At 70.2% G+C, this 110,408-nt stretch carries 111 protein-coding genes, 2 tRNA genes and 1 pseudogene (2 of these 114 cut by a window edge); 36 read left to right on the top strand and 78 right to left on the bottom strand.

Translation table 11 applies throughout. From position 1 onward, the window contains the following. The 5 genes in view from HB662_RS02450 to HB662_RS02430 are tightly spaced (at most 52 nt apart) and all read right to left on the bottom strand, a layout consistent with a single transcriptional unit that may run on beyond the window. Positions 1-692, bottom strand: the start of a protein-coding gene (locus tag HB662_RS02450; RefSeq protein ID WP_168046767.1) for a heavy metal translocating P-type ATPase. 1,567 nt of this gene lie to the left of the window's left edge; the window shows 692 of its 2,259 coding nt (coding positions 1-692); its start codon is at positions 690-692; its stop codon lies off the left edge, out of view. Between the two features lie 52 nt (positions 693-744). Further along, entirely contained in the window at positions 745-2,343 is a 1,599-nt protein-coding gene (locus HB662_RS02445) for an ABC transporter substrate-binding protein (protein ID WP_168046765.1), read from the bottom strand. A gap of 12 nt (positions 2,344-2,355) precedes the next feature. Next, positions 2,356-3,180, bottom strand: a complete 825-nt coding sequence (locus HB662_RS02440) for a polysaccharide deacetylase family protein (protein WP_168046763.1) — start codon at positions 3,178-3,180, stop codon at positions 2,356-2,358. 10 nt (positions 3,181-3,190) lie between these two features. Then, positions 3,191-3,958 carry an SDR family NAD(P)-dependent oxidoreductase gene (locus HB662_RS02435; protein ID WP_408871619.1) on the bottom strand — a complete coding sequence of 256 codons (768 nt, stop codon included), beginning with the start codon at positions 3,956-3,958 and terminating at the stop codon, positions 3,191-3,193. Further along, positions 3,942-4,706, bottom strand: coding sequence for an SDR family NAD(P)-dependent oxidoreductase (locus HB662_RS02430; protein WP_168046759.1), 765 nt, complete (start codon positions 4,704-4,706; stop codon positions 3,942-3,944). Before HB662_RS02430 ends, HB662_RS02435 begins: the two co-directional genes overlap by 17 nt. 94 nt (positions 4,707-4,800) lie before the next feature. Here HB662_RS02430 and HB662_RS02425 point away from each other — a divergent pair, with 94 nt between their 5' ends. Genes HB662_RS02425 through HB662_RS02415 form a run of 3 tightly spaced genes read left to right on the top strand, consistent with a single transcriptional unit; the run spans position 4,801 to position 6,938 of the window. After that, on the top strand, positions 4,801-5,166 hold the full coding sequence (locus tag HB662_RS02425) for a Zn-ribbon domain-containing OB-fold protein (protein ID WP_168046757.1): 366 nt from the start codon (positions 4,801-4,803) through the stop codon (positions 5,164-5,166). Beyond that, positions 5,163-6,308 (top strand): thiolase family protein, encoded by a 1,146-nt coding sequence (locus tag HB662_RS02420; protein ID WP_168046755.1) that lies wholly within the window; start codon positions 5,163-5,165, stop codon positions 6,306-6,308. The genes HB662_RS02425 and HB662_RS02420 overlap by 4 nt, the downstream gene beginning before the upstream one ends. Before the next feature lie 60 nt (positions 6,309-6,368). Then, positions 6,369-6,938 (top strand): hypothetical protein, encoded by a 570-nt coding sequence (locus HB662_RS02415; protein ID WP_168046753.1) that lies wholly within the window; start codon positions 6,369-6,371, stop codon positions 6,936-6,938. 20 nt (positions 6,939-6,958) lie between these two features. Here HB662_RS02415 and hemN read toward each other — a convergent pair whose 3' ends face one another. The 4 genes from hemN to HB662_RS02395 form a co-directional block, all read right to left on the bottom strand. After that, complete coding sequence (gene hemN, locus HB662_RS02410; RefSeq protein WP_168046751.1) at positions 6,959-8,299, bottom strand: oxygen-independent coproporphyrinogen III oxidase; 1,341 nt, start codon at positions 8,297-8,299, stop codon at positions 6,959-6,961. Between the two features lie 74 nt (positions 8,300-8,373). After that, entirely contained in the window at positions 8,374-9,855 is a 1,482-nt protein-coding gene (locus HB662_RS02405) for a phospholipase D-like domain-containing protein (RefSeq protein ID WP_168046749.1), read from the bottom strand. 192 nt (positions 9,856-10,047) lie between these two features. Next, positions 10,048-11,193: an MFS transporter gene (locus HB662_RS02400; protein ID WP_168046747.1), complete on the bottom strand. Its 1,146-nt coding sequence runs from the start codon at positions 11,191-11,193 to the stop codon at positions 10,048-10,050. Beyond that, complete coding sequence (locus HB662_RS02395) at positions 11,190-12,515, bottom strand: HdeD family acid-resistance protein (protein ID WP_456305462.1); 1,326 nt, start codon at positions 12,513-12,515, stop codon at positions 11,190-11,192. The genes HB662_RS02400 and HB662_RS02395 overlap by 4 nt, the downstream gene beginning before the upstream one ends. 211 nt (positions 12,516-12,726) lie before the next feature. Between HB662_RS02395 and HB662_RS02390 the strand changes: the two genes are divergently transcribed. Together HB662_RS02390 and HB662_RS02385 are read left to right on the top strand one after the other, a co-directional pair. Further along, positions 12,727-14,040 (top strand): NAD(P)/FAD-dependent oxidoreductase, encoded by a 1,314-nt coding sequence (locus tag HB662_RS02390; RefSeq protein WP_168046745.1) that lies wholly within the window; start codon positions 12,727-12,729, stop codon positions 14,038-14,040. 18 nt (positions 14,041-14,058) lie between these two features. Continuing rightward, complete coding sequence (locus HB662_RS02385; RefSeq protein ID WP_168046743.1) at positions 14,059-14,478, top strand: DUF5368 family protein; 420 nt, start codon at positions 14,059-14,061, stop codon at positions 14,476-14,478. A gap of 11 nt (positions 14,479-14,489) precedes the next feature. Here HB662_RS02385 and HB662_RS02380 read toward each other — a convergent pair whose 3' ends face one another. After that, positions 14,490-15,185, bottom strand: a complete 696-nt coding sequence (locus HB662_RS02380; RefSeq protein WP_168046741.1) for a GntR family transcriptional regulator — start codon at positions 15,183-15,185, stop codon at positions 14,490-14,492. A gap of 184 nt (positions 15,186-15,369) precedes the next feature. Here HB662_RS02380 and HB662_RS02375 point away from each other — a divergent pair, with 184 nt between their 5' ends. Then, a complete protein-coding gene (locus HB662_RS02375) occupies positions 15,370-16,446 on the top strand; it encodes a tartrate dehydrogenase (RefSeq protein WP_168046739.1) in 1,077 nt (358 codons plus the stop codon). A gap of 42 nt (positions 16,447-16,488) precedes the next feature. Here the strand turns inward: HB662_RS02375 and HB662_RS02370 are convergent, their stop codons facing one another. Continuing rightward, positions 16,489-17,157 carry an aspartate/glutamate racemase family protein gene (locus HB662_RS02370; RefSeq protein WP_168046737.1) on the bottom strand — a complete coding sequence of 223 codons (669 nt, stop codon included), beginning with the start codon at positions 17,155-17,157 and terminating at the stop codon, positions 16,489-16,491. Between the two features lie 265 nt (positions 17,158-17,422). Here HB662_RS02370 and HB662_RS02365 point away from each other — a divergent pair, with 265 nt between their 5' ends. Next, positions 17,423-18,130 (top strand): substrate-binding domain-containing protein, encoded by a 708-nt coding sequence (locus tag HB662_RS02365; protein WP_168046735.1) that lies wholly within the window; start codon positions 17,423-17,425, stop codon positions 18,128-18,130. Between the two features lie 107 nt (positions 18,131-18,237). Here the strand turns inward: HB662_RS02365 and HB662_RS02360 are convergent, their stop codons facing one another. From HB662_RS02360 to HB662_RS02340, 5 genes are all read right to left on the bottom strand, one after another. Beyond that, the gene (locus HB662_RS02360; protein ID WP_168046733.1) at positions 18,238-19,518 is read right to left on the bottom strand and encodes a DEAD/DEAH box helicase; all 1,281 of its coding nucleotides are present in this window, start codon (positions 19,516-19,518) and stop codon (positions 18,238-18,240) included. A 71-nt stretch (positions 19,519-19,589) separates the two neighbouring features. Beyond that, positions 19,590-19,736 (bottom strand): sigma factor-like helix-turn-helix DNA-binding protein, encoded by a 147-nt coding sequence (locus HB662_RS02355; protein WP_209443064.1) that lies wholly within the window; start codon positions 19,734-19,736, stop codon positions 19,590-19,592. An 89-nt stretch (positions 19,737-19,825) separates the two neighbouring features. After that, positions 19,826-20,419: a glutathione S-transferase C-terminal domain-containing protein gene (locus HB662_RS02350; protein ID WP_209443063.1), complete on the bottom strand. Its 594-nt coding sequence runs from the start codon at positions 20,417-20,419 to the stop codon at positions 19,826-19,828. Further along, positions 20,416-21,177: an SDR family oxidoreductase gene (locus tag HB662_RS02345; RefSeq protein WP_245185379.1), complete on the bottom strand. Its 762-nt coding sequence runs from the start codon at positions 21,175-21,177 to the stop codon at positions 20,416-20,418. The genes HB662_RS02350 and HB662_RS02345 overlap by 4 nt, the downstream gene beginning before the upstream one ends. A gap of 614 nt (positions 21,178-21,791) precedes the next feature. After that, positions 21,792-22,694, bottom strand: a complete 903-nt coding sequence (locus HB662_RS02340; RefSeq protein ID WP_342449427.1) for a DNA adenine methylase — start codon at positions 22,692-22,694, stop codon at positions 21,792-21,794. A 48-nt stretch (positions 22,695-22,742) separates the two neighbouring features. Between HB662_RS02340 and HB662_RS02335 the strand changes: the two genes are divergently transcribed. Next, entirely contained in the window at positions 22,743-22,964 is a 222-nt protein-coding gene (locus tag HB662_RS02335) for a hypothetical protein (protein ID WP_168046731.1), read from the top strand. Positions 22,965-23,113: 149 nt separating this feature from the next. On the opposite strand, the gene HB662_RS02330 is transcribed toward HB662_RS02335, so the two are convergent. The 28 genes from HB662_RS02330 to HB662_RS02195 all read right to left on the bottom strand — a co-directional run bounded on the left by HB662_RS02330 (position 23,114) and on the right by HB662_RS02195 (position 47,851). Further along, a complete protein-coding gene (locus HB662_RS02330) occupies positions 23,114-23,356 on the bottom strand; it encodes a hypothetical protein (protein ID WP_168046729.1) in 243 nt (80 codons plus the stop codon). Then, the gene (locus tag HB662_RS02325) at positions 23,353-24,021 is read right to left on the bottom strand and encodes a structural protein (RefSeq protein WP_168046727.1); all 669 of its coding nucleotides are present in this window, start codon (positions 24,019-24,021) and stop codon (positions 23,353-23,355) included. Before HB662_RS02325 ends, HB662_RS02330 begins: the two co-directional genes overlap by 4 nt. Before the next feature lie 46 nt (positions 24,022-24,067). Beyond that, the gene (locus HB662_RS02320; RefSeq protein ID WP_168046725.1) at positions 24,068-24,382 is read right to left on the bottom strand and encodes a hypothetical protein; all 315 of its coding nucleotides are present in this window, start codon (positions 24,380-24,382) and stop codon (positions 24,068-24,070) included. A gap of 90 nt (positions 24,383-24,472) precedes the next feature. Then, positions 24,473-25,300: a hypothetical protein gene (locus tag HB662_RS02315; RefSeq protein ID WP_168046723.1), complete on the bottom strand. Its 828-nt coding sequence runs from the start codon at positions 25,298-25,300 to the stop codon at positions 24,473-24,475. Next, positions 25,297-27,354, bottom strand: a complete 2,058-nt coding sequence (locus HB662_RS02310) for a hypothetical protein (RefSeq protein WP_168046721.1) — start codon at positions 27,352-27,354, stop codon at positions 25,297-25,299. Before HB662_RS02310 ends, HB662_RS02315 begins: the two co-directional genes overlap by 4 nt. Before the next feature lie 14 nt (positions 27,355-27,368). Next, complete coding sequence (locus HB662_RS02305) at positions 27,369-29,117, bottom strand: hypothetical protein (RefSeq protein ID WP_168046719.1); 1,749 nt, start codon at positions 29,115-29,117, stop codon at positions 27,369-27,371. Next, on the bottom strand, positions 29,107-29,592 hold the full coding sequence (locus HB662_RS02300; RefSeq protein ID WP_168046717.1) for an Ig-like domain-containing protein: 486 nt from the start codon (positions 29,590-29,592) through the stop codon (positions 29,107-29,109). Before HB662_RS02300 ends, HB662_RS02305 begins: the two co-directional genes overlap by 11 nt. Before the next feature lie 64 nt (positions 29,593-29,656). Then, positions 29,657-30,316 (bottom strand): hypothetical protein, encoded by a 660-nt coding sequence (locus HB662_RS02295; RefSeq protein ID WP_168046715.1) that lies wholly within the window; start codon positions 30,314-30,316, stop codon positions 29,657-29,659. A gap of 18 nt (positions 30,317-30,334) precedes the next feature. Continuing rightward, positions 30,335-32,158: a YmfQ family protein gene (locus HB662_RS02290; protein WP_168046713.1), complete on the bottom strand. Its 1,824-nt coding sequence runs from the start codon at positions 32,156-32,158 to the stop codon at positions 30,335-30,337. Between the two features lie 2 nt (positions 32,159-32,160). Continuing rightward, a complete protein-coding gene (locus HB662_RS02285; protein WP_168046711.1) occupies positions 32,161-33,267 on the bottom strand; it encodes a baseplate J/gp47 family protein in 1,107 nt (368 codons plus the stop codon). 3 nt (positions 33,268-33,270) lie between these two features. After that, positions 33,271-33,732, bottom strand: coding sequence for a phage GP46 family protein (locus HB662_RS02280; RefSeq protein ID WP_168046709.1), 462 nt, complete (start codon positions 33,730-33,732; stop codon positions 33,271-33,273). Continuing rightward, positions 33,729-34,229 carry a phage baseplate assembly protein domain-containing protein gene (locus tag HB662_RS02275; protein ID WP_168046707.1) on the bottom strand — a complete coding sequence of 167 codons (501 nt, stop codon included), beginning with the start codon at positions 34,227-34,229 and terminating at the stop codon, positions 33,729-33,731. Before HB662_RS02275 ends, HB662_RS02280 begins: the two co-directional genes overlap by 4 nt. Further along, entirely contained in the window at positions 34,226-35,377 is a 1,152-nt protein-coding gene (locus tag HB662_RS02270) for a phage baseplate assembly protein (RefSeq protein ID WP_168046705.1), read from the bottom strand. Before HB662_RS02270 ends, HB662_RS02275 begins: the two co-directional genes overlap by 4 nt. A 242-nt stretch (positions 35,378-35,619) precedes the next feature. Beyond that, on the bottom strand, positions 35,620-37,920 hold the full coding sequence (locus HB662_RS02265) for a diguanylate cyclase (RefSeq protein ID WP_168046703.1): 2,301 nt from the start codon (positions 37,918-37,920) through the stop codon (positions 35,620-35,622). A 192-nt stretch (positions 37,921-38,112) separates the two neighbouring features. Further along, on the bottom strand, positions 38,113-38,676 hold the full coding sequence (locus HB662_RS02260; RefSeq protein ID WP_168046701.1) for a hypothetical protein: 564 nt from the start codon (positions 38,674-38,676) through the stop codon (positions 38,113-38,115). Next, positions 38,673-39,434 carry a DNA circularization N-terminal domain-containing protein gene (locus HB662_RS02255; protein ID WP_168046699.1) on the bottom strand — a complete coding sequence of 254 codons (762 nt, stop codon included), beginning with the start codon at positions 39,432-39,434 and terminating at the stop codon, positions 38,673-38,675. Before HB662_RS02255 ends, HB662_RS02260 begins: the two co-directional genes overlap by 4 nt. After that, positions 39,431-41,368: a hypothetical protein gene (locus HB662_RS02250; protein ID WP_168046697.1), complete on the bottom strand. Its 1,938-nt coding sequence runs from the start codon at positions 41,366-41,368 to the stop codon at positions 39,431-39,433. The genes HB662_RS02255 and HB662_RS02250 overlap by 4 nt, the downstream gene beginning before the upstream one ends. A 102-nt stretch (positions 41,369-41,470) precedes the next feature. After that, positions 41,471-41,782, bottom strand: a complete 312-nt coding sequence (locus HB662_RS02245; RefSeq protein WP_168046695.1) for a phage tail assembly protein — start codon at positions 41,780-41,782, stop codon at positions 41,471-41,473. A gap of 1 nt (position 41,783) precedes the next feature. After that, complete coding sequence (locus HB662_RS02240) at positions 41,784-42,152, bottom strand: phage tail tube protein (protein ID WP_168046693.1); 369 nt, start codon at positions 42,150-42,152, stop codon at positions 41,784-41,786. Position 42,153: 1 nt separating this feature from the next. Then, on the bottom strand, positions 42,154-43,635 hold the full coding sequence (locus tag HB662_RS02235; RefSeq protein WP_168046691.1) for a phage tail sheath subtilisin-like domain-containing protein: 1,482 nt from the start codon (positions 43,633-43,635) through the stop codon (positions 42,154-42,156). Then, a complete protein-coding gene (locus HB662_RS02230; RefSeq protein WP_168046689.1) occupies positions 43,635-43,811 on the bottom strand; it encodes a DUF2635 domain-containing protein in 177 nt (58 codons plus the stop codon). The genes HB662_RS02235 and HB662_RS02230 overlap by 1 nt, the downstream gene beginning before the upstream one ends. A gap of 9 nt (positions 43,812-43,820) precedes the next feature. Beyond that, positions 43,821-44,357, bottom strand: a complete 537-nt coding sequence (locus tag HB662_RS02225) for a hypothetical protein (RefSeq protein ID WP_168046687.1) — start codon at positions 44,355-44,357, stop codon at positions 43,821-43,823. After that, complete coding sequence (locus tag HB662_RS02220) at positions 44,354-44,677, bottom strand: head-tail joining protein (protein WP_168046685.1); 324 nt, start codon at positions 44,675-44,677, stop codon at positions 44,354-44,356. The genes HB662_RS02225 and HB662_RS02220 overlap by 4 nt, the downstream gene beginning before the upstream one ends. A gap of 5 nt (positions 44,678-44,682) precedes the next feature. Beyond that, positions 44,683-45,024, bottom strand: a complete 342-nt coding sequence (locus tag HB662_RS02215; protein WP_168046683.1) for a hypothetical protein — start codon at positions 45,022-45,024, stop codon at positions 44,683-44,685. 1 nt (position 45,025) lies between these two features. After that, positions 45,026-46,054, bottom strand: a complete 1,029-nt coding sequence (locus HB662_RS02210; RefSeq protein WP_168046681.1) for a major capsid protein — start codon at positions 46,052-46,054, stop codon at positions 45,026-45,028. A 25-nt stretch (positions 46,055-46,079) separates the two neighbouring features. After that, complete coding sequence (locus tag HB662_RS02205) at positions 46,080-46,454, bottom strand: head decoration protein (RefSeq protein ID WP_168046679.1); 375 nt, start codon at positions 46,452-46,454, stop codon at positions 46,080-46,082. A 9-nt stretch (positions 46,455-46,463) separates the two neighbouring features. After that, positions 46,464-47,042 carry a hypothetical protein gene (locus HB662_RS02200; RefSeq protein ID WP_168046677.1) on the bottom strand — a complete coding sequence of 193 codons (579 nt, stop codon included), beginning with the start codon at positions 47,040-47,042 and terminating at the stop codon, positions 46,464-46,466. Between the two features lie 26 nt (positions 47,043-47,068). Further along, a complete protein-coding gene (locus HB662_RS02195; RefSeq protein ID WP_245185378.1) occupies positions 47,069-47,851 on the bottom strand; it encodes a S49 family peptidase in 783 nt (260 codons plus the stop codon). A 283-nt stretch (positions 47,852-48,134) separates the two neighbouring features. On the opposite strand from HB662_RS02195, the gene HB662_RS02190 reads away from it, so the two are divergent. Next, on the top strand, positions 48,135-48,401 hold the full coding sequence (locus tag HB662_RS02190) for a hypothetical protein (RefSeq protein ID WP_168046673.1): 267 nt from the start codon (positions 48,135-48,137) through the stop codon (positions 48,399-48,401). Here the strand turns inward: HB662_RS02190 and HB662_RS02185 are convergent. From HB662_RS02185 to HB662_RS02165, 5 genes are all read right to left on the bottom strand, one after another. Next, positions 48,398-50,077 (bottom strand): phage portal protein, encoded by a 1,680-nt coding sequence (locus HB662_RS02185; protein ID WP_168046671.1) that lies wholly within the window; start codon positions 50,075-50,077, stop codon positions 48,398-48,400. The genes HB662_RS02190 and HB662_RS02185 overlap by 4 nt on opposite strands. Beyond that, positions 50,077-50,337, bottom strand: coding sequence for a gpW family head-tail joining protein (gene gpW / locus HB662_RS02180; RefSeq protein ID WP_168046669.1), 261 nt, complete (start codon positions 50,335-50,337; stop codon positions 50,077-50,079). Before gpW ends, HB662_RS02185 begins: the two co-directional genes overlap by 1 nt. A 9-nt stretch (positions 50,338-50,346) precedes the next feature. Next, complete coding sequence (locus tag HB662_RS02175) at positions 50,347-52,563, bottom strand: phage terminase large subunit family protein (RefSeq protein ID WP_168046667.1); 2,217 nt, start codon at positions 52,561-52,563, stop codon at positions 50,347-50,349. Next, positions 52,496-53,137 carry a hypothetical protein gene (locus HB662_RS02170; RefSeq protein ID WP_168046665.1) on the bottom strand — a complete coding sequence of 214 codons (642 nt, stop codon included), beginning with the start codon at positions 53,135-53,137 and terminating at the stop codon, positions 52,496-52,498. The genes HB662_RS02175 and HB662_RS02170 overlap by 68 nt, the downstream gene beginning before the upstream one ends. Before the next feature lie 199 nt (positions 53,138-53,336). Beyond that, positions 53,337-53,930 (bottom strand): hypothetical protein, encoded by a 594-nt coding sequence (locus tag HB662_RS02165; protein ID WP_168046663.1) that lies wholly within the window; start codon positions 53,928-53,930, stop codon positions 53,337-53,339. Positions 53,931-54,029: 99 nt separating this feature from the next. Here HB662_RS02165 and HB662_RS02160 point away from each other — a divergent pair, with 99 nt between their 5' ends. Continuing rightward, positions 54,030-55,046: a ParA family protein gene (locus HB662_RS02160; protein WP_168046661.1), complete on the top strand. Its 1,017-nt coding sequence runs from the start codon at positions 54,030-54,032 to the stop codon at positions 55,044-55,046. 15 nt (positions 55,047-55,061) lie between these two features. Here the strand turns inward: HB662_RS02160 and HB662_RS02155 are convergent, their stop codons facing one another. Beyond that, positions 55,062-55,409, bottom strand: coding sequence for a hypothetical protein (locus HB662_RS02155; protein WP_168046659.1), 348 nt, complete (start codon positions 55,407-55,409; stop codon positions 55,062-55,064). Then, positions 55,409-56,125 (bottom strand): recombinase family protein, encoded by a 717-nt coding sequence (locus HB662_RS02150; RefSeq protein ID WP_168046657.1) that lies wholly within the window; start codon positions 56,123-56,125, stop codon positions 55,409-55,411. The genes HB662_RS02155 and HB662_RS02150 overlap by 1 nt, the downstream gene beginning before the upstream one ends. 430 nt (positions 56,126-56,555) lie before the next feature. Between HB662_RS02150 and HB662_RS02145 the strand changes: the two genes are divergently transcribed. Together HB662_RS02145 and HB662_RS02140 are read left to right on the top strand one after the other, a co-directional pair. After that, on the top strand, positions 56,556-57,608 hold the full coding sequence (locus tag HB662_RS02145; protein WP_168046655.1) for a nucleoid-associated protein: 1,053 nt from the start codon (positions 56,556-56,558) through the stop codon (positions 57,606-57,608). Next, the gene (locus HB662_RS02140; protein WP_168046653.1) at positions 57,571-59,031 is read left to right on the top strand and encodes a hypothetical protein; all 1,461 of its coding nucleotides are present in this window, start codon (positions 57,571-57,573) and stop codon (positions 59,029-59,031) included. The genes HB662_RS02145 and HB662_RS02140 overlap by 38 nt, the downstream gene beginning before the upstream one ends. A gap of 114 nt (positions 59,032-59,145) precedes the next feature. Here the strand turns inward: HB662_RS02140 and HB662_RS02135 are convergent, their stop codons facing one another. The 5 genes from HB662_RS02135 to HB662_RS02115 form a co-directional block, all read right to left on the bottom strand. Beyond that, positions 59,146-59,697 carry a DUF6362 family protein gene (locus HB662_RS02135; RefSeq protein WP_168046651.1) on the bottom strand — a complete coding sequence of 184 codons (552 nt, stop codon included), beginning with the start codon at positions 59,695-59,697 and terminating at the stop codon, positions 59,146-59,148. Positions 59,698-60,278: 581 nt separating this feature from the next. Beyond that, on the bottom strand, positions 60,279-62,858 hold the full coding sequence (locus HB662_RS02130) for a DUF927 domain-containing protein (RefSeq protein WP_168046649.1): 2,580 nt from the start codon (positions 62,856-62,858) through the stop codon (positions 60,279-60,281). Then, positions 62,851-63,192 carry a hypothetical protein gene (locus HB662_RS02125; protein ID WP_168046647.1) on the bottom strand — a complete coding sequence of 114 codons (342 nt, stop codon included), beginning with the start codon at positions 63,190-63,192 and terminating at the stop codon, positions 62,851-62,853. Before HB662_RS02125 ends, HB662_RS02130 begins: the two co-directional genes overlap by 8 nt. Next, a complete protein-coding gene (locus HB662_RS02120; RefSeq protein WP_168046645.1) occupies positions 63,189-63,752 on the bottom strand; it encodes a hypothetical protein in 564 nt (187 codons plus the stop codon). Before HB662_RS02120 ends, HB662_RS02125 begins: the two co-directional genes overlap by 4 nt. A 67-nt stretch (positions 63,753-63,819) precedes the next feature. Next, positions 63,820-64,089 carry a helix-turn-helix domain-containing protein gene (locus HB662_RS02115; protein ID WP_168046643.1) on the bottom strand — a complete coding sequence of 90 codons (270 nt, stop codon included), beginning with the start codon at positions 64,087-64,089 and terminating at the stop codon, positions 63,820-63,822. A gap of 56 nt (positions 64,090-64,145) precedes the next feature. Between HB662_RS02115 and HB662_RS02110 the strand changes: the two genes are divergently transcribed. The 8 genes from HB662_RS02110 (at position 64,146) to HB662_RS29580 (ending at position 67,485) form a co-directional block, all read left to right on the top strand. Beyond that, positions 64,146-64,532 carry a helix-turn-helix domain-containing protein gene (locus tag HB662_RS02110; protein ID WP_342449426.1) on the top strand — a complete coding sequence of 129 codons (387 nt, stop codon included), beginning with the start codon at positions 64,146-64,148 and terminating at the stop codon, positions 64,530-64,532. A gap of 85 nt (positions 64,533-64,617) precedes the next feature. Beyond that, positions 64,618-65,082 (top strand): hypothetical protein, encoded by a 465-nt coding sequence (locus HB662_RS02105; RefSeq protein ID WP_168046639.1) that lies wholly within the window; start codon positions 64,618-64,620, stop codon positions 65,080-65,082. After that, positions 65,079-65,471: a hypothetical protein gene (locus HB662_RS02100; RefSeq protein ID WP_168046637.1), complete on the top strand. Its 393-nt coding sequence runs from the start codon at positions 65,079-65,081 to the stop codon at positions 65,469-65,471. Before HB662_RS02105 ends, HB662_RS02100 begins: the two co-directional genes overlap by 4 nt. After that, entirely contained in the window at positions 65,468-65,947 is a 480-nt protein-coding gene (locus tag HB662_RS02095) for an ASCH domain-containing protein (protein WP_168046635.1), read from the top strand. Before HB662_RS02100 ends, HB662_RS02095 begins: the two co-directional genes overlap by 4 nt. Beyond that, positions 65,944-66,573, top strand: a complete 630-nt coding sequence (locus HB662_RS02090; RefSeq protein WP_168046633.1) for an MT-A70 family methyltransferase — start codon at positions 65,944-65,946, stop codon at positions 66,571-66,573. The genes HB662_RS02095 and HB662_RS02090 overlap by 4 nt, the downstream gene beginning before the upstream one ends. Next, complete coding sequence (locus tag HB662_RS02085) at positions 66,566-66,841, top strand: hypothetical protein (RefSeq protein ID WP_168046631.1); 276 nt, start codon at positions 66,566-66,568, stop codon at positions 66,839-66,841. The genes HB662_RS02090 and HB662_RS02085 overlap by 8 nt, the downstream gene beginning before the upstream one ends. Next, positions 66,834-67,166 (top strand): hypothetical protein, encoded by a 333-nt coding sequence (locus HB662_RS02080; RefSeq protein ID WP_168046629.1) that lies wholly within the window; start codon positions 66,834-66,836, stop codon positions 67,164-67,166. The genes HB662_RS02085 and HB662_RS02080 overlap by 8 nt, the downstream gene beginning before the upstream one ends. After that, entirely contained in the window at positions 67,081-67,485 is a 405-nt protein-coding gene (locus HB662_RS29580) for a helix-turn-helix transcriptional regulator (RefSeq protein ID WP_342449425.1), read from the top strand. The genes HB662_RS02080 and HB662_RS29580 overlap by 86 nt, the downstream gene beginning before the upstream one ends. Here HB662_RS29580 and HB662_RS02070 read toward each other — a convergent pair. Together HB662_RS02070 and HB662_RS02065 are read right to left on the bottom strand one after the other, a co-directional pair. After that, positions 67,412-68,716, bottom strand: a complete 1,305-nt coding sequence (locus HB662_RS02070; protein WP_168046625.1) for a tyrosine-type recombinase/integrase — start codon at positions 68,714-68,716, stop codon at positions 67,412-67,414. The two genes, HB662_RS29580 and HB662_RS02070, sit on opposite strands and share 74 nt — an antisense overlap. Before the next feature lie 176 nt (positions 68,717-68,892). Next, positions 68,893-68,982, bottom strand: a tRNA-Ser gene (locus HB662_RS02065). Between the two features lie 154 nt (positions 68,983-69,136). Here HB662_RS02065 and HB662_RS02060 point away from each other — a divergent pair. Then, positions 69,137-69,460, top strand: coding sequence for a hypothetical protein (locus HB662_RS02060; RefSeq protein ID WP_168046623.1), 324 nt, complete (start codon positions 69,137-69,139; stop codon positions 69,458-69,460). A gap of 93 nt (positions 69,461-69,553) precedes the next feature. Beyond that, positions 69,554-69,802, top strand: coding sequence for a DUF3126 family protein (locus HB662_RS02055; protein WP_168046621.1), 249 nt, complete (start codon positions 69,554-69,556; stop codon positions 69,800-69,802). 4 nt (positions 69,803-69,806) lie between these two features. On the opposite strand, the gene HB662_RS02050 is transcribed toward HB662_RS02055, so the two are convergent. The 3 genes from HB662_RS02050 to HB662_RS02040 form a co-directional block, all read right to left on the bottom strand. Further along, positions 69,807-70,154: a hypothetical protein gene (locus HB662_RS02050; RefSeq protein ID WP_168046619.1), complete on the bottom strand. Its 348-nt coding sequence runs from the start codon at positions 70,152-70,154 to the stop codon at positions 69,807-69,809. 43 nt (positions 70,155-70,197) lie between these two features. Further along, entirely contained in the window at positions 70,198-72,267 is a 2,070-nt protein-coding gene (locus HB662_RS02045; RefSeq protein WP_168046617.1) for a protein-disulfide reductase DsbD family protein, read from the bottom strand. Positions 72,268-72,348: 81 nt separating this feature from the next. Further along, the gene (locus tag HB662_RS02040) at positions 72,349-73,359 is read right to left on the bottom strand and encodes an alpha/beta fold hydrolase (RefSeq protein ID WP_168046615.1); all 1,011 of its coding nucleotides are present in this window, start codon (positions 73,357-73,359) and stop codon (positions 72,349-72,351) included. Positions 73,360-73,890: 531 nt separating this feature from the next. Between HB662_RS02040 and HB662_RS02035 the strand changes: the two genes are divergently transcribed. Together HB662_RS02035 and HB662_RS02030 are read left to right on the top strand one after the other, a co-directional pair. Next, a tRNA-Pro gene (locus HB662_RS02035) sits at positions 73,891-73,967 on the top strand. A gap of 207 nt (positions 73,968-74,174) precedes the next feature. Further along, the gene (locus HB662_RS02030) at positions 74,175-74,960 is read left to right on the top strand and encodes a TorF family putative porin (protein ID WP_168046613.1); all 786 of its coding nucleotides are present in this window, start codon (positions 74,175-74,177) and stop codon (positions 74,958-74,960) included. A gap of 91 nt (positions 74,961-75,051) precedes the next feature. Here the strand turns inward: HB662_RS02030 and HB662_RS02025 are convergent, their stop codons facing one another. Further along, complete coding sequence (locus tag HB662_RS02025; protein ID WP_168046611.1) at positions 75,052-75,246, bottom strand: DUF2842 domain-containing protein; 195 nt, start codon at positions 75,244-75,246, stop codon at positions 75,052-75,054. Between the two features lie 340 nt (positions 75,247-75,586). Here HB662_RS02025 and HB662_RS02020 point away from each other — a divergent pair, with 340 nt between their 5' ends. Further along, positions 75,587-76,102 carry an adenine phosphoribosyltransferase gene (locus HB662_RS02020; protein ID WP_168047583.1) on the top strand — a complete coding sequence of 172 codons (516 nt, stop codon included), beginning with the start codon at positions 75,587-75,589 and terminating at the stop codon, positions 76,100-76,102. A gap of 136 nt (positions 76,103-76,238) precedes the next feature. Further along, the gene (locus tag HB662_RS02015; protein WP_168046609.1) at positions 76,239-77,270 is read left to right on the top strand and encodes a hypothetical protein; all 1,032 of its coding nucleotides are present in this window, start codon (positions 76,239-76,241) and stop codon (positions 77,268-77,270) included. Positions 77,271-77,303: 33 nt separating this feature from the next. Here HB662_RS02015 and HB662_RS02010 read toward each other — a convergent pair whose 3' ends face one another. From HB662_RS02010 to HB662_RS01975, 8 genes are all read right to left on the bottom strand, one after another. Then, positions 77,304-78,362 (bottom strand): AbrB family transcriptional regulator, encoded by a 1,059-nt coding sequence (locus HB662_RS02010; RefSeq protein ID WP_168046607.1) that lies wholly within the window; start codon positions 78,360-78,362, stop codon positions 77,304-77,306. 539 nt (positions 78,363-78,901) lie between these two features. Then, the gene (locus HB662_RS02005; RefSeq protein WP_168046605.1) at positions 78,902-80,191 is read right to left on the bottom strand and encodes a DUF1217 domain-containing protein; all 1,290 of its coding nucleotides are present in this window, start codon (positions 80,189-80,191) and stop codon (positions 78,902-78,904) included. A 1-nt stretch (position 80,192) separates the two neighbouring features. After that, positions 80,193-80,585 (bottom strand): flagellar biosynthesis regulator FlaF, encoded by a 393-nt coding sequence (locus HB662_RS02000; protein WP_168046603.1) that lies wholly within the window; start codon positions 80,583-80,585, stop codon positions 80,193-80,195. Between the two features lie 169 nt (positions 80,586-80,754). Next, complete coding sequence (locus tag HB662_RS01995) at positions 80,755-81,945, bottom strand: flagellin (RefSeq protein WP_168046601.1); 1,191 nt, start codon at positions 81,943-81,945, stop codon at positions 80,755-80,757. A 204-nt stretch (positions 81,946-82,149) separates the two neighbouring features. Continuing rightward, on the bottom strand, positions 82,150-82,626 hold the full coding sequence (locus HB662_RS01990; RefSeq protein ID WP_168046599.1) for a flagellar biosynthesis repressor FlbT: 477 nt from the start codon (positions 82,624-82,626) through the stop codon (positions 82,150-82,152). A gap of 248 nt (positions 82,627-82,874) precedes the next feature. Then, positions 82,875-83,915: a flagellin gene (locus HB662_RS01985; RefSeq protein ID WP_168046597.1), complete on the bottom strand. Its 1,041-nt coding sequence runs from the start codon at positions 83,913-83,915 to the stop codon at positions 82,875-82,877. 14 nt (positions 83,916-83,929) lie between these two features. Further along, positions 83,930-85,459: a flagellar hook-associated protein FlgK gene (locus HB662_RS01980; RefSeq protein ID WP_168046595.1), complete on the bottom strand. Its 1,530-nt coding sequence runs from the start codon at positions 85,457-85,459 to the stop codon at positions 83,930-83,932. Between the two features lie 6 nt (positions 85,460-85,465). Then, a complete protein-coding gene (locus tag HB662_RS01975) occupies positions 85,466-86,827 on the bottom strand; it encodes a flagellar hook protein FlgE (protein ID WP_168046593.1) in 1,362 nt (453 codons plus the stop codon). A gap of 168 nt (positions 86,828-86,995) precedes the next feature. Here HB662_RS01975 and HB662_RS29895 point away from each other — a divergent pair, with 168 nt between their 5' ends. Next, entirely contained in the window at positions 86,996-89,044 is a 2,049-nt protein-coding gene (locus HB662_RS29895) for a flagellar hook-length control protein FliK (protein ID WP_168046591.1), read from the top strand. A gap of 13 nt (positions 89,045-89,057) precedes the next feature. After that, on the top strand, positions 89,058-89,726 hold the full coding sequence (locus HB662_RS01965; protein WP_168046589.1) for a flagellar hook assembly protein FlgD: 669 nt from the start codon (positions 89,058-89,060) through the stop codon (positions 89,724-89,726). A gap of 8 nt (positions 89,727-89,734) precedes the next feature. Here HB662_RS01965 and pgi read toward each other — a convergent pair whose 3' ends face one another. Beyond that, complete coding sequence (gene pgi / locus HB662_RS01960) at positions 89,735-91,363, bottom strand: glucose-6-phosphate isomerase (protein ID WP_168046587.1); 1,629 nt, start codon at positions 91,361-91,363, stop codon at positions 89,735-89,737. 334 nt (positions 91,364-91,697) lie between these two features. Here pgi and HB662_RS01955 point away from each other — a divergent pair, with 334 nt between their 5' ends. Both HB662_RS01955 and HB662_RS01950 read left to right on the top strand, forming a co-directional pair. Then, entirely contained in the window at positions 91,698-94,694 is a 2,997-nt protein-coding gene (locus tag HB662_RS01955; protein WP_168046585.1) for a PAS domain-containing protein, read from the top strand. A 53-nt stretch (positions 94,695-94,747) separates the two neighbouring features. After that, positions 94,748-95,725 carry a MerR family transcriptional regulator gene (locus HB662_RS01950; protein WP_168046583.1) on the top strand — a complete coding sequence of 326 codons (978 nt, stop codon included), beginning with the start codon at positions 94,748-94,750 and terminating at the stop codon, positions 95,723-95,725. A 10-nt stretch (positions 95,726-95,735) separates the two neighbouring features. Here the strand turns inward: HB662_RS01950 and HB662_RS01945 are convergent, their stop codons facing one another. After that, on the bottom strand, positions 95,736-96,992 hold the full coding sequence (locus HB662_RS01945; RefSeq protein WP_168046581.1) for an insulinase family protein: 1,257 nt from the start codon (positions 96,990-96,992) through the stop codon (positions 95,736-95,738). Beyond that, on the bottom strand, positions 96,989-98,410 hold the full coding sequence (locus tag HB662_RS01940; RefSeq protein WP_168046579.1) for a M16 family metallopeptidase: 1,422 nt from the start codon (positions 98,408-98,410) through the stop codon (positions 96,989-96,991). Before HB662_RS01940 ends, HB662_RS01945 begins: the two co-directional genes overlap by 4 nt. A 276-nt stretch (positions 98,411-98,686) precedes the next feature. On the opposite strand from HB662_RS01940, the pseudogene HB662_RS30030 reads away from it, so the two are divergent. Beyond that, positions 98,687-98,914 (top strand): annotated as a pseudogene (locus HB662_RS30030) (hypothetical protein); the annotation flags it as partial. A 1,084-nt stretch (positions 98,915-99,998) separates the two neighbouring features. Here the strand turns inward: HB662_RS30030 and HB662_RS01930 are convergent. The 3 genes from HB662_RS01930 to HB662_RS01920 form a co-directional block, all read right to left on the bottom strand. Beyond that, a complete protein-coding gene (locus HB662_RS01930) occupies positions 99,999-101,501 on the bottom strand; it encodes a methyl-accepting chemotaxis protein (protein WP_168046575.1) in 1,503 nt (500 codons plus the stop codon). Positions 101,502-101,649: 148 nt separating this feature from the next. After that, positions 101,650-102,603, bottom strand: coding sequence for an ornithine carbamoyltransferase (argF, locus tag HB662_RS01925; RefSeq protein ID WP_168046573.1), 954 nt, complete (start codon positions 102,601-102,603; stop codon positions 101,650-101,652). Further along, entirely contained in the window at positions 102,600-103,802 is a 1,203-nt protein-coding gene (locus HB662_RS01920) for an acetylornithine transaminase (RefSeq protein WP_171970200.1), read from the bottom strand. Before HB662_RS01920 ends, argF begins: the two co-directional genes overlap by 4 nt. A 212-nt stretch (positions 103,803-104,014) precedes the next feature. Here HB662_RS01920 and HB662_RS01915 point away from each other — a divergent pair, with 212 nt between their 5' ends. Then, a complete protein-coding gene (locus HB662_RS01915; RefSeq protein WP_168046569.1) occupies positions 104,015-104,464 on the top strand; it encodes a hypothetical protein in 450 nt (149 codons plus the stop codon). 94 nt (positions 104,465-104,558) lie between these two features. On the opposite strand, the gene HB662_RS01910 is transcribed toward HB662_RS01915, so the two are convergent. Then, the gene (locus tag HB662_RS01910) at positions 104,559-104,918 is read right to left on the bottom strand and encodes a hypothetical protein (RefSeq protein WP_168046567.1); all 360 of its coding nucleotides are present in this window, start codon (positions 104,916-104,918) and stop codon (positions 104,559-104,561) included. Positions 104,919-104,947: 29 nt separating this feature from the next. Then, positions 104,948-105,643 carry a PRC-barrel domain-containing protein gene (locus HB662_RS01905; protein ID WP_168046565.1) on the bottom strand — a complete coding sequence of 232 codons (696 nt, stop codon included), beginning with the start codon at positions 105,641-105,643 and terminating at the stop codon, positions 104,948-104,950. A gap of 310 nt (positions 105,644-105,953) precedes the next feature. On the opposite strand from HB662_RS01905, the gene HB662_RS01900 reads away from it, so the two are divergent. The 4 genes from HB662_RS01900 to ileS all read left to right on the top strand — a co-directional run. Beyond that, positions 105,954-106,490 carry a RecX family transcriptional regulator gene (locus HB662_RS01900; protein WP_245185377.1) on the top strand — a complete coding sequence of 179 codons (537 nt, stop codon included), beginning with the start codon at positions 105,954-105,956 and terminating at the stop codon, positions 106,488-106,490. Positions 106,491-106,494: 4 nt separating this feature from the next. Beyond that, positions 106,495-107,256, top strand: a complete 762-nt coding sequence (locus HB662_RS01895; RefSeq protein ID WP_342449424.1) for an AzlC family ABC transporter permease — start codon at positions 106,495-106,497, stop codon at positions 107,254-107,256. A 4-nt stretch (positions 107,257-107,260) separates the two neighbouring features. Further along, positions 107,261-107,575 (top strand): AzlD family protein, encoded by a 315-nt coding sequence (locus HB662_RS01890; RefSeq protein ID WP_342449423.1) that lies wholly within the window; start codon positions 107,261-107,263, stop codon positions 107,573-107,575. A 216-nt stretch (positions 107,576-107,791) separates the two neighbouring features. Further along, on the top strand, positions 107,792-110,408 hold the 5' portion of the coding sequence (gene ileS / locus HB662_RS01885; protein WP_168046561.1) for an isoleucine--tRNA ligase. Its footprint extends 203 nt past the window's final position; 2,617 of the gene's 2,820 nt are visible here — the first part of the coding sequence; the start codon lies at positions 107,792-107,794; its stop codon lies off the right edge, out of view.

Below are 110,408 nucleotides of genomic sequence, written 5' to 3'. Positions count from 1 at the left end.
GTGAAGCCCAGCGCCCAGCGATCCGCCAGCCGCACCAGCGGCGCGCGGGCCTGCGCGGCCTCCGCGGTCAGCCGCAGGATGGCGGCATAGGTACTGGCCGAGGCGTCGCGGCTGGCGCGCATGCGGAAGGCGTCGCCCGCATTCACCGCGCCGCTACGGAGTGCCGCGTGGGCCGTGAGCTCTACCGGCAGGGATTCGCCGGTGAGCGCGCTGTCATCCAGCGTGGCGGCGGCATCCTCCAGCACGCCATCGGCTGGGATGGTGGCGCCGGGGCGGACCAGCAGCAGGTCGCCCGGGCGGATCTCCGCCACCGGAATCTCCTCCAGCCCTGCGGCGGATTGGCGCAGCGCGATGCGCGGCGCGCGGGCCATCAGGCTGGTCAGCGCGGCGGTGGCGCGGCCTTCCGCCCAGGCTTCCAGCGCCTCCCCACCCGCCACCATCAGCGCCACCACGGCGGCGGTGGCCGGCTGGCCGAGGGCGAGGGCGCCGAAGATGGCCGCGAGTGCGACCACATCCACGCCCAGACGCCCGCCCGCCAGCGCCCGCAACACTCCCAGCGTCACATGCAGCGCAACAGGCAGCGCGGCGGCGGTGAAGGCCCAGAAGGCAGGCGCCGCCCACCCCGCCAGATGCAGCGCCGCCCCGGCTGCCAGGCCGAGGGCTACCCAGGAGAGAAGAAGGACGCGCTGCATCGGCCGGCGGGTTCCGATCTGCCGGGGCGGATGCGCCGCCCCGGCCTGAGGCTCAGCGTGCCGGCTTCTCGATGTTCCAGATCACCGGGAAGCCGAAATCGATCACGCCCTTCAATTCGGCCCGCCACACCGCCGGGCTGCGGAACTGGCCGGCGATCGGGAAGGTGGCGTTCTCGAAGGAGATCTTCTGCAGCTGGGCGGCGTATTCGCGGCGCTTCGCCGGGTCGCTCTCCGCCTCGAACTGCGCCAGCACCGGCGACATCTCATCCACGCAATAGCCCCAGGGCTGGTTGTCCGTGCAGTTGAAGCCGACGCCCATGTTGGACAGCGGGTTGGCCAGGTCGAAGCCGGTATAGACCACCGGCACGATGTTCCAGCCGCCCTGGTCCAGCGGCTGGCGCTGTACCCAGCGCTGCGCGATGGAGGCCCAGTCGCTGGCCTGCACATCCAGGTTGAAGCCGGCCCGCTTCAGCCGGTCGATCATCACCAGGCCGTAGGGGTTCAGCAGCGGGCTGTCCGCCGGGTGCAGCAGCACCACGCGTTCATTCTTGTAGCCGGCCTGCTGCAGCAGCGCCTTGGCGCGATCCAGGCTCGGCTGCTGGATGATGTCGCTGCCGAGCGTGCTGGAATAGGGCGCGCCGCACATGAACAGGCTGGCGCAATCCGGCTGGCCGAGGCCCTCGCCGAAGCCGGCGCCGGCCAGCACCTCCGTCCGGTCCAGCGCCTGCTGCACCGCGCGGCGCATCAGCACATTGTCGAAGGGCGGCAGGAAGTGGTTGAGGCTGGCGCAATACATCAGGTTGGCCTGGCCGCCGGCCTGGGCGATGGTCATCTGCCGGTTGGTGCGCAGCCGCGGCAGGTAGTCCACCGGGGCGTATTCCAGGTAGTCCACCTCCCCGGTCTGCAGAGCGGCGACGCGTAGGCCGGGGTCGGCCATGGTCGCCATCTCGACGCGGTCGAGCTTCACCACCTTGCCGCCCGCCAGCCCATCCGCCGGTTCTTCGCGCGGCACGTAGTTCGCATTGCGGGTGAAGCTGGCGCGTTCACCGGGGATCCAGCCGGCGCGCTGGAAGATGAATGGGCCGGAGCCCATGATCTCCTGCACCTGCTGCGAGGGCGGCGTGGCATTGGCGATGCGCGCCGGCATGATGAAGGGCACGTGGACGGAGGGTTTGCCGAGCGCCTCCAGCACGCCGCCGAAGGGTTTTGCGAGTTTCAGCACGAAATGGCGCGCATCGGTGGCCGTCAGGCTTTCCGTCGAGGCCAGCAGGCGGCGGCCGATGGAATCGCGGCCGCCCCAGCGCTTCAGGGACGCGACGCAATCCTCCGCCGTCACGTCGCTGCCGTCATGGAACTTCAGCCCGGGGCGCAGGGTGAAATTCCAGGTCAGATTGTCGCCGCTGATCTCCCAGCCCTGCAGCATCTGCGGCTTGTACGCGCCCTTGCTGTCCATTGAGACCAGCGTGTCGAAGACCAGGTAGGCGAAGTTGCGGGTGACGAAGCTGGGGCTGGAGATCGGGTCCAGGTTCTGCAGCCCGACATTGACGATGAACCGGAACGGCGCCGCCTGCGCCCGGGCGCGCGAGGATGCGCCGGCGGAGATCAGGGTGATGCCGGCGCCCGCGAGCGCCTGTCGGCGGGTGATCTGCATGGTCGTCTCTCCTCAACGTTGTTCCTGGGCAGCCCAGGCTTCGGCGATCTCGCTGCAAGTGGCGAACCATACGCCTTCGAAGCCGCGGATGAAGGCGATCATTTCGCGCAGCAGAGCGATGCGGCTGGGGCGGCCCGACAATTGCGGGTGCATGACCAGGTTGTAGAAGCCACCCCAGCGGTGGATCTCCTTGAATTCCTCCTGCCAGACCTCGCGGATATGGCTGTTGGTCATGATCGGCCGCGGCGTCTTCACGCTGAACAACACGAAGGGCGCGTCATCCAGGCTCCAGTGATAGGGCAGCTCCACCAGCTGCCGGCCGCCATCCGGATGCGGCAGGCGGTACGGATTCACATCCCCCATCATCGAGCTGTCGTAGAGGAAGCCGTGCTTGTCGAGCTGCCGCACCAGCTCATCCGTGGTTTCCCCGGCCGGGGACCGGTAGCCCTTCGGCACCACGCCGAGCACGCGCTTCAGGCTCTCCAGCCCCTTCTCCATCTCCTCGATGTCCTTCTCCGGCGCGTCCGGGTCCGGCCAGGCGTGGGAGTAGGAGTGGTGGCCGATCTCATGGCCGCCCTTCAGGATCATCTCGGCGCGGTCGGTATGGTTCTCCACCGTCCAGCCGGGGACGAAGAAGGTGCCCTTCACGCCGGCATCGCCCAGCGTCTCCAGGATCTTCGGCACGCCCACCTTGGCCCCGTACTGCCCCATGCTCAGCGTGCCGGGGCGGCGGGCATTGGAGGGGTCGCGGGACAGCCACAGCGTCTCCGCATCGAAGTCGAAGGTCAGCGCCACGGCGCAGCGCGCGCCATTCGGCCATTTCACGCTCATATCCATGTTCGACTCCTCATTCGCGGGGGGAATTGCGGGCATCGAGCCAGCCGCCATCCACCGCCAGGACCTGTCCCGTCACGAAGGATGCCTCCGCCGAGGCGAGGAAGGCGATCACGCTCGCCACCTCCTCCGCCGTGCCGGCGCGGCGCAGCGGCGCGGCCTCGACCATGGTCCGCAGGTACCAGTCATCCTGCCGGAAGGCGGCGGTCATCGCCGTCTCGATCACGCCGGGCGCGACGGCATTCACGCGGATGCCCTGCGGCCCCACCTCCGCCGCCAGGGTCCGCGTGGCCTGCGCGACGCCGGCCTTGGCCACCGCATAGGCCATGGTGCCGGGCTGGCCCGCGATGCCGAAGATGGAGGCGACATTCACCACCCGCCCGCCCGGCCGCGGCAGATGCGCCAGCACGTCGCGCGTCACCCGCAGCACCGCACCGAGGTTCACATCGAGGAAACGCGCGATCAGCGCATCATCCGATTGATCCAGTCGGCGCGACCCGCCGATGCCGGCATTGTTCACCAGCATGTCGATGCGCCCGAAGGCCGCCAGTGCCGCCTGCGCGATGCGCGAACCGGCATCGGGCGCTGCCACATCCAGCATCAGCGATTGCGCGCCGAGTCCGGCCGCCGTGTCCGCCACCGCCGCATCCTGGTCCACCAGCAGCACATCCGCGCCATCCGCCCGCAGCCTGGCGGCAGTGGCCGCGCCGATGCCGCGCGCGGCGCCGGTGACGATCGCGACCTCGCCGGCGAAGCGCCCGCGTTCAGGCAAGCCGGCCACCATCGATCGGCAGCGCGACGCCATTGATGTAGCTGGCGGCGTCGCTCAGCAGGAACAGCACGGCGGCGGTGACTTCCTGCACCTCGCCGAAGCGGGCGGAGGGATTCTTCGCGCGGAACATCGCCTCCACCCCCGCGGCGCGGTCGCCCAGTTGCTCGAAGACGCCGCGCAGCATCGGCGTCTCGATCTGGCCGGGGCAGACGGTGTTGGCGCGGATGCCTTGCATGGCATGGCCCACGGCGACGCTGCGCGTCATCAGTACCACCGCGCCCTTGCTGGCCGAATAGGTCGGGAACACCGCATTGCCGACGATGCCGGAGCCGGAGGCGATGGTCACCACCGCGCCGCCACCGGCCGCCGCCATGCGCGGCAGCAGGGCCTTCAGCGCCAGCCAGGTGCCCTTCACATTCACATCGAAGACCTGGTCGAACTCGGCCTCCGTCACCTCCGGCAGCGGCCGTGTCGGGCCGAGCGTGCCGGCGGCGGTGACCAGCAGCGTGGCCGGGCCCAGCGCATCCAGCGCCGCGGCGGCGCGGTCCATGTCGGCCGCGCGCGTGACGTCGCCCGCCACCGCCTGCGAACCCTCGCAGCGCGCGGCGGTCTCGGCCAGCCTCGCCGCATCGCGGTCGAACAGCACCAGCCTGGCGCCTTCCGCCGCCAGCGCCAGCGCCGCATCGCGGCCGAGGCCGGAGGCGGCACCGGTGACAAGGCCAACGCGGCCGGTGAAGCGAAGCGGCTTGTCCTGCATGTACAGCGCATTCCTTGCGGCGTGCCGGCACGATCCGGCCAGTATCCCCCGCGGTCAAGGGGCGTCTATTCTTCGCGCCGCAACGGGAGTGAACATGTTGGACCTGCGCGACCCCTCCTTGTACGCGCCCGCACCGGCGGGAGATGGCGCCGTGCTGCTGGCGCTCCGCGATCCCGCCAGCGGCGCGCTGACCTTCCCACGCTCGCCTTACGGGTCCCCGGCGCTGGAGCAGGTGGAACTCAGCGGCCAGGCCACGCTGCTGGCCTGCATCACGCTGCACCAGCCCGTGCTGCCGGGCGTGGTGCCACCGCTGGTGGTGGCGCGGCTGCAACTCGCGGAGGGCCCGGTGGTGGACGGCGTGCTGGATGGCACAGCCGAGCCGCCGCCCGGCACCGCCATGCGCGCGGTGCTGGTGGCGGAGGATGGCGCGCTGGCCTGCCGCTTCAGGCCCGTGGCATGAGTGGGCTTCGGGACCTGCGTCCGGTGCGCGTCGTCGGCATCGGCATGCACCGCTACCAATTCGCCAGCGACACGCCCTACATCACGCTCGGCCTGGCGGCGCTGCGTGCGGCGCTGGAGGATGCCGGGCTGGGCTGGCCGGACATCCAGGCCGCGATGATCGGCACGGCCGGGCTGGGCATGGCGGCCGGGCGCGTGATGCTGCGGCACATGGGGGACACGGGTATCGAGGTGATGCAGGTGGAGAACGCCTCCGCCTCCGGCTCCTCCGCCTTCCGAATGGCCTGCCTGCTGGTGGGAAGCGGGCAGCGCGACATCGTGCTGGCGCTGGGCGTCGACAAGCACGGCACCTCGCAGCGCGCGGTGGACAAGGACGGGCTGGCGCGGCTGTCGCCGAGCGACCACAGCCCGCTGGTCGAATTCGCGCTGCTCGCGCGCATGTGGCGGGATCGCCACGGGTTGCGGCCGGAAGACATGGCGCGCGTCGCGGTGAAGAACCACGGCAATGCCGCGCGCAATCCCTTCGCGCAGTTCCGCAAGCCGCGCACGCTGGAACAGGTGCTGGCCTCCGCCCCGGTCGCCGGGGATCTGACGGCGCTGCAATGCTGCCCACGCGGGGAAGGTGCCGCCGCCGTCATCGTCGCCAGCGAGGCTGCAATGGCGCGCCTCCGCCTGGACCGCCGCCGCGCCATCCGCGTGCTGTCCTCCACCGCGTCCAGCGAACCCGCCGTGCCACCGGGCGCGTTTCCCATGCTGGAGATCGTGCGCCAGTCCGGGCTAGAGACCCTGCGCCAGGCCGGCATCGGCGTCGAGGCGCTGGACATCGTCGAGTTGCACGACGCCTTCAGCATCGAGGAGATCGTCTATGCCGAGGCGCTCGGCCTGTGCCCGGTCGGCGAAGGCGCGGCCCGGCTGCGCGATGGGGCGTGGGAGATCGGCGGGCGCTGCGCGGTCAATCCCTCCGGCGGGTTGATCGGCATGGGCCACCCGATCGGCCCCACCGGCATCGGCCAGGTGGCGGAGATCGTGCGGCAATTGCGCGGCGAGGCGACAGGCCGCCAGCAACCGGGCGCGCGCACCGCCCTGGCGCATATGATCGGCCTCGGCGCCGTGGCGGTGGGCCATGTGCTGCAACGCGAATGACCCGTGCCCTGTGGCGCGCGCCGCGCTAGGCTGCGCGCACATGCATGAGGGAGCGAATCCATGAGCCAGGAATTCCTCGACGATCGCCGACGCGCGCTGGAGGAGGCCTTCTTCGCGCGGGAGACGGAGGCCTGGCGCCAACGCCAGCGCGAGGAAGCCGCGGCGGCTTCGCGGCGGGAGGCGCTGCAGGCCGCGTCCGGCATCACCGACACGGCGCTGCTGGACCGCCTGGCGGCACAGGGGCTGGAGGCTTCCACCATGGCGGCGTTGTCGCTGGTGCCGCTGGTGATGGTCGGCTGGGCCGACGGCACGCTGGATGCGAAGGAGCGCGATGCGCTGCTGCGCGCCGCGGCCCATTCCGGCATCGGCGACGACAGCCCGGCGCGGCATTCGCTGACGCAATGGCTGTCCGCGCCACCGCCGCCGGCACTTCTGGAAACCTGGTCCGACTATATCCGCGCCAGCACCGCGGGCATGGATGCGGCCGCGCGCCAGGCGCTGAAATCCGGCCTGCTGGATCGTGCGCGCGCGGTGGCGGAGGCGGCCGGCGGATTCCTCGGCCTTGGCGCCCGCATCTCGCCTGCCGAGGCTGCCATGCTGGAAAAGCTGGAGCGCGCCTTCGCGGCGTAGGGCGTGATCCGCGAAGGCGGCTACACCGCCGTCGAATGCCGCCCGGCGCGCTTCAGATGGGCGTCGAAGGCGGCGGCGGCGAGGCGGAGGAAGGGCGCACCCTCCGCCGTCATCGTCACCACGCCGTCTTCCAGCGTCAGGATGCCGGCGTCGCGCAGCGCCACCAGCTCGTCCCACGCCGCGGCGAGCAATTCGGTCGGCGGGCGGACCTGGAAATCGCACATCAGCCGCTCGATCACCGTGCCGCGCAGGCGGTCTTCCGGCGTGATCGCCAGGCCGCGCGCGATGGGCAGCGTGCCGGCGGCGATACCACGGCGCCAGGCGCCGATCTCCGTCGCGTTCTGCACGAAGCCCTGCGGCAGCCTGCCGATGGAGGAGGCGCCGAGGCCGAGCAGCGCATCGGCCACATCCGTCGTATAGCCCTGGAAGTTGCGCCGCAGCGTGCCGTTGCGCGCGGCCTGGGCCATCGGGTCCTGCGGCCGGGTGAAATGGTCCAGCCCGATGGCGACATAGCCCAGCGCATCCAGCAGCGCGCGCGCCGAGCGTGCCTGCTCCAGCCGTTCCGGCACGCCCGGCAGCGCGGATTCGTCAATCAGGCGCTGGTGTTTCTTCATCCACGGCACATGCGCATAGCCGAACAGCGCGATGCGGTCGGGCGCCAGGCTGTGCGCCAGGCGGATGCTGTGCTCCAGCCCCGCGACGCCCTGCAGCGGCAGGCCGTGGATCAGGTCGAAGTTGATCGCCGCGATGCCGGCGTCGCGCAGGAATTCCACGCTGGCCTGCACCAGATCGAAGGGCTGTACGCGGCCGATGGCGTGCTGCACCGCCGCGTTGAAATCCTGCACGCCCAGGCTGGCGCGGGTCACGCCCAGCTGCGCCAGGGTGCGCGCCAGGCTGCGGGTCAGGCTGCGCGGGTCGAGCTCGATCGCATGTTCCGCCAGGCCGGACAGGTCGAAATGCCAGGCGATGGCAGCCATCACGCGCTGCAGCCCGGCCTCCCCCAGCATGCTCGGCGTGCCGCCGCCCCAATGCAGATGCGTGACGCGCCGTGCCGGCGTGGCGGCGGCCAGCAGACGGATCTCGGCCAGCAGCGATTCCACATAGGCGTCGATCGGCGCCTGTTGCCGGGTCACCTTGGTATGGCAGCCGCAATAGGCGCACATCGCCGCGCAATAGGGCACGTGCAGGTACAGCGACAGCGTCGTCGCCGGGTCCTGCGCCGCCAGCCAGCCGGTGTAATCGGCATGGCCGATCCCTGCGTGGAAATGCGGCGCGGTAGGGTAGGAGGTGTAGCGTGGCACGGACCGCTCGGCCAAGGCGAGGCGTGTGGTGTCCAGGGCGCGGGGGGCGGTGCTGCTCATGCCGGCGAGCCTAGCCAGGCCCGCGGCGCACCATCTTGATCTGGGTCATAGCATCCGGAAGGTGCGTCAGATCCTCACGGCCGCACCCGGCGCAGGCGGCTGAAGCGCCGGAACAGGCCGCGCTTCGCCACCGGTTCGAACATCTCGCCCGGGCCTTCCGGGTCCAGCACCTCATGATCCGCCAGCCAGGTCTCGACGGCGGACAGGTCCGGCGTCTCGTACGGCACCAGGCTGCGGCCTGCGCCGCGCAGCGATTCGATGGTGCCGATCAGCGAACCGCTTTCGGCAAGCCGCGCCGTCACCACCTCCGGCGTCACGCCGAGATGCTCGGAGATGAGCTCGGCGCGCGCCGCGCGGATGGTCGGGCGCAGATCGGCATTGGCCGGCAGCCCCGCATCGATCACCACGTCGCACTCGGTATCCAGCCGCAGCGAGCGGTTGTTCATGTTGGAGGAGCCGACGCGCAGCACGCGGTCATCCACCACCATGATCTTGGCGTGGACATAGATCGGCTGCCCGCCTTCCGTCACCGGATGGTAGATGCGGAAGCGGCCCTGGGTATCGACGCGACGCAGCGCCTCCCGCAGCCTGGCGCGGGCGGAATCCATGGCGATCGGCTCCAGCCAGCCCTGCGCGCTGTGCGGGTTCACCAGCACGATCTCCGGCCCCTCCGGCTCCGCCAGCCGGCGCGCAATGGCCTCCGCGATGCGGCGGGAGGCGAAGTACTGGCTTTCCGCGTAGATCATGTGGCGGGCGGAGGCGATGAGGTCGAGATACAGGTGCTCCACCTCCAGGATCGCCGCGCGGTCCGGCATTTCCGGCTGGCTGCGGGCGATGCCGACGGCGATGTCGCGGAACTGCGGCGCCAGGCCCTCCGGCCAGCAATCGCCGCCCCTGGCCACCGGCGCCAGCGCGCGGCCGCCGGCCTGGCGCCAGCGGTCCCGCGCCAGCTCGCCGAGCGCCGCCGCCACCGGACCCTCCAGCGCCGTCGTCGCATCATGCCAGGGGCCGTGCGGCGTGCCGCCGGGGCGGATGCGGCGCTGGTCCTGGTCCGGGTGGTCGCGGGTGTCCCAGCGATCCGCGGTCATGTCGATGCCGCCGCAGAAGGCCAGGCAATCGTCGATCACCGCGATCTTCTGGTGGTGCGAGGCGGCGGTCGGATGCGCGCTGTCCAGCCGCGCCGTGATGCGCGGATGCATCTTCCAGCGCAGCAGGGTGAGCAGGGTGGAGCCGCGGAACAGCGCCTTCAGCGCGCCGAGGTCCCAGTGCAGCAGGCAGATTTCCAGCGTCGGCCGGCGCTTGACCAGCCACAGGATGAATTCGCCCAGGCTGCGCGGCGCATCGGGCGAATCCTCACCCGGGATCAGCTCGATCCGGGCATCGAAATCCCACCCGATCAGCATGATGCGGTGCTGCGCTTCCAGCATGGCACTGCGCGCGGCACGGAAATAATCCGCCGCGTCGATGATGACGGTGGCGCGCGTCGCCCGCTCAATGCGCCAGCAATTGGTGCCGGGCTGAAGGGTGGCGGGGGCGGGGTCTGAAACAGCCTCCATGGGGTCCATTGGATCGGGTGGCGCGCCTGCGTCAAGGCGCCGGGGAGTGACGTCGGGCCGGTGCCGGCCATGCAGCAGGCCGGCCCGCGTCCAGCGCGTGGTGACCGCGTAGGTTCCCACGCTGGTCGATTTTGGCGGATCTTCCGCGCTTCGGCCCGGCTGGCCGAGGTGGCGACGAAGTCGTGATCGCGTTCAGCCCCGCCGCCGGCGCGCGATGACGAACAGCGCGAAGCCACCGCACATCGCAGCGGCGAAGAAGGCCAGGCCATGCGCGGCCCACTCCATCGCGAGGCCCGCCGCCAGCGGGCCGATGAAGGCGCCGAGCCCCCACATCAGCCCCATCGCGGCATAGATCCCGATCAGCTCCGCGCCCTGGAAGCGGCTGCCCACCACGGTGAGCATCAGCGCATAGATGCCGACGAAGGCGCCGCCCCAGACGAACAGCAGCGCATAGGTGGCCCATTGGCTGCCGAGTGCCAGCGGCCAGACCAGCGCGCCGGCGGCGGCGATCAGCGCCAGCGCCGCCACCAGCGTCATCCGGTCCATCTTGTCGCCCAGCCAGCCGATCGGCAGTTGCAGCAGGATGGCGCCGACCATCATCACCGACATGAGCTGGGTGGCCTCCGCCGTGGGCCAGCCGAGATTGACCGCGTAGATGGCGAGGAAGGACAGGCCCGCCGTCTCGATGCCGGCATTCAGCATGGTGGCGGCGATGGCGACCGGCGCCATCCGCATGAAGCGGATCGGGCTGCCCGGGGCGGGCTTCTCGAATTGCGGGGCCGGCACCCGGGGCGAGGCGATGAAGCAGGCCGCTGCCAGGGTGATGCCGGCGCCAATGAGGTAGGGCGCGAAGCCCATGGTGCCGACCAGCGACAGGATCAGCGGCCCCAGCGCGAAGCCGACCGACAGCGCGGCGGTATAGGCCGCCATGGCGCGGGCGCGCGTGGCTTCCGTGCTCAGGCTGTTGGTCCAGGCCTCGGACAGCACGAACAGAACCTCGGAGCACATGCCGAGGAGAAGTCGCAGCAGGAACCAGATCCAGACCAGCGGCAGGGCCGGGAAGCCCAGCAGCACGGCGGCGGCCACCGCCAGCGCCGCGATGATGAGGCGGCGGATGCCGAAGCGGGCGACGCTGCGGGGCAGCAGCATCGCGGCCAGCAGCACGCCCACGGCATGCATGGCGGCATTGGCGCCGATCATCGCCTCGCTCAGCCCCTGGCCCGCCAGGCTCAGCGCGATCAGCGCCGCGCTCAGGCTGTAGGTCAGGCCGAACATCGTCGCGGTGGCGATGACGGCGGCGCGGGCCGGCAGGCTCGCGGCCTGTGCCACCGCGCTCATGCCGCAGCCGCGCCGCGACGGGTGCCGCCCGGTCGCAGCCGCCGGAGGAAATCGCGCAGGCGGGCGCTCCAGGCGTAGTCGCGCTGCTCGACGATCCGCGCCAGGGTGCGCGCGTAGTCCAGGGTCATGCCGGGCGTCCATGTGCCGAGATGGGCGCGGCTGCGGATCATCGCGGCGATCCAGATGTCGGGATTGGCCAGCAGCAGCACGAGCCGCGCCCAGGGGAAGCGGGTGTGCAGCGAACCCTCCAGCGCCGCTTCCAGCGCATGGGCGACGACCACGGCGCAGTTCCGGTTCGTCAGGTTGTAGGTATCGTCCTGCCGGTAGCCGGCCCAGAAGGCGCGCAGCCGCCGCGGGTTGTAGTTGCGGAAGATGACCTGGGCGTCGGCCGGGCACCACCAGTCGGATTCATGCGCGTAGGAGGGCTGGAACAGCCCCTTCAGGTCGTTCTCGGCGGTGCCGCGCAGCGAGGCCAGGAACTGGCTGCCGGATCGCTGCAACTCCACCGCCGGATAGTGGCTGATGTAGAGACCCGCCCCCATCTCCAGCGCCGCATGGCCGGTGGAAACCACGCCATCGGCATCCACGGCGGCGACGTAGCGATCGATCAGCAGGCGGCGTTCCGGCGCCACGATGCAGCCGGCCGGCGTCCAGACATGCACCGTCATCGGGTGTTCGGCGATGTCCCCCTCGCCGGTCCCGACCAGCACCGGGGCGCTGTCGAACCAGCCGCGGCCGCCGAAGATCGGCAGGTTGAGGATGGCGACCTCGCTGTCCAGGGTGCGGAGCATCAGGCCGAAGCGGATCAGCAGCCAGCCTGCGAGGGCAAGGACGATGCCGATGCACAGCGCCAGGCTGCGGCTGTGCGGCAGCGGCCATTCGGCGAGGATCAGGGCGGCGGCGGTCAGTTCCGCCAGTCCGAAGGTCACGGCCGATCGCCAGCGCGGCAGGCGCACCACCAGTGCGGTGGCGATGCGGCCGATGCCGTCGAAGGCGAAGGCGATGCTGAACAGCACGGGCAGGGCGATCCGCGTATCCACCGGCCAATCCAGGATCAGCGCGCCGATCACGATGAGGCCGAGCGGCTTGAGGAGCGCGACCATCCGCGCCTGCCGCGATGCGGCGCCGGCCAAGGTGAGCAGCCCGATGACGGCGAGCAGCAGGCCGGCAGCCTCGCCGGCCAGCAGCACGGCGCGATCGGATGCCCATAGCGCGATGCCGCCGGCCGCCAGGACCAGCGCCGCCCCGAGCGTGGACAGGACGTGCCATTGGGATTTGAAGGCCTGCGACCCGATCAACAGGAAGGCCAGTTTCAGCATCACGCGCCTTGAGCAGGGAGGGCCTCTGCCAGGAAGCGGCTGCCATCGCGTCGCAGCATAGCCCCGCCCAGGATCTTCCGGAAGCGGTGCGGGCGCCCATGGGCGGTCGTGCCGGAGGTGGTTATTGATCTGGCGCAAGGTCCTGCGCGCGATTTCATATATTCGTAGGTGTGAAGGCGCCGGACAGGCGCGCCTTGGCAGGAGGATGAAGGCCATGTTCCAGCCCCGGGCTGCGCTGAGCCGGCGCAGGCTGCTGGCCGCCGCCGCCGCGCTGGGCCTGGCGCCGGCGCCCCCGGCGCTTGGCGAGGCACCGCTGCGGACCCGCGCGCGCATCGTCATCATCGGTGCCGGCGCCGCTGGCCTGGCCGCCGCCTCCCGCCTCGCGCAGCGCCTCGATGGCGCCGAGATCACGCTGATCGACCGGCGGCGGGAGCATCTTTACCAGCCCGGGCTGACCCTGGTCGCGGCGGGGCTGAAGGATGCGGGCTACGTCACCTCGGCGACGCGGGACCATGTCGCGAGCCGGGTCATGCTGATCGAACAGGCTGCGGCCGAGATCGACCCGGTCGGCCGCAGCGTCACCACCGAAGCCGGTGGGCGGGTGAGCTATGACTACCTGGTCGTCGCCACCGGCTTGCAGCTCGACTACGCGGCGATCGAGGGCATGGATGTGGCGCGCATCGGCCGCGACGGGCTCGGCAGTGTCTATGCCGGGGCGGAGCAGGCGGCGGCCACCTGGCGGGCGATGTCGGACTTCGCCGACCGGGGCGGCACGGCCCTGTTCCTGCGCCCGGCGACGGAGATGAAATGCGCCGGCGCGCCGCTGAAATACGCCTTCCTGACCGATGACGTGCTGCGCCGGCGCGGCACCCGCGGGCGGGCGGAGCTGGTCTACAACGCGCATAACCGCGCGCTGTTCTCCGTGCCCATCGTGGCGGAGAAGCTGCGGATGCTCTACGCGGACCGCGGCATCCGGGTGAACCACGACCACGTGCTGCGCGCCATCGACCCGGGCCGGCGCATCGCCACCTTCCGCACGCCGCAAGGCGACCAGGAACTGGGCTACGATTTCATCAACGTGGTCCCGCCGATGCGCGCGCCGGCGGTGGTCCGCAATTCGCCGCTGGCGTGGCGCAGCGGCCCCTTCGCGGCCGATGGCTGGGCGGAGGTGGACCGCTTCACGCTGCGCCATGCGCGATTCCCCGAGGTGTTCTGCGTCGGCGACGTCGCCGGCGTGCCCAAGGGCAAGACCGCGGCCAGCGTGAAATGGCAGGTGCCGGTCGCGGTGGACCATCTGGTCGCGACGATCCAGGGGCGCGAAAGCCCGGCGCGCTACAACGGCTATACCTCCTGCCCCATGATCACGCGGATCGGCCGGGCGATGCTGGTGGAGTTCGACTACGACGACAATCTGGTGCCGTCCTTCCCCGGGGTGATCGCGCCGCTCGAGGAATTGTGGATCACCTGGATCATCAAGGAGATCGGCCTGAAGCCGACCTACCTTGCCATGCTGCGCGGCCGCGCCTGAGCCGGGAGGAGAATCGCCATGAAGGACCTCGAGATCTGGACCCTCGTCGCCGTCTTCCAGGAGATGCTGGGCTGGGCGGTCTGGCCCATCGCGGCATTCTGCGTGCTGGCCCCGCTCGGGCTCGCCATCGTGCTGCTGCACGACCGCGGCATCGTCGCGGGGCGCATGCTGCGGGCCGAACTGCTGGGCCTGCTGGGCGGCGTGGTCGCGGTGACGGCGATGTTCGCGGTCACCAGCTCCTCGCCCGCCGATCTGGGCGGGCCGATCGACTGGCTGCTGGCGATCGTCATCTTCGCCGCGGGTGGCATCGGCACCGCGATTGGCGGCTATGTGGCGATGGGCCTTCTGGCGGCGCCGCGGGCGCCCGCGCCGGCCCACATCGACGTCGGCAGGGCAGGGCGCGCCGCCTTGGGCCAGGGCGAAGCGACGCTTCCCTGACCCGCAGCGGTTCAGAGGTGGCGCATGCCGAGGGAGGCAAGCAGCGGCAGCAATTGCTGGCGCGCCCGCAGGCGATGCGCCTTCGCGCGCGCATGCGCTTCCTCCGCCGCGCCGTGCCGGATCGCCGCCACGATGCCGCGATGCTCCTCCACCGAGACGGTCGGCCTGGGCCGCAGCCGCAGCGTCAGCATGCGCGCCCGATGCGACTGGTCCATGATCGTGCCGAACAGGCGCGCCAGGCGGGCATTGCCGCTGCGCGCCACGAGAAGCTGGTGGAACCGGCCATCGGCCTCCGCCCAGGCGACCAGGTCGTCCCGGGCCAGCGCCGCCTCCATCGCGGCATTCACCGCATCAAGTTCCGCGGCGATGGGCGCCCGGGCATCGGCGGGCATCTCTGCGATCAGCGCCGCCGCCGCGGTCTCCAGCGCCACGATCACCTCGTAGATTTCGCGCATATCCTCGGGCGAGAGCGCGCAGACCACGACGCCGCGGCGCGGCAGCACGCGGACCAGGCCTTCTTCCTGCAACCGGATGATCGCCTCATGCACCGGCGTCCGGCTCATGCCGAGCTGCAGGGCGATTTCCTGTTCCGATCCCTGGTAGCCGGGCGCGAAGACGTTGTTCCGGATCGCGGCCTTCAACGCCTCATAGGCGCTCTCCACGAGGGAGGGTCGGGTGGCTTCCGCCGCGTGCCTCATCCTGATCATCGGCCACCTCGTCGCCGCGGCCCCAGCTTCCATGCAAGCTGGGGCTTCACCAATTGACCTCTTTTGCCGGCGGCGGCAAGTTGCCTCGCATGGATGCGGGCGTGCCGGGACATGGCGCCGGGACATGGCGCCAGGACATTGCGCCAAGATTGGGCGCCAGGGCATGGCGGGGAAGGAGAACGAGATGCGCAGCTACCGGATCGCGGCGATGGGCGGGGATGGCATCGGGCCCGAGGTGATCGCCGCGGGGGTCGAGGCGCTGAAGGTCTGCGTCGAACGCGATGGCGGCTTCACGCTCGATTTCACCGATTTCGACTGGGGCTCGGACTACTACCGCCGGCACGGCGTGATGATGCCGGCCGACGGCGCCGACCAGCTTCGCGCCTATGATGCCATCCTGTTCGGCGCGGTCGGCGCGCCGGACATCCCGGACCATGTCACCCTGTGGGGCCTGCGGCTCGCGATCTGCCAGCCGCTCGATCAATACGCCAATGTCCGGCCCACCCGCGTGCTGCCCGGCATCACCAGCCCGCTCCGCAACGTCTCCGGCCCTGAGCTCGACTGGGTGATCGTGCGCGAGAATTCCGAGGGCGAGTATTCCGGCGTCGGTGGCCGCGTTCATCGTGGCCTGCCGATCGAGGTGGCGCAGGACGTCTCCGTGATGACCCGCGCCGGCGTGCAGCGCATCATGCGCTATGCCTTCCGCCTGGCCCAGGGCCGGCCGCGCAAGCTGCTGACGGTCGTCACGAAATCCAACGCCCAGCGCCACGCGATGGTGATGTGGGACGAGATCGCGGCCGAGGTCGCCGCCGAATTCCCCGACGTGACCTGGGACAAGATGCTGGTGGATGCGATGACCATGCGGATGGTGATGAAGCCGGGCAGCATCGACACCATCGTGGCGTCGAACCTGCACGCCGATATCCTGTCCGACCTGGCCGCGGCGCTGGCGGGTTCGCTCGGCATCGCGCCGACCGCCAATATCAACCCGGAACGCGACGCACCCTCGATGTTCGAGCCGATCCACGGCTCCGCCTTCGACATCACCGGCAAGGGCATCGCCAACCCCGTCGCCACCTTCTGGACCGCGGCGATGATGCTGGAGCATCTGGGCGAGAAGCCGGCAGCCGACCGGCTGATGCGTGCGGTGGAGCGGGTGACGGCGGACCCCGCGCTGCACACGCCGGACCTCGGCGGCAAGGCGACGACGCGGCAGGTGACGGATGCGGTCTGCGCGGCGCTGCGGGCCGCCAACGATTAGCGGGCGGCCTGCATGAAAAGCGGCGGGAGCCGGCCAGACCGGTCAGCTTCCCGCGCGCGCCTCGATCATCTCGCGCATCCGCGTCACGGCGGCATGGGGTGCGGTCAGCACCGGCACGTCCACCACCCGGCGGACCGCATCCGCGGCGCGGGAGGTGGAGAAGTGCGCGAGCATGATGGCATCGTGGTCGGCGAGTTCCGGGGCACGCGCGGCAACGAGACGGTTGTGCGAATCCGCATCGCCCTTCCTCAGCAGGTCCATCGCATCCGCCACCAGCACCGTGCTCAGGCTCGCCTTCTGGCCGCTGCGGGCGACGAATTCGTCGAATTCCTCCGTCATCGTGCCGACGGATGGCCCGAAGGTCGCCAGCATGCCGACGCGTCCGCCCTGGGCGATCGCCGCCTGGAACATCGCCTCGTTCGGCTTCAACACGGGGATCGGAAGCGCCTCGATCATGCGATCGATCGCCGGGCCGAAGGCGGAGCAGGTTACCAGGATGCCGTCCGCGCCCATGCGATGGCCGTAGCTTCCGAAGTCGACGAAACGCTCGATCATCGCCTCGGTCAGTTCGGATTCACGCGCCCGGTCGATGGAGAGCCCATCGTCCAACAGGTTGACGATCTCCGCCTCGGGCCAGCTTTCGGCGAAGGCGGACTGGATCGGTTGCATGGCGACGGGCGTGGCGTGCAGGAGCACGATGCGGCAGGGCATTGCGGGGACCTTGTTGCTGGCTGGCGTTCCGATCGGGTGCCCCGGCCTTCACCGGCGCGCGCGCATCTTCGACCATTTCCCGTCCATGCCAAGCTCCCCGGCCAGGCGCGATGCCAGGATGGTGGCAAGCGGGCAGGAAACTTGACCCCGGCCCGTGATCCGACGAAACCGAACTCAAGAACGCTGTCGCCGGTCGAAGCCAGGGGCCACTGCCACCAGGCCGATACCGAGCCAGCCTGAACCCATCGGAGGAGATGCAGGACATATGAGCAAAGAACCAGGCGTTACCCTACGGATCCTGTCCGGCCTCGCGGTGCGCGGCGCCTTCGAGGGCGGCATCGTGGCGGAGTACGAGGCGAGCACCGGGAACCGGGTGGCCGTGGACTGGGTGCCGACCACGCTGATCATGACCAAGGTCGCAGCGGGTGAGCAGGCCGACGTGCTGGTGTTGATCAAGGCCTCGATGGACGAGCTGGTCGCGCAAGGCAAGGTCGATCCGGCAACGCGGGTGGAGGTGGCGCATTCCCGTCTTGGTCTGGCCGCGGCGCGTGGTGCGGCGCTTCCGGCGATCGGCTCGGTCGAGGAATTCAAGGCGGCACTGCTGCAGGCACGGTCCATTGCGTATTCCCGGGCGGGGGCCAGTGGCATCCACTTCGAGAAGGTGATCGATCAGCTCGGCATCGGCGATGCGGTGCGCAGCCGCGCCACGGTGATCCCGGCCGGCTTCACCGCGGAAAAGCTGGTGACCGGCGAGGCGGATCTTGCGGTGCAGCAGGTGAGCGAGCTGCTGGTCGTCCCCGGCATCGAAGTCGTCGGCAAGTTCCCGGAGGCGTTCCAGCAGGTCTCGTCCTTCTCGGCCGCGGTGATGCCGCAGTCGCCGAACCGCGCCGCCGCGGAGGCATTCCTCGCGGCGCTGAACGCTGAGGGGGCCAAGGCGGCCTATCTGGCGAGCGGAGTCGACCCGGCCTACTGATCACCCGCCTACTGATCACCGGCCTACCGGTCAGGCACGGGCGGGGATGGCCAAGGCCGACGGGGGCTTGCCCCTGTGGGCCGCCCCGCCAGCCTGATTAGCGATTGTCAGGCCGCCTTGGCCGCTGCCCGTGCCATGAGCTTCTCTTCCTCGGTCCAGACCTTGCGCTCGCGCTTCTCCTGCGGGCGGATCTCCTTGACCGGCGCGCCGCCCAGCACGGGGGGACGCAGGGTCGAGTTTTTCGCCGCTTCCGAATGCCATGGGTGATCGGCCTGCACGGTCAGGGCGCGGCCGATTTCCCGCTCCACATCCCGCAGCCAGGCCCGCTGCTCGGCATCGCAGAGCGTAATGGCCACGCCGCTGCGTCCCGCGCGGCCGGTGCGGCCGATGCGGTGGACATAGCTCTCCGGCAGGCTCGGCAGGTCATGGTTGAAGACATGCGTGACGGTATCGACGTCGATGCCACGCGCGGCGATATCCGTCGCCACCAGCACCTGCACGGCGGCGGTGCGGAAGGCCTCCAGAGCGCGCTCCCGCTGGCCCTGCGATTTGTTGCCATGCAGCGCGTCGGCCGTGATTCCGGCCTCCGTGATGAAGGCGCAGACCTCGTTGGCGATGGTCTTCTGCAGGGTGAAGACCACGGCCTGGCCGATCCCCGGCTGCCGCAGCAGCGCCAGCAGCGCCGCTTTCTTGTCGGCCGCATCGACGAACATGACCGACTGCTCGATGCGCTCGACGGTGGTGGAGGGCGGCGCGATCTCGACCTTCTCCGGCTCGCGCAGCAGGCTTTCGGCCAGGGCTGCGATGGATTTTGGCATCGTGGCCGAGAACAGCAATGTGTGCCGATCCTTCGGCAGCGTCGCGACGATGCGCTCGATCGGCTTGGCGAAGCCCATGTCGAGCATCTGGTCCGCCTCATCCAGCACCAGCGCCTCAAGCTGCGACAGGTCGCAGAGGCCCTGGTTGATCAGGTCCAGCAACCGCCCCGGCGCGGCCACGATGATGTCGACCCCGGCCTTGAGCGCATTGACCTGGTGGAACTGACTGACGCCACCGAAGATCGTCGTCACGCTGGGCTGCAGGTGGCGCCCGAAGCTCTCGAAGCCGTCGGCGATCTGGGAGACGAGTTCACGGGTCGGGGCCAGGACCAGGATTCGTGCGCCGCCCATGGGGGCCGGGCGAGGCGTCGCGGCTAGGCGATGCAGCAGCGGCAGCGCGAAGGCGGCGGTCTTGCCGGTGCCGGTCTGCGCCATGCCCAGCAGGTCGCGGCCCTGCAGCAGCAGCGGGATCGAGCGGGCCTGGATCGGGGTGGGGGTGGAATAGCCCTCCTCGGCCAGCGCGCGCAGCAGGGGCGGCGCGAGGGAGAGGTCGGCGAACGTCATGGACATGGTCAAGCGGCGCCTCCGGCGCTGAATAAGGCTGCGCCGATTTGGGCTTCGCTGGTTCGGAAGGCCGGGCTTTACGGGGGATGCTGCACTGCGTCAACGTTCGGGAGCGAGAGCCTGGCGTCGCGCTCGGGCGCTGCGGCGATCTCGTCCATCGGCATGCCGAAGAGGCCGTGGAGCAGGAACGCCGCGCATTCGCGCGGTGACAGCCGCTCCAGCACCAACGGTAGCCTTGCCCGCCGCCCTCGCGCGCCGTGCAGAGCGTGGAGTTACGCAGCTTGACGAGATGGCAGCCTGCCAGGCTTCGAGGTCAGGCGAGGCCTTCGGCTGCCATTGCCGCACCTACGGCGGGCCGCTCACGCATCCGCCTGCGCAACTCGGCCATCGGCCCGGGAACCTCCACGTCAAAGCGCTGGGCCCAGAGAAGCATGACGAACAGGTAGAAATCGGCGACGGACGGCTGCTCGCCGAACAGGAACGGGCGCTTCATCCCGCCGGACAACCGGGCCAGCAGACTGGTCACCGTCTTCGCCGCGTGCACGACCTCGCGCGTGGAGCCGCCATGCCACATGGGCTTGAAGGCCCGGTGCAGCTCGGTCGAAATGAAGGCGAGCGCCTCGATCAGCCGGCTGCGGCCGAGCGGGCCGGCAGGCGCGAGTTGCGGATAGAGCGTCGCCAGATGATCGAGCACGGCGATGTTCTCGGTCAGCAACTGGCCGTCGGCGAGGATCAGCGCGGGAACGTAGCCCTTGGCGCTGATCGTCCTGAAGTCGATCCCGTGCTCGGTCGTGTGGGTGCGGATATCGACGCGCTCGATGTCGAAGGGTGCGCCCGCCTCATGCAGCGCGATGTGGTCGGCCAGGCTGCAGGCGCCCGGCGCGTAGTAGAGCTTCAGCCGGCTCACTTGCGCAACTCGCCGCGGGCGAGGAACGTGTCGAAGGTGGTTGCGGCAAGCCTGGCCTGGCCGGCCGGCACGAGCGAGCTCTGGTCGAGCACGACGCCGAAATAGGTCGCTCTTGAATCGGTGACGACGACGCGCGGGTCCTGCGCGGCTGACAGGAAGCGGGCGACCATCCGGTCCAGTGGCGCGCGGTCCGGACCGGCAATCTCGACCAGCCCGTTCACCGGGGCAGCCAGCGCGATCTCGGCCACCGCCTCGGCCACGTCGTCCGACATGATCGGCTGGATCAGCGCCGGGGACAGGCGGACCTCGTTGCCCTGGGTCGCCCCGCGCGCGATCGCGCCCATGAACTCGAAAAACTGCGTCGAGTGGATGATCGTGTAGGGAATGCCGGAGGCTTCGATCAGCTCTTCCTGCGCCTGCTTGGCGCGGAAGTAGCCGCTGGCCTGCAGCTTGGCGGTGCCCACCACCGAAAGAGCGACGTGATGGGTGACTCCCGCCTGCTTCCCGGCGGCAAGCAGGTTGCGGCCTGAGGTCTGAAAGAACTCCATTGCCGCGGCATCCTCGAAGGAGGGTGAGTTGGCGAGGTCAACAACGATCGACGCCCCCGCAACGGCAGCGTCCAGCCCGGCGCCCGTCATCGTGTCCACGCCGGTCGAGGGCGCGGCAGCAATTGCCTCATGGCCGCGTTCGCGCAGCTTTGCGACGGTTTTCGAACCGATCAGGCCGGTTCCTCCGATGACAACGATCTTCATGTTCATGGCTCCTTCGGGATGCGTCATGAACAAGACGAGACAGCGCGGTCCGACGTGACATCGGGTGCCGTTCTTCTTCGACGAAGGATCGAAATTATCCGTGCAGTTCGGAGACTATCCGGGAAAGGTTGGAATGAGGTGGAGGGCATTGCGGCCACCGTCCCGAAGTGTTCGCTCCCGAAATACACAGTTCGGGCAAGTGGGGTTTGAACCAGGGTAAACGCCGATCGCGCGAAGGCCGGCGATCTGCCCGGGTTTACGGGTTCCGCATTGAGCCGATTGGGTCAGCAGGTCCGGAGCCAATTGGCCTCCAGAGGGCAATTTTCGCGCGTCTCCGCGCCCGGCCAGTCACCGGGTCTGCCCTGAAAATCCCATCAAACCTGCCGCTCAGCGCGGCGCTCGGTCGGAGAGCAAGGTTCGCATTGAAGCTGGCGGACGGGGTGGCAGGCGGCAACTGATGCCTGAGGGGCGCATCCGCTCATGTCGCGGCTCATCGAAAACTGCGATGGCCCGGTTGATGGCCCGGGCCTGCTGAACCCTCCGCCAGGCCCTGAAACGCAGAAAGCTGCCCCGTGGGGATCACCCACGGGGCAGCTACAAGCTTGGTCGGTGTGGATCAATCAGCGGGAGTCGCTGATCAGCAGCTCCCTGGCCCTGGGTGCCTTCCCGTTGCGGGCGACGGTGTAGGCCAGGTCGACCTCCTGCATCTCGAACCCCGCGAAGATCTTCCGGATCTCCGGCCGGTCGTTGATGGACAGCAGGAACCGCCCCTGAAGCCCGCCGAGCAGCTCCGCCAGGCGCTGGAAATCGTCGCGCCCGAAGACCCCCTCGCCATAGTCCTCTTCGCAGCCGAAGTAGGGCGGGTCGAGGTAGACCAGCGTCCCGGGCCGGTCGTAGCGGCGGATCACCTCCTCATACGGCAGATGCTCGATGACCACGCCCGCCAGGCGCTCGTGGATCGCCTCCAGCGCCGGGCCCAGCTTCGTGACGTCGAAGCGCGCCGAGCTCGTCGGCGTTACGCCGAAGTTGCGGCCCTCGACTTTCCCGCCAAAGGCCAGGCGCTGGAGGTAGAGGAAGCGCGCAGCGCGCTCGAGGTCGGTCAGGGTGCTGGGGTTGGCGGCGCGCAGCCGATCGAACTCGGCCCGGCCGGTCAGCTGCCAGCGCAGGCAGTCCATCAGCGGCACGTAATGGCGCTGGAGGATCCGGAAGAGGTTGGCGACGTCGGTGCTGATGTCGTTGATCACCTCCGCCCGGGCACGGAAAGGCCGGCGGAGGAAGATCCCGCCCATCCCGATGAAGGGCTCCAGATAGGTGACATGCGGGATGGCGGCGATGCGGGCGATGACCTTGCGGGCCAGGTTGCGCTTGCCGCCGAGGTAGGCAGCTGCCGGCTCGACCGGCGCGGCGGGGAAGTGACTCGACTCCATGTTCGCTTTTCGTTCTACTGCCGCCGCCTCCGGCCGGAGGTGGCGGGGCGGTTCATCTGTGCATGGTCCTCGGCCATGCGGTTCGGGCAGCTGCAACTGCCTGACCCCCGCGCCCCAGAGAGCGCGCGGAAGATGGAGTGGGCGATGAAGGAGCCGAATGTCCCGGCGATCCCCAGCTGGCTGGCACCGGCCTGGCCGCGGCTGATCGCCACGCGGGACGCGGCACTGGCGGCCGGGGCACCGCCAGAGAAGGCGCTGGGGGCAGCGCAGGCGCTGGCGGCCGAGATCCTGTCGCCGGCGCTGCCGGCCTATGCGCTGCGGGAGACGGCGCTGATGCTCGGGGCGACCGGTCCGGATGGGCCATGAGGCGCCAGCGACGGCTCCTGGTGGCAGGTGGTCGTTACCAGCCGCATAGCCGCCGCCCGGCCTCGTTGTGGGCGAGGATGGCGCGGGCGGTGCCATCGGTCAGGCTGTCGGCTTGGCTGACCAGGATGGGCCGCCAGGGCCCGCAGGCCTCAATCCCGGCTCCAGTCCCGGCGCAGGCGCTCAGCAGCACCAGGATCCCGAGCCACATCACGGTCCACCGCATCGCGTACATCCCGCCTGTTGAGTGCTGCCTGCGCCTGATCGAGCGCCGCCTCGCGCCGCGCCTGGCGCCGGCCGGCCAGGTTGGCCGTGCCCAGCGCCACCAGCAGGGCGGCGGCGACCGCCGCCCAGCCCTGCATCCGCCCCCAGAGGCCCGTGAGGAACCCGATCACGCCGGCGCCTCGCCGCGATCCTTCCGGAGCGTCAGGATCACCGACAGGGCCACGACAGCGACGGCGACGATCAGCGCCACGCCGGTCCATTGCGGCAGCCCGCCAAGCGAAGAGATGACCGAGGCCGCCGGCGCCGCCACGGCCACCGCGGTGGCGACGGAGCTGGCGCCGCGCCCGGTCCCGGTGGCGGCCGCCTCCAGCATCGTGGCCACGGGACGGACCAGGCCGGCGCGGCGCAGCCCCTCGTCGATCACGGCCGGCGCGTAGGGCAGGCCGCCGAGCTCGTGGCGGATGATCGCCTCGACCATCGGGCGCATCGTCTCGTAGCGATGCAGGTCGATGACCTGGTCGGGATCCACGCCCAGCGCCGCGGCGACGCCGCGCACATAGGCGCTGGTGTCGTTCTCCTTGGGCGGCGCCCAGCGGTTGATGATGCCGCGCACGGTGCGCAGCCCGTGCCGGTCCTGGTAGGTGGTCAGCAGCATGGCCAGGGCGCGGATGCCGTACTCGTGGCTCTCGAAGCGGGCGAAGCGGCGCCGCTCCACCGGGAGCCAGGTATCGCCGAGGCCGATTTGGCCCTGCCATCTGTTGGCCGGGACATAGTCGATGTTGCCCGGGTTGCGGTTGCGATAGCCGCGCGATTCCTCGAGCCGTGGCTGGGCCATGATCGTCTCCATGATGCGGGGAAGCCGCCTGACCCGGCGGCGGGATTTAGGGGCGGCGGCGGAGCGCGCTGAGGAAGGCCTCGACCATCGGGTCGAGCAGCGCCGGGCCCTTGTTGGCGAGCACGCCGATGACAACCAGCGCCGGCGACCCGTCCAGGCCCGCCGCGCCGCAGGCCAGGGCGCCGATCGCCGCGCAGCCGCCGATCAGCGGGATCTCGTAGATCAGCACAGTGAGCAACCGCTGCAGGCTGATGCTCTCGCGCGTCACGCGACCAAGCAGAAGGGCACGGCCAGCAGCAGCGGCGACCAGGGAGGCTGCCGCCTCCGCCAGCGACGGGTGCGGGTCAGGCAGCAGGGACATTGCGAGGATCCTTCCATCGCCCTGGCGCGCCTCGTGATACCGGGGCGCCGTCGATAATCAGCAGGGTCGCGCCTGCTTCGAGATGCGCCGCTATGCGGGCGGCGACGGTGCCAGGGCCGGAATGTAGTCGAAGATCATTGCGTCCCGGAGCGCGACCCAGGTCGGATCATCCTCCTCATAAACCCTGGCCGCACCGAACATCGCCACGCCCAGGTCGCGGCCCTGGCCCACATAGAAGCCAGCGGTGAGGTCGTAGCCCGCCAGCAGCGTCGCGCGGCCGGTATGTGTCGCCAGGGTGTTGCCGCTGCTGGTCGCGACCACCTCGCCATTCAGCCGCAGCTTCGCGGTGCCGGTGGAGTGCTTCCAGGCGACGGAGAACCGCACATAGGTGTTCAGCGGCAGGTCTGCGTAGGAGGCGAGGATGTTGCTTACACCCGCCGCGTTGCGGGCATGCAGCTGGAACAGGTCGCTGTTCCGCATCAGGATAGCCACAGCACCCACGTTGCCTGTGCCGGCGATCCCGGCCGCGACGGCCTGGGCATGGGTGCCGCTTTCCGCCACGCCCCAGATGGTCCAGTCGGCGCCATTGGCGATGACCGGGCTTTCCGTGATCAGCCCGCCGACCGGGTCGGAGACGCGACCGAAGACGTAGCCCACGTCGCTGGGCCCGCCGGCCGCGTTGACGATGGGCAGCTGCCCCGTGACGATCGGCTGCAGCTTCACCTCGCCCGCGCTCTGGCGGCAGGCCCAACTCGGCGTGCCGGCGCCCAGCTCCTGCCGCCCCCGAAAGTCCCACCAGTGCGAGGTCTCCCGGTAGTTCGCGTACTGATGGCCGAAGAAGGCCAGCTCCGCGTCGGTGAAGATGCCAGGACCGGTCAGGTCCGACGGCGCGTCGGTGACGGTGTACAGCGTGGTCATCGGAGGATCTCCGCAGGAAGAAGCCAGGAATAGTGGGGGGTGGGCATGTCCGAGACGGACTGCTCATCGGTGGCGCGGAAGCAGCCGCGCGGCCCGCTCAGCGATCCGCCTGTGCCGCCACCGATGCCGAGCGAGGTCACCGCGTAGTAGGCGCGGTAGCTGCTCCAATGGACGTCGCGGTCGGTCAGGATCTGGATCGTCGGGGAGTTGAAGGCCGGATGGCTCGGCGTAGTCGCGAGCACATCGGCGGTCAGCGTGAGCTGGCCATCCCTGTCCCAGGCGTGCCAGCCATGGCCGCCATCCATATCCACCATGCTGACGATATCGCCGCTGACGTCGCGGACCAGCGAGGCGCCACGCGGCAGCTCCACCTCGATACGCATCTCGCGCGGACCAACGTCCCACCACCTGCGGCATTCCACAGGCCGCCAGTTGTAGCCCAGCACGGCGCGGAGGATGGCGCGGCCGGCGGTACGCCCGATCTGCCGGTAGCCCAGCACCAACGGGTGTGCGTCGGTGCCATGCACCGCGGCGTGGGACGAACCGGCGCAGATGATGCGGCCGGGGTTCATGCGCGCCGCCAGCGCGGCGCCCAGCGCCGGGCCACAGGGCAGCGCATCCCGCGTGATGGCCGTGGTCACCAGCACTACGGGCTCGTGCTGGCCGGTGATCTGCTGGATGTCGCTCTGCGCGGCGCGCTGGAATTCACCCAGGATGCGCGCCCATTCCAGCGGCGTTGCCGCCCAGGTCCCGCTGCGGTTGCTCTCATGGCCGATCAGGGTGAGGGCAGGAACGACGGGACGCAGACCCGCCGCAATCGCGGCATCCGCGGTGCGCCGGATGCCGAGCATCAGCTCCTCCCACTCCTCCGTGCCGCGCATGTGCATCTGCACAGGCTGGCCGCTGCGGCCGGCGGTGAGCACCACGACGATGCCCGGCAGCTCGGCCTCCGCCCAGCCCTCGGCGATGGTCCGCCCCATCTCGATGGCGGGCGTCTCCAGGTTGTTCGCCGGCGCCTCCGGATTGAAGGTGGAGCGCAGCGCCACCAGGGTGTCGAAGGGCGTGTTGCCGGGGCGCACACCGGGGGCCGGCATGAAGGCGCCGGCGATTGGCGTGAGGTTGTAGTAGGGGCTGGTCAGATAGTCCTGCGCCTGGCCCTGGTTGTAGCTCTGGCCATAGGCCGGGAAGATCGCGGCCACATTGGCGCCGAGCGAGTAGTAGCCGAAGCTCGTATTCGCCGCTGACACGATGCGGCTGCGCGTCTCGCTGCCGATATCGGCCAGTGCGCCGCCCTCGATGCGGCTGCGCGTGATGGAGGATTTCGCCTTGCCGGACAGGATACGAAGGCCGCTGTCCAGCTCCACCGAAAGGTAGTCGCCCACCGCCGGGCCGCGCAGCTGGGCGCCATCGGCAGCGCGGCGCGCCACCTCCTCCAACGGCGTCATCGTGCCCTTCATGCGTACGGAGATCCCAGCGCGCGTGTCGACCTGGCTGCGCACGCGCAGCGCGCCATCCAGAACTGCCGTCTTGATGTTGCCCACCGCCGGGCCAACCAGCCCCTGCGCGCCGACTGCGATGGTGGCCAGGGAACCGGCCTCGGACCCGGCGCCAGCCGTTTCCTCCAGCACCTGCACCCGCTCAGCGACATCGGTCAGCGGCACGATCTCCCCACGCAGTCGCACGCCCAACCCATCATGGATGTCGCCGACGATGATGGGGCGATAGCCGGCGTCCACCACGACGTTGCGGAGGCTGCCGACGGCTGGGCCGACGCGCGCCATCGCGCCCATCGCCGCGAGCTCGGCGGCGATCTGCGCGGCATTCGCGAAGGGCTGCGCGGCCAGCACGGCCGCGGTTTGCCCGGCCGCAGCGCCTTCCTGCTGCGCCAGCGGAATTGCGGCAGCAGCGCCGGCCGCCGCCGCGCCAGCGTTGATCTCGCCCCGCGTCGTTCGGCGCACGCTCCCGTCCGGCCGAGTGCCCAGCAGGGCGATCTCGTCCGATGGCGCCGCCTCGGGCACCTTGCGCGTGTCCTGCACGCGGATCAGGCCGCTCATTTTGCAGTCTCCCTTCAGGCCTGGATGCTGTTGTTGCCGCCGTCGGTGTAGGAATTCGTGACCCACGTTTTCGTCCGATCTCGCGTGTTGCCCTGGACGACCACGCCCGCCCATGACTTGGAGGTCGTGCCGCGAATTGCGTGCGCGAGGTAGCGCGGACGGAAGTGGTTCCCGCCGCCAATCGCGACGTCCTGCACATCGCCGAAGAATCGCACGCAAGCCTGCGTGGAATCATCCGGCGTGCCGATCTCAAGGAACTTCACGCCCGAGATTGAGCCACCCGCGACATCCTTGCTGAAGGAGACGCCGTACTTGGTGGCGCCCACCAGCTTGCCGCCCGTCAACGAGAAACACCCGACTGTCTCCCGGAACGCGATCAGCGATTCCGGCTCCGTCCCCTGGCCGCCGCCGCCTGTCAGCTCATTGTCGGCCAGCGACACATCCTCGACATGCGTGGTAAACTCGATGGCGATAGCATTGGTCTGATCGCAGGTATTGTTCGCGAAGAGGCCGCTCATCAGGCCGCCGATGAACAGCCGATCGCCCGCATCCTGCTTGTTTCCGATGACGGACAGGCCGCGCAGATACTGGGCATTGTTGCCGACATTCACGATGGCCGTGGTGACCAGGTGCAGGCGGTTCAGCTCGAAGCGGATCGCGCGCCAACCGAACGGCAGCATGTCGAAGGGATTGTCCGGATCGTCAATGACGTTGGCATCGTCCCAGTTGAGCCGGACCGCGTTGTTACAAATGCCGAAGCCGCAGCGATTGACGTGCAGTCCCCGCATCCAGTGCTCGATCGGCACGCTGAACTGCGTCCAGTTGCAGTCCACGAACGCCACATCGGTGTCTTCATAGGACGCATCGCCGGGCACGCGCTTGCACCGCACTGCCGTGCCCACGGACCGCGACGGACCGCGGAAGCCCAGCTTCGCGAAGACGGCGTTGGTCTGGCAGTCGATCATCGGCGCGCTGCCGAGATCGGCGTGGTAGACCAGGCGCGGGCCCGGCGCCGTGGTGCTGCCGGGATAGTGGCCGCCCAGCCCTTCCCAGTGCGAGACGGAATTCGTCAGCACGACCTGGGACTTGAACAGATAGCTGGCGTCTGGGAACCACAGGACCTTGCTGGCATTGCTGGCCGCCTGGATGGCTGGCGCATCGTCACTCGTGCCGTTGCACTTCGCGCCGAACATCTGCGGCGTCGGGTTCAGGCCATACATGGACCGCACCCAGCGGCCGGCCTGGAGCGAGGTCAGCGCATCCGGCCGGATCACGGTGCCGCCATTGTCGGCAGCCGTGCTGGCGGGCTTCCAGACATAGGGCCCGCCGCCACCATCATGGTCCGCGTGATAGCCGCGAACCATCACCCCGAAGCCATCGGGCAACGCCGCCTGTTGGACAGAGCGAAGCGCCGCGATGGTCGCGACGTTGCCGAAGACTACCGCGGCCTCTGCCGCCGCAGCACCCGCCGCCGCACCCGTCATCGCGCCGGCGGAAGCGCCCGCCGTGGCGCCAGCGGTGGCCGCCGTTGCCGCGCTGGCGGCGGCGGCGTGCGCGCTGCCTGCCGCCGCCTGCGCGCTGACGCCGGCCGCCGTGACCGAGGCCACAACCGCGGCTCGCGCCAGCGTCTCGATGATGCCGAAGGGCGTGCGAGCAAACTTGCGGTTGCGTCCCACGCACAGCAGCGCGGAATCCTCGGCCGCCGGCTCCTCGGGCAGGCTCCAGGTGTCCTGCACAAGGAGCGGCGACACATCACCCGGCATCGACGACGCCCCCCATCAGCAGGCCATTGGGCAGCAGCAGGCCGACGCCATCCGGATCCACCAGCATCACCAGCGGCTCGGCGGTGCCTGGCACCAGGAAGTCCCCCTCCGGCGTCTCGACCAGCACCGCCGGGACGGCGTTCAACGTGACGACGCCGGCAATGATGTCAAAGGACCGCTCCGCGACCTCAGCCTGCGGCGACGTCACGACGGCACGCGCGACAAAGCGACCATCTTCCGCCGGGGCCAGCACGGCCGTGGCGCGCCCGGCCGCGTCGCTGATGACGCCGGGCAGCTGGACTTCCCAGCCGCTCGGCGTGAGCAGGGACAGGTTCACACCGGCACCGGCAATCGGTGCGCCGTCCTGGTCCAGCACCGTCGCCTCGATAGCCACGCCGCTGCCCTGCATGGCGCGCGGGCGCAGGTGATCGCTGCTGGCCACGCGCAGCGTGACCCTCACATCCATGACGGGCATGGCAACTCCGGATTTTCGGCAGGAAGGGCGCGCCGCCGCGCGCAAGGTCAGCGCACCGCGAGGATCAGCGCAGCGCCTCGATGTACATCCAGGTATTGGTCGCACGCAGGTTCAGGTTCGCGCCCCGATCCTGGAAAACGGCGAGCTGGATGTAGTCACCGGGCGTTACGGGCACGACGCCGCCGGAAGCATTGAGGATCGTCACGTCGAGATCGCCGGCGCTGGGCAGACGCATTGCCGGCAAGCCATCACCTTCCTCGACCCCATTGATCAGGACACGCATCTTGCGATCGCCCACCGCCTCATTGTCCCAGGTGGCCTGGCAGACCACGCGGATGCGGCTGACGCCTGCCGGAACCGTCAGGCTTGTGGGGAACCCGCTGACCCAGAATCCGGCATCGTCGTAGATCGGGGTAGGCCAGGTCACGATCGTCTCGCTTGCGTTCCCGATCGTCATGGGCGAAGCCAGCGAAACGAGCACGCCGCGGCCGCGCATCGCGCGAAGCGCATCGCGGACCTGCGTCAGGCTCGCCTTGTCGGGCGTGAGCCCCGCTTCGACGATGATCGCGAGAAACTCCTCGATCAGGGAGTGCACGATCCAGGGTGTCAGCGTCGTGCCCGGCGTGCCAGTCACAGGATTGCCGGCGCTCGGGTAGCCGGACGTAGGGTGGGCATCCACCGCCGGCGGGCTGGCCGCGGCGGTGGGGTGATGGATGCGGTCCATGGGCAGTCTCTCCCGAGATCAGGCCGAAAGGGCGGCGACAAGCGCCGGCAAGTCGCCGTCGGCGGATGCGTAGGGCAGCACGCGGACCTTCTCGATTTGCCCGGACATGGCACCGAAATCGGTCAAGGTGCAGCCGAGGCGAAGGATCGCCAGCACGTCCGTCGCCACCCCTGTCACAGCGACCACGGCGCCCCCGTCCAGGCTGACCGTCATTCGTCCATCGGCATCGAGGCTCAGTCCAAGGCTGAACAGGCTGTCACCCGCAACAGGCCCAAGGTCGGAGGCCGAGGCGCTAACGCCTGCAGCGGTCCGGCTTGTGCGCAGCAGGCCGGTTCCACTGACGTGCCGAATGCGGATGAAGTCGTCGAAGGTGCCGGCATCCACCTGCAACAGCACCTGGTCCGCCCCATCCATGGCGCCCGCGGCCAGCAGGCCGCGCCAAAGCACGGTGAAGGGGCCTTCGATCTCCAGGCTGGCGCGCAGGTTGACAGTCAGGATGTCCGCCTCTCGCGCCGACACCTCCGGCGCGCCGATCGCGGGCAGGATCGGCGATGTGGCCGCCACGCCCTCCGTCAGCCACGCCCAGCCGGAGGTGAGGGTCCGGCCCGTGCCGGGGAAGGAAGCCAGCCGGCCATTGGCCAGCAGGTTGCCCATCATCAAAATGGCGGAGACGATTGCCGCGGCCGTCGCGGTGGCGGTCATCCGGCAAAGGTACCAGTCGCCGATCCGCCTGATCGTCGCGCGGCTCACGCCCGACCCACCAGTGCCCACCACACCATCTCCGGTGAGGCCGAAGTTCTGGTACCCGGTGCTGCCGTGGCTCAGCGAGAAGCATAGCTGAACATTCGTGCAGGTGCCTGCACGCACCAGCCAGTGCAGCGTGTAGCTCACGCCGATCTCGGCCGTCACCGAGGTGTTGTGCTGGCTTCGGTGGTTGCTGGTCGTAGTGCTTTCGGTGACCAGCGCGCCCTGACCTGCCACGCCGTCGGGGCCGACTGCCGACACAACGGCGGCGATGCCGGTATTGGACCAGCCGGCACCGAACGCCGTGCGCGCATCGGCGATGATGTTGGTCTTCGACCCCTCGCGCAGCAGGCGCCGCGACGTGCCGTGGAAGCGCGGCGCATCGGCCGGGAACTCCTGCCAGATCACACCATCCGCGCCCAGGGCTGCGGATCTGGAGCCGGGCTGTGCGCGCGTCAGCGCCAGGGGCGCAATCAGCTGTGCCGGCGCCAGCACGGTCTCCACGCGATACGCGAAGATCAGGATGGTGTGCGCCGGCGCCAGGCGGCGCAGCACGCATTCCAGCGCGCCGTTGCCCCAGCTCCGCAGCGGCTCCCCCACCACGCTGGTGCCGAGCTCGAACGCCCTGATGACCTGTTCGGGGGCGCTGATCTCCCAGGCGAAGGCCCAGTCATCGCCCAGCAGCGGCGCGCCGACGACGGAGCCGCCGATCCGGAAGGGTGCGAATTCCCGGATGGTGACGGGGAAGCCCAGCGCCGCCGCCACGCCGATGAAGTAGGCGCGGGATTGCCCACCGCGCGCGGTCAGCCGCGCCACAACCTGATCGCGTCGGCCCTGCAGCGTCGGCGCCGCGCCCGAGCAGGCGTCGGGAAGGCCGAGCGCCTCCTCCCATTCCGGCAGCAGGTAGAAGGCCGAGGCGGGGAAGGCGTCGTCCAGCAGGGCGCGGGCCCGGGCGCGAAGGCGCGCGGCCGTGGCGGCGACGCCGGCCAGGATCCGGGTCTGCGTCGCCCCTGTCTCGCGGGGCCAGACCGGGCCTGTCGGCATCAGGGCCTGGGCGGCGGCGAGCAGCTCGGCCTCGGTGCGATCGGAATCCGCCATGCTCAGGCCGGCCAGGTGATGGTGCCGAGGACCGGCAGGGAGCCGGCCGGCGCCGTCACGGAGCTCGCCGGCGATGGCAGGGAGAAGCGCTCGACGGCCGGCACGGCATCGATGGCGGCGACCAGGTCCGACTGATAGGTGGTGCCGCCCGGCACACCGCTGCGGCGGAACATCGCAGCCAGAGCCAGCGTGATGGCGGCACGGATCTCCGGCGTGTCGGCCGACAGATCGGCGATGGTCATGTCGACGGGGTAGGGCGCCGGCGCGACCACGTAGACGAGCGCCGTCACCGGCTGCAGCGGCCGGATGAAGTTGGCGACCAGCAGCTGGTCTCCGGTCGCGGCCGTGGCGCGGGGATCGGCTGCGGCAACGCCGTCGCTGCCCTGGGGAAAGCCGCCGAAGGATGCCCGAACATCATCCAGCATCACGTAGACGGTGACGGCCCCAGGGCCCGGCGAGGCGTCCCAGGCGCGGGTGACGCCCGGCACCTCCCGCGCCCAGCGTGCATAGTCGCCGGCGGCGCCGCCCTGCGGCGGCTGCCGGTACCGCGCCAGCATGCGCTCCCGGAAGGCATCCTCCGGCTCCTGATCCGCACCGCCGACGGCGGCCGTCGCCAGCACGCCGGTGGCGACGATGCCGGAGGCCGCGCCGGCCAGCGCGACTTCGGCGCCGGCCAGGGCGTTGCCCAGCGCGCCGGGTTCCTCAGCGGCGATTGCCACGGTTACGGTGCCGCCGCTGCCGACGCTGCCGCTGGCGGTGCTGCGATAGGCCACCCCATCGGCGCGGCGGGCGATCAGCGCGCCTTGAGACAGAATGGCGCCCGGAGCCCCGGTGAAGGTGGCGGTGGCGGTGGCGCTGGCGGCCTCCTTCCGGAAGATCCCGACCAGCGCCGCCCAGGCAACCAGCCGCGCGCCGGTGGCGGTCAGCGGGTTCGCCTCTCGCGCGATCCAGTCCAGGTAGCCGTAGAGGCCCTGGGTCAGGCCCGCGAGCACCTTGGCCAGCACGCCCAGCGGCGAGGCGCGCAGGATCACGCGTTCCCCGGTTGCCCCAGCCATATCCGCCCGCGCCTGCTGCTGCAGGACGGTGAGGGTGGGTCGCTCGAAGGCCATGCGTCAGATCCCCTGCCAGGCCCAATCGGCGCGGAGGACAGCCCGGCGTTCGCCCGCTTGGCCTGCCTGGTGAATGGTGATGGTTGCGCCCATGCGCGTGCTGCTGAGCCAGCTCGCCGCGACCTCGACGCGCTGCGCGAGCTGCTCCTCGATCAGCCAGGCGAGGGCTTCCCGGATGTAGTCCTCGGCCCGGCGCAGCGTCTCCGGCAGCCGCTTGGATCGCCGCAGCAGCCACAGGCGCGAGCCGATGGGGTCATCGCCGAGGGCATTGCCCCACCAGCCCCGGCGGTCCGTATCGCCGGGCGGCAGGCGATCATCCTCTGAGGCTCGGGCATCGCTGAACAGGCTGATCATCACGGCGGTTTCCAGCGCAGGCGCCGTCACCAGCTGGCCATGGCTGGCCAACAGCCAATCGCCCTGGGATCCCTCGGCATCCCAGGCGATGGCGAAATCGGTGGCCGTCATGTCGGGGGAAGCGTCTCGCTGCCGGTTTCGGGGTGGCGGTGGCCGTTGAAGCTGCGGCCGGCGATGGTGACGTCGCCGGTGACGGCGAGCTCGCCCTCGACGGTCACCAGGGGCGCATTGCGGAAGGTGATGGGCAGGCCGCCGCCATCGACGACGATGCCCTCGCGGGTCAGGTGGATCTTCTGGCCGAGATCGTCGTGCAGGATGGCCTCGCCGGCGGCGAGCTCCACCTGGTAGCGGCGGTCATTTGTGGCGACGATGAAGCCGGCGGCGCGGTTGCCGCCGGGGAAGAGCACCACGACATCGGCGCCCGGATGCGGGCGGGAGGCGAAGCCATAGGCCTGCAGGAGCGGCGTCTCGTCCCGGATCTCCGCCGCGTCGAAGCGCACCTGCAGCCGCCGCGCGCCGCGGCCGCCGAGCGCGGTGCTGGCGGCGACGCGGCCGACGGCGATCATCGACATCATCCGCGCATAGAGGCGGTCGACGCTGGCAATCATGGGATGGGTCCGCCGCCGCCGGCGGCGAGGCCGCCCTGGCGCAGCGCATCCTGGACCTGCCAGTCGAAGGGGGTGAGGTAGACGGGCTGTGGCTGGAAGGCTTCCCGGGGCATCAGGGTCAGGCGGGCATGGGTGCCCTGGCGGCCGCGCTCGAAGCTGACCTCGGAAATCAGCCAGTCGACATCGGGTAGCTTCAGCGTCGGCAGTTGCACTCGCGCCAGGCGGTTCGGCTGCCACAGCGCGCCAGCGGCATCGCGCCAGGAATCCGCCAGGATCTCCACCGGCTGGCTGCGGCCGAAGCGGCGGGCGCGTTCCCAGTCGACGCGGCGCTGGGCGATGTCCACGCCGTTCTGCAGGGTCTCGGCGATGACGATCAGCGGCCGGAAGCGCCGGCCCTGGCCGGGTGCATCGGCGCCGATGGTGATGTCGCGTGTCGTGGCGCGGGTGTTGAAGTCCGGCAGCGCGGCGCGATCGAATTGGGCGAGGGTCTCCACCGGCATGAAGACCGCCTCGTAGAGGCTGTAGCGCTTGTCGTAGGCGCGGCTGACGCTGGCCTCCTCGACATTGGCGCCCTCCTTGAAGCCGCTGGCCATGCGGTCCGTGGCCAGGCGGGCGAGGATCAGGCGCCCATCCGGCCCCTCATAGGCGAGGAAGTCGGAGTGGCGGGCGGTACGGTCGATGATGTCCCAGGCAGTCTCGGTGAGGATGACGTTGAACTGTGGCACCACCTCGCCATCGCCAGCGCGGGCATCGACCTCGATGCCATAGATGGCGGCGAGCTGCGCGATGACCTGGCGCGAGCGGGCGCTGAGGATCTGGTTGGCGCTGCCGCGGAGGTAGGCGGAGCAGTCGACCAGGTCCTGGCACTTGCCCCGGCCTGTGACACGGATCTGCGTGCCGCCGCGCTTGCTGACGGAGATGGTGTAGCGGTCGACATAGCCGGTGACGACGGTGTCGTCGCCGATGCGAAGGACGCATTCCATGCCGGGCTGCACGGGGACGGCGGGCTTGCCGGGGTAGCGATCGGTAACGACCAGGTCGAAGTCGGAGGGCATGCGCTCGATGCCGACGCCGATGCGGACCTCCTGCCAGCCGGATAGCAGCTGGCCACCGACCAGCAGCGAGACGTCGCCGTCATCGGGTGGCATCGAGCATCTCCGGATGTGGATTGCTTGGGGCGATTCGCGGCGGCTCAACCGATGGGGCGAAAGACAGGCCTCATGGGTTTTGAGCCGCTTTGGTGGTCGAGAAGCGGCCGAATCGTCCCGCTTCCCACAGCTTTTCGGCGGCACTGCAACTCGCCCCATCAGCGGGGTCGGGTCATGCTGACCCGCCGGTGTTCAACCGCATCATGGGCTCGCCGACGCTCGTGCCGTGGCGCCTAGCTCACTCAGGTCCGTACCAATGCGTCAGATTCAGATCCGACAACCACGCGATTTCGCCCGGCTGTCTTCGCGACATAGAGAGCGGCATCCGCGGTAGACAACAGCCCCGTGCGGTCCTGCAACTGATCCTCGAACGACGGGAACCGGGTCGCCACGCCAATGCTCGCCGTCACCATGCCGACGCCGGGATTACCTTCGTGCTGCACCGCCCGGCGCAGCAGCTCGGAGCGGAAGCGTTCGGCAACCGAGTGAGCGCCATGCGCATCGGTGGCCGGCATTAAGAGCGCGAATTCTTCGCCACCGAGCCGTGCAGGCAGGTCGCCGGGCCGTCGCGCTACCGCGTTCAGCGCAGCCGCGACCTCTCGCAGACAGACATCCCCCGCCGGGTGGCCATAACGGTCGTTGAACCGCTTGAAGAAATCAACGTCCGCCATGAGAATCGAGAGTGGTTGCTCCTCCCGTGCGCAGCGGCGCCACTCTGCCTCCAGCGCGGCATCGAAGCGCCGCCGGTTGGCGATCCCGGTCAGTGCGTCAGTCGCGGCCATGTCAGACATCTGCTCGTAGGCCTGCAGCAGCTCCGTCTCCGCTTGCTTTCGTTCCGTCGCATCCCGGATCGTCGCGACGTAGCCACGCGTCCCCCCATTGCGGTCCCTGTGGACCCGGCAGCGGACCTCAACCCAGAGCCACGTTCCGTCAGGCCGCAGATGCCGGTAGGTGGCAGTCGCCTCCTCCTCGCCAGCCTCAAGAGCAGCGAGAGCCGCTTCAAGCCAAGCGCGGTCATCCGTGTGAACGAAGTCACGGGCGTTGCGCCCAACCAGCTCCTCCGTCTGCCATCCCAGGAGACGCTGTGCCGCGGGCGAGACGTAGCGCCGCGTTCCGTCCAGGTCGCTCAACGTCACCACGTCGCCCGAGTTCTCTGCTAACAGTCGGAAGCGCTCCTCGCTCTCCCGAAGGGCCTCGGCGGCGCGGTGTGCCTGCGTGACATCGGTGAAGGTCGTGACGAAGCCGCCACCGGGCAAGCTCCGCCCTGCAACCTCCAGGACCGACCCGTCGGACCGGGTCCGAGTGAGACGGTGTCCGTCCCCACGTGTGGCAGCCTTATAGCGGTCCCGCGCAAGCGTGTCGGGATCGCCCGGTCCATAATCTCCGCGCCTCGCAAGAAAGCCGGCGAGGTCGAGGTAGTGGCGCGATGGCTCGGCAATACCCTCCGGCAGGTCGAGCAGCTGACGATAGCGCATGTTGCAGGCCAGCAGCCGTCCATCCGCGTCCCAAGCCGCCATTCCCTGCGCCATGCTTGACGTTATCGCCGAGAGAAGTTCCGCCTGTGCACGCCGCTGGTCGGCCAAGGCCGCCAGATCCAGGCTCTTGGCGTGTACCAGCGCGTGGGCATTCGCCTGCCGGGCCCATGCGATCGCGACACCGAGTCCCCCGAGCAAGGCAGCACTCACGGCTGCCAGGACTGCGGCGGTGGTGCGCCGCGGGTCGGCCAGGCCGGCATCGCGATCCTGGAGCGCCAGCATGACGGCAGGCAGGCCAGTGGGTACACCGTATGCGGCCATTATCTCGTGGCCCGTAGGCTGGCTCTCGTACACCAACCTGCCGCTTCGCGCTTCCCGTGCCGCCTTCACCCCCGGATGGTCCGGTTCAACAGCAAAGCGCAGGTAGCGCTCGGGATTATGGCTGTGAGCAAGGACCGCGCCGTCGGACAGTCGACGTAGGGCGACCGCCTGGCCCGGCTCGGTTCCTGCTTTGCCGAGCGATTGGGAGAGAACGATGGGATCGAGCGACACGACGCTGACGCCCGCGAGCGTGCCGTTGCGGTGCTCCATGCGTTGCGAGATCTGGATGCTCCAGCGCCCCGTGGTCCGTTCGATAACCGGCGCGCTTATGAACAGACCGCGATGCGTGCCGTCGAGGTGGACGCGAACATGCTCGCGGTCGGCGACGAGCACACCTGTGGCGTACCCAGCAGCACCCCAGGCGAGCCACCCATCCGCGTCGGCTATAGTGACCTGAACGACACCCAGCCGGCCCGACGCTGTGATCTCGCGCAATTCCTGCTCAACGGCCAGAGCGCCGACGGCGTCGTGGGCGTCTGACAGTCTCCGCCAGAGGCCAACGAGGGAGTGAACGGACCGAACGGCTTCGATAGCTCGGAGCACGCTTTGCTGGGCAGCGGCGACGTCGGCTTCCAGCGTTGTCCAGGCTGCCTGCTCGGCGGCATGGCGCAGGGCTCTTATGTAGTCAGCGGTGCCGATGGCTGCGACGACCGCAACAACCAACCAAGCAGCTAAGACGCGCCTCATTGGCCTCGTCAGGCTCGGCGTCCGGCTACGAGAACTGATGCGCGCTGCGCGGAAGACAGCCCTCAGCGTCATGTTCTGCCTCGCCATCCGCCCTAGCAGGGTCACACTAAAAAGTGATTGTTGGCGTGGTATGAACGTCGGCGGCTCGATTGTGATGCCAATTAAGGAATATTTTCTTGAAGTAGATGGCTCCTAAGTTCCCCGCGTACTGAATGTCCCACCAATGAAGTTTGGATCCTCTGCATCCGCCTGAAGGCTGACCTCCTCCGCCCGGTCCAGGTCCTCGTAGAGCCGGTAGGCATGCACCAGGGCCGGCAACGGCTCCGCCACCGTCACCCTTCGCAGTCGCGCCAAGTCTGCCGCGCGGCGGGTTAGATCCTCCAACACGGCCGCCCGCAGGTCGCGCAGCGCGAGTGCCGTCGCATCCTCCCCGGCATCGGCCGCCACCACCTCCTCCGCCGCCAGCAACCCGCACACCTGGTCGCGCAGTGCCACCGCTGCGTCGTAGGAGGGCGGGCTGGCTTCTGCTGCGGCGCGGGCCAGGGCGGCCAGCGCGGCGCGCCGGCAGAGCCCTGCGGCAGCAGCCTCGCCACTCGCCTGGGCCAGTCCCACACCATCCGCCGCCGTCGCCTCGACTGGCTGCAGCGCCGCCAGAGGGGCAAGTAAGCGGATGCTGTCGGCCGGGTCCGGCGACAGGCCGCGTAGCGCGTCCGCCAGGGCCTGGGCGGCGGCGGCGAGCTGCGAGAGGGTGCTCACAGCCGCGCCGCCAGGCTGGTGACCAGATCGGCAGCCCGGGTTGCCCCGCGCCGTGCCGCGGCCACGCCGTTCAGCGCCCGCGTTGCGCCGCCCTGCAGCGCGGTGACCGGCGCCAGCGCCCGGCGGTAGCCAGCGGCAAAGCGGCCGAAGCTGCGGTTCAGCCCGGGCGCCACCATTCCCACCGCATTCATCACCACCCGAGCGTCTCCCATCAGCTGGTTGGCCTGCGCGGTGTACGCGCCGATCGTCCGCTGCACGCTGCGCACCACGGCAATGCCCTGGGTCAGCGCTTCCCCGGCACCCCGCACGAAGCTGCTGGCCGCCTGCGCGTCCAGCGCGTCGGCCAGCGCGGCGATGCGGCTGCCGAGATCCTCCGCGACATCCGGGAAGCGCCGGCTGCCATCCTCGACGAACAGGAAGTGCAGCTCGACCACCCGGCCGAGGTCGTGGCGGATGCGGGTGTGGAACTCGACCAGACTGACCTTCAGCAGGCCGAGGGTCGGGTGCAGCAGCTCGCCCGGCCCCTCGGCCTCGGCCGCCTCGATCATCTCGAGTTCCAGCGCGGCCACATCGTCACCCACCCGGAAGCCGATCAGGCCGTGGCGGCGGGTGGCGCGGCCGGTATCCTCGACCCAGACCGAATCCCGGAACGGGTATTCGTGGATCGTAGTGGCGCGGCCGAAGCTGCCCTCGGCGTTCCAGATCTCGAAGGGCACCCCGCGCCAGGCGGCGGGACGGTAGGTCAGGGTTCCGCTCATGGTCCGGCTCCCAGGCCCGGCCGCTCGATGCGCACGCCGCCATCCTCGCGCCGCGTGATGGCGGTCAGGCCGGGCGGCACCTGGCCCGAGAAGCGCAGCTCCACCACGGATCGGCTTTCGCCGCCGCCGGCCGCCAGTGGCCCGGCTGCGGTCGCTGGTGAAGGCGCGGATGCCCCGGCCGGCGCCAACCCGAGCGCCACGCCACGGTCGATCACGGCGGGATCCAATGCCCGGCCATTCTCCTGCACCGCCATGGCCGCGACCAGGCGCCGCAGCACCGCAGCGTCCCGAAGGTCCAGCGTCTCATTCGGCGCGATCCCGATCGCGCGCGACACGGCGGCGATATAGGCGGCAGTGTTGTTCTCGCCCGGCGGTGCCCAGCGGGAGATCTGCCGTGCCAGCGTGTCGTCGCCGCGGCGGGCGTTGCGCTGCAGTTGGCGGATGGCCTGGGCGATGCCCGCCTCCATCGTCGGATAGACGCCGAACCGGCCATCGGAGGCGAGGCCGGGATTGGCCTCGAGCTGGCCCGGGTGCCACATCAGGTTGAGCGGGTTGTTGTTGCGGATGCCGCGGGGCTCGGCGGGGTCGCCCGGTCGCGCGGCGGGTGCGGCCGGCAGTGACGGTGCCCAGCGCTGCCGGAAGAAGGCGCCGAGACGCGCTTCGAGCGAGGGCAGGCCAGCAGGGCGCGGAGGCGCCAGCTCCAGCTCCCGCCGCAGCGCTTCGGGGTCGCGGCGCAGGCGGTCCAGTTGCGCCTCTTCGCCGGCGTTCAGCGGGGTGGGGTGGAGGATGAAGGCGCCGGCGGCCAGGCCGCCGGTGGCGCCGGTGCTCAGCAGCCGCAGCAGCCAGGGCGCCAGCCGGAAGGTCGTGATGCTGCCGAGGGCGCGGACGATGCGGGTCAGCGGCGCCAGTACATGCGCCAGCAGGGCTACGCCCAGCAGTATCGCGGCATTCTCCATCCCGCCCATCCAGCCGATGACGGTGGAGATCCCGGTGCCGACCGCCTCCAGCCGCTCGCCCAGCCGAGTCAGCCCGCCACCATCCACCCAGGCGGTGAAGCGCCCGGCGAGATCCTCAACAATGGCGCCGAGCCGCGGGCCCTCGGTGATCAGCCAGTTCGACAGCCGGTCGATCAGCGGCACCAGCACCGGCGCCAGGCGGGCCGCCAGCGTGTTCACCAGCCCCTGGCCCGCCAGGTTCAGCCGGATCTGCGCCAGCTCGAACTGCCGCGCCGCCTCGGCCCCCTCCTCGGAGATGGCACCGGCGCGCCGCGCCTCGCGCTCGTACTCGCGCATGCCGGCGGCGCCCTGGCGCAGATAGGGCAGCAGGCCGGCCGGCAGCCGCAGCGCGCCCAGGACGCGCGCCTGCAGGCGCGGATCGGCGATGCGGGCGATGCCATCGGCGACCTCGGGCAGCACCTCGGTGGCGGTGCGGGCCTGGCCCGCGGCATCGCGTAGGCCGATGCCGAGCAGCCGGAAGTACTGGCCCGCCGTGTCGTCCCGCCCGCCCACCGCATCGGACAGCGCATCGCCGAGCCCCTGGAGGCCCTGCGTCAGCTCCTCGGCGGAGGCGCCAGACAGCGCCGCTGCGCCTCGCATGGTGAACAGCGCGGAGGCGGTGCTCTGCACGCGATAGGCAGTGCGGGTCAGCTGGGCGCCGAGCGTGGCCCAGCTGCCGGCCAAGCGCAGCACGCCGGCGATCGAGCCCGCGGCGGTAAGGGCGGATAGCGGGGGCACGATCAGGGCGATGTTGCGCGCCACGGCGCCGGCAAGGCGCGACAGGCGGTCCATACCCATGGTGCTGCGGGCGGCGTTGTTGAGGCGACTGACGCCGGCTGCGAGCCGCAGCGCGCCGCTGTTCATCGTGGCGAGCGGCCCCGACAGACGGTCGATGGCGGAGATGGTGACGCTCAGCGCGCCGGCGGCGGCCACGGCCATGTCAGCTCCTGCGTCCCAGGGCGGCGGCCTGGCGGTCCCACCAGAACAGCTCGGCCGGCGTCATCGCGAAGGCGTCGCGCGGGCCGAAGCCACAGGCCAGCGTCACGCGCGCGGCGGCAGGGCCCCAGCCGCCGGCGGGTCGACTGGCAAAAAACGCGCGAAGTACCGGCTGGCCACCTCCAGCACCTTGGGTGAGAGCTTCGCCACCAGCTGCGGCGGGATGCCGGCGCTGCGCTGGATCAGATGCGTGGCCTGGGCGATCTCGTTGCCCTGTTTCTGCGCCGCCATGATCATCTCGATGGTCAGCGGCTGCAGCGTGATGTCGGCCACCGTGGTGCCGTTGTATTCCACCGGCGGGAAGCGGATCACGCGCGGCGGGATCTCCTCGATCAGATCCTCGTCCAGATCGTCCATCTCAGCTCTCCTGCACATCCGGACCCTCGAAGCGGACCTCGAAGGTGGCGTCGTCGGCATTCACCTCGACGACGTTGACGCACCACATGCCGTTGCCGGTGACGCGCTTGCCGCTGATCAGCTCGAGCGAGACGGAGACGCTCTCCATCGCCTCGAAATCGGCCACGCGGGTGCCGGCGTTGTCGCGGATCTTGGCCTTGATGTACGGCGCCACCGGCTTGACGCTGAAGCCATGCACGCCGTTCTGGCCGACCATCGTCTCCTTGACGGAGCGGGCGGCCTGCCAGCCGACGCTGTCGACGACGTCGTACTCGACGCCGTCGATGTAGAGGTAGGAGGTGCCCGCCAGGGCCCCCGGCTGCAGGGCCATGTCAGATTACCCCTTCGGATTTGCGGAACTGCACCAGGCCGGCGAACTGGCGGAACTGGTCGATCGGAATGATCGGCAGCAGGCCATCGACACGGCAGCGGTTGGAGGCGTTGCGCTCGACCACCAGCTCGGCGGCGAAGGCCTCGTAATCCTGCACCAGCCCCTCCGCCTCCATACGCCGGTACTCGCCCAGGATGCCGTCGCGGATGACGGTGGCGGTGACGATGTTGGAACCAGGTCGGAAGCGCGTGCCGGCGGAGGCCAGCTTGAAGCGGCCGAAGGTGCTGGTGACGTAGTTGCGCAGGCGACGGATGGCGGCGGCCAGCAGGTACAGCGTCTCCGGGTAGAGGTAGCTGTCGTCGGGCGCGCCCTGCGGGTTCAGCCGGTAGGTGGTGACCAGCGTATCGGTGATGACCCGCCCATCGGCCGCCACGGTGAAGGCGCCGAGGCCGTTGTTCAGCAGCGTGTTGCGATCGCCGATGCCCCAGCGCTTCTCGCGCGGCGGCGCCATCACATCCAGCGGCAGGGCGTGCAGCGGCAGACCGGGATCGGCGCGGATGGAGGTGGCGCAGGCACCGGCCAGGTTGGCCGCCCAGATCCAGGGCGGCGATGGCGAGGCATCGGCCGGCAGGCAGACCATATGCGGGTCGTTGCGACCCAGGCTGAAGGTGGTGCAGGCGCTGAGCGTGCCGCGGAAGCCGGTGAAGGCGCCGCCATAGAGCATACGGTCCCAGGACCAGCGGGCGGCCAGGTGGTCGCGCAGCGCGTTCAGGCTCGCCGTGTCCGTGTAGGGCATGACGTGGAACTCGAAGTCCTCAGCGCCGAGACTGGCCAGCGCCAGCGCCAGGTCCGGCGCTGTGGTGCCACCGGACATGGGGGAGACGGTGACCGCCAGACCGGCGGGCGGCACCTCGCCGCCGGCGGAGCCTAGCAGGTTGCGACCGAGGAGGATGTCGTTGCCGGCGAGGCCCTTATTGCGCGCGGTGACGGTGACGACGCCGGCGCTGTTGGCGGCGGTTACCGGCAGGCTGGCATCGGCGTTGATGGAGGCGACACAGGCCGCGGCAGCCGTGGTCGCCGTCATGCTACTGGACAGGCCGACGGCGACGCGCCGATCGCCGATATAGATGTGGTCCGTACCATTGGCCGTGGGCGCGGTGCCGATCGTGAAGGTGCCGGTCGCGGCGACGCCGGCGGCGGCATCGGTCAGCGGCAGGACATGCACCTCACCGCTGCGGTCGCGGCGACGATAGGCCTCGGCCATCAGCGCCAGCATGGAGCCGCGCCCGGCGCGACCGCGCAGCCAGTCGAGGCTTTCGAGCAGGGCCGGGACGTTGGGCGGCAGGTCGCCGGTGGCGAGCTGCTGGCCGATGATCAGGCTGCGCAACGCGCCGGCGGTGCCGGAATTGGCGCGGGAGTTGTCCAACTCGGCGAAGAACAGGGTCGAGCGGTTGCTCGCGGGGATCTCGCGGAAGCCCACCATCAGCGGTCACTCCCCTCGGCCACCGGCGCGGCGGGCGGCAGGGTTTCGATGACATCGCCGTCGGCCAGGCGGCGCATCCAATAGGCGTCACGCGGCACCTCCCGGCCCTCGGCCGGCAGGTGGTCGCGCAGGACCGGGTCCGGGACCTTCAGGCCCTCGGCGGGAATCACATACATCGGGGGCTCCTACGCCTGGACAGGCGGGATCGGGCGGAATGCGATGCTGGTGGCGTCGGCGTCACAATCGACAGCCGGCGACGGCACCTCGAAGACCTCAGTCCAGCCGAGGTCAAAGGCGATCAGCGCGGAGCCAATCGCGACCTCGCTGCTGCGAGAGTCAATGCCGAGGGTTGTCTTCACCCCGTCGACGCGTTCGATCTTGCGATCGGGCGGCAGCAGGAGTTCAGCCGCCTGCAGCACAGCCGCGGTGACAGCACCGCTCAGCTGCTCAAGCTCGGCCTCCAGGACCGTGCCAGCGCGGGAGAGGGCGTTGAGGCGGACCTCCACGGCCAGAATGAAGGAGACGGCGTAGAAGGACCGGAAGGCAGTGCCGCCGGTGCGCTTCTTCTCCTCCTGCCAGCCATAGACCAGCAGAGCCGGCAGTTCGGCCTCCGAAAGAGGCCAGGTGCGAGCGCGGAAGATGCGCCCCTGCACGGCAGGTACGCGGCTGGCCAGGATGCCAGCCACAGCGTCTCGTACCGCGACGCGGTGCTCAACTGTCATGCGACCCGCCCCAGCGGCAGGACGATCCAGCCGGCAGCGTCGGCCGGTACCTCCGTCGTCACGTCATAGGTCACGTCGCGAATCAGTACGCGGTCCCGCGCCTTCGGCGTGAAGCCAGGCGGCAGGTCAGCCGCGCGAAGCGAGAGCGTGGCCTTCGCCACGGTAACCGGCGGGCCGTCGCCGGCCCCCGGGACATCCACCATGTAACGGTCCAGGATCCCGGTGATCTCAAAATCGGGCTGGAACTGGGGGCCGTAGAGGATGCGCTCCGGCTCGCGGAATGTCGCCAGCACGGAGGCATCCAGCGCGCCGAAATCCATCCCTGTCAGCCGGCGGAGACGTGCGCGCCGCGCGCCGGCGCGTCATCGTCGCGCGGATGGCGGGCCCGCCCCAGGAAGGCCGGCACGTCATAGCCCGCCACCTCGAAGGCCTGGCCGGGCCGAATGACGCGACCATCCGGGTTCTCGTCGTCCACGATGGTGAAGCCGACGATGGCCTCCAGCGTCACGGTGCCGGAGGCGGCGCGGCGTGCGTCCTGCTGGGCCTGCTGACGGGCGATGATGTCCATCTCCCGCTGCCGCGCGGCATCCGCCGGCGACAGCGTGACCATCACCTGCGGCGCGGTCTCGGCGGCTTCGGCCGCCTTTTCCTTGGTCGCGTTGCTCATGTCAGATCACCTGTGCCGAGGCGGAGGCATTGACGTTGGAAGGGATGGTCAGCGGCGCGGACTGCGTCATCAGCCAGCGCACCCCCGGGTCCTTCTCCGTCCAGCTCTTCGGGCAGAAGGGGATGGACGGGAAGCCGACATCCTCGTCCTGGATGGCCGCGAAGGCGCGCTCGCCCTGAACCATCTTGGATCCGAGGATCACCGTGCCATCGGTCAGCAGCGGCTTCTCCACGCCGTCCGCCGGGTCGATGAACCACTCGTAGTAGATCCACAGCGTGTACTGCCCCCAGCTGCCGAGGCGAATGCCGCCACGCTCCGGGCGGACGCCGGCGGCCGAGAAGTCCTCGTTGCCGTTGCGGAAGCTCTGCACCACGGCCGCAACAAGCGGGTCCGCGCGGAACAGGCGCCAGGCCGCCGGGGTGAAGACGACGTCGGTGACCGGGTACCCGCTGCGCTTCAGCACCAGGGCGGACCAGTCGTCGATGTTGTTCGACGGCGAGACGCCGGCCTGCCCCCAGCGGTTGCCGCCGCTCAGGGTGATGTTCAGCGATGCGTCGCGGCCGAAGTTGATGACCGCCGTCGGGACGCCGTCGCCCACCACGGTGATGGCGCCGTCCGTCATGGCCTTCGCGCCCATCCACTCCATCCGGCGGAAGATCTGGTTCATCTGATCCTCCATCTCCAAGCGGAGGTTCGCGGCCGCGCGCTCGATCGGCGTCATCGCGCCACCGATCCGCTCACCGCGCGTACGCCGCACGGCGCGCTTGGGATCGAGGCGCGTCTTCGGCTTCAGATAGGGCGGCGCGAAGGTGGGCGTGGTGAAGCCGAGGCCTTCCACGAATTTGCCCTCGACCAGCGGGTTCACGAAGGGCGCCAGGCGCCGCTTGCCGTCGAACACGTCGATGGAGACCATCTCGGTGTCGCTCTGGGTCACGTTTGGGAAGAACATATCCAGCAGGAACTGGCTGGGTTCCTTCAGATTCTCCACCACCCGGATCAGGGTGGTGGTCTCGTAGATGCTCAGGGCCATATCGGCCGATCTCCTGCTGGGCCGATCAGGCCGGGATGACGGACTTCAGGTGGATGCCCTTGTCGCGCAGCCCCGCGCGGATCGACGCCAGGGTGTGCCCGGTGCCAAGGATCAGGGCGCTCTCATTCACCTCGCCGGCGATCAGGATGGGGCAGTTCGCCAGGTCGCCGCCGGTGGCGTCGCAGGCATCGGCCAAGACGCCGTAGGGCACCTGGCTGCCGTCCGAGGACGCGGAAAGCGAGAGCGTGAGCTTGCCGGAGGCGGTGATCTTCCCCACCACGGCGCCGCGGGCCAGGTTCTGGCCGGAGATCAGCAGGCCATTCTCGTGGACCGGCTGGGTCAGGCCGGCGATCAGACGGTCCGGAGTGAAGGTTTCGGTGAAGACGCGGGGGCCGGGCATGCGGCGCTCCTACTTGCTGCGCGGGCGACGGCCCGCATTGAGGACGAAGTCGGCATTGCCTTCCGGGGTATCGCGGCTGGGCGTTCCGGTGCCGCCGTCCGCGCCGAGGCGCGGAGCGCGTTCGCCGGCCATGCGGTCCGCCAGCCCGCGCCGCGGCGTGGCCGCACCGGCGGCACCGGCCTTCAGGGCGCCGATCGCGGCCTTCACCGGCAGGTCCGTTTCGAAGGCCAGATGGGCGCAGAGCGGGATGTTCGCTGCTGCTTCGGGCGCGGCGAAGATGGCGGCGCAGCGGCGGCGCTCGGCCAGACGCGCGGCCACGACGCTGGCGGCGGCCGCTGGCTTGTCCTGCTCGTCCCGCTCCTCGTCCTCCTCGTCGTCTTCGGCCTGATCCTCGCCGTCGTCGTCGGAGGCCTTTTCGTCCTCCTCCTCCTCAGCGGCCTTGTCCTTCTCGTCCTCTTCCTCGGCCGCCTGGGCGTCCTTGTCCTTCGGCTTCTCGTCCTCGCCGGACTTGGTCGCGGCCGGGCGGCCGAAGCCGGCGAGATGGGCAAAGCGCGCGTGCAGCCCGCCCGCCGTGGTGCGGAGGTTCATGTTTGGGTCCTTCGGGGGGTGTGGGGTCAGGCGTCGCCCAGCTGCGCCAGCAGAGCGGCGAAGGCCTCGTCCGGCGCCATGACGGAGTCCGCCAGGCCAGCAGCGACGCCGGCGGCGCCGAGATAATGATCCGCCTGCTGCGCGCGCACGGAGGCGACGGAAAGGCTTCGGTTGCGGGCTATGGTCTCGACGAACAGGTCGCCCATCGCGTCCACATCCGCCTGCAGGCGGGCCAGCAGGTCCTTCTTCACGCCCTGGTAGGCTTGGCGCCCCTCCAGCGCCTTCCGGTCGCCGTAATGGACGAAATGCACGGCCAGGCCGGCCTCGGCGATCGCCCGGCTGTAGTCGACCAGCATGGTGATGACGCCGACGCTGCCAGTGCCCCCGGTTCGGGGCACCGTGACGCGGTCGCAGGCCGAGGCCAGCGCGTAGGCGGCGCTGTAGGCGTGGTCGCCACAGATCGCCCACACCGGCTTGTCGCCGCGCGTGGCGTGGATGGTGTCGACCAGGTCGAAGCAGCCGGAGACCTCACCGCCGCCGGAGTTCAGATCCAGCACGATGGCACGGGCCTGCTTATCGGCGAGGGCGGTCAGGTAGTTGGCGCGGATCCCGTCATAGCCGGTCATGCCGGAATAGGGCCGCAGGGTGCCCGTCTTCTGGACCAGCATGCCCTCGACCTGGATCACCGCGATGCCGCTGACCAGGTCATAGCCGCGCTGGGGCTCCCGCGCCGGCCGGGACCATTCCTCGTCATCGTCGAAGGCGACGATGCTCGAGCCATCCGCGCGCACGACCCGGGCGATGCCCAAGCGTTCCGCCAGGGCCGCAACTGCGACCTCCGCCTTCTGCGGGTGTAGGGCCAGAGGGGTGTTAAGAATCCTCTGAGAAAGATGGGGGAACAGGTGCATGGCGATTCCTCGCAAGGGCATGACTCAGCCCGAAAGCACAAACTCGCCCACGAGGCGTCAGCTGCTAAGCTAGAGCTTGCCTACACACTCTTTGAGTGTTATCGTTAAGCTGCAATAACGTAGGTCTTGAAAAATGAAGGTATCCACGCGCGGTTGGAGCCGTGACTGCGGCGCTAACGTTATCATGAGTGCCGACCTCGAGGTCGGCTATGAACGTCACCCCGTTGGCACCGAACGCTTCAGGGCAGGCAAGACCTACCTCCGCCGGAGATCAACGGGCGATCTGGATATTTCAGTTGGGCCTTGCAACATCACGCTTGGCGGAAAGTACCAGACCATCATTTCGGTCACCAAGGAGGACACACTTCGGCTCATGGCCGAAGCTTTTAAGGGCGAACCGTTTGGGCAAGTCATCGCGGAGTTGGCCGCCGCTATGGCCGAGACAGATTAGTCTTGGTCACTCGGGATTCCCGACACTCGGGCTCCACCACTCGAGGCGACGACGTCAGGCTGCTGGCCACCGGTGACCGTGAAGGTCAGGTTGAGTCCGCGATTCCGCGCGCCATGCTGTTCCAGCTGCAGCTGGTCGAGGACTTCCTCCCAGTCTAAGCCGTCATTCTCGGCCGCCTCCTTCTCCAGGGTGGAGAGGCCCGAGCTGATCTTCAGACGGCTGCCCTCGGGCTCCTTCGTCGGATCGACCCATCCGCGGCCTGGGCCGATCCAACGGCAGCGGGCGTACTCCGCCCGCGCCTCCGCGAAGTCTGGCGCGGCGGCCGGCAGCGGCACGTCGCCGGCGTCGATCAGCTCCTCCAGGAGCGCCACGTAATGCGGGCTGGCCCAGCCGCGGCCGAAATCCGTGCGGCGGCGGATCAGCGTGCGCCAGGCTTCCAGCAGAGCCTGCCGGGCGGAGGAATAGGTCGAACCCCGGAAGTTCGCGCTCACGGTTTCGAAGCTGCTGCCGGTCGCGGTGGCCAAGTTGCGCAGCATCGCCGCCTCGAACATGTCGAAGGCGCCCGCGGGGCGGGATGAGGTGATGGTGCTGACCTTCTCGCCGGGAAACAGCTTTGCGAGGCGGACGCTGCCGGCGGAGAGGCGGTTATCAGCATGGAATTCGGACCGCATGCGCTGATAGGCGGAGATGCTCTCGCCCTCGCCATCGTCCTCGGCCAGCGCCTTCTGCACATCATCGGCGTCGAAGGGGCTTTCGATGTAGGCGCCGAAGATGGCGTTGATGACCGCGGCCTGCACCTCCAGCCGGTCGTACTGCGCCAGCATCCGCATGCGGGCCAGAACGGGGGTGAAGATGCCGCCCACCGGCCGATGGTCACCCGCGCGATCGGCGTCGTAGTGGTGAACGAAGGCGGGCCGGCCCCAGTACGTCTCCCGCGGCATGCGCTGCCAGGTGACGGCGCGGCCCGCAGCCCACCAATCCGCCTCATGCGCCTGGCGCATGTGGTAGGCCACCGGCGCCAGGGCCGCCTCATCCAGTTCCACGCCGCCCCGCAGGCGCAGCGTGTCCATGGCGTTCTGCGGGTTGGACAGCCGGTCCGGGTCCACCAGGTGCATCACGGTGGCGTAGCGGGCGCAGCCATAGCCGACGCGCTCCGGCATCCAGCCGATCGGCCCCATTGCCTCTCCCTCCACCAGGTAGTGGCGGAAGGCCAGGCGCGCCTTCTGGCTGAAGCCGTGCTTGCGCTCGGCGTCGCCGTAGCAGGCCGGATCCTCGAAGTGCGCGGCGAAGGCAGCCTCGGCCGCGTCGGCAAACTCCTTCGCCCAGACCGCGTCGAAGCCCTTGCCGAACCGGCGCGCCAGCGCCCGATAGTTCGGCTTGGCGGAGAGCCGGAAGTCGGCGCCGATCGCGGCATCCAGCGTGCGGGTGACTGTGCCGGCCGCCCAGCCATCGTTCCGGACCATGTCGCGGATGCGCGCGACGGTCAGGTCTCGGCTCGGCTGGGTCTCGGTGTCCGGCGAGCCCAGCACCGCGTTCCAGCCGGCCATCTCGGCCGAACTGCGATCGGCAGCATCGTAGGGAGCGCCGGGGCCGCCGATCAGCCCCTTCATGCGGGACCGCTGGATCTCGCCGCGGCTGATCGGCTGGCCGAACTGGTCGATGATCGTCGCGGTCATCAGAAGCGGATCCCGATGGCGCGGCGGCGCGGCCGCCGCTGCTGCAGCTCGCCTCGAGCGGCCAACGCATCCGCCAGCAGGCCGATCCACTGCGCCAGCTCGTCGCGGTTGGTCGCGCTGTAGGTGCCTGAGCGTCCGCTGCCCGGGGTGGAGTAGGACAGCGAGACCTCACGCCGGCCAATGGAGAGCGACTGCAGGGCCCTCAGGGCCTCGACATGCCAAGCCTTCAGCGTCTCGGTGTCGATGACGCTGAAGTCCATCCTCCGCTCCTATCTGGCATAGCGTGATGCCCGGTTCGGGCGGGTGGTGCCGTGCCGCGCGACCTGGACCGTCGCGGCAGGCTGAGGAAGGGCGACAGGCCCGCTGAGGGCGGCTGGCACGGGGTCATGCGATGCTGGCGCGGCCGGAGCAGGTGGCAGCGGCGCGGTACCCCCGCCCTCGCCATCTGCCTGGTAGGGCAACGCCACCGCGTCGGCGCGAATGTTGAGCTTCAGGCCCATGTGCATGAGGCCGCAGAGCGCAGCGTAAGCGTAGACGCGGCAGTCCAGTGCTTCATTGCGCTTGCCGCTGGGTAGGTCCCAGACCCGGTACCGTTGTGCGCCCACCTGCTTCGTGATCAGCCGCTCCGACGTCATCTGCATGTACCAGCCGATGTCGCGGTCTGCCGGCACGTGCATGAAGCCGGGCGGGTAGATCCCACCATCCGGTGGAGCCTCCAGCGCGAGCCGGTTCCGGATCAGGTCCTTCGCCGAGTTCGTGCCGATGATGATCGGGCGGTAGGTCGCTTTCGTGGCTGCCGACGGCTTCTTCGTCGGCCAGACCGGCGACCGGGTACCGTTGCGAGCGCTCTCGCCCTTGATGCCCCAGATCTTGCGCCCCAGCCGCGCCTTGCAGAACTGGTAGACCTTCTGTGTCGAGTGGCCGCCGGTGTCGATGCAGGCGGCGCTGATGACGAAGGGGCGGCCATCCTCCCGCAGGAAGCGCCGCTTCAGGTAGGTGTCGACGCGGTCCCAGAGCTCATCCGTGTCAGGGTCGCCTTCGAAGATCTCGAAGGCCAGGGACCAGGATTCCTCGTGCCGGCCCCAGCCCACCAGCTCGAGCTCGACGCGGTCACCCTGGACGTCGATGCCGACAGTCAGGATGGCGACGCCGAAGGGCACCTCGCCTGCCCAGCTTTTAGCCTGGCGCAGCAGCGAATCCAGCGCCAGCGCCCGGCCCGAATGCGCCCGGAAGGGCAGCGCCGCCTGGGTGTTCCACCAGACCTGCAGCTTTTCCTGATCGCCCTGCGCTGCCAGCCATTTGGCCGCGATGTCGGCTGGACGGTCCTTCTGCCACGGGCTGTACAGCTTGCTGGCCTGGAAGCCGGCATGCTTGTTCGGGACTGCCCACGCGCCGCAATGCGCACACCGGGCGCGGTAGACCGCATGCCGCGGGCCTTCCCACCAGTCCCAGACCCGCGCCAGCGCGCGGGCGCTACCGCTGGCGTCGGCACGGTCCTCGGCGCGCCAGGCGAGCTCGTAGGCATCCATGGGCACCTGGCGATCGCAGCAGCACTGGAAGGGGCGCGTCTGGTGCCAGCGCGTCGTGCGCAGCGCCCGCAGGCGCTCGCCCTCATTCCAGCCGACGCCGCAGGCCTCGCAATGGATCCGCGCGGTCTCTGGCCGGTGCGCCGCGCCGTCGCGGCCCCATTCGACGTGCTTGAAGAAGTCCAGCACCTGGCGGTGCTGGCAATGCGGGCACTCAACCGAGGCGCGGCGCATGTCGGAGTCCGCGTAGCGGGCAGCGATCCGGCTCTCGTCCTCGACCGTCGGCGAGCAGACAGCAAGCACCAGGTAGTTCAGCGCGAAGGAGGCGGTCCGCTCCTCCGCAATGTCGATCGGCTCGCCCTCGCGCGTGGCGACGTATTTGTCCACCTCATCGCAGAGCAGGACCCGGATGGGGCGGCGCGCCAGGTTGTCAGGGCTGCCCGCGCCGGCCAGCGCCAGAAAGCCCCCGGGGAAGGCCTTGTAGAGCAGAGTCTCGTCCGCATTGCGCGTGCGGCCGGTGCCGACCAGGCTGCGCAACGCGGGCGTGGCGCGCACCATCGGGGTGATGCGCTCCTTGCTGAACTGCTCGGCCGCGGCTTCCTTCGGCTGCAGCAGCAGCATGGGGCAGGGGTCGAGGTGGGCGTGGTAGCCGAAGACGTTCTCCAGCAGCGCCGTCTTCAGCAGTTGCGTGCAGACCATCGCCGTCAGGGCATGAACGCCCGGCTCGGTGACCGCGAGCATCGGGCCGCGCGCCACCTCGACCGTGCTGGTCTTCCAGCGGCCAGAGGTCGACCCAGCCTCCTTCGCGAGGTGCCGATACCGGTCCGCCCATTCCGGGACGGAGATCCGGGGCGGAGGTGTCCAGCCGCGCCGCGCCGCGAGGCGGAGCCGTTCAGCCTTGCTCGCGGGGGGTGAAGTCGGCTTCGGGTTCGCCGAGGTCCTCGAGCTGCTGCTGGACATAGGGGGTCAGGGCCTGGACGACGCGATCTGCCTCGAGGCCCAGATCGGCGGCCAGCAACGCCCCGACCTTGGCGGGGAAGTTCAGCCAGGCGTCGCGGGCGGCACGGGCGCTATCGAAGAGCACGGCCTCCGCAAGCTCGAGCTCGACCAGCGCGCCGCCGAGCTGCTGCGCCGCGAGCGTGGCCCGCATGGCGCCAGCGGCTGCCTTCACCTTTTCCGAGGTCGCCAGGTCAGGGATGTCGCCGGACAGGAACCGGCGGCTGAAGTCGTCGAGGTCGACCTGTTCATCGTCCTCGTCCCGCTCCGGTCTCCGCCGGCGCCGCAGCGCACCACCTTGGGGCTGAGGCTCCAAGCGATCCGCGGGTGCGGACACTGCGGACACGATGTCCGCACCCTTGTCCGCAGCCGGCTCAACGTGGCGGTTTGCGTGCCGCCAGCCGGTTCCGACCAGGGCGGGATCAAGCTTTCCGTTAGGTAAAGCCTTGAGTTTCCCCTGATCTACGGCACGACGGACCAGCTTGTCGTTGCACCCTTCGCGCCGCGCAAATTCCCGGATGGAGATGCCGTCGGCCACGGGTGCGGACACCTTTTTTTACCCATAGCTGGGCGAGAGCCGGGGTGCGAAGCATCCCGTGCGGGGGGTGGGGGGCAGGAAGGACCCAGACCGGGGGGGGTGGTGGCCTTCCTGCCCCGCCGCGCCGCGTCACCTCGCCTCACGGACCTTGCACCGCCGTCAGGGGGCGAGCGTCGTGGAGCGCGGGAGCGGCGCGAGTTCAGCGTCGTGCCGTGGCGATCGCCTTCTCGAGCGCCTGCCGAAAGGCCGGTGTCATGGTGGCCTGGGCCACCTTGATGGCGCGATCTCGGAAGCCGAAGCGCGGCTTGTAGCGGGCCTGTCCGATGAACAGCGCGAGCGGCTGCAGCGCGCCGCTGGCCAGGCGCCGAAAGAAGCCGCCGGCGCCGGCCGGCGTCTTGCCGACGAAGACATCCTTGCGGCGCTGCAGCGCGGCGAGGCCGCGGCGCGGGATGTTGCCGAACGCATTCCGCGCGATCGCCTTCGGCATGATCAGCGCCTGGCCCTTGCCGGTGCCGCCCTGCTTCGACGGCTCGGGCTTTCGCGTACCGCCCGTCTCCTGCAACTGCAGGTACTCGGCCTGGCGGTCCTTCACGAAGACCCTCGCGACCAGGCTGTTCTTCCGGGCCGGCGTGACCGCGATGCTGTTGCGGGTGAAGGGCGTGGGTCTGTCGAAGACGCTCGGCAGCGCGCGGCGGTTTGCCACGGCGGCGGCCTGCGCCATGTCGGTCAGCGCGCGCGCCGTGGCAAAGGGCACCTGGTTGCGCGCTAGGTCATCGAGGCGGCGCGTCAGCATGCGGAAGTCGGCGAAGGCGGACAGTGATGAGTCCTATCTGGACGTTGCAAAGTCGAACACGGACGTGTAAGAGTCCATTTCAGACACAGGAGTCCGGCCATGAAGTACGCATTCTGGAACAACAAGGGCGGTACGGGAAAAACTAGCTTGGCGTTCCAAGCGATCTGCGAGTACAGCCTTGAAAACCCGAGCAAGAAAATATTGGTTGTGGATGTTTGTCCACAAGCAAACCTCTCGGAGCTCTTTTTAGGCGGACTTCAGAACGGCGGCAGCAATAAGCTGCTTGAGCGTCAGGGCGCGATGCCGCGCGCTAGCATCGGCGGCTATTTTCAGCTTCGCCTTCCTTCCCCCTACACCATGCCGCCAACTATTCAGCTGGCGGATTTTGTCTCGCGCCCATCCCGCTACAACCCTGCGATCCCTACCAATATCGAATTGATCTGCGGGGATCCTCTACTCGAATTGCAAGCTAATGCAATCAACACCCTGGCAAATAACCAGATCCCTGGTACGAACACCTGGATCGCCGTAATTGATTGGATATCAGATCTATTGCGATTGGCGGTCGGCCACGATGTGATTTTTTTCGACTGCAATCCGAGTTTTTCAGTTTACACCCAGATAGCCCTAGCTGCCTCAGACAGATTGATCCTGCCGGTCATGGCTGACGACTCTTCCCGCCGGGCAGTGCAGAATGCCCTCTCTCTTCTTTACGGGCTTAAGTTGCCTGACCCGATCTATACGACCTATGCGTTCAGCGCAAAGCTCGAGGTGGCGAAACGAACCCTTCCCAAGGTTCATTTGATCGCGAAGAACAGGATCACCCAGTACATGGGGTCTGCCTCAGCTTACGCGGCGGTTTTGAACTCTGTAGACGACGATATTAGGGCGCTGTTGCTGACTCACCCACACTTATTTACCTTCAATTCCACAAAGGATGGGACTGTTGAAGTGAGGGATTTCCAGACTTCCGGCGTAGTTGCCTTCGCTCGGGGTGTCCCGTTCTCGCAGCTGAAGGCTGGAAAGCAGGACATCGGGGGACATCGTGTTCAAGTAAAGGAGGACTACCGGCTCGACTCTCTGAGGGCGATCAGGCGGCTAGTCGCCAAACTTTGACGTTTCGCAATAACTTCACTGCACCGTCAGCGTGGTATATCCTTTGCGGCCTTTCTTGCCGGGGATGATTTGGCCGATCATCGCCTTGGTGATGACCACGTTCTCGGTCGCCGGCGTGCCGGCATGGGTGCTGCGCGTCAGCACGCGATTGCCGGTGATGACGCTCTCATGCGGGCCCATGGCCTGCAGCAGCGTGACCTTCAGCGCCTCGTTCTCCGCGGTGAGCCGATCGATCTCCGCCTTGTTCACCGCATAGGTGCCGGCGTCGGCGATGACCTTGCGGTCGAGGATCTGCGGCCGCGTCACCGTCGGCGCGGCCGCGGTCACCTTGCTGCGGGATGCGGGCTTGGTGGTGCGGGCCATCAGCTGGTGTTCCTGTCGAGAATGCGTTGCACCTGGGTCGGGTGCCAGACCTCGGCGCCCGCAGCGGTTTTCACGCCGCGCGCCATCAGCGCCGCAGCGATCTGCGGCAGGCTGGTGCAGCCCGCCGCTTGCGCGGCTCGAATCATCGGCAGCACCCGCGCGGCATGCTCGGCCGCAAGATCCTGCCGCACGGCATTGGCGCGCCGCGCCTGCTCGGCATCGCCGGCGACGAGGCGCGGGCTGCCGAGCCGCACGCCGCGCGCTCTCGCCGCCTGAAGCGCCGCCCGGGTTCGGGCGGAGATCATCTCGCGCTCATGCTCGGCGACGGCGGCCAGGATGTGGATGGTCAGCCGGTTGGCGTGAGGGTTGTCGCAGGCCACGAATTCGATGCCGCTCTCCATCAGGTTGCTGACGAAGGCGACGTTGCGGGCCAGACGGTCGAGCTTGGCGATGATCAGCGTGGCGCGGCGCGCGCGGCAGGCGACGATGGCGGCGGCGATCTGCGGCCGGTCGTTCTTCTTGCCGGACTCGATCTCCCGGAACACGTCGAGTATCCGGCCGCCGGCGGCCCGGACATGACGCTCCACCGCTTCCTGCTGGGCTTCCAGGCCAAGGCCGGAGGCGCCCTGCTTGTCGGTGCTGACGCGGTAATAGGCGATGAACCCCCGCAAGCCCGCTGCGGCGCCAGCGGCCTTCTTGAAGGGCTTGCGGGCCATGTTCCAGCAGGGGTGCGGGGTGGCGGGCCTTTACAGACCCATACGGTCGTTTGACGGTTTGAAAAGGCCGGATCACCGGCGCTGGAAAAGGAAAAGCCCTCGAACCGGTGGGTCCGAGGGCTTCTCGCGCTGTGAGGAGGGGGCCTAGGGGAGCGCCGCTCCCTCTCCTGGCATCGTGCCGCCACGGCTACGCCAGAACCTGCCATGTGATCAAGAGAATTTCCGCCGCCGCCGGCGCGCGCAGCGAATGGGAACGATTGGGATTTACTAGCCTGCTATGTCCCTGCTTTGATCCATCTCGAGAACGACAGGGCTCGAGGTCCGGATCCGGAGGCCATCGGCGCGAGGGACTATGGCACCGATGTGACGAACCAGTCTCTGACATCGCGACCAGGGCGAATGCGACCTTATCACGGAGGGGCGGCACGGTATGGCGTTTTTTAAAGACGAAGAAGTCAGCACTCTGCGAGTAGTACGCATGATAATTCACGTCGTTGGGCGAGAAGAGGATGGATTCGTTGAACAGCAAGAAATTGAAGTCCAGCAGGAAGGATTTTTCCGTGCACGCATAATGGATGAAGCCCGCGACGGGGTACACAATTTCATTCAGGGCTCAGCCGTTAAGAGCATCCTAGAGGACATAGTTCTGGGCAACACAAGCTTTGAAGCGGGAGGCCAGAGATTAGCACATCGTTTTTGGGAAATGCATGTCCCTCAAAGCGTGGGTGGGGCGTTCTTTGTCTTCGAACTGAGGTGCGACGGCGCCGACGTTTTTTATGCCCTAATCAAATACGATTATCGCGAAGCGGTGGAGCTAGCGCACGCTGAGGGCAGAAATGTGCTTCGCGCCATCGTTCAGGCGTTTGTCAAAGATCGGCGCGCTATTCAGAAATTTTGTTTAGTGCGCGTCACCGATAATGTAGCGGATCAAGCTGTGTCGGCGTCGGACCGCATGAAGCAGGCGCCCGATTTGACTGATTATTTTGAACGGTATCTGGGGGTCGCCAGGTCGCGTTCGAACGGCGAGCTCTCCAGCGGGCTGAGCGAGGCGCTACGCCGGGCCGTGCAGAAGGTTAGGGATCATCTACCTCGTGGCGACGTCGGTGGCGCGGTAGCCCGCGCCAAGACTGCCCTGCGCGGTCGGGACACGGTGACGAACGATGACGTTGTCGATGCCATCATGCATGCTGCCGATCGGCCAGAGGACGAAGGTACGCGACAGGAGATCGAGAAGGCAACCCGCAGCGAGCTTCGGCGTCAGCGATTGCACGACATCGAGTTCAAGCCCGACGCGCGGAGCCTGCAGGTACAGCCTCGTCGTCTGGTCCGCACCGCTGAACAGGTTAGTTTAGAGTTTCCGGCAGAGGAACTCGGCAATTCCGTGCATCGAGAGCAGACGGAAGCCGGGATCGTTTTTACTATTCGCACCTCTAGGTTGATTGAAGATGGCACGCTTCCAGAAAGAATTGGCCGACAGGCTTAACGGCTTGATTGCCGAAGGTCGGGTAACGGTTACGGAGAACGGCGACGTGCTGGCCGTTAACCAGCTCAACGGCGATGAAGCCTATAGCGTCTTCGAGGAATTAGAAGGCGCGGGCTGGTCGAATATCGTACTCGAAGACGAGGGCGGATTATTCCCGCGCGAACTCCTTTTCGAGAATCTATCCGGGGTTCGGATCACGGCGCGCAGTCCAGATGTACCGCCGGGCGTCGATGCCGTCATCACAAGATCAGGCTTGGAATCCCTGTTGCGCAGGGATTCCATCTCCAGAGTGGTTTGGGTGCAGGGATTGGATCAGCAGGTTGACACCGTTACGGTCCGCTATGCTCCTTGGGGAAGTACCGATCTCGACTTTTCGCGTGAGCTAGATCCTCCAAACCCGGCGCGGGTCGTGCGCATCTTGGGACCCGGGGGGCCAGGGGCTGACATCGGGCGGTGGCTGCTACGGTCGGCGGGTGTAGACGTTTCTGCGCAGGCATTGGCGCCATGGCGCGAACAGGCGACGACCAGGCTCGCGGCTGCGCTCGCTCAGGAGGTCGAGCCTGACGGAAAGCTCCTCTTCCGAGGTCCGCCACCCACGCGGTTCAGACCAGCACATTCGCCGGTGGCCTCGGAGGCTTTTGCGGCGCTCCAGGCTGCAGCTTACTGGGTGTACGAGAACGAGCGCGAGTTCGAAAACAGGCACGGACTTCTGGCCGCCGAAGTGGCGAGAACCTCTTCGCGCGATGGCGGCGTACCCGAACTCGCGGGAATGCTCAGTTCTGCGCTGGAAGGTGCACGTATTGCGTACAGTTTCGGCATTAATCAGCAAAGCAAAGAAACACTCCGAGCGTTAAGCGATCTGAGGAAGGCAGTTTCCGACGACGCTGCGAAGCTCTCTGAGACGACGCGATCGCTCGGCGCCGCAGTTGTGGCCGCTGTCTTCGGCAACTTAGGTCTAATTATTGCACGGGTCACGCTGCCGACAAATGTGACACTAGTGGGCCCCGCGGCAGTCCTGATTGGCTTCGTTCTTGCGATCTATGTACTCTCCGTCATTGCGAGTGGATGGCATTTCATCTCTATCCAGCGGGGGCTTAGGGCCGAATGGCGGGATCGACTTTACAGGTTCTTAGGAGACGAAGAGTACCAAAGGATGGTGGCTAGGCCAGTCAAGCGAGCGGAGCGCGCATTTGCTATTACGGCAGCATTCGGGATCACCATGGCTTTGGCCTTACTTCTTGCCGTTTACTTTATCGCTGCCGAGCCCATTAACTCGTCGGCTGGACCGCCGACGATCGCTTCAGAGACTGGCGCTCATATGAATAAGCAATCTTTATCCGGAACCTCGCCCTCCATCGCACCATCTTCATCGCCGGCGTCGGAAGAGCAAGCGAGTGAGGATGATGCCTCAAGGTCCCCATAAATCTACGCGAATTTTCTGTTGATTGCTAACGCGTAAAAAAACCGGCTGTGCGCGCCCGCCCTACCACCGAAGATACAGGCTGCGACCGCTGACGGCTGCCTGCAATCCCAAGTCCTACCCCCACCTGGTGGTCCGCATCCCCTTGCCCAGCTCGTCGCTCTGCTCGGCGTCCCGCGGCCGGGCCAGGCTGTCCGGCCCGTCCCGCTCGGCCCGCCAGGTCAGCGCCCATTCAGCGCCGCCGCACTGCTGGGCGTAGAGGGCCATGACGATCCAGCTGATGCCCTCGGCGTGCCAGCGCTGCACCGCCCGGTAGTCCCAGCCGAACATCGTCCCGATCGCCCGCCAGGTGTGACGGTGCCGGCCAGTGATGGGGCTGGTCAGGGCGCGCAGCAGCAGGATGCGTCGATGGTTGATCCGGTCCGGCTCCAGCAGCTTCAGCCAGCCGAAAGCCTCGTCCATCTGGGTCACGCGGCGCGCGGTGGGTACCGGCGGGCGGATACCGGCCTCGCCATAGCCATGGGCCTCCGCGGCATCGGTGACGACGCGGGGCCAGTTGCTGCGATAGCCAGCCGGAAGGCATCCGCGGGAGGGGAGGGCCAGAAGTGTGGCGCCGGCATCCTCGAGCCGCAGCTGCACCACCTCGGCGTCATAGATTGGCGCGGGCATGGCTGTGCCCGCCGAGATGCGACTCAGCTTCATTGGTCCTGGACCTTGTGATGATGGGCGGGGCGCTGCCGGGGGCGCCGAAACGCGGCGGGGAAGGCCAGAACGGCAAAGCGCCCGCGGCCCTTACGGGCTCGGGCGCGTCTTTCCCCAGGATATTGAGGAAGCTACCGCAAAACCTGCCATGTGATCCAGCAGCGCTAACGCGCACGCTGAGATCGGACTCGTGCTGCAATCGAGCTCCCAGCGGCAGGCCCCCGCCCATCGCCACAGCATAAATATCACGGTTCGCAGAGCCGTGAAGCCTATTTATTGTGCAGAGCGATTGGCCTTCGGGCCGCATCCGCCCGCTATAGCGAAAAACGACGTGTTACCGGTGTTACCGCGTTACCGCGCTGATTTTTCACATGTATTTGGTAACACACGCGGCCAACGCAGGTGTTACCGGTGTTACCTTTTCGGCGCCAGGTCACGAGGGAGGTAACACCGGTAACACCGACGTCGAACCCGGTGTTACCGAAATCGCAAGCCTTTTCAGCAAGGTAACGCGGTAACACAGGTAACACCGCACTTTCGCCTGCTCTTCAGGACTCGATCTCGTCCTCGCCAGGCTCCTCGCGGATGCCCAAAATTGCGCCACTGACTCGGTAGCACCGGATCGGCCCTTCGCCGGGGATCTTCACCAGGTCTGCGGCAGCCCGGCTGCTGGCGCCGAGGAGAAGGCCTGCCGCGCGCAACACGGCGACTACCCTCTTCGGGTCCATGCCCTTGCAGACCTCCTGCGTCCACGCCTGGGGCAGGATCAGATACTCCCATTCGTCGGCGCTGCCATTTGGCCGGCGACGCCAGCCGGCACGGTTCTGTGTGCGGTGCTGTTCCGGGTTAGGAGGGGTCACGTCCCCATTCTCGGCGCGGCGAACCAGCGGCGTGAAGCGGCTTTCGCCATGAGCCTCGAGGAAGGCCTGCACCTGGGCGATGGCCTGCTGGTCTTCGGTTGCGCCGGCACCGCCGCGCTCGCCCAGCCAGGTTCGGAAGCAGGCGCCGGCGGCGGCCATCGCCTCTCCCTTCGACCAGGGAAGTACACCCCATTCGATCCCCAGCTCCCCAGCTGCCCCGATCAGCGCGAAGCGATCAGCCACGCTACGCACCTGGCCGGCCGCATCCTCCGGCACATGCTTTCTCGCAAAGCCCGCCTGAGCGGTCTTCACCCGGGCCTCCAGCCCCCGCGCATCGGTCACCCTGGCCCGGACCAGGTGCGTCAGAAAGCTGCGCCCCGCCGTGCCGTAATGGGTCTTGGCCGCGGCCTGCAGTGCCTTCGCCAAATCCCCCGGCTTGCTGTGGTTGTGGAGCTGCTGGAAGACACCCATGCCGGCGCCAGCGTCCGCCGGCAGGTTCACCAGCCGCACCTCGAGGCCCGCCATCAGCTTGCGCCCGGCCTCTGCCATCTTGGCGCCCAGCGTCACCTCGCCGGTGGACAGGAACATGGTGCGCCAGGTGCGTGACTTCCGGGCGCCGCCCTCCCTGCCGGCCCGCAGCTTCCCGCTGCCATTGGCCAGCATGTAGATGGTGTCGGCCACATCGTTGCTGCTGGCCTGGCCCATCTCATCCAGGATCAGAACCGTGTCGCTGGTTTCCGAGGCCGCGCTCTCCAGGCCATTCGCCGTGGCGCGCCACTGCCGCACCTGCGCGCCGCGGGCGCCCTTTCCCCAGACGCTGCCCGCGACATAGAGGGTCGTCGATTTGCCGGTCTGAGAATCGCCCACGATGTGAAGACCGCCACTGTCGCCACCCACGATGTCCAGCAACGGGGTGGCCAGGGCGGTGCAGATGGCGACCACCAGCCGGCTGTTCCCGGCCGCCAGCCGCCCGACATGCTCCTGCCAGTCGGCCAGGCTGCCGGCGGCGAGGAAGGCCCCATCGGTGCCTGCGTGGTCGGTCTGCAGGATGACGGAGCTGGCGGCCGGCCCGTAGGCCTCTCCGCCCGGCAGGATGAAGACGCTCTTGCCGCTGGCCAGATGCCAGCCGGTACGGTCGACGCAGATCCGGCGCCGCTTGCTGCGCACGCCGCCGATGAACTGCTTCAACAGGCTGCGCGCTTTGCTGCTGGGGTTGCAGTGCAGCCCCGCCTCCTCGAGCTCCTCCGCGATGCGGTTGCCGTCGGCATGGATCAGGCGCTTCGGCACGCTCCACTGGTGGTGCCGATCGTCGCGGTCCTTCCAGCGGATGACGAGGCCCCAGTTCTGGCCTGCGCCATCATTCGCCTCGCCCACAACCTCGAAGGGCGCGGCGATCATCGTCCGCTCCGCCGGCACTTCCTCATCCAGGCTGGCGCCCGGATCGTACCAGAGCCCGGTGCTCTTGAAGATGAAGTTGGGCGGGAGCTGAGGCGGATCGGCATCCTGCGCCTCCGACAGGAGCTCAGCCAGCAGCTCCGGCGACACCCCAACGGGCAGCGGGTCGGCCAGATCCCAGCCCTCAGGCCAGTCGCGCGGGACCTCCACGATGCGGAAGCTCTTCGCCCGGGCCCCGCCGCGCGGCCGGGCATGCTCGGCCGCCGCATTGGCATAGGCGAGACCAGGCTCATCGCGATCCGGCCAGCAGGTCACGGCGCGACCGGTCAGGGGCGACCAATCCGCCCGGGACGCGGCGTTGCTACCGCCCTGGCTCGCAATCACCACGTGCTCGGGGAACAGCTTCGCAGCAGCGTCCGCGGCCTTCTCGCCCTCAACCAGCAGCACCGGCGCCTTCGGCCGCGCCGCCAGGTGCTGCAGGCCGTAGAGGGGGCGCGGCGCTGGCGGTGCCTTCATATGCCAGCCGGTGCGGTCCTGCTGCGCACCCTTGCTGTCGATCCAGACGCGACGGCCGTGGCAGAAAGGGGTGACATCCTTCTTCAGCTTGTCGCCCTCGCGGCGCTCGAACCGGGCGACGACGAACAGCAGCCCACCCTCGGCATCGCGGTACGGCCAGCATGCGACGGCCTTGCCGAACCCCGGATGAAAAAGGTCCGCCGGCTGAGGTGCTTCGACCGGCAGCGGCGTCAGCGTTGGCTCCCATGTCTCCTTGGCGTCCTGGCGCGGCTTCGGATAATGCGCCACGCCATTCGCCTTCAGCGGCGCGAACGGGTCTGTTGCGCCCGCCTTCGGCGATCCCGTGTGTTCAGACATGGTGTTCCCCTAGATCTAGTCCGAGCATCTCGGCGAGGCTGCGCGCGGCCTCCGCCTGGCTGAGGTTGTGGATGGCCGCGGCGAGGCTGATGACGTCGCCGCCGGAGATGCCGGCCGCGAAATCGGCCCATTTGCCGGAGGCAAGGTTCACGCTGCAGGACCGCCCCGGCGTGCCCCGCAGGTCACCGCATCGCCACTCGTCGCCCTGCTGCTTGCCTCCCGGCAGCCACCGGATGCAGAGCGTGCCGAGGTGCGGCAGGGCGGCGCGGTTTATCGCCGCGAAGTCCAGGCGGCCGTGGCCGCGCCGAGCAGGCGTGCCTCGACGCCGCGTCATGTCCGGCGCGCCCGAGGCTGGCGCCTACCGGCGCGACCGGCATGCGGTCCGCGCGCGGCAGGCGCCCCCTCGCTCTCGACCGCGGGGGCGGCGAGCGAGCTGGTGAACATGGCGGCCGCCTTGGCGGCGATGGCTTCCAGCTGCCGGGCCTGATGGGCCGCCAGCCGACCGATGCTGTCCGCCTCGGCGCGGGAGAGCTTCCCATCGGCCAGGCTCTCGCAAAGTGTCGCAGGGACACCGCCGGCATGACGGGCGAACTCGGCAACAGCGGCGGTCAGCATGGAGCTGTCGACCTGGCCAAGGCGCGCGAGCCGATAGCCGCGAAGCCGCGCCAGCTCAGCGGTCACTACGGGCTCGCCGGCGATAGCTTCGAGCTGCGCGATGACATCCGCGGGCGGGAAGGTCGCGAGGTCTGCCTGGTCGTAGTAGCGCGACAGCTGCGAGTCCGAGACGCGCACGCAAGCCTCGGCTGCTGCCAGACCGCCGACATCGGCGACCAGGCGCCGGAAGGCGGTTTTCAGGGCGCGCAGGCTTTCGCCGTGGAGCAGGACGTCGGTCATCGCCGGCACTGTCCTGCTACTGGATCGATTCCCGGTGCGCGCGCGGACCGGGAATCGGAAGATCGCATCATGGATGTGCGACCTTTTCCCGGGCGGCCAGCGATCGACGCAAAGGTCCTCGCCTGCCGGGCCGGATGGTTGGATTGGCGAATGCCGCTGCGACCTCCGCTGTCGACACCTCGCCTTTGGTCGCCTCCTGGATCGCCAGGGCGACGCGGAGGCTGGCCCGCCGTGTGCCCAGAGCGATCCGGAAAACGGTGGACAGATGGACGCCGACGGTGTCGGCGAGCTGCGCGGCGCTCATCTCGCTGGTTTCGAGCCATTGGTGCAGGAGCATGATGTAAATTGCCCATTAGGAACAACGAAGGTCAAGCGCCTTCTGCCCCATGGCGCATGGCGGCACGAACCCATGCGCTGAACTCTGTGCTTATGCCGACAAAGCGAACCACCCCGACCGAGCCTTTCACCACCCTGACCCAGTGGCGGGAGGCGAGAGGGTTGACCCAAGAACAAGTGGGGAACAAACTGGGTCTGGGCTCAGCTGCGATCCATAAGTGGGAGGCGGGAAAGGTAGTGCCGAATGTGGATAGGCTCCGCCAACTCGCTGAAATCTATGAGACCACGCCCGACGCGCTCTTTTACCCCCCAGAAGCGGGGCGTCATGTCGAGGAACTGCGTCGGGCCGACGCGCTGCTGCGACGCATGTCGCCGGAGCAGGCCGACCGGTGGCTGACGGTCGCGGAAGACCTGCTGGGAATAAGCGTGCCAAAAATAAAATAGCCCATTGGGAATATTCGCTTGCGCGGAATTTGCCTGATGGGCACATTCGCTCCACGCCGCATCCCGCGGTGCTGGAGGTCGATAGGTGTCGAATCTCGCGATACACACACCGCCTGAGCCTTGCCGGCGCATAGCCGCCGACGACAAACAGCCCGTAAGCCATGACGCCACCGATCTGCTGAGCCGGCTGGTCCACCCGGACAGCCTTTCGCCGCTCGCGGCGCGGCACCTGCAGCGCGCCCTCGCGCGGGAGGAGGTCACCTCAGACGCGCTGCTGCAGGTAGCGGACATGGCTGAGGAAGCCGCGACTTCGTACCTGCTGCTGCCGTGGAACCGGCGCGACTTCCGCCAGCTGGCGACCGTCATGCGCGCCGTCGCCCCAGCCTTTGCGGGTCGGCCGCTGCCAAGGCCGCAGGACCAGGCCATCCCCGCCGTGATGCTGGAGAAAGCTGCAGGCCTGCTGGCCGCCTTCGGCGGCATCGAGACGATCCGCGTGGAGCGGATGCTGCGCGTCATGGCGATCCGGCTGCGCGGGGAGTGGCCGCGATGATCGCGCGCCCTCTGCTCGCCGCCGTCTGGTACGCACAGCGCGTCGCCGCGCAGCGGCCGGAGCGCCTGCCTGACGCGTTGCAGGCGATTGTCGGCCAGGCCGAGCGTCTGGTCGATCTTCAAGGTTATGCTGCCGCGCCGCTGCGCCAGGCGGGGCAGCGGATGATCGCCACCATCTTCCACGCCTGCGCCTGCGCCGATGTGCGTGGGGCCGCGCTGCGGCAGCTCGAGGCCGAGGCGAAGCTGGTGCAGCGGCTGGAGGAGACGGTGCCCTGCGATCATGGGCCGGCAGGGTCTGCGCTGTGGGCCGTGCCGCGCCACTGGCTGCCCCAGGTGGTCGCCGGCGCCAGCAATCGCCCCTTCACCGTGGTGGATGGGGGGCGGCTGTGACGCGCGATATCCCCTGCCTCACCATCTGGCAGCCCTGGGCGTCGCTGATCGCGCTAGGCGCGAAGCCCTTCGAGTTCCGCGGCTGGCGCACGCCGGCGCGCCTGACCAACCGGCGCATCGGGATCCATGCAGGATCGCGCCCTGTCCGGGAGGTGGAGGTGCTGAAGCTGCTGGACCAGCTGAGCGGGCTTGAGGAGGGCCGGGGCACCGCCCTGCGCGCCGAGTTGGCCGTGCCGCTGCTGGAGAAGGTGCTGAAGGATCCGCGGTGCGTGCCGATGTCGTCGATCATCTGCACCGTCATCATCGCGCCGTCGCGCAGCGCGCGCGCCCTGACCGGCGCCGAGGGCGGCGACAGCGACCGCGCCAGCGAGCACGTCTTCGCCTGGCCGCTGCGCTCCATCCAGCCGGTGCAACCGATGATCCCGGCGCGCGGCAAGCAGGGCTTCTGGCTGTACCCCGTCGAGGTGGCGGCATGAGCGCTGTGTTCTACACCCCCGACCTGCTGGAGGGCCTCGAGCCCTGGCCATTCGGGGAGCTCCGGCGCCGCTGGTACAGCACCATCCTGGCGGATCCCCCCTGGGGCTTCCGGCTGCACTCTGACGCCGGCGACCGCAAGAGCCCGCAGCACCACTACGCCTGCATGGACCTCGGCGACATCCAGGCGCTGCCGGTCGCGGCCCTGGCGCATCCGGACGCTGCCGCCTGCGTCATGTGGGCGACAGCGCCGATGATGCCGCAGGCCTTGGCCACCATGGAGGCCTGGGGCTTCCGCTACTCCACCATGGGCGCCTGGGCGAAGCAGTCGCGCAGCGGCAAGGCCTGGGCCTTCGGCACCGGCTATGTCTTCCGCTCCGCTGCCGAGTTCTTCCTGGTCGGCATGCGCGGCAGGCCCGAGCTCGGCGCGCGGAACATCCGCAACCTGGTCGTCGCCCCCACCCGGGAGCATTCCCGCAAACCCGACCTGCTGCGCACCGCGATCAAGCGACTGCTGCCCGGTCCGCGCTGCGAGCTGTTTGCGCGAGAGGCTGCGCCGGGCTGGGACAGCTGGGGCAACGAGACCGGCAAGTTCAGTGCCTTCGCGGCTGCCGTCAGCCATGGATGAACGCACCCCACCAGTCGAGGCACCGAGCGAATGCGAATGGGCGCTCGCCTGGGCCTTCGCCCACCAGCATGACGCCAGCTTTCCTCGCAGGCCGCGCTCCACCAAGCAGCAGCTGGCGGCCTATGCCGCCACGCGCGGCCTGGTGCAGGCGCGGGAGATGCTGCCGGGCATGCTGCGGCTGCCGCCGCATCTGCGCGACGCCCTGATCGAAGCCCTCGGCGCCGGCCCTTCCTCCTCTCTACTCCACGGAGACCACCCCCATGGCTGATGACGATTCGGCTGCGCTGCTGCAGCCCTTCAACGGCAAAGCCGTTCTGGACTGCACCGGCGACAGGTCCACCTGCGCGCCCTGCACCTTGCGGAGCGTGCTGGCGCTGGCGCGGGACGAGAAGACGAACCGGCTGGTCGACGCCATGAACATGGCAGCGATCGACACGAACCCCAGTTGCGCCGACTTCGCGCTGTTCTGCGCCCGCATGCTGGAGAACCTGGTGGTGCACCATCCCAATGGCGTGGCGATGGCCCGCGCCGCCCTTCTGCTGGCCGAGTCCAAGGCGCCGATGCAGCGGATGCGGAGGCACCTCAATGGCTGAGCCGACGCTCAAGGCGGCCTCGGTGGCCACGGCCGCGGCACCACCCGATGGCCCGCTCGTCCCGCCTGTCGATCCCTGGATCGGGATCTCGCGCGTCGAAGCGGAAGTGGGCCTCGGCCGGTCCACCATCTACCGCCGCATGGATGCCGGCAGCTTTCCATTGCCGCGTGATCTGGGTGGTGGCGTGGTGCGCTGGGTTCTCTCGGAGATCCAGGCATGGAAGGCCGCGCGGCCGCCCGTGCCCCCTAAGCTGCGCGGCGAGAGCGCCCCGGAAGGCTCGCCACGGGGGCGTCCTCCGAAGGCTCGTCGCGGCGCTTGAGCGGGCGCCTGGGCCCCTCCGTCAGCTCGCTGGCGGAGGGCAGGCCGTCCAGCAGTAGATTGGCCCATTCCTCCGCCAATTCCCGCCGCCGCTCCAGGTGCCGGGCGCGGTTATAGGCCGCCTCCACCTTGTCCTTTGGGGTATGCGCCAGCATCAGGTCGATGACGGCGCGATCGGCGCGATGGCGCTCGTTCATGATGGTCGAAAAGGCCGCGCGCCATCCGTGCGGCACATGCAGGCCATGATACCCGGCACGGTTCAGCAGATAGCCGATCGCGTTGTTGCTGATCGCCCGGCGCGTGGTGCGAGCCGTCGGAAACATCAGGCCGCTTGGCCCGATAAAGCGCCGCAGGGCGCGCACGATTTCCACCGCCTGTGGTGCCAGGGGGACTAGGTGGTCGCCGGCGCTCTTCACCTTCATGCGGGCGGCAGGGACATGCCACATCGGCGCGGGTCCCTCGAGATCCTCAATCTCCTGTAGATAGGCCCCCAGCAGCTCGTCGCCCGGTCGAACAACGGTCAGTGCGAGGAAGCGAAGCGCCAGCTTGGTCACCGGCTGCGCCGGCATCTTCTCCGCATCGCGCAGCATCTGCCGCAGGCGCTCCACATCGGTGATCGCAGGCTGGCGGCCGCGCTGAACCGGCTTCAGCAGACGCTGAACCTGGGCCGCGGGATCGATGCTCACCCAGCCATGGGCGATGGAATGCTGAAAGACGGCACTGATCCGCTGCCGAATTCGATGCGCCGTCTCGATCGCACCGCGCCGCTCGACATCGCGCAGCACCACCAGAACGAGCGGCGGCGTGATCTCACTGATGGGCAGGCGGCCGAGCGAGGGGATCACGGAGGCCTCGAGGCTACTCAGCACGTCGGCGGCGTGCGTGGCCGTCCAGCGCGCCTTCTGTTCCTCGTGCCAGGCCCTGGCAATGACCTCGAAGGTGGTGCCGAGAGAGGCCTGGGCCGCTAAGCGCTGGACCCGCTTTTCCACGCTGGGGTCCCGACCGGCGCGAAGCTGCTCCCTCGCCACGTCGCGCGCCTTCCGTGCCTCTGCCAGGGAGATCTCCGGGTACTGCCCGATGGACAGCTTTTTCTCCTTGCCAGCGATCTCGTACCGGTAGTTCCAGAGTCGGCTGCCGCTGGGCATGACGACCAGCACCAGGCCGAGTCCGTCGCGAACCTTGTATGGTTTCTCGCGCGGCGTGAGAGCGCGGATTTCCCGATCCGTCAGCATGCCATCCCCCGTGGCCCGGTCTCGCGCATCCGTGGCCCGGTCAATGGCCCGAAATTTCTCGGGCTTGCACGGGAACGTATGGGAAACCCCTGGGCGCAAAATAGGATCGGCAGCGCCAGATAGGCAAGGATTCTGGCTTAGATACGCGGCAAACAGGGGCTCTTAGGAATGAGGTCTGGCGGACGGGGTGGGATTCGAACCCACGAGACGCTTTCACGTCTACACACTTTCCAGGCGTGCGCCATCGACCACTCGGCCACCCGTCCCGCGCAAGGCGGGCTATCTACCAGACGCCTCGCGCGCCGCAACCCCGCCACCGGCACCTTGGTGGATTTTGCGGCTCGGCGTTGCCAGCGCCCGCAGGGGCGCCCATAGCCTTGGGCGTTGGGCCGCTCCGGCGGCGGAAGGGGGATCTGCGGCATGGACAAGGATGAACTGACCGCCTGGGCGCTGGCCAATGGCTGGCAGATGCTGGCGGGCCACCCCAGCCTGACCAAGCCGCGCGCACCCAAGGAAGCCATCGTCCGCCTGGTGCTGAAGGCGACGGTCGCGCATGTCGAGGTGAAGAAGCCGGCCGGAAAGTGGGAAAAGATGACCGGCGCCGCCTATGGCAAGATCCAGCCGGACCCCGACACCGGCCTGCCCATCGGCCTCGGACTCGACAGCATCACCGGCTTTACCATGCTGATGCAGGACAACCGGGACCGTCAGGTCTTCGCCCGGATGACCGGCGGTGCCCCCTGAGCCGCGGCGCCACTTCCTGCAACACTTGGCCTCGACCTGTGCCGCCGCCCGGTGCATAGGGGGCGACTTGCATGACACTGGAGTTCCCCACGGATGAAGCCATCCGACATCGCACGCGTGCAGGCCTATCTGCGCCGCCTGCTGGCCACCGACCGCATCACCCTGCTGGCCCCCGCCCGCCCCGGACTTTCCGTCGAGGTTTCGGTGCAGGATGAGGTGATCGGCACGGTGCACCGCGACGATGAGGAGGGCGAGGTGTCCTACTCCGTGATGCTGACGGTGCTGGAGGAAGACCTGCCGCCCGCCTCCGCCCCCGCGACGCCGCCACGCGGCCGCCGCTGAGACCTCAGCGGCCACCCCCCTGCGGCTTCAGACCCATCTGCGGGGAGTAGCCGTAGCCGGGCTGGATGTTGGGCTGCAGCAGGATTTCCGGCATTGGTGCCGGCGGCATGGAGGGCGGTACCCGGCCGGCGCCGCAGGCCGGGCGCAATATGCCGCAATCCCAGGCGTGCCGGTCCGGCCGCCCGGTCATGCTGCCACCCCGGGTGAAGCGGCAGGTGCAGAGGCGCCCGGCAAGGCAGGCCACTGCCCCCTCCTGCGCCGAGGTGCAGGCCGGTGGGTCCTGCGCCTGCGCGGGCCCCAGGCCCGCGAGCGGCAGCAGGAGCAGCATCAGCAGGGGCAGGATCAGGCGCATGCCCCATCCTGCGCCGCCGCCTGTGAACCAGTTGTTGACGGCGTCAGGCGCCGGCCAGCGCCTGCAGCACCACATCCTCGGTCAGGATCTGCGGCAGCACGCGGGGGGTCGCGGCGCCGGGCGCCCAGAACAGGTACAGCGGCACCCCGTCCCGCCCCTGGTCACGCAGCAGGGCGGAAATCGCCGGGTCGCCGCGGGTCCAGTCAGCCTTGAGATAGGCCACCCCCTGCGCCGCGAAGGCATCCTGCACGGCGGCCGCGCGCAGCGCCACGCGTTCGTTCACCTGGCAGGTGATGCACCAGGCGGCGGTGGCATTGACGAAGACAGGTCGCCCCGCGGCGCGCAGCTCCGCCACGCGGGCGGCAGACCAGGCCTCCGCCTGTGCATCGGCGGCGGCGGCCACGGCCGGTGCCGCGGAAAGCCGCGGCAGCAGCGCCAGCGCCACCAGCACGGCCAGCCCGGCCGCTGTCACACCGGCGATCCGCGCGCCGGCGCGCTGCGCGAGGCCCAGCCCCCACAGCCCGGCGGCCAGCACCACGGCGCCGGCCAGGCCGAACAGCACCCCATCCGGCCCCGCCTGCACCGCCAGCACCCAGATCAGCCAGGCGGCCGTCGCATACATCGGGAAGGAGAGCGCCTGGCGCAGCCTTTCCATCCAGGGCCCCGGCCGTGGCAGCGCCCGCGCCAGCCCCGGCAACAGCCCGAGCAGCGCATAGGGTGCCGCAAGCCCCAGCCCGAGCGCCAGGAACACCGCCATGGTGGCGGCCGGCGGCATCACCAGCGCGGCGCCCAGCGCCGCGGCCATGAAGGGGGCCGTGCAGGGCGTGGCGAGCAGCACGGCCAGCCCGCCGGTGGCGAAGGCGCCCAGCGCGCCGCCTCGCCCGGCCAGCGCCTGTCCGGCGCCCACCGTCCGCCCCAGGGCGAAGACACCCGACAGGTTCAGCCCCACCGCCAGCACCAGCCAGGCCATGGCTGCCACGAAGGCCGGCTCGGTGAACTGGAAGCCCCAGCCGGCCGCCATGCCCGCCGCCCGCAATGCCACCAGCAGCCCGCCGATGGCCGCGAAGCTGGCCAGTACGCCGGCGGTATAGGCCGCGGCATGCAGGCGAATCTCGCCGCGCGCCGCGCCACCCATGCGGGCCAGCGCCATCGCCTTCATCGCCAGCACCGGGAAGACGCAGGGCATCAGGTTGAGCACCAGCCCGCCTGCCAGCGCCAGCAGCAGCGCGTGCCATAGCGGCAGGGTCCCGGCGGCCTCCACGGGGCCGGAGAGCGGCACGGCGAGATCGAAGGCGGCGCGCTGGCCGCCGCCATCCTGCAGCACCAGCGTACCCGCCAGTGCCGCGGGCGCGGCATCGGGCAGCAGGGTCAGGTCCAGCGTCAGGCTGCCGTCGCGCAGCTGCATCGGCTGCGGCGCGGTGTTGTCCAGCACGCCCGGCTCGGCCGGGAAGAAGAACGCCTCGCGCACCGCCGCACCGGCCAGTCCGGTGCCGGCGAGCGTCAGGCTGGCCCGCCCGGCCTCGCCGCCGGCGCGCGCCGCCCAGGGCAGCGCGCGCGGCAGTTGGGCCTCCGTCGCCTCGAACAGCGGCGCGCCGAGGGGGGAGGGGACAGCTGTGTCCGCCACCGGCAGGGTCAGGCTGAAGCTGCCTTCCTCCGGGATGCAGACATCGGCGCAGACCAGCCAGGTAGCCTCGGCCCGCAGCGTCAGCACCTCGCCCGGCGCCAGGCTGGCTGGTGGGCTGACGCGTACCGGCAGCAGCACCTCGCCGGTATAGCCGTAATTCACAAGCGGGCCGTAGGGGATGCGCTCCGGCGCCGGCCAGGCGATCGGCCCGGCGCTGGCACCCTCGGGCAGCGCCAGGGCCAGTTCCGGCGCGGCGCCGGCATCGCCGGCATTCTTCCAGTAGCTGTGCCAGCCCGGCGCCAGCCGCAGCCGCAGCCCGGCCTGGAAATCCTGCCCCGGCGCCACCGCCGCCACATCCGCCACCAGCGTCACCGTGGCGCGGGAGGATTGGATGGCGGCGCTTTCCATGGCGCGGGCGGGCGCCAGGGCCGCGCCGATCGCGGGGATGGCAAGGCTCAGGCCGAGCAGGAGGGCGGTGCGGCGCAGCATCCCGCCTAGATAGCATGCCGCGGCGATTTTGCGCGTCCTGTCGCCAGTTCGATGAGGCGCCGGTTCAGCCTGCTCGCCGGTTCAGCCTGCTCGCCCGGCCTGCAGTCGCGCCGCAAGGTCCTGGATCGCCTGGGCGACCTCCTCCGGCGCCTGCCAGGGGAGCTCGTGGTTGCCGGCGTCGGTGACGCGCAGCTCCGCGCCCGGCAGGCGGGCCGCCAGATTGCGCTGCGCCCGCAGCGCCTGTTCATGTGCTGCCGCCTCGGTCATGCCGCGCGGCACCACCACGGCGCCCCGCGTGGAGGCAAGCACGATGCAGGGCTGCGGCGGCGGCGGCGCGGCGTCGACCGCCTGGGTATCCGCCACCAGGCAAGCCAGTTCGGCGCGCGTTGCCTCCAGGCCCCTGGGCGTCTGGGAAAGCCGGGTCCAGGCCGCCTGCATGCTGGCCGGCGTCACCCGGTCCGGCCGCCGCGGCAGCCCCTGCAGCAGGCGCCGCAGCCGCCACAGGCCCAGTCGCGCCGCCGGAACCTTCCACCACAGCGACCGTGCGAAGCTGGATTGCGTGATTGCGCCGGCCAGTTCCGCCGGAATCGTCTCCACCAGCACGAGGCCTGCGACATCCTCCGGGTGGCGGGACGCGTGCAGCCGCGCAATGTGGCCGGAGCAGGAATGCGCCACCAGCACCCAGGGCGGGGCCAGGTGCAGCGCGGCCAGCAGGGCGCGCTGGTCTGCCAAGCTGGCCTCCGCATCGCGTGGGCCGAGGGCGCGGTCGCTCCACAGGTGTCCCGCCCGGTCGAAGGACAGGGTCAGCCATTCCGGCCCCAGTGCCGCGACCGCGGCGGGCCAGGCGAGGCTGCCATTGGTCAGGCCGCCATCGAATACCAGCACGGGGTGCTCGACGCTGCGCCGGCGGCCTTGCAGCACTGCGTGCAGCCGCGTCTCACCAATCTCGACGAGAGCCCCGGGCTGCGCGATGCGCCGACGCTCCCGCGCCGACTGCCAGGCTTCCCACCCCATGCCGGCAAGCGACAGCAGCCCCAGCCCTGCCAAGGCCAGCCAGAACACCAGCATGCCCGCGTCACGCGGATGCGTCATTGTCCCCGGAGGCGCCGCGGCGGGCGGCCGGTTCGGCCGCCAGATGGTCCGGCGCCGGCCGGAACGAGCGGATGCCCACGCAAGCGACGGGACGGGCGCCTTCGCAGGCTGCCGCTCCGGTGGGTCATGGCCGTGTCTCCAGCGGGGATCGTGCCCATACCGTGCGACGCATGAGACGATGACGCAATGGGACAAACGAGCCGGCCTGCCTCGATTGCTCCGGCAGGCGATTGAATGTCCGGTCAAGCGGCCGTGCACCTTGCGGAGCTATCGGGCTGGTGCCCCGGCGGCGCCGCTCAGCGAGGCCTGCGGCCGATGTCGTTCCCCGTCATGTGGCTGCGGTCCAGTCAAGTCCTGGAATGCGGATTCCGGCAGCGATGTGCCGCCTGGAAAGCTGATTGTCAGGGCCAGCCAGACCCCGGGCAGCACGGCGCGTAAGTGGCGCAGGCAGAAATCGCATGCCTGGTGCGTCCACCCCCGCTTGCCGGGCGGCGGGGGCTTCGCTATAGCGCACGCCTCACCGCGACCCGCCGGAGTGTAGCTCAGCCTGGTAGAGCACTGTGTTCGGGACGCAGGGGCCGGAGGTTCGAATCCTCTCACTCCGACCAATCGGAAGCGGTGGGCATCACCCCGCCAGGACAACGTCCTGGCGGGGTTTTTCGTGTCCGCGGCATGGCGCCGCGTCCCGGCTGTGCATGCGATGCAAAGTTGCAACAGGCGATGCAGATTATACGAAATTCGTGACAAAGCGCTTTCGTGCGGCGCGCAGCCTGCTACTGCTTGAAAACCACGCAGTCGCAACGGAGTCGCGAGATATGCCTACGATTCGCTCAACAATCCTCGCCTCCACTGCCCTAATTGGAGGCATTCTGGCTGGTTCTGGCGCAGTTCACGCGCAGCAGACCATCGAGTCCGCCGGGCTGACCATCGCCACCACCCCGGTGATCAGCTCCGACTACTCCTTCCGCGGCCTGAGCCAGACCCGGAACCGTCCGGCGGCGCAGGTCACCGTGGATGTCGAGCACAGCACCGGCCTCTATGTCGGCGCCTTCGTCAGCAACGTCGCCTTCGCCGGCACCAATGCCCGTCAGGAAGTCGACCTGAACGCCGGCTACCGGATGGAACTGGCCGGCGTGAAGCTGGACCTCGGCGCGACCTACTATGCCTATCCGGGCTATGACGCGCCGACCGGCGGCTATGAGCTGAACTTCTACGAATTCGCCCTGCGCGCGAGCTACGAGATCGCGCCGGTCAAGTTCGTCGGCCTCGCCGCCGTCTCGCCGGACTTCACCGGTGAATCCGGCCTCGGCATCTATGTCGAAGGCGGCTTCGACATGGCGCTGGATTTCGGCTTCACCGTCGGCGGCCGCGTCGGCTACCAGTGGGTGGAGCGGAACTTCGCCACCGCCGGCCGCAACGAGGGAGCCTTCGGGGCGGAGGATTACCTGAACGTGTCGCTCTTCGCGTCGCGGGAGATCATCGGCGGCGTGATCGGCACGGTTTCGGTCGTGTTCACCTCGCTCGATGAGCGCGCCGATTGCTTCGGCGGCTCCAAGATCTGCGACAACCGCGTGATGTTCGCTCTCAGCCGTCCGTTCTGAACCGGCCTCAATCCCGGGCGGCGTTCCCTGCGGGGGGCGCCGCCTTTTTCATGGCCGTTGCGTTTGGCGCGGTGTGCCTGCGGCAGGCCGGTCACCCCCGGCTGCGCGCCGCCCAGAACATCAGCCATTTCGCGGGGCAGGCCCAGGCGATGCCGGCCACGGTGAAATAGGCGAACTGCACCAGCCAGTGCAGCCCCAGCACATGGTCGGCCAGCGCCACCACGGCCATCACGTACAGCAGGAACCCGAGGAGTCCGCCCAGCAGGGCGATGGTTGTGCGCGGCATGGGGCGGATGTGGCCCAGCCCGCGGCATCCGCCAAGCCCCGCCGCACCCGGGGTGAAGCACCCGCCAAGCCCCGCCGCACCCGGGGTGCGGCACCCGCCAAGCCCCGCCGCACCCGCGGTGCGGCACTCGCCAAGCCCAGCCGCACCCGCGGTGCGGCACCCGCCAGGGTCAGCCTGCTGCACCCAAGGTTGCGGCAACCGGCCGCGCCGGCGTAGCTTCCGCCCGCGCGGCAAGCGCGGCCCGGCCCACCAGGTGGCAAGGCGCGTCGCACCGCGGCAGGAGCATCCGACCCGCAGCATGGCCGATCCCGATTCCGACCGCCTCGCCGTCGACCCCAGCATCGACATCAAGGACCACATCCGCGGCATTCCCGATTTCCCGAAGCCCGGCATCCTGTTCTACGACATCTCGACCCTGCTGCGGCATGGCGCCGCCTGGCGCACCGCCATGGCGCGGCTGGCGGATGTGATTCGCCCGCACAAGCCCGACATGCTGGCCGGCATCGAGAGCCGCGGCTTCCTGGTGGCGGCGCCGCTCGCCCTGGAACTCGGCCTCGGCTTCGTCATGCTGCGCAAGCCGCGCAAGCTGCCCGGCCTGACCATCGGCCTGAACTACGCGCTGGAATACGGCACCGACCGCATCGAGATGCAGGCCGATGCGGTGCAGAAGGGCAACCGCGTGGTGGTGCTGGACGATCTGCTGGCCACCGGCGGCACGCTGGCGGCCGGAATCTCCCTGCTGCGCCAGGCGGGGGCGGAGGTGCCCTGCGCTGCCACGCTGATCGAGCTGAGCTTCCTCGGCGGCCGCAAGCGGCTGGACGTGCCCTTCGAGTCGCTGGTGCAGTACGATAGCTGAACCTGGTGGACGCAGGCGGAAACGCCTGGATGTGCGGACAACGCTTGCGGCGCGCCGGGCCATGGCCAACCGAGCCATTGCCACGTTTCTGCCCCATTCGGGCGGCTAGCTGCGCGCCGACATGAACGCCGTAGGGATGGGACCGCTCCGTCCGACCCGCCGGGTAGCCTGCCGACTGCTCTCGGCCACGGCACTCGCGGCCTTGGCATGGCCGGGCGCCGCCCGCTCCACCACCAGCCTGGTGCCCGAGGCCGTGACGCTGCTGGCGCCGGGCCCCGAGGGTGGCATGGCGGAGCGGCTGGCGACGCGTGCCGCGGCGGCGCTGGCGCGTGGCCTGGTGCGGGCGGCGGCGCTGCGCGTCTCCGTCCTGGGCGGTGCCGATGGCATCACGGCGGCCAACCGCTTCGCCTCCTCCACCCTGCGCGACGGCCCGGTGCTGCTGATGCTGCCGGGCCTCGCTGTCCAGGCGCAGCTGGTCGGCGACCCGCGCGCCCGATATGAGCCGCGCCACTGGCCCGGCATCTGTGGCAGCGTGCAGCCCAGCCTGCTGGCGCTGCGGCCGGGCGCGCCGCTCAATGCCCCGCTGCGCGTCGCGCTGCCCTCCGCCGCGGCGCCGGAAGCGGCCGCCCTGCTGGCGCTGGACCTGCTGGGCCGCGCCAATGCGCCGGTGTTCTGCCCGCCGCCCGATGCCAGCCGGCGCCATGTGGCGACCGAGGCCGCGGTGCAACAGGGGGTGGCCGATGGGCTGGTGCTGTCCGGCACCCGGGCGGAGGCGCGGGCCGCCGAGCTCGGCCTCATTCCCGTCTTTGCCTTCGATGGCGCCGGCCATGCGCGGGACCCGGCGCTGCCGAACGTGCCGGCGCTTGGCGAATTGCTGCCGGAGACGGCGCAGCCGGACCTGCTGGCGGCCACCCGTGCCGCCGCGGCCGCGCTGCGCGCCCGGGCGCTGCTGGTGCTGCCCGCGCTGACCTCGGCCGATGTCGTGGCGCTGTGGCGCGGTGCGGCGCGAACCTGGCCCGAGGAAGCGCCGGAGGCGCCGGAAGCCGGCACGCGGCGCATCGGGCCGGGCGAGACCACGCTGCTGCTCGGCACGCTGTGCCCGCCGCCGGATGTGGCGCTGGCCTACCGCCTGTGGCTGCTGCGCCGGCTGAACTACCGATCCAGCTGAGCTACCGAACTGGCTGAGCCTGGCGGGCCAGCCCTACTTCCCCAGGCCCAGCCGCTCCGCCACGCTCCAGACCGGGCCGACCAGCAGGTTGCACGCCACGGTGCGGACCAGGTGGAAGCCGAGCACCAGCGGCACCGCCAGGTCCAGCGCCTTGGCGGTGATCGTCATCTCCGGCATCCCGCCCGGCGCCATGCCCAGCACCACCGCCGTCGCCGGCAGGCCGGAAATCAGCCCGAGCCCGATGCCGAGCGCCGCCATCAGCGCCGAGAGCAGGATGGTGGAGCCGACGGAGGCCAGTGCCAGGCGCCGCGAACTCAGCAGGAAGCGCCGGCTCATCCGCTGGCCCAGCCCGGCCCCCATGCCGACCTGCGCCGCATCGATCATCCATAGCGGCACGCCGGAGGGCAGCATCTCGAAGGCCGAGAGCGTGATGACCAGCGCGCAGGGGCCGAGCATCCAGGGATTGGCCAGCTTCAGCAGCCGGATCAGCAGCGCCACGCCCAGCCCGGCAACCATCAGCACCGCCAGCCCGGCCAGGTCCACCGGTGGCCGTTCGGCGAAGAAGGCGCCGGCGCCGCCGCGCGGCGCCAGCCAGGTGATCAGCGGCGGGAAGATCACCACCACCACCATCACGCGGATGGTCTGCGCCAGCGTCACCGCCGGCACGGAAACGCCCGCCCGCTGCGCCAGCACCGCCATGACGATGACGCCGCCCGGTACCGCCGAGAAATAGCCGGTGCGTGCATCGGTCCCGGCCATGCGGGCGAATAGCCGCGCCACCAGGGCGCCGACGATGATGCTGACCAGCGCCGCCACCAGCAGCCAGGGCAGGGCGCCGGCCAGCGCCGCGAGCACCGGCGTGGTGAAGGTCTGCCCCAGGCCGAGGCCGAGGCACAGCAGCGCCACCGGCCGCACCGGCGCCGAAACCACGGCGCGATCATTCCAGGCCAGCGCGCCGGTGGCCGCCATGGCGCCCAGCATCCAGGGCAGCGGGATATGCAGCAGCCAGGCGATGGCGCCGCCCCCGGTTGCCACCAGGGCGGTGAGGAGATGCGCGGAAAGCGGCGGGGAGGGGGCGGGAATGGTCGTCACTGTGCCAAATCTTGTGCAGCACAGCATCGACCCAGCCGCCGCCGGGGTCAAACCCCGCCATGGGCCATTCCGCGATGCGGGATTCATGCTTCCTCAAGCACTGTCCCGCTAGATGAGGCGTTGTCTCTTATTCCTGTGGGAGTCCCGTCATGCTGAGTGCCACCCTTCCCGTCGCAGCCTCACGCCCTGCCGCCGATCCGCCACGCAGCCTGCCTGCGGCTGGGCCGCCGGTAGCCAGTACGCCGGTAGCGAGCCCTCCGGTCGCACGTCCCTCGGTAGCCAGTTCAACTGGGGCAAGCCGCCCCGTCGCCGCGCCGGCGCCCTCCACCCAGCTTCGCATCGAGACCGCGCTGAGCCTGGTCGTGGTGGAATTCCGCTCGCCGGATGGGGAGATGCGCCAGTCGATCCCGACGCCGCGCGAGATCGACGCCTATCGCAACCCGCCGCTGCCCTCGCCGGACCCCAAGCTCGACCTCAACGGCTGAGCCGCGTGCCGTGCCGGGCCAGTATGGCCCGGAGGCGCGGCGCCGGCCGGCACGTCAGGCGCTGAGCGAAATGCCGCTGCCGATCAGGCTGTTGAGCGACGTACCGCTGCCGCCGAACAGCGCCAGGACCGGATTGCTCACCGATTGCGAGGGCGCCGCCAGCGCCAGGTAGCGCTGCGCCAGCTTTGCCACCTCCTTCGGATCCTTCAGCGATTCCAGATCCACCCGTTCCGTCAGGATCGCCTTCTGCTGGTCGAATTCCAGCACGCCGAAACTCTCCGGCAGGCCGAGCGCGCCGCGCAGCACCGCGGTCATGGCCTTGTCGGTCATCAGCTCCGCGATGGAGGTGATCTTGTCCGCGTTGCGCATGAAGTACAGCGCTTCCCGCAGCCCCGCATTGGCATCGCCCATGGATTTTTCGTAGCGGTTGGTCATCGCATCGGCGACCACGCGATCGAGCAGCGCCGCATCGGTGAAGGGGCTCCGCACCTCCAGCGCCGCCGCCGCCGCTTCCTCCGCCGCCGTGGGCGGGCCCGATGTGCCGAGCGCGCGCAGCTGCGCCGTTCCGAGCGCCGCGCGCTGCGCCGTATCCAGCGCGCGCGCCTGGCTGCCCGAGAAGGCGGCAAGCTGTTCGGTGCCGAGCGCCGCGAGCTGGCTGGTGCCGAGCGCCGCGATCTGGCTCGTCGCCAGCGCGCGCAGCTGCGCCACGCCGAGCCCGGCGAATTCCGAAGCCTCGATCGCGGCAAGCTGCGCGGTGCCGAGCGCCGCAAGCTGGGAAGGCCGCAGCGCCGCGACCTGCGCCGAATCCAGCGCCCGCACATCGCCCACATCCAGCGCGGCGATCTCGCTGCTGCCGATGGCGCGGATCTGCGCGGTGTCCAGCACCTGCACCTGCGCGGCGGTCAGGGCCTTGACCTGCTCCGTGGTCAGCCCCGCCATGCGGGCGAGCGAGACCTCGCCGATCGCGGTGGTGGACAGCGCCGCGATCTCGGTCGCCGTCTGGGTCGAGGCCTCGCGCGCTGCGAAGGCCTTGGCCAGCTCGCGCCAGCGACGGTCGGTCAGCCTGTTGGCCAGGCTGCCCTCGGCGGCGGGGTCCTCCGTCAGGATCTTGCGCAGGATGCCGCGCTTGTCGATCTCACCCTCGAGCTGAAAGGCCTCCAGCACCACCTGCAGGGTGCGGCGGTCCTTCAGCAGCGATTCCACATCCTCATGCTGCGTCGCGGCCCCACGGAAGCGCTCCATTGCCGCCGCATTGTCGGTCCGGGCGCCGAAGCGTGCCTGCAGATTGGCCCCCTCTCGCTGGGCAACGGCCAATGCGGTCAGCGCGCCGAGGCCCGGCAGCATCTCAGGCGACCCGGGCGATGAAGGCCTGGACGGTGGATGGCATGGGTGCGGCGACGCCGCGCTGGCTTTCCAGCGCCTCGATCATGTCGCGATGCAGCGCCATCAGCGGCTCCAGGCTGCCGCCATCATCGAGCCGCAGGTCGGTCTGCTTCTGCGCCCAGAGACCGAGCGAGATCAGCCGGCCGCGCAGCTCCGCCGGCAGCTTGTTGCCGGGCGAGCCAAGGTCGTTGATCAGGATCGACCACATCCGGTGCACCTTCTCCAGCGCCACGGCACGGGACCGCGTATCGCGCGCCGCGGCCATCAGCCCGTTGACGTAGCGGAAGGCGCGCAGCTCGATCTCGCGAGGGGAGGCGACGGCATTCTGGGTGGCGGCGTAGCGCGAAGCGCTCATGGATCCTCCGGCGCGGAACTGAGGCATCTTCAAGCCCTGCGGCTTCGCAAGGCGACGCGGAAAATGCGCGAATGAAATAGCTTGAGCCGTTTCGCCGTCTTCGGTTTCGGTGAGACGGCTCCGGGTGCGGGCGCCCCGGCGCCAGGGCCGGGGCGCCCGCTATCCGGGCTTACCGGAACAGGCTGAGCAGCGACTGGCTCTGTTCATTGGCGATGGACAGCGACTGCGTCGCCAGCTGCTGCTTGGTCTGCAGGCTGGTCAGCCGTGCGCTTTCCTCCGCCAGGTCCGCATCGACCAGCGCGCCGAGGCCTTCCTTGATCGAGTCGCTGAGCTGCGTGGTGAAGGTCGTCAGGCCATCGACCTGGCGGATATTGGCGCCGAGATTGGCCAGCCGCGTGCCCATCAGGTCGATGGCGCCTTCCACCAGCGCGATCGCCTCGTCCTGGCCGGTGCCGTCCGCCGGCGCATCCTCCACCGTCGCGCCGGTGATGTCGGTGGTCACGTCCTGCGAGTTGCCGCGGATGTACAGCTCACCCTCCGCATTCAGGCCGGCATCGATCCCGGCTTCCTTCATGCGGGTGACCAGGGTGGTGATGCGGGTCAGCGGGCTGTCGTCGTCCACGAACTGCACGTCATAGACACGGCTGGTCTCGGACGGCGTGGTGCCCAGCGCCGCGGTGCCGTCGCTGAACTCGAACACCATCTCGACATCCTCGAGATCGGTGTCCGGGTCGCCATCGACGTCGCGCTGCACGGTCACGGTCAGGATCTCGCCATTCGCCGGCGCCAGCGTATCGTCGAAGGTGACGGTGCGCGCGGCGGAGGTGACGGACAGGCCGGTGAGGTCGAGGCCGTCGGAGGTGCTGTCGGTGCCCTCCACCGTGGTGACCGCGCCCTGGATGTCACGCACGATGTCCACGGTGGTGTTGGTGACGCCGTCCACCGTGCGGCCGGAGACCAGCAGGTTCACGCCGTTGAAGGTGGCGGAATTGGCGAAGGCGTCGATGTTCTGCAGCGCGTTGGTGATCTGGTTGTTGATCTGCTCCGCATCCAGGCCCTGCTGCTGGCCCTGCGTCATGGTCTGCTTCAGCCGGCCCAGCTCATCCGAGATCTGCGTCGCCGCGTCGCGCGCCACGGTCAGCGCGGATTTGCCGAACTTCAGGCTGTCCTTGACCGCGGTCATGCCGTTGAGGTCGGCACGCATGTTCTGCGCGATGGCGAACACGGCGGGGTCGTCATCGGCCTTGCTGATGCGCAGGTTGGTCTCGATCCGCTGCTGGGTCTTGCCCAGGTCCTTGCCGATCATGTTCAGCGAGCGAATGGCCGCCATGGCGGCGGCATTGGTGTTGACGGAGGACATTGTCCCCATCTCCTTCGAAAGGCGTTCCGCGCCCGGGGCGGCATTTTGCCTCCCGTTCGCGGGGCCGGTGGGGTGGCGCCGCCTGCGGCGCCGTTCCCGTCGGCCAGAGGTCCGAAGCTTGTGGACCTTTCCCTGGCATCCTGCCCCGCCTGCATGAACGGGCGGTAAAGCCCGGCGCCGCCGGGGCAGGAAATTCGTGAAACCTCAGTCCAGATGCGGCCGCAATGCTGCCTGCGCGGCGGCCGCCGCGGCCAGCCCGGCCACCGGCACGGGCAGGCCGGTCAGCACATCCAGCCCCAGCACCGTTGCCTCGTGCCGCATCACATGCCGCACCAGGCGCAGCGCCTGGTACCATTCATCCTGCTCGGCCAGCGCCAGCGAACGCTCCAGCAACTGCCGCGCCATGTCGGACGTCGTCGCCTCCTGGAACTCGGCCACCAGGCGGTGCGCGTCGGCCATCGCCGTCTCGCGCTCCTCCTCCGGCCCGACATAGGCGCATTGCAGCGCGAAGTAGATCCGGCGCGAGGGTGTGTTCGCCCCTTCGGGCGACATCACCTGCTTGCCGAACAGGAACCGCGCCTTCGCCACCAGCTCGACCCGGGTCCGGCTGCGAAAGCGCAGCGAGGCGCCGTTTACCACCATCAACTCGCCGGCCCGCATCTCGAGCACCAACGTGGACATGCCACTCTCCCAAGTCTGTCGGCATGGCGGCGGGGGGAAGAACTTCCGCCATTCCGGGGTGCCGGCGAATGCCGACCTTCGCGAATCTTTCGCCACCACGCGGCCTGCGCCACGGGCTCGATCCTTCGAGGATGCGTGGTGCGGCCCCGTCCCATTCTGGTCCACACCACGCCCCTGCATCATGGCGCATCGGCATTAACCAGGGTTGAAGGCCAGGGCTTGAGGAGAGGGCGCGCGGCGTCGCGCCATCAGCCGAGCAGCGCCGCGAGCGAAAGCCGGGACAGCAGGCCGGTCGCCTCATAGGACGCCTCCAGCCGCGACTTGAGCTGGCTGAGATCGGCCGCGGCCTGCGCCAGGTCCACCTCCTCCACGGATCCAAGCTGGGTCCGCAGCGCCACCAGCGTGTCCTGGTGCCGGTCGCGCACCGCGCCGATCCGCTGTTCCGCGGAACCCAGCATCGCCTGTTCATTGGCCAGGCTGGTCGCCGCCTGTCCCATCGCATCGGCGACGCCATCCATCAGCCCGGACCAGCCGCCGCCTTCCACCGCCAGGGCCGGAGTCACCGAGGCCATCACCGCCAGGTTCCGCAGCAATTCGCGGCCCCAGCTCGCCACCACCTCGCCCTCCTGGTCGCGATTGGCGAAGACGCCGATCTGCACCCGCTCGCCATCCGCCACCTGCACCGCGCGGGTCGCCTCCGTGGTCCCGGGGCCTTCCAGGAAGGCGGAGAAGGGCGTGGTCGCGGCAGCGGTTGCCGCCGTCACCGTATCCGCCAGTACGGTCGCGGCGTTGGTCGCATCCAACGTGGCGACGGCATCGGCGATGGCGGTGGCCATCGGCCCGCTGGCGACATTCTCGGCATCCGGCACAGGTGGCGAGGTCACGTCCGATCCGCCGAACAGGTATTCGCCGCCATGCCGCGTGTTCAGCAGCGCGGCCACTTCCTCCAGCGCCGCGAAGGCGGTGCGGGCCAGGGCCTCGGCGCCGGTGGAGGACATGGTCTTGGCGCGCAGCGCCTCCGCCCCCACCGTCGCCGCGATATCCTGCAGCCGTGTCAGCACGGTCTGCGCCGCATCTGCCCGCGCCAGCGCGCGGTCGGCGGCGTTGGAATAGGCCTCCCGCCGCGCCACCTCGCCGCGCAGGTCGATGGCGCGCCGTGCCTCCGGCCGCAGGTCGCCGAACACCTCCGCCTTCTGTCCGGTGGAGACCTGGCGGGAGGCATTGTCCAGGCGCAGCCGCAGCGCCGCCTGGTCCACCGCGAGATTGCCGATGCTGCCGATGATGGACAATGGCTGGCCTCCGCTCAGCGGACCGCGCTGAACAGCGCGTCCCACATCGCCTGGATGGTGGAGATGACGCGCGCATTGACGCCGTAGGTGGTCTGCAACTGCACCATGGCCGCGACCTCCGCATCGACATCGACGCCGGAGCGTTCGCTCATCCGGCTGGCCAGCAGGTCCTGCAGGCTGGTGGCGCGCCCGGCGGCTTCCGTCGCGGCGGCGCGCGCGCCGGTCTGCTCGGCGACCAGCGCGGCGCCGTAGTCAGCCAGCGTCCGCAGCCCCGACAGCGGCGAGGACAGCGTGCCATCCGGTCCCAGCCCGCCGGTGGCGAAAGCCGGCTGCGCCACGCCGGTGGCCTGTTCCGCGCCGAAGCTGAAATCCAGCACCCGGTTCAGCAGCGTCTCGAAGCCCGCGGGGCCGGTCTCCGGGTTGGTGGTGAAGGCGGTGGGGCCAGCCGGGTCGCCCGCCACGTCATGCGTGCCGTCGCGCAGCAGCGTCGGGTCATCGGCCACCGCGGTGTTCACGCGGATGGCGCCGGCGAAGCCGATCATGGCGCTGCCGGCATAGGGCAGGGTGGGATCGGGCACCGTGCCGGCGGCATCCGTGAACAGCCGCAAGCCCTGCGATTCCAGCCGGTAGGCCAGCTGGGACGCGGCCACATCCAGCTCCGCCTGCATCCGCGGCAGCGTCGCGTCGCGCAGCTCCGCCGCCGCGCCCATGCGCCCACCGGCAAGCTGCCGCGTCACGTCGCGACCATTCAGCATGACGCCGGGCAGGGTGCCGGCGCCGCCATGGAAGGCGCCGGTGCCGACGGTCGCATCCTCCAGCGAGAAGGGCGTGCTGCCTTCCACCAGCGGCAGCACGATGCCGCCGCGCGCCACCAGCGTGACATCGCCCGCATTGCCGCGGATCACCGACAGGTCCAGCGCGCCGGCGAGCTGGCCGATCGCGAGATCCCGTTCATCCTCCAGCGAGGCGGAGCTGCGGCCGGCGGCGATCTCGCGCTTGATCGCGGTGTTCAGCCGCGCCACGTCGGACAGTCCGGCATTCACCGCCGCCACCTCCGTCCGCAGCGCGTCATGCGCGCCCTGCCGCGCGGCGCCGAGCGCATCGGAGACCTGGTTCAGCCGGCCGGCCAGCGTATTGGCCTGCGTCACCACCGCATTGCGGCGCACCGGGTCGGCGGGGGCCTCGCGCAGCTCGATGAAGGCGGATTGCAGGCTGGTGACCAGCCCGCCCAGGCTGTCGCCGAGTTCCGGCGTGCCGTGCGCTGCCTCCACGCCGCCAAGCAGGCGTTCGCGCAGCCCGGCCGCCGCCGCATCGCCGCCGGCACGCTGCTGCGCCGCCTGCACCGCGAAATCCACGTCGCGCGTGATGACCCGCGCCCGCACGCCCTGGCCGTCACCGGCGACGGTGAGGGCGTTGCCCTCCAGCGCCTTGCGGGTGTGGCCCAGCGTGCCGGCATTGGCGATGTCATCCGCCGCCCGCGCCATCTGGCGGTCCAGCAGGCGCAGCCCGCTGGTGGCGACCGAAAGCGCGAGGTCGAGGCTCATCTACCGTCAGCGCTTCATGTTGATCGTGTCCTGCAGCATCTCATCCGCTGCGGTCACGATCCGGGTGTTCGAGGTATAGGCCCGCTGCGCCAGGATCAGCTTGGAGAATTCGGCGGCGATATCGACATTCGAACGCTCGATCGACCCGGTGACCAGCTTGCCCACGCCATTGGTCGCCGCATCCGTCACCCGTGCCTCGCCGCTTTCAACCGTGCGCATGAAGGCCTGGCCGTCCAGCCGCTGCAGCTTGTCCGGGTCGTTGAAGGCCACGACAGGCACGCGCGCCACGACGCGTGTCTGGCCATTGTCGTAGTTCACCGCGACATCGCCATTCTCCCGCACCGTCACGCCGGAGAAGGAACCGAGCGGCACGCCGTCCTGGCTCAGGTCGCGCACGCTGTACTCGGTGCCCGAATAGCTGGTCAGCCCAGTGGGCAGGCCGAAGCCGCCGAGGCCGATGGAGATGGTCTGGTCGCCATAGCCGTAATTGGCGGTGAAGCCGAGTTCAGCCGGTTCGCCCTCATTGATCGGCACCGTGCCGGTGGTGGCGCTGAGCGGGGTGATGGCGGAGATGGTGCCAGCCGGGGCATCCACGGCCGGTGGGCCGGCGGTGATCTGGCCGCCGAAATCGATGTCGGCGAAGATGCCGTCCACCGGCGCGATGGTGTCGCCATCCGGCGTGATCCGCAGCCGCCAGGTATCGACATCCAGCCGCCACCAATCCAGCGTCACCTGCTGCTGGTTGCCGAGGTCGTCGAAGATCTGGATGACGCTGCTGACCGGTTCCTCGGTCGGCGCCCAGGGCGCGGCGCCGGGCACGGCGGCCACCGTCGCGACATTCGCCGGCAGGTTCGCGGCCAGGTCGATGCCGGAGGTGGGCTGCGGGTTGTAGACCAGCTCGCTGATCCGGATCGGCCCCAGGTTGGTGCGGTCCGGCTCGCCATTCTGCTGGATCTGCCAGCCTTCGAGGTAGTAGCCCGATCCGTTCACCATGTAGCCGTCGCGATCCATCGCGAAATCGCCGGCACGGGTGAAGAACTGCCGGTCGTCGAACACCACGTCGTCGCCCTGGCCGCCGCGCGCCTGGGCGACGGAAAAGAAGCCCTGGCCCGCGATTGCCATGGCCAGCGGGTTCTCCACCTGCTCCACCGTGCCCTGCACGGTGTTGGTGTAGTCCGGCCGCGCCTCCACCGAGCCCGGCATGTGCAGCCGCAGGTTGGAGCGGGTGAGCCAGCTGGTGAAGTTGGTATCGACGCGCTTGAAGCCGACGGTCTGGCTGTTGGCGACATTGTCGGACACATGGCCAAGCGCCCGCGACTGGGCGGCGAGGCCGCTGATGGCGGTGGTCATCGAGCCGAGCAGCGACATGGGGCGGGGTCTCCGATGGGGGCGGGCGGCCGGTTGCGCCGCGAGAGGGTTTGCCGGCTGAAACGCAACCCGCGTGCCAGCCCCGCACGGCTTCCGCGCGGCCGGTCCTGCCGGGTGGGGGCAAAAGCTGCCGTAGCCTGACCCGTCCCTGCCGGGCGGCGCCGTCCCGTGGCTGGCACGGTCGTTGCCCTTACGCCGGCCATGCAGATCCAGCCCGCCGCCCGGCCCGCCCCGGCACCACAAGCCGCCGCCATCGGGACCATCCCGGGCACTGCCGCCGCCACGGGCGGCGATTTCGCGGCGCTGCTGGACCGCGCCGTGGGCGTGGCGGCGGCGGCGCCCGGGGCGGCGGAGCCTGCGCCGGCCGCGGAGCAGGCCGTCGCTGAACCCGCCGCCGAGATTTCGGCGGCAATCGAGGCACCGGATGTGCCGGCCCCGGCGGAGCCGCCCAGCGCGGGCGAAACGCCGCCGGAACCGGCCGGCATGGCCGAGGTCCCGCCAGCGCCGGTCGCTCCGCAGGCCGATGCCCAGCCCGCCCCGCCGCAGGTGGTCCCGGTACTTGCCGTGCCGCAGCGGGTGGTCGCACCCGCGCCCGGCACGGCGGCGCCCGCACAGGATTCATCGGCACGGCCATCATCGGCACAGGTGGCGCCGGCACAGGGGGCGTCGGCGCAGGTGGGGGCTGGGTCGGCACCGCCCGAGCCGGCTGCCGATGAGCCCGCCGCGCCGGGACCGCCCGACCCGTTGCGGCCCGGGAGGCTGTTCTCCGGTCCGGGATCCGCCAGCCCGGAAGCCACCGGCCCGGAAGCCACCGGCCCGGAGTTCACCGGCCCGGAGTTCACCAGCCCTGAATCTGCCAGTCCGGAATCTGACGAGCCGGCATCGTCCGGCTTGGCATCCCCCGCCCCGAGATCCCCGGCGCCGGCATCCACGGCGCCCCCATCCGCCGGCGTGTCCGCGCCGGCATCGCCCGCCACACGCGCGCCAGCCTCCCGGCAGGCGACAGCCGAGCCGCTGCCTTCCGCCCTGTCCGGCCCAGCCTCACCGGTGGCGTCGGCCCCTCAAACTGCTGCGCCGCGCACGGACACCCTACCGATGCCGGATCAGCCCCCGCCGGTTCCGGGCGCGTCATCTACCGCGGCGCGCCAGGCCGCTATCGGGCCGGCCGGCGGCGTCCCGGTGGTGGAGGTTCTGGCGCCACCCTCCGCGGCGCAGCCCGCCCCTGCCGCCGCAGCCCCGGCCATGCCGGAGCCGGCCGCCCCGGCCTCCGCCGCGGTCACGGCACAGCCTGTCTCCGCTGCGGCCATCCGGCCAGGCGACAGGGCGCCTGCCGGCTCGGCCGAGGCGGTCGCGACCGGGCGGGGCACCGCCGCCAACCTACCGCCGGCCGCCCCGCCAGGCGCTTCGGCGCGGGCGCGGGCGGCGGCGGGTGAGGGGGCGGCCGTCGTGGAACCTGCCTCCGCCACCGCCACCGATGCGGCCGCGGAAGCCACCTTCGTGGATGATCCCGCTGCCGAGGCCGTCGAAGCCGAGGCGGCCCGCGCCGCCCTGCCTCGTGCCGCCGAAATCCTGCTCGCCGAGCGCCTGGTCGCCGAGCATTCGGCCACCGAACGCCTGGTCACCAAAACCCTGGCCACGGAGCCTGGCGCGCGCCCCGACTCGCCGGCCGCCGCCGCCAGCACGGAACTGGCGGCCCGCCCGCCGCCACCGGCCCGCGCCGCAGCGCCCGTGCAGGTGGCCTGGCCGGCGCGGCAGGTGGCGCCCTTCGCGGTGGCCCTGGCGCTCGGCCCCGATGCCAGCCTGACCCTGACGCTGGACCCGGTGGAACTCGGCCGGGTCGAGGTGGCGATCGACCGCAGCCGCGGCGAGGCCGCGATCCGCATCACCGCCGAGCGCCCCGAGACCCTGGCCCTGCTGCAACGCGATGCGCGGGAACTGGAGCGTGCCTTGGCCGATGCCGGCTTCGGCGACCGGGCATCCACAGATCGGAACGGAGATCGGAACGCCGGCGAGCGCGGCCCGACGCTGTCCTTTTCCCTGAGCCAGGGCAACCCGAACCAGGGCCAGCCCGACCAGGGCCGCCCCGACCAATCCGGCGGCACCCAGGCCCAGGCGCCGCGTGGCGAGGCACGCCGCCAGGCGGCGAATGACGCCGCGCTGCGCGCCCTGCCGCCCCGCCGCAGCATGCATCCCGGCCTCATCGATCTCGCAGTCTGACGGAGCACCCACCATGAGCGGCTCGATAACCTCGGTCACCGGCGCTTCCATCACCGGCGCCACCAGCGGCGGCACCTCCGCCGGCACCCGGCTGTCCGGCGACCTCGACACCTTCCTGAAGCTGCTGACCACGCAGCTGCAGAACCAGGACCCGACCGCGCCGATGGATGCGGACCAGCTGACCCAGCAGCTCGTGCAGTTCTCCACGGTGGAGCAGCAGATCAACACCAACAACACCCTGCAGCAGCTGCTGTCCCTGCAGCAGGCCAGCCAGCTGGGCGAGGCGGCAGGTCTGGTCGGCCAGCGCGTGGCGGTGGAGACGGACCGCCTGCCGCTGCAATCCGGCAGTGCCACGGTGAACCTGCCGGCCGCCGCCACCGCCCGCATCGCGCGGATCGAGGTGCGGGACGCCAGCAACCTGCTGGTCCGCACCAGCGACGTAACCCTGGGCACGGCGCCGATGGCCTGGAACTGGGACGGCAAGGCCACCAACGGCACGCAGCGCCCCGATGGCACCTACCGCATCACCGTCAGCGGGCGGGACGGCGATGGCGCAGCGGTGCCGCTGGGCTTCACCGTCACCGGGCTGGTCACCGGCGCGGTGCGCGACAATGGCGCGGTAACGGTGCGGATGGGCAGCCTGAACGTCGGCTACGACAGCCTGCGCGACCTCGGAGTCTGATCCCCGCCTCAGCCTTCCTGCAACCGCCGGATCTCGCCGATCATCGCCGCGGTGGCGGCATCCGGCGCGGTGGCGCCGCCCTCCAGCGCCGGCAGGATGCCGCCGGCAAGCTGCTTGCCCAGCTCGACGCCCCACTGGTCGAAGGGGTTGATGTCCCAGTATGCGCCAAGGCAGGCGACCTTGTGCTCATACAGCGCCACCAGCGCGCCGAGCGTGGCAGGTGTCAGCGCCGGCAGCAGGATGCTGGTGCTGGGGCGGTTGCCGGGGAAGGTGCGGTGCGGCGCCAGGCGGTCGATCTCGGCTGCCGGCAGGCCGGCACGGGCCATCTCCGCCCGCGCCTCGGCCTCGGTGCGGCCGCGTGCCAGCGCCTCGGCCTGGGCCAGCGCATTGGCCAGCAGGATGCGGTGGCTGGCCGGGTGGCCGTGGTCCGGCCGCGCCACCAGCACGAAATCCACCGGCACCGGCGTGGTGCCCTGGTGGATCAGCTGCAGGAAGGAATGCTGGGCGTTGGTGCCCGGCTCGCCGAACACCACCGGGCCGGTGGCATGGCGCACCGGCAGCCCCGCATTGGTCACCCGTTTGCCAAGGCTTTCCATCTCCAGCTGCTGCAGATGCGCGGCGAAGCGGGACAGGCGTTCATCGTAGGGCAGTACGGCGCGGGCGCCGTAGCCGCAAAAATTCACATGCCAGACCTCGGTGGCGGCCAGCAGCATCGGCAGGTTGGCTTCCGGCGGGGCGGCCAGGAAGTGGTCGTCCATCTCCCGCGCCCCGGCCAGCAGGCCCGCGAAGGCATCCAGCCCGCAGGCCAGCGCGATGGAAAGCCCCACCGCCGACCACAGGCTGAACCGCCCGCCGACCCAGTCGCGGAAGCCGAACACCCGGTCCGGGGCGATGCCGAAGGCGGCGGTTCCCTTCAGGTTGGTGGACAGCGCGGCCAGATGCCCCGGCACCGCGCTGTGGCCCAGCGCCCTGGCCAGCCAGTCGCGCACCAGCTGCGCATTGGTCATGGTTTCCTGGGTCGTGAAGGTCTTCGACGCCACCAGCACCAGGGTGCGCCGCGGGTCGAGGCGGGGGCGCAGCGCCTCCCACGCATGGGCATCGACATTGGCCAGGTAATGCGCCCGCATCGGCATGCCCGGCCGCCACAAGGCGCGGGTCACCATGGCCGGGCCGAGGTCGGAGCCGCCGATGCCGATATTCACCACATCGGTGAAGCGGTCCCCGCCGGCACCCAGGATCTGCCCGCCATGCACGCCCCGCACGAAGCCCGCCATGGCATCCAGCGTTCCATGCACGGTGGCGGAGGCGTTCTCATCCCCCACCTGGAAGCCGCCGGCGGGCGCGCGCAGCGCCATGTGCAGCGCGGCGCGGCCTTCCGTGCCGTTCACCGGCCGCCCGGCCGCCATCGCATCGCGGAACCGCGCCACGCCGCGCGCCTGCCCCAGCGCCAGCAGCGCCGCCAGCACCGGATCGGTCAGCGAGGTGCGGGACAGGTCCAGCAGCAGCCCGGCGGCACGGAAGCCGAAGCGCCGGGCGCGGGACGGGTCCGCGTCCAGCAGCCGGCGGATGTCGGAAGCCCCGGGCTCGCGGGCCAGCGCCGCCACCGCATCCCATGCCGCACATCCAGCCTCGGTCATTGCTTTCCCCCCAAACTCGATCGCGCCCGGCGGCCCGGTTTCGCCGTGCCGGCCAGATTCCGCCGCAGGGCTGCCCTTATTCGCTGCCACGCAACAGTCGCGAAACACCTTGCCTGTCGCACTGGGCTAGCCTGTTGACGAAACGCCGCGGGGCACCGCCCAGGATCCGTGAACCGTTCGGTGACACCGTTGGTTCCATCGCCGCTCGGCTCCGGCCCCAAGCGCGGGTTAAAGCATTTCGGTGGACGATGGAATCGCAGCGGACCAGGACGGTCCCCAAGTTGCGCGCAAAGGTGCGCAGGGCGGCGGCGCCCAGGGCCGCAAAGGGGAACGGATGAGGCTGGCGTCGGATCGTGGTGGCAACGGCGATGGTGCCGGAAGATGGCTCGCACTCAGTCTGGCTGCCTTCGCGCTGATCGCGGCATGGCTGTTCCTGGTGGCCAGCCTGGCGGACCGTCGTGCCACGCTCGAACAGGGCTGGACGGATGCGGAGAATACCGCGGCGCTGCTCGCCCAGCAGGCCAACCGCCTGCTCCGCATCGCGGAGCTGACCACGGCCCGCGTGGCCCAGATGGCGGACCGCATCGACCTTGAGGACCTGCGCGGCCCGAACTGGCCGGAGCTGGAGGAGATCGCCACCAGCACGCCGGAGGTGCAGGCGATCTGGGTGACCGATGCCGCCGGGCGGCTGGTGGCGACCAGCCGGGACCGCCGCATCTTCGGCCTGCCGCTGGCCACCGCGCCCTATTTCCAGCCGCTTCGGGCCGGCGAGACCGGCCATGTCACCGGCCTGCTGCATGGCGGCCCCGGCGGCGGCTGGCACTTCGCCTGGGGGCGGCCGCTGCGCGGCCCGGATGGCCAGTTCCGCGGCGCCGTGCTGGCGGCGATCGCGGCGGAGGAATTCGGCGGGGTGGCGGAGGATCTGACCGGGGGGCGGGCGGCGCTGCTGCAGCTCGACCGCCTGGACGGCACATTGGTGACGCGCTGGCCGCTTGCGGTGGTCGGCAACACCCACGCCACGATCGGGCCCTTGCCCGAAGAATCCGGCGCGCGGGAGGTGCTGGACGAGAACGGCATGCAGCGGATGCTGGCCTGGCGCCGGGCGCCAGCCCTGCCGGTGGTGGCCTCCGTCGCGCTGTCACGGGCCCAGGTGCTGGCGCCCTTCCGGCAGCGCCTGCTGCGCAACAGCCTGATCTTCGCGCTGGCGGCGGCACTCGCCGGCATCCTGTCGGTGGCGGCGCTGCGGTCGGACCGGCGGGAACGCGCGGCACGGCTCTCCGCCGAGGAACGCGGCGCCGCCCTGGCCACCGCCCTGGCGGAGCGCGAGGAACTGCTCGCCTCCGTGCAGGAAGGCGAGGCGCGGCTGCGGCTGGCGGAACAGGCCGGGCGGATCGGGCTATGGGACTGGGACCTGCGCGACGGCAGGCTGGCGCTGATCGGTGACGTCTTCACCGAATGGCGCCTGCGGTCCCGCCGCCGCATCACCGCCCGTGCCGCGCTGCGTGGCGTGCAGGCGGAGGACCGGCTGGCCCTGGCCGCCGCGCTGACCGCAGCGGTGCGCGGGGAGGTGCCGCTGGAGGCCGAGTTCCGCCTGGCCCATAGCCGGCCGGAACGCTGGATCGGCGTGCGGGCGGAGGTGCGGCGCGGGGTGGATGGCCAGCCGCGCCGCATGCTCGGCATCGCACTGGACGTGACGGACCGCCGCCGCAAGGCGCAGGCGCTGGCCGAGGCCAATGCCACGCTGGAACGCCGCGTCGCCGAACGCACCGGCGCGCTGGCCGATGCCAATGCCCGGCTGCGCGAAGGCGAGGCACGCTTCCGCGGCATCTTCGATGCCACCTTCCAGTTCATCGGCCTGCTGTCCCCGGACGGCACGCTGCTGGAGGCCAACCGGGCCATGCTGAAGCTGGGCGAGGTCGCGGCGGAGGAGGTGATCGGCCGGCCCTATTGGGAAGCACCCTGGTGGCCGGAGGATGCGACGCTGCGGGCCGCGGTGCGCGACGCCGTCGCCCAGGCCGCCGCCGGCCATTTCATCCGTCGCGAACTGGCGATGCGCGGGCCCGGGGGCAGCACGGTGGCGATCGATTTCTCGGTCAAGCCGGTGCGGGACGAGGATGGCATGGTGTCCCTGCTGGTGCCGGAGGCGCGCGACGTCTCCGCCCTGAAGGCGGCGGAGGCGCAGCTTCTGGAGGCCCAGAAGATGGAGCTGCTGGGCCGCCTGACCGGCGGCGTGGCGCATGATTTCAACAACCTGCTGATGACCGTGCTGGGCAACCTCTCGCTCGCCCGCAAGCGGCTGGGGGATGCCGCCACGCCGCAATTGCTGCGCCACCTGGATTCAGCGGCGCTGGGGGCGGAGCGCGGCGCGCAGCTCACGCAACGGCTGCTGGCCTTCGCCCGGCGGCAGGATCTGAACCCCCGGCCGGTGGATCTCGGCGAGCTGCTGGCCGGGCTCGGCGAATTGCTCGGCCGTTCCGCCGGCCCGCGCGTGGAGGTGGCGGTGGAGCGGCCTTCCGGCCTGCCGCCGGCACTGGTGGACCCGCATGCGCTGGAACTGGCGCTGATGAACCTGGTGGTGAACGCCCGCGACGCCATGCCCGAGGGCGGCCGCATCGTGGTGCGGCTGGATGCGCGGCGGGTGCCGCCGGCGCCCCTCCCGGAGGGCATGCCTCCCGTCCCGGCGGGGCTGGCGCCCGGCCACTACCTGTGGATCGGGGTGGAGGATACCGGCACCGGCATGGATGCCGCCACGCTGCAGCGTGCGATCGAGCCGTTCTTCTCCACCAAGGGCCCGGGCCAGGGCACCGGGCTCGGCCTGTCGATGGTGCACGGCCTGGCGCATCAATCGGGCGGCGCCCTGCAGATCGAAAGCGAGCCGGGATGCGGCACCGTGGCGGCGTTGTGGCTGCCGGTTTCCGCCGAGGCGCCGGTGGCCGCGGTGGCGGGGCGGGAGGCGGAGGCCCCGCGCGGCAACGGCCTGGTGCTGCTGGTGGATGACGAGCCGCTGGTGCTGGAAAGCACCGCCGCGCTGATCGGCGACCTGGGCTATGAGGTGGTGACGGCCGATTCCGGCGAGGCGGCGCTGGCGGCGCTGCGGGACGGCGCCAGGCCGGTCGCGGTGGTGACCGACCACGCCATGCCCGGCATGACCGGTGCCATGCTGGCCGCGCGGCTGGCGCAGGACCGGCCCGGCCTGCCGGTGATCCTGGCCACCGGCCATGCCGGCCCCTGGCCGGATGGCGAGCGCACGCCGCGCCTCGGCAAGCCCTATACCCAGTTGCAGATCGCCGATGCCCTGGCGGCGGCACTGGCCGGGCGCAACCCCTATTGACCCGGTCCCTGGGGCCGCCCCGATAAGACAGGCGACCCGCAGAAAGGTGCCGCATGTCCCAGCCCGACCGCATGTTCACCGCCGCCGAGGCCGCCGGCCGGCTTGGCGTCAGCACCAAGGCGCTGCGCCTCTACGAGGCGCGCGGCCTGCTCCGCCCGGCACGGTCCGCCGCCGGTTGGCGCGCCTATGGCCCGGCCGGCATGGCCCGCGCGGCGGAGGTGGTGGCGCTGCGGGCGCTCGGCCTCAGCCTGGCGCAGATCGCCCGCGTGCTGGAGGGGGAGGCCGCCGGGCTGGAGCCGGCGCTGGCGGCGCACCAGGCGGCGCTGGAAGACCGGATCCGCTTGCTGGCGGAGGCGGTGGGCAGGTTGCGCGGCCTGCGCGCCGGCCTGGCGCAGGGCCAGGCGCCGTCGGTGGGTGAGGTTGCGCGGCTGCTGGCCCGGCCGAGGCTTTCGGTCGGCTTCGAGCTGCCCTGGCCCTGGGGCGGCGAGGCCTTCGAATTGCCGGAGGTGGCGCCGCTGACCTGGATCGTCGGGCCGCTCGGCAGCGGCAAGACGCGCCTGGCCAGGCGGCTGGCGGAGGCCCTGCCCGGTGGCACCTTCCTTGGCCTGGACCGCCGCGCGGACCCCGCCGGGATGCCGCCCGCCCTGGCCTGGCTGGTCGAGGACGGCGCCACCGATACGCCCGCGCTGCGCGCCCTGCTGGCGGGGCTGGCGGGGGAGGGGGCGCTGGTGGTGGACATGGTGGAACAGGGGCTGGACGAGCCGGCGCAACTGGCGCTGTCCGCGCATCTGCGCCGCACCGCCCGCGCCGGGCGGCCGCTGTTCCTGATGACCCGGTCCAGCGCCATGCTGGACCTGGAGGCGGCGGGGCCGGGTGAGGCGATCCTGTTCTGCCCCGCCAACCACGCCCCGCCGCGCCTGGTCACGCCCTGCCCGGGCGCACCGGGCTATGAGGCCGTGGCAAGCTGCCTCGCCGCGCCGCAGGTGCGGGCGCGGACGGAGGGGCTGGTGGCGCTGCGGCCCGTCGCCTGAAGCTGGCGGGTTATAGCCCCGCCGGCTGCCCCGCCACCGCCACCGAAAGCCCGTCGGGCCGCAGCAGCCGCGCCGCCACCTGAGTGGTCCCGTCCCGCGTCAGGGCGCGCAGCCGGGCGTTGCGGCCCTCCAGCCAGTCGATCGGCCTGCCGTTGCGCTGCAGGGCCAGCAGCGTGCCGGCGATGCGCCGGGAATCGGTGAATTGCAGCGGCAGGTTGCCGGTGAGGAACGCCACCGCATCCTCCAGCTCCGCCTGGGTTGGGCCTTCGGCGGCCATGCGCGCCCATTCGGCCCGCATCACCTCCAGCGTCTCCGCCACCCGTGCATTGTCGGTGGCGGAGGAGCCGACGACGACACCCCGGCCGAACAGCGTGTCCAGCCCGCCGCCGATGCCATAGGCCAGGCCGCGCTGCACCCGCACCGCTTCCATGAGGCGGGAGGTGAAGCCGCCGCCGGCCAGGATGCGGAGCACCACCTGGAAGGCCTCCCAATCCGGGTCGTTCACCGGCAGGCCGGCCTGGCCGAACTGGATCGCCGATTGCGGCGCCGGAACCGGCACCACCAGCGTCGGATAGCTGCGGAAGGCGGGCAGCGGCGGCGCGGCCGGGGGAGCCTCCGCCGACAGCCCGGCGAAGAGCTGCGGCAGGATCTCGGCCAGTTCCGCCGCGGTGATGGCGCCACTGGCCGCCACCAGCACACCACTGGCGCGAAGCTGGCGGGACAGCGCATCGCGGATCGCCTGCTCGGGCAGGGCGGTCAGCGTCTCCACCGTGCCGGAGGTCGGCCGGCCGGCGGGGTGGTCCGGGTAGGCGGCGGCCCAGAAGGCGCGGCCCACTTGGCCACGCGGCGTCTCCAGCGCCGCACGGGCGCTGGCGACGGCGCGGGCACGCACCCGCGCGATGGCGCTGGCTTCCAGCCGCGGGGCGTGCATTGCCAGATTGGCCAGCCGCACCGCTTCCGGCAGCGCCGGCACCAGGGCGCGCAGCGAACCCTCGAAGCCGTCGCGCTGGGCGCCGAAGCCCAGCCCGATGGCGGAATCGCGCAGCGCATCGGCGAAGGCCAGCGCATCCAGGTCCCCTGCGCCTTCCGTCAGCAGGGCCGCGCCCATGGCCAGGGCGCCGCCATGTTCCGGCGCGTCCAGCGCGGCACCGCCGCCCCAGCCCCAGGCGAGGGAGACGACCGGCACCGAATGATCCTCGATCAGCCAGGCGGTCTGGCCGCCGGCGGCGGTGACCTGCTGGATCTCGACCTGGAAATTGCCGCTCACAGCCGCACCTCCGCCGGCGCGGCGACGCCTTCGGGCAGCAGCCAGCCGCTGGCGGAAAGACCCTGGCCGAGCACGGCCGTGGCGGCTGCCGCCACCTGGTCCCGCGTCACGGCGCGCAGCCGGCGCGGCCAGTATTCCACCGTCTCGATCGGCAGGCCCACGGCCAGCGCACCGCCGATCATCCGCGGCGCGGCGCCCAGGCCATCGAGCGCCAGCAGCGCGCCGGCCGACATCTGCCGGATGCTGCGCGCCACCTCCGCCTCGGTCGGCCCGCCCTCGTCCAGCAGTCGCTTCACCTCGGCCATGGCCACCTCTTCCACCCGTTCCGGCGCCACGTCCCGCCGCGGCGTCACGGCGATGTCGAAATCGGCCCAGCTCGCGGTCTCGCCGTCGTAGCTGGCACCCACGCCGACCGCGAGGCCGCTTTCCACCAGCGCCCGGTACAGCCGGGAACCCTGGCCGCCGCCGAGCAGGTGGCGCAGCACTTCCAGCGGGTCGGCGTGCTGGGTGGCGCCGGCGGTCAGCGACGGCGCCTGCCAGGACCGCACGAAAGTCGCCTCCCCACGCAGCCGCGGGTCGTTCTTCACCAGGCGGGGTTGCGGAATCTCGGTGGGCGGCGGTGCCCGGTCGCGCGGCACGGCGGGGCCGGCGGGCACGGCGCCCCATCGATCCGTGATCTCGTCCCAGAACGCATCGCCACTGACCGCGCCGGCCACCACCAGCACCGCATTGCCGGGGGCGTAGCGGGCGCGGAAGAACGCCATCAGGTCCTCGTGCCGGATGGCGCGGATCTCATCCTCCCAGCCGATGATCGGGCGGCCGTGCCAGTGCTGGCGGCCCCACATGGCGGCGGTGAATTCCTCGAAGAACAGCGCGCGGGGGGAGGAGCCGGTGCGCTGGGAACGCTCCTCCAGGATCACCTGACGCTCCGATTCCAGCTCGGCTTCCGGGATCAGCGCGCTGGCGAAGCGGTCCGATTCCATCATCGCCACGAGGTCCAGCCGGCTGGCCTCGACATGCTGGAAATAGCCGGTGACGTCCCGCGAGGTGAAGGCGTTGTCGTTGCCCCCCTCCCGCGCCACGCGGCGGGAGAATTCGCCGGAAGCGACGTTGGCGCTGCCCTTGAACAGCATGTGTTCGAGGAAATGCGCGATGCCGGACAGCCCCGGCGGGTCTTCCCCGCCGCCGGCCGCGACAAAGGCGTAATGCGCGACGACCGGGGCGCGACGCTGTTCCACATGCGCCACCCGCAGCCCGTTCGGCAGGGTGCGGAGCGTGGCGCCGAACAGCGGCCGGTCGGCGAGGTCAGCCAGGGGAGGTGCACCCCCCGGGGACTGGGCCAGGACTTCGGGCACGGTGCCCGCGGCTGCGGCGAGGGCGGCGGCCTGCAGGGCCGCGCGACGGGTGAGGGGTGTCATGCGCCCCTACATGGGCCCGCCGGAGCGAATGGCAAAGCGTCCCTTTGACCGGCCTCGACCCGACGCCGCGCCGGGTGGTAGCGGTCATGCTTCGATATCGGAACATTCGGCATGCCAGCATCATCGAGGTGGCAAGGCTGGGGCGCGACGGTGCTGGCGGCGGCGCTGTCTGGCCTTCCGGCGCTGCTGGCCCTGTGGGGCTTCGGCGTGATGATCACGCCGGACAGCCCGACCTACCTCGCCTTTGCCGAGGCGCTGCGCGCCGGCCCGCTGCCCGTGGGTGATGCGCTGCTGCGCGCCGCCCCGGCGCCAGCCACGCTGTTCCGCACCCCGGGCTACCCCGCCCTGCTGGCCGCGCTGCAGGCGGTGGCGCCGGCCGGCTGGCTGGGCTGGCTGGTGGCGGTGCAGATGGCGGCGCAGGCCGGGCTGGCGGCGCTGGCGCATCGCACCGGCTTGGCGCTCGGCCTGGGGTCCCGCATGGCGCTGCTGGCGGCGCTGTTGCCGGCGAGCGGCCATGCCATGCTGGCGCAGATCTCGGTGATGACGGATGCGCTGCATGCCGCCCTGGCCGGCGGCGCGGCACTGCTGCTGCTGTGGGGCGTGCTGCGCGGGCGCGGCCTGTGGCCGGTGCTGCTGGCGGGTCTCCTGCTCGCGGCCGCGACCCTGGTGCGGGAGGCGACGGTCTACCTCGCCCTGGCCTATCTGCCGGCCGCTGTGATTGGGGCCGCTGTGATTGGGGCCGGCGCGATTGGGGCCGGTGCGATTGGGGCCGGCGCGATCGCCGAGAACCGGGCCGCACCGCGCCGGTGCGGGGCCCGCGCGCTGGCCGCCATGGCGCTGCTGCTGGCGCCGGTGCTGGCGGTGGCGGTGCTGCTGGCGGCGGACAACCACCGCCGCAGCGGCACCGCCCTGCTGTCCACCAGCCGGCAGATCGTCATGGTGCAGGCGGTGCTGCCGCTGCTGGCCCGCGGCGTGCCGGTCTTCGACGGTGCGGACCTGTTCGACCGCATGGCGCGGCAGACCGTGGGCCAGGACGGCTATGCCGGCATCGACCGGCTGAACGCCGCGCTGTTCGAGGCTGGCCTGTCGGCGCCCGAGATCGCCGCCCTCGCCAGCGACCGCTACGCCCGCACCTGGCGCCGCCATCCGGCGGAGATGCTGCGCGCCATGGTGGTGCGGCTGCCGGTGAAGATGTTCGGCCTGGGCTTCATGCCGGTGGACATGGTGGCGGAGCTGCACCGCCAGGCCGGCGCGCCGCGCCCCTGGTTCGGCCAGCCGGGCGCGCTGTGGCGTGATGGCTCACCGGTCGCGCTGCTGCTGCTGGCGCTGCTGCTGGCCAGCCGCGCCATCGGCTTCGCGCTGGCGGCGGGGGCGCTGCTGGCGCCGCTGCTGCTGGCCCGCGCCGGGGATGCACGGGCCTGGCCGGTGCTGGGCGCCTGGCTGGTGGTGGGCGGCTATTTCGGCGTCCACCTGCCGGTGCATCTGGAGCAGCGCTACCTGCTGCCGATCGTGCCGCTGGTCGCCTTGCTCGGCCTGGCCGGGTGGCGCGTGCTGCTGGCAGGGCGGGTCCGCCCGGGCTGAGCCTGCGTCAGGCCCGCAGGGCCGCCGCGAAGCCGGCCACTTCCTGCCGCAGCGTCGCGCCCTGGCCGCCGACCTCCACCCCGGCCTCGCGCAGGGTGGCGATGCCGGCCGCGGCGGCGGCGATCTCGTCCGACAGGCCGCGCATCTCCTCGGTCGCGGCCGCCGTCCCGGCCGAGGCCTGCATGGCATTGCGGGCGATCTCCCGGGTCGCCGCGCCCTGCTGCTCCACGGCGGCGGCGATGGCGGTGGAGACTTCCTCCATCCGGCCGACCGCCTCGGCGATGCCGCGCACGCTGCCCACGGCCAGTTCGGTCGCGCCGCGCATGGCGCCGATCTGGGCCGAGATCTCCTCCGTCGCCTTGGCGGTCTGCGCCGCCAGGGTCTTCACCTCGCTCGCCACCACGGCGAAGCCCTTGCCGGCTTCCCCGGCGCGGGCAGCCTCGATGGTCGCGTTCAGGGCGAGCAGGTTGGTCTGGGCCGCGATGTCGGCGATCAGCTTCACCACATCGCCGATCCGCGTCGCCGCCTCCGACAGCCCGTTCACGTTGCGGTCGGAATCGCGCGCCGCGGTGGCGGCTTCCTGGGCACGGCGGGCGCTTTCATCGACCTGCCGGGTGATCTCCGCGACCGAGGTGGCGAGCTGTTCCGCCGCGGCGGCGACGGCCTGCACATTGCCCGCCGCCTGTTCGACGCGGGTGGCGCCCAGCTCGGCCCGCGCGGTGCTCCGATGGCCGGCCTCGCCCACCGCGTCGGCATTGCGCAGCAGCGCCTCCGCCGCCCCGCCGAGGGTCTTCGCGATGCCGCCGATGCTGGATTCGATCTGGTCCGCAGTGGCGCGGCGCTGCGTGGCGCGGGCCTGCTGCGCCTCCATCCGGTCGGCCTCGGCCGCCGCCTGCTGGGCCTGCGCCGCCAGGGTGGAATCGCGCAGCGCCACCACGGCGCGGGCGATCTCGCCCAGCTCGTCGCCGCGCCCGGTGGCCGGGACCTCGGTGTCGAGGCGCCCGGCACCCATCGCCCGCAGCGCGATGGCCAGGCCGCCGAGCGGCCGCAGCATCCGGCGCAGCGCCACCAGCAGCACCAGGCCGGTGCCGAGGATCAGCCCGGTTCCGGTCAGCAAGGCCTGCCGGGTGGCGGATGCGATCTGCGCCTGGGCGGTCACCAGGTCGAGGCCGACGAACAGGATGCCCACTTGGCGGCCGGCGGCATCGCGCACCGGCTCATAGATGGTCAGGTAGGGCAGGCCGAGGATGTTGGCCTCGCCGCGGAAGGTCTCGCCGCGCCGCACCGCGTCCCGCGCCGCGCCCGGGCCGAGGATGGTGCCGGTGGCGCGGCTGCCATCCGGGCGGGCGACGCTGGTGGCGATGCGGGTCTCCGCGCCGAAGACGGTGGCGACGCCGCCGCCGATCGCCTTGACGCGATCCGCCAGGTCGCTGCGGCCGGCCAGCGCCACGCTGCCGATGAACAGGGCGGTCTCGCCCTGCAGCCGCCAGCCCTGGCCGAGATCATCCACCAGGGTCCGCAGCAGCGTCAGGTTGCGTTCGAGCTGCTGCGCGACGGCCGGTTCTGGTCAACAAGGTGTTTCTCATGGCTTGCCTACCTGTAACTTCACGACGAAGTTACCGGCGGCGGATGAACACCCGCTGAATTCTATCCCTGCGTCAGGCCTGCCCCAGCGCCCAGAGCAGCACGCCCTTCTGCGCGTGCAGGCGGTTCTCGGCCTCGTCGAACACCACGCTCTGCGGGCCGTCGATCACCGCATCGGTGATCTCCTCCCCGCGATGCGCCGGCAGGCAGTGCATCACCACCGCATCCGGCGCGGCGTGCTTCAGCAGCGCCTCGTTCACCTGGTAGGGGGCCAGCAGGTTGTGGCGGTTCACCTTCTCCTGCGCCGTCTCGTCGGACATCGAGACCCAGGTATCCGTCACCACGCAGCGCGCCCCGGCCACCGCCGCGTGCGGGTCCGTGGTCAGCTCGATTTTGGCGCCCTCGGCGCGCGCCCAGGCGATGAGTTCGGCGGGCGGCGCGAGTTCGGGCGGGGTGGCCAGGCGCAGGGTGAAGCCGAAGCGGGCGGCGGCCTGGATGAAGGACTGCGCCACGTTGTTGCCGTCGCCGGTCCAGGCCACCACCTGCCCGGCGATCGGGCCGCGATGTTCCTCGAAGGTCATGATGTCAGCCATCAACTGGCAGGGATGGGAGACATCGGTCAGGCCGTTGATCACCGGGATGGTGGCATGTTCCGCCAGCTCCCGGATCTTCGCCACATTGTCGGTCCGCAGCATGATGGCATCGACATAGCGGGACAGCACGCGCGCCGTATCGGCCGGGGTTTCGCCGCGGCCGAGCTGCATGTCCTTCGACGACAGCACGATGGCGTCGCCACCCAGTTGCCGGATCCCCACCTCGAAGCTGACGCGGGTGCGGGTGGAGGGCTTCTCGAAGATCAGCGCGACGGATTTGCCGGCCAGCGGCTTGCCCGGCACCTGCCCGCGCTTGGCCTGCACGCCGAGTTCCAGCATGCGGCGCAAAGTGGCCGCATCCAGGTCCATCAATTCTAGAAAATGCCGGGGGGAGGGGCTGCCCCCTCCCGCCACGGATTTCAGCGCCGCGCTCATTGCGCCGCGGCCTGGGCGGCGCTCGGCGTCATCCGCAGGCAGGTGCGGTCGAGCAGGCGCAGCGCCTCCGCCACCTCGGCCTCGGTGATGATCAGCGGCGGCGCGAGGCGCAGCACGTTCATGCCGGCGGCGACCGTCAGCAGGCCTTCCGCCACGGCGGCGGCCTGCATCTCGCCGTTGTTGACCTCCGGCCGCAGCTTCAGGCCGAGCAGCAGCCCGGCGCCCTGCACGCCCTCGATCACCTTCGGGTGTTTCTGCGCCAGGTCCAGCAGGCCGCGCCACAGCAGGCGCGCGACGCCATCGACCTGCTCCAGGAAGCCGGGGGCCAGCACCACGTCCAGCACCGCATTGCCGGCGGCGCAGGCCAGCGGGCCGCCGCCATAGGTGGTGCCATGCGTGCCGGGCTTGAGGTACTGCGCCACCTTCTCCTTCGCCAGGATCGCGCCCAGCGGGAAGCCGCCGCCGATGCCCTTGGCCGAGGACATCACATCCGGCTCGATCCCGGCCCATTGGTGCGCCCAGAGCTTGCCGCTGCGGCCCATGCCGGTCTGCACCTCATCGAGGGCCAGCAGCAGGCCGAACTCGTCGCAGACGGCGCGGAGTTCGCGCAGGAAGCGGAGGTCGGCCGGGCGCACGCCGCCCTCGCCCTGCACCGGCTCGATCATGATGCCGGCGGTCTGCGGGCCGATGGCATCGCGCACCGCGTTCATGTTGCCGAAGGGCACATGGTCGAAGCCCTGCACCGGCGGGCCGAAGCCGGCCAGGTACTTCTCGTTGCCCGTGGCGGAGAGCATGGCGAGGGTGCGGCCGTGGAAGGCACCCTCGAAGCAGATCATGTGGAAGCGCTCGGGATGGCCGGTTTCCGCATGGTATTTGCGGACCGCCTTCACCATGCCTTCATTCGCCTCGGCGCCCGAGTTGCAGAAGAAGACGCTGTCGGCGAAGGACGCCGCGACATGCCGCGCAGCGAGCTCCTCGGCCTGCGGCACGCGGTACAGGTTCGAGACGTGCATCACCTTCGCCGCCTGCTCCGCGATGACCTTGGTCAGATGCGGATGGCCGTGGCCGAGGCTGCTGGTGGCGATGCCGGCGCCGAAATCGAGGAATCGTCGCCCATCCGCAGTCCACAGCCAGGCGCCTTCGCCCCGCTCGAAAGCAAGGTCGGCACGGTTGTAGGTCGGCATCAGGGCGGGGATCACGCGATCCATCCTCCGTCACGCCGCGCGGCCAGGCGCCATTCGCCAAGGCGAGCGCGGAAGCGACGGAAAGTGCACGATTCCGAGCGGGCGGTCAAAGCACGCCGCGGCGGGGTGCCGCGTCCGTGTTTCAGGCCGTTTCGCCAACCCACCCCGCCGGGGCGCCCGCCGCTAGCATGCGCCGCCAGGATGCACCGGAACTGGGAGGGGCGAGGATGGGATTGCTGCTGGTCACGCCGGCGACGGCGGCGGAGCGGACTGCGATCGAGGCCGGGGAGGCCTGGCATTTCAGCAAGGCGACCCCGCGGCAGATCACCGAGGCGAAACTGGCGGGCGGGCCGGGGCAGCCGAATGCCCGGATCAGGCTTTCCGCGCCGTCCGGCTGGCAGCTCGATTTCTGGAAGTTCATCCGGGACGTCAGCGTCTGGGACCCCGCCGCCCTGTCGCCCGCCGATCGTGGCCGGTACCTGTACCTGTTCCTCGGCGAGCCGGGTACCTGGCAGCGCCGCATGAACGTGCAGAAGGCGCCGCTGACAGTGCGGATTCCCGGCGCCCTGCTGGTGGCGGCGGTGCCGCCTGCCAACCTGTTCTACCGGTCGGTGGACAAGGTGGTGGTGCTGAAGGGGGATTATGTGGGCCCTGCGCTGCTGGATCCGGGTCCCTGACCACGCCACCGGATCGCCGGGGCGAAGCAGACGTCCAAACGCAGAAACGGCCGGGACAGGCCCGGCCGTTTCCGAAGTCATGCGCCTGGCGAACTTACTGCCGCACGCCGCCGCTGTTGGACGGGTAGGCGCCGGAGGTGTTTGACCCGGTGGCGCGGTCATAGGTGCGCTCCGCCGCCGTGCCCGGCGGGTTGCCCGGCCGGCCATCGGACTGGCGCGGGAAGGCGCCCGAAGTGTTGGTCCCCGCCGCGCGATCCAGCGCGCGCTCCGCCGCCGTACCGGTCGGGTTGTTTCCGGTGCCGTCCGGGCTGGTGCGCGGGCTTCCGGTGGCGCTGTCATAGGCCCGCTGGGTCGCGGTCGAGGGCGGGTTGCCCGCCACGCCGTCGCGCGGCGTGTTGTCGGCGCAGGCAACGATGGGCAGCAGCGCCGCCATCACGAACAGGGACTTCTTCATATCGGCCGCCTTTCCTTGGTCTTGTTCAATCAGCCGCGACGAGCGGCGTTGTCGTAGGAGAAGGAGGGCAGGCCTTCCAGGCTCTCCTTGGTCGCACCGCGCAGCACCCAGCGGTTGCGCTCGCTGTCATGGGTCAGGCGCTCATACGGGATGGCGACCAGCTTGGCGCCGATGCCGAGGAAGCCACCGACCGAGATCACGGCCACCGGCGCGGCGCCGGCCTGCGGCACGATCAGGTCGTCGACCTCACCGATGCTGTTGTTTTCCTCGTTGTAGATGTTGGAGCCGATGATCTCGCTGGCACGGCGGCTCTCGCGCAGGCTCATGCTGTCGACGGACAGGCTCGGCGTGGTCGCGCCGGTCGCGGTGGTGCCGGTCGCAGTGGTGCCGGTTGCAGCGGTACCGGTCGCGGTGGTGCCCATCGGGCCGCGGTTCGTGTTCGCGGTGTCCGGCGTGGTGGCGCGGTCGATCGCGCGGCCGGCGGCGGTGCCGGGCGGGTTGTTGCCGGTGCCGTCCGGGGAGGTACGGTTGCCCGTCACGCTGTCCAGTGCACGCTGCGTCGCCGTCGAGGGCGGGTTGCCCGGGGTGCCGTCCGCGGGCGCCTGCGCCGTCATGCCACCGCGCGCGTCGTTCGGGACGGCGGCGGTCTGGCCGAAGGCGAGCATCGGGGCGACGACGATGGCGGCGGCGGTCGACATCGACAGGAAAGTCTTGCTGTTCAGCATTGGGCTGTCTCCTTCTAGTGGCCGGTGCGCTGGGGCGCTCCGTGCCTGCCTCCCCAACGCCGGCAAGCGGGGAAAGGTTGCGGCTGCGGTGCTTGTTTCTGGTCCGGCAGCCGGGGCGCCGCGGTTCCGGCGCAGCGCGGCATCGCGTCCGCAACGGGTCGCCATTGGCCTCGCGGGCATGCGAGGATGGCGGGTGATGAGACAGCATTCCCGGCCCACAACCAGGCCCACAGCCCGGACCACTGCCCGGACAGCGCGTGACCCGAACGCGCCGCCCCGCCCGCCCGGCCCGCCGCCCGGCGAGGCCAGGTTGCGGGAAGCGGCGACCGCGCATCTGGCCAGATACGCGGCGACGGAGGCCGGACTGCGCCGGGTTCTGGCGCGCCGCGTGGACCGCTGGGCGCGCGCCGCGGAAGCCTTCGGCATGCAGGAACTGGCGCCGCTGATCGCCGCCGCGAAGCAGGCCGCGGCGGAGGTGGCGCGGCAGATGGCCGTCGCCGGCACGGTGAACGACACCACCTTCGCCGAAAGCCGTGCCCGCCGCCTGCTGCGAAGCGGCCGTTCCCGCCGTGCCGCCCTGGCCCACCTGGCGCAGAAGGGGGTGGATGCTGAGACCGCCGCCGCCGCGCTGCCGGAGGGCGAGGCGGCCGAGACCGACGCCGCGCTCGCCCTGTGCCGCCGCCGCCGCATCGGTCCCTTCGGTGACCCGGATGCGTCGCCGGAGGCGCGGCTGAAGGCGCTGGCGACACTGGCCCGCGCCGGCTTCGGCCGCGGCACGGCGGAGACCGCCCTGCGGATGGACCCGGAGGAGGCCGAGGGCCGCCTGCTTTCGTTCAAGCGGGGCTGAGGGCGTGGCAGTACCTCCAGGCGCCGGCCCGAACGGCGCCGCACCGCCGAACCGGGTCGTCTTCACCCGCGCCGGCATGTGGCGCGGCTTCGTGGCCAGCATTCCGCTGTGGGTCGGCATGCTGCCCTTCGGGGTGGTGATCGGCGTGCTGTCCGCCGCCAAGGGCCTGTCCTTCCTCGAGACGGCGCTGATGACCAGCATCGTCTTCGCCGGCTCCGCGCAGCTTGTCGCATTGGAGATGTGGGCCGATCCGGCGCCGATCCTGGCGGCCACCGTCGCCACGCTGGTGGTGAACATCCGCATGGCGCCGATGGGCGCGGCGCTGGCGCCCTGGCTGGACCGGCTGCGCGGCTGGCGGCTGTGGGGCAGCCTGGCGACGCTGGTGGACCATTCCTTCGCCATGGCGATCGCCGAACAGCGCGCCGGCGGGCGCGACGCGGGCTATCTGCTCGGCAATGGGATCGGCATCTGGATCTCCTGGGTGGTGACGGTGCTGGCCGGGCATCTGGGCGGCGGCCTGCTGCAGGTGCCGCCGGGGCACCCATTGTTCTTCGCCTCGATCGCCGCCTTCCTGTCCATCCTGGTGCCGCTGTGGCGCGGCGCGCGGGTGGATGCGCTGCCCTGGGTGGTGGCGGGGCTGGTGGCGCTGGCGGCGCACCGGGCCGGCTGGCCGGTGCCATTGCCGCTGCTGCTCGGCACCTTCGCGGGCGCCGGGCTGGGTGCCTGGATCGAGATGCGCGGGCGAGGAGCGCCGGGTTGGAAATAAGCGCGTGGACCTGAGGCTGGATGTGCTGCTGGCGATCCTCGGGATGGCCGCGGTGACCTATGCCAGCCGCGCCGGCGGCTATGCCGTGCTGCGCGTGGTGCGGCCGCCGCCCTTCGTGCAGGCGCTGCTGCGCCACCTGCCGGGCTGCCTGTTCATGGCCTATGTCACGCCGCCGCTGCTGGCCGGGGGCGCGCCGGTCTGGGCCGGGGCGGTGGTGGTGGTGGCGGTGCAGATCGCCGTCCGCAACATCGGCGCCGCCATCCTGGGCGGGGTCGGGGTGACCTGGGCGCTGCATGCGGCGCTGGGGCTGGGGGGATGATGACTGGGGGGATGATGACCGGCGGGATGATGACCGGGGGGATGAAAGCCGCGTCCTTGACCCAAACCGGGCCGCATCCGCATATACGCGGCATGTTCCGCGGGATGTCCGGCCTCCGAATTACCCGCCCGGCCCTCTGAGGGCCGGGTTTTCCGCGCACGCCCCGATACACGCCCCTTCCGGCCCCCCTCGCAGGGCAGATTGAGACCGCACCCCATGAACGACGCTCCCCCTGTGGCCCCCACCGAGCCCGCGCGCGACTATCGCGGCACCGTCTTCCTGCCGAAGACCGATTTCCCCATGCGCGGCGACCTGCCGAAGCGCGAGCCTGCCTGGCTGGCGCGGTGGGAGGAGACGCGGCTGTGGTCCCGCCTGCGGGAGAAGTCGAAGGGCCGTCCACCCTTCGTGCTGCATGACGGCCCGCCCTACGCCAATGGCCCGCTGCATATCGGCACGGCGCTGAACAAGATCCTGAAGGACGTCATCAACCGCGCCGCGCAGATGGCCGGCTTCGATGCCAACTACGTCCCGGGCTGGGACTGCCACGGCCTGCCGATCGAGTGGAAGATCGAGGAGCAGTACCGCGCCAAGGGCCAGGACAAGGACGCCGTGCCGATCCTGGATTTCCGGGCCGAATGCCGCGCCTATGCCACGCATTGGCTGGATGTGCAGCGCAACGAGTTCAAGCGCCTGGGCGTGCTCGGCGACTGGGACGGCCGCTACGCGACCATGGACTTCCCCAGCGAGGCGGTGATCGCCGGCGAGATCGGCAAGTTCCTGATGAACGGGTCGCTGTATCGCGGCCTGCGCCCCGTCATGTGGAGCCCGGTCGAGAAGACCGCCCTGGCGGAAGCCGAGATCGAATACCACGACCATGTCTCGCCGACGCTGTGGGCGCGCTTCCGCGTGAAGACCGCCGGCGCGGCTGACCTGGCCGGTGCATCGGTGGTGATCTGGACCACCACGCCCTGGACCATCCCGGGCAACCGCGCCGTCGCCTTTGGCCCGGAGATCGACTACGCGCTGGTGCACGTTGAGGGCGTGGCCGAGGGCAGCGCCCTGGTGCCGGGCGAGTTCCTGCTGGTCGCCCTGCCGCTGCTGCCGCAATTCGAGAAGGATGCCGGCCTCGGCGCCCATTCCGTGAAGCGCCTGCTGAAGGGCGCGGAGCTGGAGGGCGCCATCGCCGCGCATCCGCTGGCCGGCTGGGACGGCGCGCCCGGCGGCTATGATTTCGACGTGCCGCTGCTGCCCGGCGATTTCGTGACGACGGAGGCTGGAACCGGTTTCGTGCATATCGCCCCGGGCCATGGCGAGGACGACTTCAACCTCGGCAAGACCAACGGGCTGCCGGTGCCGGAGACGGTGGGCGATGACGGCACCTTCACGCGCTGGGCGCCGGGCTTCACCGGCCAGCATGTCTTCAAGGCGCATGACGCGGTCTATGCCGCCTGCATCGCCATGGGCACGCTGGTCGCGAAGTCCAGGCTGACGCACAGCTACCCGCATAGCTGGCGCTCCAAGAAGCCGGTCATCTTCCGCGCCACGCCGCAATGGTTCATCGCGATGGACGATGCGAACGAGATTCGCGCCAAGGCGATGCAAGCGATTGCCGACACGCATTTCGTGCCGGATATCGGCCGCAACCGCATCGGCGGCATGGTTTCCGTCCGCCCCGACTGGTGCATCAGCCGCCAGCGCGCCTGGGGCGTGCCGATTCCTGTCTTCGTCGACAAGGCCACCGGCGAGCCGCTGCGCGACCCGGCGGTGATGGAGCGCATCATCGAAGCCTTCCGCGTCGAGGGCGCCGATGCCTGGTACCAGCCCGGCGCCGCGCAGCGCTTCCTGGGCGAGGGCCGCGATGCGGCGGGTTATGAGCAGGTGATGGACATCGTCGATGTCTGGTTCGAATCCGGCTCCACCCACGCCTTCGTGCTGACGCCGGAACGCGGCCTGCCCTTCCCGGCGGATCTGTACCTGGAAGGCTCGGACCAGCATCGCGGCTGGTTCCATTCCTCGCTGCTGGAATCGGTCGGCTCCCGCGGCGTCGCGCCTTTCAAGGCGATCCTGACGCATGGCTTCGTGCTCGATGAGCAGGGCCGCAAGATGTCGAAGTCGCTCGGCAATGTGGTGGCGCCGCAGGATGTGGTGAAGGATCACGGCGCGGACCTGCTGCGGCTGTGGGTGATGAACACCGACGTCACCGAGGACCAGCGGATCGGCAAGGAGATCCTGAAGCAGCAGAGCGAGCTGTACCGCCGCATCCGCAACACGCTGCGCTGGCTGCTCGGCAACCTCGACCGCTTCGACGAGAGCGAGATCGTGCCTTACGCCGAGCTGCCGGAGCTGGAGCGCTGGGTGCTGCACCGGCTGTCCGAACTGGATGCCCGCCTGCGCCAGGCCGTTAAGGACCATGACTGGACCGGCGTCTACCCGGACATCCACCGCTTCTGTGCGACGGACCTCTCGGCCTTCTACTTCGACGTCCGCAAGGACAGCCTGTATTGCGACGCGCCCGAGAGCTTGCGCCGGCGCGCTGCGCGGACCGTGATCGACCAGCTGCATCGCTGCCTGACCGCCTGGCTGGCCCCTGTACTGGTGGCGACGGCGGAGGAAAGCTGGCTCGCCCGCTTCCCAGACGACAAGGACAGCATCCATCTGCGCGATTGGCCGGTGATCCCGGCGGAATGGCGGGATGAGGCGCTGGCAGAGAAATGGTTGGGCATCCGCTCCTTCCGTGGGTTCATCACGGCTGCGATCGAGGATCTGCGCCGAGCCGGCACCATTGGCTCCTCGCTGCAGGCCAGTGCGGCCGTCGCGCTGCCTGTTGCCGATC

The sequence above is a fragment of the Falsiroseomonas frigidaquae genome (assembly GCF_012163145.1).
GTDB lineage: Bacteria > Pseudomonadota > Alphaproteobacteria > Acetobacterales > Acetobacteraceae > Falsiroseomonas > Falsiroseomonas frigidaquae.
This window is presented reverse-complemented; position numbering and strand designations above follow the sequence as displayed.

Bases quoted from the DNA above. Each gene is read 5' to 3' on its own strand.
- HB662_RS02445 (WP_168046765.1), bottom strand. From the start codon at position 2,343: ATGCAGATCACCCGCCGACAGGCGCTCGCGGGCGCCGGCATCACCCTG.
- HB662_RS02440 (WP_168046763.1), bottom strand. From the start codon at position 3,180: ATGGATATGAGCGTGAAATGGCCGAATGGCGCGCGCTGCGCCGTGGCG.
- HB662_RS02430 (WP_168046759.1), bottom strand. From the start codon at position 4,706: ATGCAGGACAAGCCGCTTCGCTTCACCGGCCGCGTTGGCCTTGTCACC.
- HB662_RS02425 (WP_168046757.1), top strand. From the start codon at position 4,801: ATGTTGGACCTGCGCGACCCCTCCTTGTACGCGCCCGCACCGGCGGGA.
- HB662_RS02420 (WP_168046755.1), top strand. From the start codon at position 5,163: ATGAGTGGGCTTCGGGACCTGCGTCCGGTGCGCGTCGTCGGCATCGGC.
- HB662_RS02415 (WP_168046753.1), top strand. From the start codon at position 6,369: ATGAGCCAGGAATTCCTCGACGATCGCCGACGCGCGCTGGAGGAGGCC.
- hemN (WP_168046751.1), bottom strand. From the start codon at position 8,299: ATGAGCAGCACCGCCCCCCGCGCCCTGGACACCACACGCCTCGCCTTG.
- HB662_RS02405 (WP_168046749.1), bottom strand. From the start codon at position 9,855: ATGGAGGCTGTTTCAGACCCCGCCCCCGCCACCCTTCAGCCCGGCACC.
- HB662_RS02400 (WP_168046747.1), bottom strand. From the start codon at position 11,193: ATGAGCGCGGTGGCACAGGCCGCGAGCCTGCCGGCCCGCGCCGCCGTC.
- HB662_RS02390 (WP_168046745.1), top strand. From the start codon at position 12,727: ATGTTCCAGCCCCGGGCTGCGCTGAGCCGGCGCAGGCTGCTGGCCGCC.
- HB662_RS02385 (WP_168046743.1), top strand. From the start codon at position 14,059: ATGAAGGACCTCGAGATCTGGACCCTCGTCGCCGTCTTCCAGGAGATG.
- HB662_RS02380 (WP_168046741.1), bottom strand. From the start codon at position 15,185: ATGATCAGGATGAGGCACGCGGCGGAAGCCACCCGACCCTCCCTCGTG.
- HB662_RS02375 (WP_168046739.1), top strand. From the start codon at position 15,370: ATGCGCAGCTACCGGATCGCGGCGATGGGCGGGGATGGCATCGGGCCC.
- HB662_RS02370 (WP_168046737.1), bottom strand. From the start codon at position 17,157: ATGCCCTGCCGCATCGTGCTCCTGCACGCCACGCCCGTCGCCATGCAA.
- HB662_RS02365 (WP_168046735.1), top strand. From the start codon at position 17,423: ATGAGCAAAGAACCAGGCGTTACCCTACGGATCCTGTCCGGCCTCGCG.
- HB662_RS02360 (WP_168046733.1), bottom strand. From the start codon at position 19,518: ATGTCCATGACGTTCGCCGACCTCTCCCTCGCGCCGCCCCTGCTGCGC.
- HB662_RS02345 (WP_245185379.1), bottom strand. From the start codon at position 21,177: ATGAACATGAAGATCGTTGTCATCGGAGGAACCGGCCTGATCGGTTCG.
- HB662_RS02335 (WP_168046731.1), top strand. From the start codon at position 22,743: ATGAAGGAGCCGAATGTCCCGGCGATCCCCAGCTGGCTGGCACCGGCC.
- HB662_RS02325 (WP_168046727.1), bottom strand. From the start codon at position 24,021: ATGGCCCAGCCACGGCTCGAGGAATCGCGCGGCTATCGCAACCGCAAC.
- HB662_RS02320 (WP_168046725.1), bottom strand. From the start codon at position 24,382: ATGTCCCTGCTGCCTGACCCGCACCCGTCGCTGGCGGAGGCGGCAGCC.
- HB662_RS02315 (WP_168046723.1), bottom strand. From the start codon at position 25,300: ATGACCACGCTGTACACCGTCACCGACGCGCCGTCGGACCTGACCGGT.
- HB662_RS02310 (WP_168046721.1), bottom strand. From the start codon at position 27,354: ATGAGCGGCCTGATCCGCGTGCAGGACACGCGCAAGGTGCCCGAGGCG.
- HB662_RS02305 (WP_168046719.1), bottom strand. From the start codon at position 29,117: ATGCCGGGTGATGTGTCGCCGCTCCTTGTGCAGGACACCTGGAGCCTG.
- HB662_RS02300 (WP_168046717.1), bottom strand. From the start codon at position 29,592: ATGCCCGTCATGGATGTGAGGGTCACGCTGCGCGTGGCCAGCAGCGAT.
- HB662_RS02295 (WP_168046715.1), bottom strand. From the start codon at position 30,316: ATGGACCGCATCCATCACCCCACCGCCGCGGCCAGCCCGCCGGCGGTG.
- HB662_RS02290 (WP_168046713.1), bottom strand. From the start codon at position 32,158: ATGGCGGATTCCGATCGCACCGAGGCCGAGCTGCTCGCCGCCGCCCAG.
- HB662_RS02285 (WP_168046711.1), bottom strand. From the start codon at position 33,267: ATGGCCTTCGAGCGACCCACCCTCACCGTCCTGCAGCAGCAGGCGCGG.
- HB662_RS02280 (WP_168046709.1), bottom strand. From the start codon at position 33,732: ATGACGGCCACCGATTTCGCCATCGCCTGGGATGCCGAGGGATCCCAG.
- HB662_RS02275 (WP_168046707.1), bottom strand. From the start codon at position 34,229: ATGATTGCCAGCGTCGACCGCCTCTATGCGCGGATGATGTCGATGATC.
- HB662_RS02270 (WP_168046705.1), bottom strand. From the start codon at position 35,377: ATGCCACCCGATGACGGCGACGTCTCGCTGCTGGTCGGTGGCCAGCTG.
- HB662_RS02265 (WP_168046703.1), bottom strand. From the start codon at position 37,920: ATGAGGCGCGTCTTAGCTGCTTGGTTGGTTGTTGCGGTCGTCGCAGCC.
- HB662_RS02255 (WP_168046699.1), bottom strand. From the start codon at position 39,434: ATGAGCGGAACCCTGACCTACCGTCCCGCCGCCTGGCGCGGGGTGCCC.
- HB662_RS02250 (WP_168046697.1), bottom strand. From the start codon at position 41,368: ATGGCCGTGGCCGCCGCCGGCGCGCTGAGCGTCACCATCTCCGCCATC.
- HB662_RS02245 (WP_168046695.1), bottom strand. From the start codon at position 41,782: ATGGACGATCTGGACGAGGATCTGATCGAGGAGATCCCGCCGCGCGTG.
- HB662_RS02240 (WP_168046693.1), bottom strand. From the start codon at position 42,152: ATGGCCCTGCAGCCGGGGGCCCTGGCGGGCACCTCCTACCTCTACATC.
- HB662_RS02235 (WP_168046691.1), bottom strand. From the start codon at position 43,635: ATGGTGGGCTTCCGCGAGATCCCCGCGAGCAACCGCTCGACCCTGTTC.
- HB662_RS02230 (WP_168046689.1), bottom strand. From the start codon at position 43,811: ATGTATGTGATTCCCGCCGAGGGCCTGAAGGTCCCGGACCCGGTCCTG.
- HB662_RS02225 (WP_168046687.1), bottom strand. From the start codon at position 44,357: ATGACAGTTGAGCACCGCGTCGCGGTACGAGACGCTGTGGCTGGCATC.
- HB662_RS02220 (WP_168046685.1), bottom strand. From the start codon at position 44,677: ATGGATTTCGGCGCGCTGGATGCCTCCGTGCTGGCGACATTCCGCGAG.
- HB662_RS02215 (WP_168046683.1), bottom strand. From the start codon at position 45,024: ATGAGCAACGCGACCAAGGAAAAGGCGGCCGAAGCCGCCGAGACCGCG.
- HB662_RS02210 (WP_168046681.1), bottom strand. From the start codon at position 46,054: ATGGCCCTGAGCATCTACGAGACCACCACCCTGATCCGGGTGGTGGAG.
- HB662_RS02205 (WP_168046679.1), bottom strand. From the start codon at position 46,454: ATGCCCGGCCCCCGCGTCTTCACCGAAACCTTCACTCCGGACCGTCTG.
- HB662_RS02200 (WP_168046677.1), bottom strand. From the start codon at position 47,042: ATGAACCTCCGCACCACGGCGGGCGGGCTGCACGCGCGCTTTGCCCAT.
- HB662_RS02190 (WP_168046673.1), top strand. From the start codon at position 48,135: ATGAGTGCCGACCTCGAGGTCGGCTATGAACGTCACCCCGTTGGCACC.
- HB662_RS02185 (WP_168046671.1), bottom strand. From the start codon at position 50,077: ATGACCGCGACGATCATCGACCAGTTCGGCCAGCCGATCAGCCGCGGC.
- gpW (WP_168046669.1), bottom strand. From the start codon at position 50,337: ATGGACTTCAGCGTCATCGACACCGAGACGCTGAAGGCTTGGCATGTC.
- HB662_RS02175 (WP_168046667.1), bottom strand. From the start codon at position 52,563: ATGTCCAGCAGCAGCTCGAGGACCTCGGCGAACCCGAAGCCGACTTCA.
- HB662_RS02165 (WP_168046663.1), bottom strand. From the start codon at position 53,930: ATGCTGACGCGCCGCCTCGATGACCTAGCGCGCAACCAGGTGCCCTTT.
- HB662_RS02160 (WP_168046661.1), top strand. From the start codon at position 54,030: ATGAAGTACGCATTCTGGAACAACAAGGGCGGTACGGGAAAAACTAGC.
- HB662_RS02155 (WP_168046659.1), bottom strand. From the start codon at position 55,409: ATGGCCCGCACCACCAAGCCCGCATCCCGCAGCAAGGTGACCGCGGCC.
- HB662_RS02150 (WP_168046657.1), bottom strand. From the start codon at position 56,125: ATGGCCCGCAAGCCCTTCAAGAAGGCCGCTGGCGCCGCAGCGGGCTTG.
- HB662_RS02145 (WP_168046655.1), top strand. From the start codon at position 56,556: ATGGCGTTTTTTAAAGACGAAGAAGTCAGCACTCTGCGAGTAGTACGC.
- HB662_RS02140 (WP_168046653.1), top strand. From the start codon at position 57,571: ATGGCACGCTTCCAGAAAGAATTGGCCGACAGGCTTAACGGCTTGATT.
- HB662_RS02135 (WP_168046651.1), bottom strand. From the start codon at position 59,697: ATGCCCGCGCCAATCTATGACGCCGAGGTGGTGCAGCTGCGGCTCGAG.
- HB662_RS02130 (WP_168046649.1), bottom strand. From the start codon at position 62,858: ATGTCTGAACACACGGGATCGCCGAAGGCGGGCGCAACAGACCCGTTC.
- HB662_RS02125 (WP_168046647.1), bottom strand. From the start codon at position 63,192: ATGACGCGGCGTCGAGGCACGCCTGCTCGGCGCGGCCACGGCCGCCTG.
- HB662_RS02120 (WP_168046645.1), bottom strand. From the start codon at position 63,752: ATGACCGACGTCCTGCTCCACGGCGAAAGCCTGCGCGCCCTGAAAACC.
- HB662_RS02115 (WP_168046643.1), bottom strand. From the start codon at position 64,089: ATGCTCCTGCACCAATGGCTCGAAACCAGCGAGATGAGCGCCGCGCAG.
- HB662_RS02110 (WP_342449426.1), top strand. From the start codon at position 64,146: ATGGCGGCACGAACCCATGCGCTGAACTCTGTGCTTATGCCGACAAAG.
- HB662_RS02100 (WP_168046637.1), top strand. From the start codon at position 65,079: ATGATCGCGCGCCCTCTGCTCGCCGCCGTCTGGTACGCACAGCGCGTC.
- HB662_RS02090 (WP_168046633.1), top strand. From the start codon at position 65,944: ATGAGCGCTGTGTTCTACACCCCCGACCTGCTGGAGGGCCTCGAGCCC.
- HB662_RS02085 (WP_168046631.1), top strand. From the start codon at position 66,566: ATGGATGAACGCACCCCACCAGTCGAGGCACCGAGCGAATGCGAATGG.
- HB662_RS02080 (WP_168046629.1), top strand. From the start codon at position 66,834: ATGGCTGATGACGATTCGGCTGCGCTGCTGCAGCCCTTCAACGGCAAA.
- HB662_RS29580 (WP_342449425.1), top strand. From the start codon at position 67,081: ATGGCGTGGCGATGGCCCGCGCCGCCCTTCTGCTGGCCGAGTCCAAGG.
- HB662_RS02070 (WP_168046625.1), bottom strand. From the start codon at position 68,716: ATGCTGACGGATCGGGAAATCCGCGCTCTCACGCCGCGCGAGAAACCA.
- HB662_RS02060 (WP_168046623.1), top strand. From the start codon at position 69,137: ATGGACAAGGATGAACTGACCGCCTGGGCGCTGGCCAATGGCTGGCAG.
- HB662_RS02055 (WP_168046621.1), top strand. From the start codon at position 69,554: ATGAAGCCATCCGACATCGCACGCGTGCAGGCCTATCTGCGCCGCCTG.
- HB662_RS02050 (WP_168046619.1), bottom strand. From the start codon at position 70,154: ATGCGCCTGATCCTGCCCCTGCTGATGCTGCTCCTGCTGCCGCTCGCG.
- HB662_RS02045 (WP_168046617.1), bottom strand. From the start codon at position 72,267: ATGCTGCGCCGCACCGCCCTCCTGCTCGGCCTGAGCCTTGCCATCCCC.
- HB662_RS02040 (WP_168046615.1), bottom strand. From the start codon at position 73,359: ATGACGCATCCGCGTGACGCGGGCATGCTGGTGTTCTGGCTGGCCTTG.
- HB662_RS02030 (WP_168046613.1), top strand. From the start codon at position 74,175: ATGCCTACGATTCGCTCAACAATCCTCGCCTCCACTGCCCTAATTGGA.
- HB662_RS02025 (WP_168046611.1), bottom strand. From the start codon at position 75,246: ATGCCGCGCACAACCATCGCCCTGCTGGGCGGACTCCTCGGGTTCCTG.
- HB662_RS02015 (WP_168046609.1), top strand. From the start codon at position 76,239: ATGGGACCGCTCCGTCCGACCCGCCGGGTAGCCTGCCGACTGCTCTCG.
- HB662_RS02005 (WP_168046605.1), bottom strand. From the start codon at position 80,191: ATGCTGCCGGGCCTCGGCGCGCTGACCGCATTGGCCGTTGCCCAGCGA.
- HB662_RS02000 (WP_168046603.1), bottom strand. From the start codon at position 80,585: ATGAGCGCTTCGCGCTACGCCGCCACCCAGAATGCCGTCGCCTCCCCT.
- HB662_RS01995 (WP_168046601.1), bottom strand. From the start codon at position 81,945: ATGTCCTCCGTCAACACCAATGCCGCCGCCATGGCGGCCATTCGCTCG.
- HB662_RS01990 (WP_168046599.1), bottom strand. From the start codon at position 82,626: ATGTCCACGTTGGTGCTCGAGATGCGGGCCGGCGAGTTGATGGTGGTA.
- HB662_RS01980 (WP_168046595.1), bottom strand. From the start codon at position 85,459: ATGAGCCTCGACCTCGCGCTTTCGGTCGCCACCAGCGGGCTGCGCCTG.
- HB662_RS01975 (WP_168046593.1), bottom strand. From the start codon at position 86,827: ATGTCGCTGCTCGGCTCGATGACCACCGCCATCAGCGGCCTCGCCGCC.
- HB662_RS01965 (WP_168046589.1), top strand. From the start codon at position 89,058: ATGAGCGGCTCGATAACCTCGGTCACCGGCGCTTCCATCACCGGCGCC.
- pgi (WP_168046587.1), bottom strand. From the start codon at position 91,363: ATGACCGAGGCTGGATGTGCGGCATGGGATGCGGTGGCGGCGCTGGCC.
- HB662_RS01955 (WP_168046585.1), top strand. From the start codon at position 91,698: ATGAGGCTGGCGTCGGATCGTGGTGGCAACGGCGATGGTGCCGGAAGA.
- HB662_RS01950 (WP_168046583.1), top strand. From the start codon at position 94,748: ATGTCCCAGCCCGACCGCATGTTCACCGCCGCCGAGGCCGCCGGCCGG.
- HB662_RS01940 (WP_168046579.1), bottom strand. From the start codon at position 98,410: ATGACACCCCTCACCCGTCGCGCGGCCCTGCAGGCCGCCGCCCTCGCC.
- argF (WP_168046573.1), bottom strand. From the start codon at position 102,603: ATGAGCGCGGCGCTGAAATCCGTGGCGGGAGGGGGCAGCCCCTCCCCC.
- HB662_RS01915 (WP_168046569.1), top strand. From the start codon at position 104,015: ATGGGATTGCTGCTGGTCACGCCGGCGACGGCGGCGGAGCGGACTGCG.
- HB662_RS01910 (WP_168046567.1), bottom strand. From the start codon at position 104,918: ATGAAGAAGTCCCTGTTCGTGATGGCGGCGCTGCTGCCCATCGTTGCC.
- HB662_RS01905 (WP_168046565.1), bottom strand. From the start codon at position 105,643: ATGCTGAACAGCAAGACTTTCCTGTCGATGTCGACCGCCGCCGCCATC.